General features: G+C 54.9%; 89 protein-coding genes. 52 read left to right on the top strand and 37 right to left on the bottom strand.

From position 1 onward, the window contains the following. Positions 1-125 precede the first annotated feature (125 nt). From METMA_RS0108000 to METMA_RS0107990, 3 genes are read right to left on the bottom strand one after another with little or no spacing between them, the layout of a single operon-like run. Positions 126-1,352, bottom strand: a complete 1,227-nt coding sequence (locus METMA_RS0108000) for a hypothetical protein (RefSeq protein WP_020158558.1) — start codon at positions 1,350-1,352, stop codon at positions 126-128. Next, positions 1,349-1,975 carry a condensin complex protein MksE gene (locus METMA_RS0107995; RefSeq protein WP_020158557.1) on the bottom strand — a complete coding sequence of 209 codons (627 nt, stop codon included), beginning with the start codon at positions 1,973-1,975 and terminating at the stop codon, positions 1,349-1,351. The genes METMA_RS0108000 and METMA_RS0107995 overlap by 4 nt, the downstream gene beginning before the upstream one ends. Continuing rightward, positions 1,968-5,630, bottom strand: a complete 3,663-nt coding sequence (locus METMA_RS0107990; RefSeq protein ID WP_020158556.1) for an ATP-binding protein — start codon at positions 5,628-5,630, stop codon at positions 1,968-1,970. Before METMA_RS0107990 ends, METMA_RS0107995 begins: the two co-directional genes overlap by 8 nt. Before the next feature lie 296 nt (positions 5,631-5,926). On the opposite strand from METMA_RS0107990, the gene METMA_RS24280 reads away from it, so the two are divergent. After that, positions 5,927-6,286: a Rho-binding antiterminator gene (locus METMA_RS24280; protein WP_020158555.1), complete on the top strand. Its 360-nt coding sequence runs from the start codon at positions 5,927-5,929 to the stop codon at positions 6,284-6,286. On the opposite strand, the gene METMA_RS0107980 is transcribed toward METMA_RS24280, so the two are convergent. After that, complete coding sequence (locus tag METMA_RS0107980) at positions 6,283-7,149, bottom strand: aldo/keto reductase family protein (RefSeq protein WP_020158554.1); 867 nt, start codon at positions 7,147-7,149, stop codon at positions 6,283-6,285. The two genes, METMA_RS24280 and METMA_RS0107980, sit on opposite strands and share 4 nt — an antisense overlap. Before the next feature lie 132 nt (positions 7,150-7,281). Continuing rightward, positions 7,282-7,956: a fructose-6-phosphate aldolase gene (locus METMA_RS0107975; protein WP_020158553.1), complete on the bottom strand. Its 675-nt coding sequence runs from the start codon at positions 7,954-7,956 to the stop codon at positions 7,282-7,284. Positions 7,957-8,198: 242 nt separating this feature from the next. Between METMA_RS0107975 and METMA_RS28020 the strand changes: the two genes are divergently transcribed. The 3 genes from METMA_RS28020 to METMA_RS0107955 all read left to right on the top strand — a co-directional run bounded on the left by METMA_RS28020 (position 8,199) and on the right by METMA_RS0107955 (position 10,934). Further along, positions 8,199-8,705 carry a septal ring lytic transglycosylase RlpA family protein gene (locus tag METMA_RS28020; RefSeq protein WP_020158552.1) on the top strand — a complete coding sequence of 169 codons (507 nt, stop codon included), beginning with the start codon at positions 8,199-8,201 and terminating at the stop codon, positions 8,703-8,705. Positions 8,706-8,913: 208 nt separating this feature from the next. Next, positions 8,914-9,384 carry a hypothetical protein gene (locus METMA_RS0107965; RefSeq protein ID WP_020158551.1) on the top strand — a complete coding sequence of 157 codons (471 nt, stop codon included), beginning with the start codon at positions 8,914-8,916 and terminating at the stop codon, positions 9,382-9,384. Between the two features lie 461 nt (positions 9,385-9,845). Further along, the gene (locus METMA_RS0107955; RefSeq protein WP_020158549.1) at positions 9,846-10,934 is read left to right on the top strand and encodes an alkene reductase; all 1,089 of its coding nucleotides are present in this window, start codon (positions 9,846-9,848) and stop codon (positions 10,932-10,934) included. A gap of 218 nt (positions 10,935-11,152) precedes the next feature. Here the strand turns inward: METMA_RS0107955 and METMA_RS0107950 are convergent, their stop codons facing one another. After that, on the bottom strand, positions 11,153-12,169 hold the full coding sequence (locus tag METMA_RS0107950) for a hypothetical protein (protein WP_020158548.1): 1,017 nt from the start codon (positions 12,167-12,169) through the stop codon (positions 11,153-11,155). A 1,288-nt stretch (positions 12,170-13,457) separates the two neighbouring features. Between METMA_RS0107950 and METMA_RS0107940 the strand changes: the two genes are divergently transcribed. From METMA_RS0107940 to METMA_RS0107885, 12 genes are all read left to right on the top strand, one after another. After that, complete coding sequence (locus METMA_RS0107940; RefSeq protein WP_020158546.1) at positions 13,458-14,483, top strand: DUF475 domain-containing protein; 1,026 nt, start codon at positions 13,458-13,460, stop codon at positions 14,481-14,483. 21 nt (positions 14,484-14,504) lie between these two features. Beyond that, positions 14,505-15,080, top strand: coding sequence for a TerD family protein (locus tag METMA_RS0107935; RefSeq protein WP_020158545.1), 576 nt, complete (start codon positions 14,505-14,507; stop codon positions 15,078-15,080). A 61-nt stretch (positions 15,081-15,141) separates the two neighbouring features. Then, positions 15,142-15,717 (top strand): TerD family protein, encoded by a 576-nt coding sequence (locus METMA_RS0107930; protein WP_020158544.1) that lies wholly within the window; start codon positions 15,142-15,144, stop codon positions 15,715-15,717. Positions 15,718-15,735: 18 nt separating this feature from the next. Then, positions 15,736-16,995 carry a VWA domain-containing protein gene (locus tag METMA_RS0107925; RefSeq protein ID WP_020158543.1) on the top strand — a complete coding sequence of 420 codons (1,260 nt, stop codon included), beginning with the start codon at positions 15,736-15,738 and terminating at the stop codon, positions 16,993-16,995. A 25-nt stretch (positions 16,996-17,020) separates the two neighbouring features. Further along, entirely contained in the window at positions 17,021-17,608 is a 588-nt protein-coding gene (locus METMA_RS0107920; RefSeq protein ID WP_020158542.1) for a TerD family protein, read from the top strand. A gap of 91 nt (positions 17,609-17,699) precedes the next feature. Further along, a complete protein-coding gene (locus METMA_RS0107915; RefSeq protein WP_020158541.1) occupies positions 17,700-19,001 on the top strand; it encodes a phosphoribosyltransferase domain-containing protein in 1,302 nt (433 codons plus the stop codon). Then, positions 18,973-19,728: a hypothetical protein gene (locus METMA_RS0107910; RefSeq protein WP_020158540.1), complete on the top strand. Its 756-nt coding sequence runs from the start codon at positions 18,973-18,975 to the stop codon at positions 19,726-19,728. The genes METMA_RS0107915 and METMA_RS0107910 overlap by 29 nt, the downstream gene beginning before the upstream one ends. Beyond that, positions 19,721-20,833: a cysteine protease StiP family protein gene (locus METMA_RS0107905; protein WP_020158539.1), complete on the top strand. Its 1,113-nt coding sequence runs from the start codon at positions 19,721-19,723 to the stop codon at positions 20,831-20,833. The genes METMA_RS0107910 and METMA_RS0107905 overlap by 8 nt, the downstream gene beginning before the upstream one ends. Beyond that, positions 20,830-21,798: an HpcH/HpaI aldolase/citrate lyase family protein gene (locus METMA_RS0107900; RefSeq protein WP_020158538.1), complete on the top strand. Its 969-nt coding sequence runs from the start codon at positions 20,830-20,832 to the stop codon at positions 21,796-21,798. The genes METMA_RS0107905 and METMA_RS0107900 overlap by 4 nt, the downstream gene beginning before the upstream one ends. A 25-nt stretch (positions 21,799-21,823) precedes the next feature. After that, positions 21,824-23,023, top strand: a complete 1,200-nt coding sequence (locus tag METMA_RS0107895) for a TerD family protein (RefSeq protein WP_020158537.1) — start codon at positions 21,824-21,826, stop codon at positions 23,021-23,023. A 28-nt stretch (positions 23,024-23,051) separates the two neighbouring features. Then, positions 23,052-23,507, top strand: a complete 456-nt coding sequence (locus tag METMA_RS0107890) for a tellurite resistance TerB family protein (RefSeq protein ID WP_020158536.1) — start codon at positions 23,052-23,054, stop codon at positions 23,505-23,507. Between the two features lie 14 nt (positions 23,508-23,521). Next, on the top strand, positions 23,522-23,737 hold the full coding sequence (locus METMA_RS0107885) for a hypothetical protein (protein WP_020158535.1): 216 nt from the start codon (positions 23,522-23,524) through the stop codon (positions 23,735-23,737). Between the two features lie 247 nt (positions 23,738-23,984). Here the strand turns inward: METMA_RS0107885 and METMA_RS0107880 are convergent, their stop codons facing one another. The 4 genes from METMA_RS0107880 to METMA_RS0107865 all read right to left on the bottom strand — a co-directional run bounded on the left by METMA_RS0107880 (position 23,985) and on the right by METMA_RS0107865 (position 28,378). Continuing rightward, positions 23,985-24,410 (bottom strand): restriction endonuclease, encoded by a 426-nt coding sequence (locus METMA_RS0107880; RefSeq protein ID WP_020158534.1) that lies wholly within the window; start codon positions 24,408-24,410, stop codon positions 23,985-23,987. Positions 24,411-24,494: 84 nt separating this feature from the next. Next, complete coding sequence (locus tag METMA_RS0107875; protein ID WP_020158533.1) at positions 24,495-25,133, bottom strand: hypothetical protein; 639 nt, start codon at positions 25,131-25,133, stop codon at positions 24,495-24,497. A gap of 243 nt (positions 25,134-25,376) precedes the next feature. After that, entirely contained in the window at positions 25,377-25,781 is a 405-nt protein-coding gene (locus METMA_RS0107870) for a hypothetical protein (protein WP_020158532.1), read from the bottom strand. Between the two features lie 440 nt (positions 25,782-26,221). After that, entirely contained in the window at positions 26,222-28,378 is a 2,157-nt protein-coding gene (locus METMA_RS0107865) for an amylo-alpha-1,6-glucosidase (RefSeq protein ID WP_020158531.1), read from the bottom strand. Between the two features lie 353 nt (positions 28,379-28,731). On the opposite strand from METMA_RS0107865, the gene METMA_RS0107860 reads away from it, so the two are divergent. Both METMA_RS0107860 and METMA_RS0107855 read left to right on the top strand, forming a co-directional pair. Continuing rightward, entirely contained in the window at positions 28,732-29,076 is a 345-nt protein-coding gene (locus tag METMA_RS0107860; RefSeq protein ID WP_020158530.1) for a type II toxin-antitoxin system RelE/ParE family toxin, read from the top strand. Continuing rightward, on the top strand, positions 29,073-29,375 hold the full coding sequence (locus METMA_RS0107855; RefSeq protein ID WP_020158529.1) for an XRE family transcriptional regulator: 303 nt from the start codon (positions 29,073-29,075) through the stop codon (positions 29,373-29,375). The genes METMA_RS0107860 and METMA_RS0107855 overlap by 4 nt, the downstream gene beginning before the upstream one ends. Positions 29,376-29,522: 147 nt before the next feature. Here METMA_RS0107855 and METMA_RS24275 read toward each other — a convergent pair whose 3' ends face one another. From METMA_RS24275 to METMA_RS0107825, 6 genes are all read right to left on the bottom strand, one after another. Beyond that, positions 29,523-29,981 (bottom strand): protein tyrosine phosphatase family protein, encoded by a 459-nt coding sequence (locus METMA_RS24275; protein WP_020158528.1) that lies wholly within the window; start codon positions 29,979-29,981, stop codon positions 29,523-29,525. 174 nt (positions 29,982-30,155) lie between these two features. Then, on the bottom strand, positions 30,156-30,344 hold the full coding sequence (locus METMA_RS0107845; protein WP_020158527.1) for a hypothetical protein: 189 nt from the start codon (positions 30,342-30,344) through the stop codon (positions 30,156-30,158). Between the two features lie 34 nt (positions 30,345-30,378). Further along, on the bottom strand, positions 30,379-30,558 hold the full coding sequence (locus METMA_RS24270) for a BrnT family toxin (RefSeq protein WP_040590450.1): 180 nt from the start codon (positions 30,556-30,558) through the stop codon (positions 30,379-30,381). Positions 30,559-30,786: 228 nt separating this feature from the next. Further along, positions 30,787-32,100, bottom strand: a complete 1,314-nt coding sequence (locus METMA_RS0107835; RefSeq protein WP_020158526.1) for an IS1380 family transposase — start codon at positions 32,098-32,100, stop codon at positions 30,787-30,789. Between the two features lie 635 nt (positions 32,101-32,735). After that, on the bottom strand, positions 32,736-33,638 hold the full coding sequence (locus tag METMA_RS0107830) for a cation diffusion facilitator family transporter (RefSeq protein WP_020158525.1): 903 nt from the start codon (positions 33,636-33,638) through the stop codon (positions 32,736-32,738). A 281-nt stretch (positions 33,639-33,919) separates the two neighbouring features. Beyond that, positions 33,920-34,372, bottom strand: coding sequence for a DUF4112 domain-containing protein (locus tag METMA_RS0107825; protein ID WP_020158524.1), 453 nt, complete (start codon positions 34,370-34,372; stop codon positions 33,920-33,922). A gap of 296 nt (positions 34,373-34,668) precedes the next feature. On the opposite strand from METMA_RS0107825, the gene METMA_RS24265 reads away from it, so the two are divergent. Continuing rightward, positions 34,669-35,295, top strand: coding sequence for a phosphatase PAP2 family protein (locus tag METMA_RS24265; protein ID WP_051114336.1), 627 nt, complete (start codon positions 34,669-34,671; stop codon positions 35,293-35,295). Between the two features lie 195 nt (positions 35,296-35,490). On the opposite strand, the gene METMA_RS0107810 is transcribed toward METMA_RS24265, so the two are convergent. Continuing rightward, positions 35,491-36,723, bottom strand: coding sequence for an MFS transporter (locus tag METMA_RS0107810; RefSeq protein ID WP_020158521.1), 1,233 nt, complete (start codon positions 36,721-36,723; stop codon positions 35,491-35,493). Between the two features lie 311 nt (positions 36,724-37,034). Between METMA_RS0107810 and METMA_RS25745 the strand changes: the two genes are divergently transcribed. From METMA_RS25745 to METMA_RS0107785, 5 genes are all read left to right on the top strand, one after another. Continuing rightward, on the top strand, positions 37,035-37,838 hold the full coding sequence (locus METMA_RS25745) for a response regulator (RefSeq protein WP_020158520.1): 804 nt from the start codon (positions 37,035-37,037) through the stop codon (positions 37,836-37,838). Positions 37,839-37,850: 12 nt separating this feature from the next. After that, positions 37,851-38,222: a response regulator gene (locus METMA_RS0107800; RefSeq protein ID WP_020158519.1), complete on the top strand. Its 372-nt coding sequence runs from the start codon at positions 37,851-37,853 to the stop codon at positions 38,220-38,222. Next, a complete protein-coding gene (locus METMA_RS25740) occupies positions 38,219-38,731 on the top strand; it encodes a chemotaxis protein CheW (protein WP_020158518.1) in 513 nt (170 codons plus the stop codon). The genes METMA_RS0107800 and METMA_RS25740 overlap by 4 nt, the downstream gene beginning before the upstream one ends. A gap of 288 nt (positions 38,732-39,019) precedes the next feature. Further along, positions 39,020-40,828, top strand: coding sequence for a methyl-accepting chemotaxis protein (locus METMA_RS24250; protein ID WP_020158517.1), 1,809 nt, complete (start codon positions 39,020-39,022; stop codon positions 40,826-40,828). Positions 40,829-40,843: 15 nt separating this feature from the next. Next, positions 40,844-44,146, top strand: coding sequence for a hybrid sensor histidine kinase/response regulator (locus METMA_RS0107785; protein ID WP_020158516.1), 3,303 nt, complete (start codon positions 40,844-40,846; stop codon positions 44,144-44,146). Between the two features lie 571 nt (positions 44,147-44,717). On the opposite strand, the gene METMA_RS26330 is transcribed toward METMA_RS0107785, so the two are convergent. Beyond that, on the bottom strand, positions 44,718-47,411 hold the full coding sequence (locus METMA_RS26330; protein ID WP_198014480.1) for a hybrid sensor histidine kinase/response regulator: 2,694 nt from the start codon (positions 47,409-47,411) through the stop codon (positions 44,718-44,720). Positions 47,412-48,357: 946 nt separating this feature from the next. Here METMA_RS26330 and METMA_RS0107770 point away from each other — a divergent pair. The 5 genes from METMA_RS0107770 (at position 48,358) to METMA_RS0107750 (ending at position 51,655) form a co-directional block, all read left to right on the top strand. Then, the gene (locus tag METMA_RS0107770) at positions 48,358-48,756 is read left to right on the top strand and encodes a hypothetical protein (protein WP_020158513.1); all 399 of its coding nucleotides are present in this window, start codon (positions 48,358-48,360) and stop codon (positions 48,754-48,756) included. A 187-nt stretch (positions 48,757-48,943) separates the two neighbouring features. Then, positions 48,944-49,402 (top strand): GNAT family N-acetyltransferase, encoded by a 459-nt coding sequence (locus METMA_RS0107765; RefSeq protein ID WP_020158512.1) that lies wholly within the window; start codon positions 48,944-48,946, stop codon positions 49,400-49,402. Positions 49,403-49,552: 150 nt separating this feature from the next. Beyond that, positions 49,553-49,948 (top strand): GFA family protein, encoded by a 396-nt coding sequence (locus METMA_RS0107760; RefSeq protein ID WP_020158511.1) that lies wholly within the window; start codon positions 49,553-49,555, stop codon positions 49,946-49,948. 34 nt (positions 49,949-49,982) lie between these two features. Continuing rightward, positions 49,983-50,993: a bile acid:sodium symporter family protein gene (locus METMA_RS0107755; protein WP_020158510.1), complete on the top strand. Its 1,011-nt coding sequence runs from the start codon at positions 49,983-49,985 to the stop codon at positions 50,991-50,993. Positions 50,994-51,067: 74 nt separating this feature from the next. After that, positions 51,068-51,655, top strand: coding sequence for a Tll0287-like domain-containing protein (locus METMA_RS0107750; protein ID WP_156830471.1), 588 nt, complete (start codon positions 51,068-51,070; stop codon positions 51,653-51,655). Between the two features lie 340 nt (positions 51,656-51,995). On the opposite strand, the gene METMA_RS0107745 is transcribed toward METMA_RS0107750, so the two are convergent. The 3 genes from METMA_RS0107745 to tnpA form a co-directional block, all read right to left on the bottom strand. Then, the gene (locus METMA_RS0107745) at positions 51,996-53,030 is read right to left on the bottom strand and encodes a cytochrome-c peroxidase (RefSeq protein ID WP_020158508.1); all 1,035 of its coding nucleotides are present in this window, start codon (positions 53,028-53,030) and stop codon (positions 51,996-51,998) included. A 119-nt stretch (positions 53,031-53,149) separates the two neighbouring features. Further along, positions 53,150-53,785, bottom strand: a complete 636-nt coding sequence (locus METMA_RS0107740) for a hypothetical protein (RefSeq protein WP_156830470.1) — start codon at positions 53,783-53,785, stop codon at positions 53,150-53,152. Between the two features lie 405 nt (positions 53,786-54,190). Beyond that, on the bottom strand, positions 54,191-54,583 hold the full coding sequence (tnpA, locus tag METMA_RS0107735; protein WP_027147130.1) for an IS200/IS605 family transposase: 393 nt from the start codon (positions 54,581-54,583) through the stop codon (positions 54,191-54,193). Between the two features lie 42 nt (positions 54,584-54,625). On the opposite strand from tnpA, the gene METMA_RS0107730 reads away from it, so the two are divergent. The 4 genes from METMA_RS0107730 (at position 54,626) to METMA_RS0107715 (ending at position 58,998) form a co-directional block, all read left to right on the top strand. Next, entirely contained in the window at positions 54,626-55,885 is a 1,260-nt protein-coding gene (locus METMA_RS0107730) for an RNA-guided endonuclease InsQ/TnpB family protein (protein ID WP_020158505.1), read from the top strand. A gap of 67 nt (positions 55,886-55,952) precedes the next feature. Further along, complete coding sequence (locus tag METMA_RS0107725; RefSeq protein WP_156830469.1) at positions 55,953-56,543, top strand: hypothetical protein; 591 nt, start codon at positions 55,953-55,955, stop codon at positions 56,541-56,543. A gap of 139 nt (positions 56,544-56,682) precedes the next feature. Further along, the gene (locus METMA_RS24235; RefSeq protein WP_020158503.1) at positions 56,683-58,617 is read left to right on the top strand and encodes an ABC transporter ATP-binding protein; all 1,935 of its coding nucleotides are present in this window, start codon (positions 56,683-56,685) and stop codon (positions 58,615-58,617) included. A 195-nt stretch (positions 58,618-58,812) separates the two neighbouring features. Beyond that, positions 58,813-58,998, top strand: coding sequence for a (2Fe-2S)-binding protein (locus METMA_RS0107715; RefSeq protein ID WP_027147129.1), 186 nt, complete (start codon positions 58,813-58,815; stop codon positions 58,996-58,998). Positions 58,999-59,072: 74 nt separating this feature from the next. Here the strand turns inward: METMA_RS0107715 and METMA_RS0107710 are convergent, their stop codons facing one another. The 4 genes from METMA_RS0107710 to METMA_RS0107690 all read right to left on the bottom strand — a co-directional run bounded on the left by METMA_RS0107710 (position 59,073) and on the right by METMA_RS0107690 (position 64,312). Next, positions 59,073-59,816, bottom strand: coding sequence for a GIN domain-containing protein (locus METMA_RS0107710; RefSeq protein WP_027147128.1), 744 nt, complete (start codon positions 59,814-59,816; stop codon positions 59,073-59,075). Positions 59,817-60,252: 436 nt separating this feature from the next. Beyond that, on the bottom strand, positions 60,253-61,725 hold the full coding sequence (locus METMA_RS0107705; protein WP_020158500.1) for a pyruvate kinase: 1,473 nt from the start codon (positions 61,723-61,725) through the stop codon (positions 60,253-60,255). Between the two features lie 852 nt (positions 61,726-62,577). After that, the gene (locus METMA_RS0107695; protein ID WP_020158498.1) at positions 62,578-62,868 is read right to left on the bottom strand and encodes a hypothetical protein; all 291 of its coding nucleotides are present in this window, start codon (positions 62,866-62,868) and stop codon (positions 62,578-62,580) included. Position 62,869: 1 nt separating this feature from the next. Further along, positions 62,870-64,312 (bottom strand): DUF6861 domain-containing protein, encoded by a 1,443-nt coding sequence (locus METMA_RS0107690; RefSeq protein ID WP_020158497.1) that lies wholly within the window; start codon positions 64,310-64,312, stop codon positions 62,870-62,872. Positions 64,313-64,548: 236 nt separating this feature from the next. Between METMA_RS0107690 and nfi the strand changes: the two genes are divergently transcribed. Then, positions 64,549-65,226, top strand: a complete 678-nt coding sequence (gene nfi, locus METMA_RS0107685; RefSeq protein WP_020158496.1) for a deoxyribonuclease V — start codon at positions 64,549-64,551, stop codon at positions 65,224-65,226. On the opposite strand, the gene METMA_RS0107680 is transcribed toward nfi, so the two are convergent. From METMA_RS0107680 to METMA_RS0107670, 3 genes are read right to left on the bottom strand one after another with little or no spacing between them, the layout of a single operon-like run. After that, positions 65,223-65,741, bottom strand: a complete 519-nt coding sequence (locus METMA_RS0107680; RefSeq protein ID WP_084254098.1) for a toxin-antitoxin system YwqK family antitoxin — start codon at positions 65,739-65,741, stop codon at positions 65,223-65,225. The two genes, nfi and METMA_RS0107680, sit on opposite strands and share 4 nt — an antisense overlap. Before the next feature lie 9 nt (positions 65,742-65,750). After that, positions 65,751-66,119 (bottom strand): hypothetical protein, encoded by a 369-nt coding sequence (locus tag METMA_RS0107675; RefSeq protein ID WP_020158494.1) that lies wholly within the window; start codon positions 66,117-66,119, stop codon positions 65,751-65,753. After that, entirely contained in the window at positions 66,112-67,620 is a 1,509-nt protein-coding gene (locus METMA_RS0107670; protein ID WP_156830468.1) for a DUF6861 domain-containing protein, read from the bottom strand. Before METMA_RS0107670 ends, METMA_RS0107675 begins: the two co-directional genes overlap by 8 nt. Before the next feature lie 578 nt (positions 67,621-68,198). On the opposite strand from METMA_RS0107670, the gene METMA_RS0107660 reads away from it, so the two are divergent. The 6 genes from METMA_RS0107660 (at position 68,199) to METMA_RS0107635 (ending at position 73,007) form a co-directional block, all read left to right on the top strand. Then, a complete protein-coding gene (locus tag METMA_RS0107660) occupies positions 68,199-68,996 on the top strand; it encodes a UDP-2,3-diacylglucosamine diphosphatase (protein ID WP_027147126.1) in 798 nt (265 codons plus the stop codon). A 24-nt stretch (positions 68,997-69,020) separates the two neighbouring features. Beyond that, the gene (locus tag METMA_RS0107655) at positions 69,021-69,254 is read left to right on the top strand and encodes a hypothetical protein (RefSeq protein WP_020158490.1); all 234 of its coding nucleotides are present in this window, start codon (positions 69,021-69,023) and stop codon (positions 69,252-69,254) included. A gap of 377 nt (positions 69,255-69,631) precedes the next feature. Beyond that, positions 69,632-70,423, top strand: a complete 792-nt coding sequence (locus METMA_RS0107650) for a GNAT family N-acetyltransferase (RefSeq protein WP_027147125.1) — start codon at positions 69,632-69,634, stop codon at positions 70,421-70,423. Next, complete coding sequence (locus tag METMA_RS0107645; RefSeq protein ID WP_020158488.1) at positions 70,395-71,195, top strand: lysophospholipid acyltransferase family protein; 801 nt, start codon at positions 70,395-70,397, stop codon at positions 71,193-71,195. The genes METMA_RS0107650 and METMA_RS0107645 overlap by 29 nt, the downstream gene beginning before the upstream one ends. Continuing rightward, positions 71,195-72,211 carry a M14 family zinc carboxypeptidase gene (locus tag METMA_RS0107640; RefSeq protein ID WP_020158487.1) on the top strand — a complete coding sequence of 339 codons (1,017 nt, stop codon included), beginning with the start codon at positions 71,195-71,197 and terminating at the stop codon, positions 72,209-72,211. Before METMA_RS0107645 ends, METMA_RS0107640 begins: the two co-directional genes overlap by 1 nt. Beyond that, a complete protein-coding gene (locus METMA_RS0107635) occupies positions 72,204-73,007 on the top strand; it encodes an alpha/beta fold hydrolase (protein ID WP_020158486.1) in 804 nt (267 codons plus the stop codon). The genes METMA_RS0107640 and METMA_RS0107635 overlap by 8 nt, the downstream gene beginning before the upstream one ends. A 103-nt stretch (positions 73,008-73,110) precedes the next feature. Here the strand turns inward: METMA_RS0107635 and METMA_RS25735 are convergent, their stop codons facing one another. Then, entirely contained in the window at positions 73,111-73,713 is a 603-nt protein-coding gene (locus tag METMA_RS25735) for a VPLPA-CTERM sorting domain-containing protein (protein ID WP_020158485.1), read from the bottom strand. Between the two features lie 457 nt (positions 73,714-74,170). After that, positions 74,171-74,809 carry an Npun_F0296 family exosortase-dependent surface protein gene (locus METMA_RS27770; RefSeq protein WP_232216335.1) on the bottom strand — a complete coding sequence of 213 codons (639 nt, stop codon included), beginning with the start codon at positions 74,807-74,809 and terminating at the stop codon, positions 74,171-74,173. Between the two features lie 312 nt (positions 74,810-75,121). On the opposite strand from METMA_RS27770, the gene METMA_RS28015 reads away from it, so the two are divergent. The 3 genes from METMA_RS28015 (at position 75,122) to METMA_RS0107605 (ending at position 79,209) form a co-directional block, all read left to right on the top strand. Further along, a complete protein-coding gene (locus METMA_RS28015; RefSeq protein WP_255360562.1) occupies positions 75,122-75,244 on the top strand; it encodes a hypothetical protein in 123 nt (40 codons plus the stop codon). 272 nt (positions 75,245-75,516) lie between these two features. Further along, positions 75,517-77,085 carry an alkaline phosphatase gene (locus METMA_RS0107610; RefSeq protein WP_020158481.1) on the top strand — a complete coding sequence of 523 codons (1,569 nt, stop codon included), beginning with the start codon at positions 75,517-75,519 and terminating at the stop codon, positions 77,083-77,085. A gap of 396 nt (positions 77,086-77,481) precedes the next feature. Continuing rightward, positions 77,482-79,209 (top strand): hypothetical protein, encoded by a 1,728-nt coding sequence (locus METMA_RS0107605; protein WP_020158480.1) that lies wholly within the window; start codon positions 77,482-77,484, stop codon positions 79,207-79,209. An 8-nt stretch (positions 79,210-79,217) separates the two neighbouring features. On the opposite strand, the gene METMA_RS0107600 is transcribed toward METMA_RS0107605, so the two are convergent. Further along, positions 79,218-79,901, bottom strand: coding sequence for a type 1 glutamine amidotransferase domain-containing protein (locus METMA_RS0107600; protein WP_027147123.1), 684 nt, complete (start codon positions 79,899-79,901; stop codon positions 79,218-79,220). A 596-nt stretch (positions 79,902-80,497) separates the two neighbouring features. On the opposite strand from METMA_RS0107600, the gene METMA_RS25730 reads away from it, so the two are divergent. Next, the gene (locus METMA_RS25730) at positions 80,498-82,990 is read left to right on the top strand and encodes a LamG-like jellyroll fold domain-containing protein (RefSeq protein ID WP_084254097.1); all 2,493 of its coding nucleotides are present in this window, start codon (positions 80,498-80,500) and stop codon (positions 82,988-82,990) included. 90 nt (positions 82,991-83,080) lie between these two features. Next, on the top strand, positions 83,081-84,427 hold the full coding sequence (locus METMA_RS24220) for a hypothetical protein (RefSeq protein WP_020158476.1): 1,347 nt from the start codon (positions 83,081-83,083) through the stop codon (positions 84,425-84,427). A 160-nt stretch (positions 84,428-84,587) separates the two neighbouring features. On the opposite strand, the gene METMA_RS0107580 is transcribed toward METMA_RS24220, so the two are convergent. From METMA_RS0107580 to METMA_RS0107550, 5 genes are all read right to left on the bottom strand, one after another. Next, positions 84,588-85,286 carry a class I SAM-dependent methyltransferase gene (locus METMA_RS0107580; RefSeq protein WP_020158475.1) on the bottom strand — a complete coding sequence of 233 codons (699 nt, stop codon included), beginning with the start codon at positions 85,284-85,286 and terminating at the stop codon, positions 84,588-84,590. 162 nt (positions 85,287-85,448) lie between these two features. Beyond that, positions 85,449-85,940 carry a hypothetical protein gene (locus METMA_RS24215; RefSeq protein WP_051114334.1) on the bottom strand — a complete coding sequence of 164 codons (492 nt, stop codon included), beginning with the start codon at positions 85,938-85,940 and terminating at the stop codon, positions 85,449-85,451. Positions 85,941-86,196: 256 nt separating this feature from the next. Further along, complete coding sequence (locus METMA_RS0107565; protein WP_027147122.1) at positions 86,197-87,249, bottom strand: acyltransferase family protein; 1,053 nt, start codon at positions 87,247-87,249, stop codon at positions 86,197-86,199. Positions 87,250-87,524: 275 nt separating this feature from the next. Then, entirely contained in the window at positions 87,525-88,826 is a 1,302-nt protein-coding gene (locus METMA_RS0107555) for a sugar MFS transporter (protein ID WP_020158470.1), read from the bottom strand. Positions 88,827-89,180: 354 nt separating this feature from the next. Continuing rightward, complete coding sequence (locus tag METMA_RS0107550; RefSeq protein ID WP_232216334.1) at positions 89,181-91,370, bottom strand: glycoside hydrolase family 3 N-terminal domain-containing protein; 2,190 nt, start codon at positions 91,368-91,370, stop codon at positions 89,181-89,183. A 370-nt stretch (positions 91,371-91,740) separates the two neighbouring features. Between METMA_RS0107550 and METMA_RS24210 the strand changes: the two genes are divergently transcribed. The 7 genes from METMA_RS24210 (at position 91,741) to METMA_RS24200 (ending at position 102,129) form a co-directional block, all read left to right on the top strand. Beyond that, complete coding sequence (locus tag METMA_RS24210; RefSeq protein ID WP_020158468.1) at positions 91,741-94,287, top strand: TonB-dependent siderophore receptor; 2,547 nt, start codon at positions 91,741-91,743, stop codon at positions 94,285-94,287. 111 nt (positions 94,288-94,398) lie between these two features. Then, positions 94,399-95,694 carry a PepSY-associated TM helix domain-containing protein gene (locus tag METMA_RS0107540; RefSeq protein WP_020158467.1) on the top strand — a complete coding sequence of 432 codons (1,296 nt, stop codon included), beginning with the start codon at positions 94,399-94,401 and terminating at the stop codon, positions 95,692-95,694. A 111-nt stretch (positions 95,695-95,805) separates the two neighbouring features. Continuing rightward, positions 95,806-96,498 (top strand): 4'-phosphopantetheinyl transferase family protein, encoded by a 693-nt coding sequence (locus METMA_RS0107535; protein WP_020158466.1) that lies wholly within the window; start codon positions 95,806-95,808, stop codon positions 96,496-96,498. A 465-nt stretch (positions 96,499-96,963) separates the two neighbouring features. Then, positions 96,964-97,464, top strand: coding sequence for an RNA polymerase sigma factor (locus METMA_RS0107530; RefSeq protein ID WP_020158465.1), 501 nt, complete (start codon positions 96,964-96,966; stop codon positions 97,462-97,464). 122 nt (positions 97,465-97,586) lie between these two features. Then, positions 97,587-98,570, top strand: coding sequence for a FecR family protein (locus METMA_RS0107525; protein WP_020158464.1), 984 nt, complete (start codon positions 97,587-97,589; stop codon positions 98,568-98,570). 179 nt (positions 98,571-98,749) lie between these two features. Continuing rightward, positions 98,750-101,215: a TonB-dependent siderophore receptor gene (locus tag METMA_RS24205; RefSeq protein WP_020158463.1), complete on the top strand. Its 2,466-nt coding sequence runs from the start codon at positions 98,750-98,752 to the stop codon at positions 101,213-101,215. Between the two features lie 80 nt (positions 101,216-101,295). Then, positions 101,296-102,129 carry a DJ-1/PfpI family protein gene (locus tag METMA_RS24200; protein ID WP_020158462.1) on the top strand — a complete coding sequence of 278 codons (834 nt, stop codon included), beginning with the start codon at positions 101,296-101,298 and terminating at the stop codon, positions 102,127-102,129. 287 nt (positions 102,130-102,416) lie between these two features. On the opposite strand, the gene METMA_RS0107510 is transcribed toward METMA_RS24200, so the two are convergent. Then, the gene (locus tag METMA_RS0107510) at positions 102,417-103,022 is read right to left on the bottom strand and encodes an RNA polymerase sigma factor (protein WP_020158461.1); all 606 of its coding nucleotides are present in this window, start codon (positions 103,020-103,022) and stop codon (positions 102,417-102,419) included. Between the last annotated feature and the right edge of the window lie 927 nt (positions 103,023-103,949).

Genomic DNA, 103,949 nt, shown 5'->3' with positions numbered 1-103,949 from the left:
CGCAATCCCGTCACCCCGAGCCGATCAAGACTTTGCGACTGATCATGCTGTCGGATCGTATTGTCGTTTCAGCCGGGTTTTGGCGCACCAGATCGCGTATCCAACGGTACAATTCCTTGTTCATATCAGCGCAACCTGCGCAGGCGGATTTCCGAGATCAGCTGGTTGCCGCTAAAGCCCGACAGCGCCTCGCCCAGCATTTCAATCGCAATGGCCGTGCGCAGGCGCTGGGGCAGGCTGCAATAGTGCGCGAATACGATGTTCAGCCACAAGTCCGGTTCGATGGCCAGGCCGTGCCGCTGCCAGTAGTGCAGGGCCGACACATTGCGTCCCTGTTCCTGCAAGGCCTGTGCGAACAGCGTTTCGGTGTGTTCCTCATAAAGATCGCGCAGGTAGTCGATATGGCCCGTCTCGGCCTGGCTGACCGGCACTGCGGTGCGGTTCATGTCGGCCAAGGGCGTAGGCCGGGTTTGCCGCTTCAGTTCGTGGACGATATCGACGAACCCGGCCTGCAGGGTGACGCGGGTCGTATCGAGACCGGCTTGCAATTCCAGGCCGGGGCTGCGGTTCAGGATGGCCGGCACGGCCGGTTCATCGGCCCAGTCCAACGGGCTCCATTCGGGATGCTGTTTCAGGAAGCGCGCCATGGCGCGGGTCCGGTTCGCGGTCTGCTCCTGCTGCCGCAATGTGAACAGCAGCGTCTTCATGCGGTCGACGATGCTGGCCAGGCGCTCGACGATGCTTTTGTACTGGTCGACGAAACGGATGATTTTGCGCGACAATTCGGCCGGCGCGGCCCAGTTCAGCCACTCGTAGCAGGCTTCCAGATTGATGCGGTTGAGTTCCTCGACCAGCTGCTGCGCATAGGCCAGCGCCCGCTCGTTTTCGCGGATCTTGCTGGCCAGCGAGTTGACGAAGCCGAACTGGCTGGTGATGGCTGAGAACATGACGCTGATGCTGTTTTCCAGCAGTTCCAGCGATTCGTAGAGCGTGTCGTCGATCTGTTCCAGATGATAGCGGGCCTCGTCCTGTTCGTTACTGTCCAGCGCGGCGCGGTAGGCGGCAATGTCTTCCTCGATGCTGCGGATCATGCGCGCGATGTCGGTATTCTGCCGGTAGCGCGCGTTGCGCAGCAGCAACCGGTCGATCAGGCGCTTGACGTCGGTCGTGAGCCGGTATTCGTCGGCCTGCTCGGACAGGCGCAGGATGCCGGATTTTTTCAGGCTTTCGATGGCGCCGGCGTTTTCGTCGTCGATGAATACGGCGCCCTGGATGTAAGCCTCGGCCAGCAGTTCATCGGAACTGCCGAGCTTTCTGATCAGCGCCGCGACCTGTTCATGATCGAAACTCATTGAAACAGCTCCGCCTGTTCGCCGCTGTCTTCGGATTCATCCAGTTCCAGATCCTCGGCATCGTTCAGAAACGCGATGACCTGATGCAGGTAATCCATCTTGCCGGTCACCAGATAGGTCGTGCCCTGCGGGTTGGGCTTGACCAGATAGCCGCTCTGTTCGAGCTTTTGCAGCACCCACAGCAGTTGTTCGGCGACATTGGTCCTGGCCGTGCGGAAGAACGGCATCTGGGTCAGGCGCGTCATCTGCTCGCACAGCGACGGCTCGGGTTCGATCGCCCTGAGCATCTGGTGCAGGCGGATCTCGTCGCGGGCGCGGACCGGCCGGTCAGAACCCATGGCAGTCATGACCAGGTCCATCCATTCGACGACCGGGCGCAGTTGCGAGCGGATGTCCGAGAAGGCTTCGCGGATCTGGTCGCGATTGGTTTCGTCGATGACGGTGTAGCCGGCATAGAACGCCTCGCCGCCGTCCAGCGTGCACAGCGCCCGGTCCAGCGGCGCGAGGTAATCGGCGATTTTTTGAAAATGGTCCGGGTTGCGCAGGTAGCCGTATTCGTCGGCATACGCCGACGGGCAGATGAATTCGCCGCGCAACAGCGCTTCTACTACGGGCTTAAACATGGGCGGTCTCCCTGTGGGTAATGGGCGCCAGCAGCGCGTCGAGCCTGCTGGCCGGTATCGCGACTTCGTGCAGTTTCTGTCGGTCGATCAGGTAGCGCCGGTCGAACAGGCTCAGCACGTTGCGGTCGGCCGTCGGACTGGCTGAGATGATGCGGATGTTCTGCCTGCTCAGCATGGCCATCATGGCTTCGATGTTCTCCGGCGCCAGATCGCCCAACTCGTCGATCGGCCAGCAGACCACGGTTTCGCTCTCCCTGCGCAGCATGGACGTGACGCCGGTGAAGAACGTGACCAGCGCCAGATAGGACAGGCCCGTGGAGCTGACGTCCTTGAGTTCTTTAGCGTTGCGGGCCTGTTTGGTGTGGCCGTTTTCGGAAATCGTGAATTCGATGTCGAACAGCGACAGATGCCGGATCTTGATGCCTTCGGCCGGCAGCAGCGTGGTCAGCGCCGTCATGGCCTCGATCAGGGAGACCGGTATTTCTCTGTCGCCGGTCAGCTCTGCCTGCTCACGGTAGTGGCCGTAATGGTCGCCGAACTGTTTCAGGGCATGCCAGTAGTCCAGATCGCTCATTTTCGAGCGCACGGTCACGGTGATCTCGCCCAGCGCCTCAAAATGCTTTTCCTGGCTGACGTGTTTCGACAGCAGGGCGCCGGTCGATTTAATGATACTTTCAAAATTGCGCAGATGCCGGTAGAAGGCATCGACGTCTATGGCATGCAGCTCGATCTGCTGGCTGGTCGCCTGCTTGACGTTGGTGACCATCTTCAGTACGTCCTTCAGCGGCTGCTCGATCTCCAGCCCGCCGTGGGCATGCTCTGCCGCGGCTTGCAGCGCCTGATTCCAGGCTTCGGCCAGCTGGCTGCGCTGGTGCGTGTTGAACAGCTGGACGATGGCCTGGCGTCCGTTCAGCAGTTTCTTTTCTAGGCTCCGGCGTTGCTGGACTAAGCTCTGGGCCAGTTTCTGCAAGCTATCGGGCGCGTAATCGGGCAGCGCTTCGCAGATGACTGGCGGATGGTTTTCGAGCTGGCTGATGGTGTTGTCGAGTTGCGCCAGCAGACTCTGTGTTTTCTGCAGCGCCTGCTCCTGCTGGTGGATCAGGCTGTTGAGCCGGTCCTTGCCGGCTTTGAAGTCGCGTTCCATCTGCGCGATTTCATCCTGTAGCAGGGTCAGTTGCTGCTGGCACTCGCCGCGTTGCCGGCACAGTCCGGCGTGCTGTTGCCATTGCTTGTCCAGCCACAGCTGATACTGTTCGGCCTGTTCCTGAAACTTTCTGGCCTGTTTCTCTTTGGTTTTCAATTCTTCCAGCTGGCGGCTCAGGTCAATGATCGTGTCGTCGGCGCCGCTTTCCTTGAGATCGGCCTGCAGGCGGGCCTGGATGCGCTTTTGCTCGGTCTGATAGCCGTCTTTTTCCTGTTTGATCAGGGCCTGTATGGCCTGAAGCCTGTTTTGGGCATCGGATTCGATGATGGCCCGTCGGGCCAGATGCTCCTGATGCAGCTGGGTTTGACCGGCGCGGCTTTCTTCGGCGATGGTTTGAAGATCTCTGTCGCAGCGCTTGATTTCGGCCTGCAGAACGTCGATGGTGTGCTGTATATGGGCGCGCGCTTTTTCGATTTCGGCCTTGGCCTGATGATTCAGCCCCTGCTCCTGCTCGTTCAGCGTTTCCTCCTGCTGGCGCGCGCGTTGCGTATGGTGTTCGGCTTTCTGCTGGTCCTGCCGGCTTTGTTCCAGTGTCGCGGACGCCGCGTTCAGGCTGGCTTCCGTGCGCTCGATGTCAGCTTGGGCCTCCTCGATCTTTTTAAACAGGGCCTGCTCTTCGGCCTGCAGGGCTGCCTTGGTGGTTTCCAGCTCGCGGCCGGCCAGCGCTTCAAGATCCAGGCTGAGTCCGTAAAAGCTGGGCTCGACGCCGGGCATGACGGTTGGGTTCAGGCCCTTGTGCTCCAGCAAGTCGGGCGCGATGACGCGGCCGATGGTCTGCTGCCAGCCCTCGACTTCCTGTTCCAGAAAATGCTGCAGCGAGCCTTCGGCCGGCTGCAGCCGCTTCAGACAGGTTTCATGCTGCTGCTGGTACTGCCGCAGCTGCGCTTTTTTGTTCTTTAACCGGGTTTCGATGTCGTGAAAGGCTTCGCGCGCGGCGTAATAGGCCTTGTCGGCGGCCTGCTGCCCGTCCACGGCCTGCCGGATGGCCTGGCGTATCTCGGCCAGTTCCTGCCGGGTTTTTTCGATCTGCTGGGCCAGCGCTTCGGGCATGGGCACGTGCTGGCGCTCGCTCTGCTTGACGGCGCAATCCGTCGTCAATTGCGACTTTTGCTCTTTGAGCGGCTGTGTGCGGGCCTCGCTGTCCTTGACTAACTGCTCCTTGCGCTGCTGGTACTGGGCTTCGGCTTCCGTCAGTTTTTTCTCTCTGTCCAGCGCTTCCGTGGCGCGCTGGTTTTCGAATGCTTGCAGCTGATGGGTATGTTGGTGCTTTAGTTCCGTCAGCTGGTGTTCGTAAATCGCCTTGATGTCTTTGGTTTTGCTTTCCAGCGCCTCGATTTCCTCATTTTTCAGCGTTTGCTGCTCGAGGTACTGACCGAGCAGCGCGCCCTTGATCGCGAAGGTTTCGGCATCCTGCTGTTCGTACTGCTGCTTTTTGTCTTCCAGCGCATTAATCTGGTAATCAAGATCCTTGATCTGTCCATTCAGCTGCCGCGAGGCCTCGTTTTTGGGTTCCAGCTGTCGGTCAAAATCCAGTTTCAGCTGCTGGAGCTGGGCTTTGGCTTCATTGATCCGCTCAATGCCTTTTTCCTGTTCGGCTTGAGCCGATTTCTGGCTGTTGCGCGCCAGAAAATGGATGTGAGACAGTTCGCTGTGGGTGTCTTTCAGCTTTTCCGCAGCCTGCAGCAGTGCGTCGAAATAATCGCGCCTGGCTTCCAGCGCTCGCGCGGCGTTGATGTCGGCCAGCCAGGCATCGATGTGGCTTTTGCTGAGCTGGAACGGGTTGCGGCGTTGTTCCTGATCGAGCAGGTTCTGGCTGAGCCTGTCGCGCGAGATATCGACCAGCATCTGCTTGATGACTTCGAAATCGCCGATTTTCTCGATCACGGCACCGATGACCTTTTCCATGTGCGTGACCGGCGAGGACGCCATCGAAAACCGCCGCTGCAGCGTGCGAATCCATTTCTTGCCCGAGTTATGGTGATGCTGGATGACGCTGCAGTAGTCGTCGACGCCCATGACGCGGGACGTCTCGACCGGCCCGTTGCGTTTGTACTGCCGTTCGACGGCGGCGCTGTCGCGCGGCAGCTGGTTCTCGTCGACATAGCAGTCGCGGTCGTAAGGCGCGTCGATGAACTTGTAGCGCGCGGTGCGCCCGTCGCTCTGCACCATGACGTGGCAGACCTGCCCGAACGGGCGCTGGTATTCATAGACCAGATAGCTGCTGGCGCGCGGCAGGTAATGGTCGACGAAGCTTTTTTTGCTGCCCGTGCCGGCGACGATGTTGCTGGGCCGCTCGCCCCAGAACAGCTGCATCAGGCGCAGAAAGGTAGTCTTGCCGGCGCCGTTGGTGCCGCTCAGGTTGGTGTGGCCGTCCACGTTCAGCAGCATGGTCTGACCGGCCCAAAAGCTGTCGATCAGGACAATGCTTTTTAGTTGATAGGTTGTCGACATGGGTGTCCTTGAATTATTGAAGCGTAACTGGCTGATAACAATCGGGAAATGAACAATGCGTATGGGGAGAATGCAGTCGTCCGGCTTCGGCCGGTAGCGGGTATAGTCTGAAAATCGTGCTATTTTAGCATTTCCGATGCCTGCATGAACCTCGGATTTAAGCGCGGCGGTTATTGGGTTGGGAGGAACTGCAAGAGCCGGTGTGGGTCTTTGATGTGCCAACTCTATAAAAACAGGCGGCTTCCGTTAGTTTGTGAGCCGCTCAAAATTGTGTTGTTTTATTGAAGGAGTTCACCATGAGCGAAAACATAATCCCCTGCGATCTGCATGACTATATCGAAGTGGCTTGCCTGTATGGCTATGAAGTCAAGCTGAAACTGAAGGACGACCAGGTCCTGACCGGCAAGGCGATCAATGTGGTGACATCCGAGGACAAGCACGAATATCTGATTATCGATAACGGACAGAAGCAACAGGTGGATCTGGCTCAGCTGGAGTACCTGCATGTGTTGACGCCAAACGCCAAATTCCAGGATATCTCATTTCGTGGATATGCCGAAAAACGGCCAGTTTACGGCCCATTGATCCGGCTTTTAGCATCAATGAGCCAGAATGTGGGGTGTGAGAGGGCTCAGGCTACGCGGGCAGCGGTTTAAAACGCGATGTTCTCAATCATTTCCATATCGGCATCATTGAGCTCGAAGTCATAAACTTCCAGGTCCTCTTCCATGTGACGCTGGCTGGTCGTTCCGGTCAGCGGGATCATGCCCCGCTGCATCGCGAACCGGAACACGACCTGCGGCACGGAGCAGCTCAGCCTTTCCGCAATCCGATGAACTTCCGGCCGGCTTAGCTCGGTCGCGTTGGCCGTCAGCAGCGAGAAGCCCTGATAGCGTATGTCATGGGCCTGGCAGAGTTCGCGGATCCTGACATCCCATTGGGTGCGCGCGAAGCACCGGTTCTGTACGAAGGCGGGCATGATCTCGGTTTTGTCGATGAGCAGCTTCAATTGGTCGAAACCGACATTGGAAACGCCGATCAGCTTCACTGAACCGGCTTTCTGCAGTGTCTGCAGGGCCCGCCACACTTCCCAGTCGGCCGCGTTCAGGCCGTGATTCACGGACGGGCCGTGCAGCAGGTACGAGTCCAGATAGGTTGTGTCCAGATGCGTCAGCGAGCTTTCGAATGATTGCATGACCTGCGTGGTGTAGTCCGCTTTCGGATCATAGGGCAGGCGATGATCCTGGCTGTTCAAGTAGGTGAATTTCGATTGCAGGAACAGATCGCCGCGCTCCAGGCCTGTTTCGATCAAGGCATGCCGGGCGCCTTCGCCGACGCCGGCTTCGTAATAGTGCATGCGCTGGTTGGCGGTGTCGATGCCGCGAAAGCCGGCAATGATTGCCTGTTGCGTCAAGGTTTCGGTCTGAGCCTCCTTCCAGGCCGTTCCGTACAGAAGCGTCGGAACCCTGACGCCTCTATGCGTGACATAACGGTTGATCTTGCGGGAACTGTCTGACATGCCGGCCTCCTGATGCTCTGCGCACTGGTTCGTGGATTGGATAGTAACTAAAGAGCGCGGACCGGGCAAGGAGTTCCTGCGGCGCCTTAAAACTTGCGGGACTCGGGCAGGCCTGTGGGGGCAAGTCCGGATTCAGCTCTCGAATGACAGCTTGTTGCCGAACACGCCCTGCCAGTCCTGGGTAAACCGGTCCACGGCCGGCTGGACTGCCGGATGGGCAAACATCTGCGCCGCGACGTCAACCGGCAGCGTGATCGCGGCGACGCCCGCCTTCAACACCTCCACGACCTGTTGGGTGTTCTTGAAACTGGCCGGCAGGATCTTGCTGTCCAGGCCATGCCGGTCGAGCAGCAACTGCAGATCGGCCACGGCGCCGGCGCCATCGGCACCCATGGCATCGATGCGGTTGACGTACGGCGCGAGGTAGTCGGCACCGCACAAGGCCGCCAGAAAGCCTTGCTGCGCGCTGTAAATGGCCGTCGCCAGCACGGGGATGTTGTCGGCTTTCATTTTCCGGATCGCGGCAAGTCCGATTTCCGTTGCCGGAACTTTGACGACGATATCATAAGGCAGCGCACGAATTTGCGCGGCTTCCGCAACCATGTCGTCGACCGTCTGGCTGACCACCTGGACATGAAACCGGGTATAAGGGCCGATGATCATCGACACGGCGGGTAACAGTTGACTCAGCCCTGTATCTGCCTGGGCCAGTATCGACGGATTTGTGGTTATGCCTTTCACGGGCAGGCAGGCGCTAAACCGCGCCACTTGCCCGACATCGGCCGTATCGAGATACAATTCAATCATTTTTTTTCATCCTGCTTGGTTCGAATGGGAATTCTAACGGAGGTTTTCCGGGAAGGGAAAATAATCGGGCTAACGCGAGGCAAATTGCCAGGCAATTGCGTAATGTTGGCTTTCCAACAGATTTTCTGATGGCCGTTTTCGCCCGCCGCCGGCCTGAACAGGGCCGGTCTTGAACTGTTTTTAAGATTAATTTAAGGTTAGCCGGGCTAGAATTCGCCCATCTTCACAAAAATCATTGTTTTATGAATAAACTCATTCGAGTCGTTTCTTTTTTTGTTCTATGCGCTTTTTTCACTCAGCCATTTTCGGCGGCTGAAGCCATTGAACGCCGCGCGGCGACCGCCGTTTCCAAACACAAGGCGGTAAAAAACCGTAAAGCCGGCCACATCACCCCATCGGCAAGAGAAGCCAGGCGCAGCATGGTTTCATGGTACGGCGCCGATTTTCACGGCAAAAGAACCGCCAGCGGCCAAAAATTCGACATGTATGCCATGACCGCCGCGCATAAAACATTGCCCCTGTTATCCTACGCCAAAGTCACCAACCCCAAGAATAACCGCAGCGTTATTGTGCGCATCAATGACAGAGGCGCTTTCCCCGGCAAAAGGGAGATGGATTTGTCCTATGCGGCCGCCAAAAAACTCGGCATTCACAATCAAGGCATCGGCTCTGTGGTCATCACGCCGATAAGCCGCGATCAAGCCTTGGCGGAAATGCGCCATGGCGGCAAGGCGGATAAGCGCGGTTAGATTGTGATCAAAGTTTAAAGTTGTGGCCGACCGGAGGGGGCGGTGTTTGTACCCGCCTCATAACCTGATTATGAGTTTTAATACCAATCGCGTAACACGAAAATTAAAAATATCTGAACACGCTGCAGCACCCGTATAATCCAGTCTGGCGATGACTTCTTCGTTCGCAAGCGTTATAAGGTCCGTGTAAAACACCGATTAAACCTGTATGATGATGAAACTTGGAAAGTATCTGCTTTTCAAATATTTATTTCCGGACCTCTATCCGGCAATTACATCAAAGGTTTTAAATATTATGAATATCATCAAAAAAACAGCACTGACTTTCATTGTCGCGATTTTCCTCGGTACAAGCAGCGTTACCGTTTTCGCCGAAGAAGCGGCGACGGAAGAAGTGACAACGGAAGAAGCAACCAGTAGTTCAGCGGCGAGCATCAATGAAACTATTGCGCATGTTGAAAAAGCGTTAGAAGCGGTAAACGCAAGCGATTTTGCTGCCGCCCATTTACATTTAAAATCAGCGCGTGCCTCTTCCGATAATATTGTCGGGGATGACGCCGTCGTAAAAAAGGCCAATGGAAGCGTTATTCAAGGACAAATACAATCCAAACGCGGTAATGTCAAAAAAGCAGCTGACGAATTAAATAAGGCGTTAGAGTTGTATAAATCGCTGTTATAAGGATGCCTTTAAAGCTCAAGGCCAGACTTGGTCTTGATGTCTTTTGATATTTCTTTAACTTAAAGCTTCGGAGTTCAAGAAATAGATATTGCCTGTAAATCATGGACAGCTAACCGTCAGATCGGTAAAAAATGAACTCCGAAGCTTTAATAATGGCTACAGGGTGCAACGCGCGGGTTAGGCTGAAACTGCGGTGCAGCCCAACCAATCCAGGCATTAAGGAGCGCAACACTACGTTGAGCCGGAAATTCAATACCGGATTAAAAACGCGCCGATCTTTGAAATCCGCATATTCCTGGCTGTAATTTTTGATTTTGTTCTGGGCCGAGTCCATCTCAGGGTAAATAATCGCTTAATGCTAAGCCGCCCCTCCCTCTATCCGACCTGGCCTATTGCGCATATCATCGTCATGTCCATTTGGGCTAGAATAGCCCCTCTTGCCATCCCACGAGGTTATTGCCATGTCTGAAGCCTTAACGATTCTGTCTCCTGTCAAGCTTGGCCCTTACGACTTGCCTAATCGGCTGGTCATGGCGCCATTGACGCGTTGCCGTGCCGACAGCGGCGGCGTTCCCAACGCGTTGATGGTGGAATATTACCGGCAGCGTGCCGGTGCCGGCCTGATCATCAGCGAAGGCGCGCCGGTTTCGCCGCAAGGCAAGGGCTATCCGTACACGCCCGGCATTTATAACGATGCCCAGATTCAGGGCTGGCAGGCCATTACTTCGGCCGTGCATGAACGCGGCGGCCGTATTTTCCTGCAATTGTGGCATGTCGGGCGCATTTCCCACCCGGCGCTGCAGCCGGATGGCGCGCTGCCGGTCGCGCCGTCGGCGCTGAAGCCGGCCGGGCAGGTATTGACCGAGCAAGGACTGTTCGATTTTGTCACGCCGCGCGCGCTGGAACTGGCGGAAATACCGATGATCATCGAGCAGTTCCGCCATGCCGCCGATTGCGCCCGTCAGGCCGGATTCGACGGCGTGGAAATCCACGGCGCCAACGGCTATCTGCTCGACCAGTTCCTGCGCGACGGCACGAACCGGCGCACCGATGCCTACGGCGGCGCCACCGCCAACCGTGCGCGCCTGCTGCTTGAGGTTGTCGAAGCCGTCGCGTCGGTCTGGGGTTCCGATAAGGTCGGCGTGCGGCTGTCGCCGCTGCAGCCGTTCAACGATATTCGCGACAGCGACCCCCAGGCCACTTTCGGCTATGTGGCCGAACAGCTGAATCGCTTCAACCTGGCCTACCTGCATATCACGGAGATGGGCAAGGAGGCGCCCGGTGCGGCAGGCCCCGCGTTTAACCTCGATGAATTGAGACCGTTATATAACGGCACCTATATCACCAACGCCGGTTACACGGCTGAAACGGCGACGGCGGCGATTGCCGAAAACCGTGCCGACCTGGTCGCTTTCGGCAAGCTGTTCATCGCCAATCCGGATCTGCCCGAGCGCTTCGCCAGAAACGCGCCGCTGAACGAGCTCGATGCCGACACGTTTTACCAGGGCGGGACGCAAGGCTATACCGACTATCCTTTCTTGTCCGACTGAAATACAGGATGGAACCGAGCCCGACAGTTCCTGCCCCGATGGCGCGGCACTGAACAGTAATCAAGCCGGAGGCATCAAATCCAGGGCATTGGCCGCAGATCTTCGAGCGGCTGGGCAAGCAGTTCCCGGGTCCCCGCATCGGCTTTGGCGAACCCGGCACCGTCAGGGAGTCGAAAAAAGATGAATATATCTCCGCCATTATTCAAAATCGATCGGCATCAGGCCTTGGTTTTCGCTTTTCCCACAAAACGGTCGATGGCGTCAGGGACAAGTTTTTCCGCAAACCCGGCAAAAAACGACATGACCAGCAATTTGGAAAAATCCTGAAGGCTGTCCATTTGCAGACAGGCAAAAAAACCGGTGATGTTATGGGTGCATTCGCGTTCAGGGTCCTTTGTGACCTTGGGCAGCACACTATCGAGAATCTGGGCGTTAAAGAGAAGTTTTAGCGTTTCGGATTCCCATAAGACCACAAACAGCAGGGCAAAAAGCGCGCCGGAAAAAAGCGCGGCGAGGCCGTCGAAATAGCTGCTGCGAAGCTGCAGGAACGCCATATACATTTCGCTTTGAATGCGCAGCACCGCCATGCGCCGCTGAAAGCTGATATAGGCGCCGAAGGCGCCGAAGCAGATGACGGAAAACACTAAAAAATAGGCGCTATACGGATTGGCCGGGTCGGGATTATTGGCGCCGGGGCCGGAGATCGCCAGCAGATGGGCCAGAATCGCGACAAACACATAGGTTACCAGCAGGCTGGCCCGCGATCTGATCTTGTGACCTTTAGTCGCTACCGCATAGGTCCAGTAAAGCTGATGGGTCAGATAAATAGCCTGCTCACGCAACACATCATCGCCCGGATTGTTGTCGCCAAGCTCCGCCACCGCTTGCTCGTAGGCAAGATAACGGTCGGTGTCCGTGATTGATCTGAACTGGACGCGCAAATGCTGTTCCTTCAAGACCAGATTGGACTTTTTGAGTTGTTTGATGATGGCAATCTCGAGCAGGCACAGATCGTCCCAGCCGATATATTCATTGGCCTTATAGGCTTTGATCATCCTGCCGATTTCCGATGGCGAATTCTCATTTTCGGTCCCGCCGCTGACGTAATACTCGGACAGGAGATGCCTGAACTTGCTGCTGCGGTAGCTGAATATCGACGGCCCCCATATGCCGATAAACAGCCATCTCGCGACCGCAGACAGCTTTTTAAAGGCAGTCTTTAATTCTTCATTCATTTCTATATCCCCCCACAAAAATTTATAGTTATAACTGATGCTACGCAGACAATTGACTCAGGCGCCGGCAGGGGCGGACTCGGTTAAAAACTTCCTCCGCCATTCCTTCAGGCTAAGGCCGTCCTTGTGGGAGCGATGCCTTTATGCCCTTCGGGTATACATCGCGACTTGCCGGGTGGTATTGAATCGCGATGTAGGCATCGCTCCCACTACTGCGGTTGCCCCCATTTAAAAACCCGGCCGGTCAGCCCATGTTCGAAGCTGCGGACGGCATGAGCCTCTGCCTGTGCGTAACGTCAGGTTATAAGCCAGGCAAGAGCGGCGCAAGAGTGCGGTCGCATGCGAGGATCGCTTGAATCCCGTCGGATCAATGGCTTTCCTGAGTGCCTGGCAATTGATTCTAGTACTTAGGTAGGTGCGGATTTATTTATGCCCTATGGGTACTTGTGCCCTAGAGGGTATCCGCACAGTGCAAATAAATTCGCACCTACAGTTTAAACGTCATAATTAAATTGGCTAAGTACTGGTACTGTACCGTTTATAGGCCAGACGCGGCCCGTTGACAATAAAAATATGCAGCCGGATTTTTCCGGCATCAAGATGCGTCACTGGCGCCGTCTGAAAGCCGCGCGGTACCCGATTGCGGTATAACCCCGCGGAATACCGAACCGGTCGGGACCGGCATTTTCCGCCCAAACCGGGCCTGAGATAGGGCCTTAATAGTTGTCGGATTTGTTGCGGAGGGCTGGCGCCAGGGGCGGGCATTTTTCATTGACAATATGGGACACCCTAGGTAGTATCCGGAAAAGTCTAACAGCTCACCTGATAATTTTAGTTGAAGGTCAAAAAAATTGAATGTTAGGAAGATTAATTGTGCTGCTGCCTGCGCCGCGCCCGGTTACTTGATGGCCTGTCGCGGTTCCGGGCCCGCTTCCAAAGCGCCTGGCACGATTAAAATACCCGTCGCCATGCCCGTGTTTCGGGCGCTTCATACACCGATCCCTCCTGGGCGCGTACGCAGGGATTCAGGATCATTCCCGTTTGGAGTGAAATCGTGGTAATGCTGTTTCGCCTTTTTTTCATACCGGTTACACTTACTCCGTTCCAAGTGGCTTTTTTGCCGATTCAATGCTTTGGTGTTTTTAAGCTTCGGTCCATCCGCTATTTTGATCAAACGTTAAAAAATGGATCCGGCGATATGTATGATGAGTTTCAGGCCGCGTCCATGCTGTATCCTGCTTAGTTTTTATCAACAATTCTTTCCATTGACCTTAAAAATTTGCCACCTATGCGTTATTTTCAACTTTCTATTTTTTTCACCATCGTCTGCCTGATCGCGGCCTTTATTTTCGGCGGTATCGAGGGCGCGGTTCTGGCGTTGATTCTGGGGGTGCTGGAAGTCAGCCTGTCTTTCGATAATGCCGTCGTTAACGCCTCTGTTTTAAAACGCATGTCGCCTGTCTGGCAGCAGCGTTTTCTTACCTGGGGGATTATCGTCGCCGTGTTCGGTATGCGGTTGCTGTTTCCGATTCTGATCGTCGCGTTCGCGACCGGCCTGAGTTTGTCCTCGGTCACCGATATGGCGCTTAGCGAGCCCGATCAATACGCTAAATACTTACAGGACGCGCATGCCTTTATCGCCGCCTTCGGCGGGACTTTCCTGCTGCTGGTGTCGTTCTCTTTTCTGTTTGACGAGGCGCGCGAAACTTACTGGCTGGGCCGGCTGGAGAAAAAAGTCCAGGAGCTTGGCAAAATCGATGCCGTGGCCTCTACATTATCGTTGCTGTTATTACTGGTGACTTATGCGATTGTTGAAGAACCGCATCAGCATGATGTGCTGTTCGGCGGCGTCTGGGGCATTTTCCTGTACGGGCTGGTCAGCAGTCTGGACCGGTTTTTCCAGGTCGAGACCGAAGACGAGGATGCGGCTGTCGCGGATACCATCAAACAGGGCGGCGTCATGGCGTTTTTGTACCTCGAACTGCTGGATGCCTCTTTTTCCTTTGACGGCGTGATCGGCGCCTTCGCGATTACCCGCGACATCGTGATCATCATGCTGGGTCTGGGTATCGGCGCCATGTTCGTCCGTTCGCTGACCGTGTTTCTGGTCAACAAGGGCACGCTGGACGAGTATGTGTTCCTGGAGCATGGCGCCCATTACGCGATAGGGGCTTTGGCGCTGATAATGTTGATCAGCACCCACACGCCGATTCCGGAAGTGTTTACCGGCTTGATCGGCGCGGCATTCATTGCCCTGTCTGTTTTATCCTCGATTCGCTTTAAGAAAAAAGAAGCGGCGAATTCCTCTTCATAAAGTACTACAGGAGATTACGCGATGGCTATTTCATTGAGTAAAGGCGGCAACATCAGCTTAAGTAAAACCGATCCGCAGTTGAAGAACATGCTGGTCGGTTTGAGCTGGGATGCCAGATCGACCGATGGATTGGATTTCGATCTCGATGCCAGTGTGTTCATGGTCAAGGACGACAACAAGGTCCGCGGCGATCACGACTTCATTTTTTATAATCAGCTCAAGTCGACCTGCGGCTCCGTCGAGCATACCGGCGATAACCGCACCGGCGAGGGCGACGGCGATGACGAGGTGATCAAAGTGGTCCTGGACAAGGTGCCGCAAGACATTACCAAAATCGTCGTGGCGGTGACCATCCATGATGCCGATGCCAGGCGCCAGAATTTCGGGCAGGTGCACAATGCCGCGATCCGGCTGGTCAACCAGGATACCAATAATGAGGTGACCCGCTATGATTTGAGCGAGGACGCCTCCATCGAAACCGCGATGATCTTCGGCGAAATCTACCGGCATAACAACGAGTGGAAGTTCAGGGCCGTCGGCCAGGGCTATTCCGGCGGCTTGAAGGCGCTGGCCATCCAGCATGGCATTCAGCTTTAAATCTTAATTTCAGAGTGTTCCAAAGAACATATAACGACAACAACGTAATAAGGAGACAATCATGGCTGTATCATTATCCAAGGGCGGCAACGTCAATCTGAGCAAGGAAGCCCCCGGGCTCAATAAAATACAGGTCGGCCTGGGCTGGGACGCGCGCGTGACCGACGGCGCGGCGTTCGATCTCGACGCCAGCTGCTTTCTGGTAAAAGCCGACGGCAAAGTCAGAAGCGATGCCGACTTCTGTTTCTACAACAATAAAAACGTGGCCGACGGCGCCGTGGTTCACATGGGCGACAACCAGACTGGCGACGCGGAAGGCGATGACGAAACCGTCAAGGTCGAGCTTTCAAAAGTACCGGCGGACGTCGACAAAGTAGTGTTTTCGGTCACGATTCACGAAGCCGACACGCGCAATCAAAACTTCGGCCAGGTTTCCAAGGCCTATATTCGCATCGTCAATGAAGAAAACGGCACTGAAATCGCCCGTTTCGACTTGAGCGAGGACGCCTCCATCGAAACCGCGATGATCTTCGGCGAAATCTACCGCCATGGCACGGACTGGAAGTTCAAGGCCGTAGGCCAGGGCTTCGCGGGCGGCCTGGGCCCTCTGGCTTCATCGTTCGGCGTCAACGTCTAATACTGCCGGGGAAAGCTTATGCAGATCCGTAAAGGCCAAAGGCTGCCTTTAGCGCAGCTATTGCCCGAAAACCTGCCCGACGGATCATTTCAGATTCAGGTGGGCATGACCGGGTTGACAACCGAAGTCGATTTTTCCTGCTTCGGCGTCGATGGCGATCAGAAATTAGCCGATGATCGCTACATGACCTTTTTCAACCAGCCGAAAACGCCTTGCGGATCTGTCTCGATTTCCCTCATGAACAACCGGATAAACGGTTTTTACTGCACGTTGTCGTCCTTGCCGGCTTCGATAGACCGGCTCGTGATTACCGCCACTATCGACGGCTCGGAGACCATGAGCCGCGTGCAGTCAGGTTTTCTGAGACTGGTCGCGGCAGACCGCCCGGTGGCGGAATTCGCTTTCGAGGGCAAGGATTTCCACAATGAAAAAGCGCTGATTCTGGGCGAGTTCTACCGAAAGGACGGCGCTTGGCGGTTTTGCGCGACCGGCCAGGGCTTCGACGGCGGCTTGCCGGCGCTGGTCAGGCATTTCGGCGGCGAAGTCGCCGATGAGCTGCCAACCGATGTAGCCCCCGCCAGATTATCACTGGAAAAAAAAGTGGCCGAGGCCGCGCCTCAGCTTGTCGACCTTGCCAAAAAAGCCTCGATTTCGCTTGAGAAAAAACGCCTGACGGATGTCGTCGCCCGGGTCGGGTTGGTGCTCGATGCATCCGGATCGATGACCGGCCAATACCGGCGCGGCCGCGTTCAGGAGGTGGTCAACCGGATATTGCCGCTGGCCGTCCATTTCGACGACGACGGTGAACTCGACGTATGGGCTTTTTCGGCGAAACCGCTGGCTTTGCCCGCCGCCACGCTGAGCAATTACGCCGATTACATCGACACGGTAAACGGCGGCTGGCGCAAATGGCGGATGCTTTCGTACAACAATGAGCCCGAAGTGATCAAGGAGGTGCTGGCGCATTACAAGGATACGGCTATGCCGGTGTTCATCATTTTTATCAGTGACGGCGGCGTGGACCAGAATGCGAAAATCAAAAAACTGCTGACCGAGGCTTCAGCGCAGCTGATTTTCTGGCAGTTTGTCGGCATTGGCGGGCGCAATTACGGCATTCTTGAAAAACTCGACACGATGTCCGGCCGGACGGTCGACAATTGCGGATTTTTCGCCCTGGATGATCTCGACAGCCTATCGGAACAGGAACTCTACGACCGTCTGCTTCAGGAACTTCCATCATGGTTCGCCGAGGCGAAAAGTAAAGGCATCATCAATTAATTATCAATTCACACAGGATTTACCAATGGCAATTTCGTTACAAAAAGGTCAAAAAATATCCCTGGACAAGGAATCCGGGCAGGCGCTCACCAAAGTGATCATGGGGCTGGGCTGGGATGCGGCGAAAAAAGGCGGCATGTTGGGCGGTCTTTTCGGCGGCGGTGGCGGTTCAGTCGATCTCGATGCCTCGTGCATCCTGTTCGGCGAGGATAACAAGGTTGCCGATACGGTCTGGTTCCGGCAGCTGAAAAGCCGCGACGGCAGCATCGTGCATACCGGCGACAATACCACCGGCGCCGGCGACGGCGATGACGAGCAGATCATCGTTGACTTGTCGAAAGTGCCGGCCAACATCAAGTCCCTGGTCTTTACCGTCAACTCCTTTACCGGCCAGACCTTTGACGCGGTTGAAAATGCCTACTGCCGCATGGTCAATGCCGCCAATCAAAGCGAAATCGCCCGCTATACGCTGACGACCCAGGGCGCGCACACGGCGCAAATCATGGCTAAAGTCTACCGGCACAATAATGAATGGAAAATGCATGCCATCGGCGAAGCGTCCAATGGTCGCACGTTTGAACAACTGGTTCCGGCCATTATTCCCTACCTGTAAGCGGCTTATTCATGCGCAGTCGGTTTCATAAAACCTTTTCGTCCTTTCATGCCGCGTTAGAAAATCTCCGTCCGATCTCCCGGAGGCCGGCATGACGCGGGCTTTCGCGCATGCCGCGGACGGCGTGCAGGCGAATGCGGCAACCGGGGCGACGCCAGCGGATTCGGCCGGCGCAGCCCGGCACCGGCTCGTCGAGCTCAGAACCGGCGAGCTGCATATCACGACCGAACCCGGCCGGGTGCCGCTGCACCGGTTGCTGGGGTTTGCCTCGCGCATTAACAGCAAACGCGGCTTTTTACTGGTCAGCAAAGTCCTGGGCAAGCATTATCCCGTGTCGCCGCGAACCATGGCCTGGTCTTACCGCGCCCTGGCCAGAAGCCTGTCTGCCGGTAACGATTTTTCGGCGCCCTCGCTTTGGGTAGGCATGGCCGAAACGGCGACCGGTTTGGGCTATGGCGTGTTCGAGGCGGCTTACGCACTGGGCGTGCGCGATGCGTTGTTCATGCAGACGACGCGCTATCACCTGGCCGGCGGCGACCGGCTTGAATTTACCGAGGATCACAGCCACGCCACCGATTTTTTCCTTTATTATCCAGGGCATGAAAAAGACCGGACGAAGTTTCTGGGCGCCCGGCAACTGGTGCTGATCGATGACGAAATCAGCACCGGCGCGACGTTTGCCCGCCTGATAGCGGCCTACCGTGCCGTCAATCCGCGCCTGGAAAAAGTCATCATCGTCAGTCTGGTCAATTTCGCCTCGCCCGAGCACCGGCACCGCCTTGAAGCGTCGGCCGGCATCCCGGTGCAATGGGTCAATCTGTTGGCCGGACAATTGCGTTTCGAGCCTGTCGATACGAACCCGGAGCAATTTCGCGATCAAACCATCAATGTCGCCGGCAACGGCTTGTGCAAGCGCGATCTGCTGGCCTGGCCCGGCCGGCTGGGTATGGGCCGGCCGGTGCGTTTTTCCGATTTGAATATTGCCGGCTTGCTGGCTTTTTTGCCCGACGGCGCGGACAGCCGGCCGATTCTCGTGCTTGGCACAGGCGAGTGCAATCCGCCGGCCTATCTGCTGGGGCGCTCACTTGAGCGACTCGGTTATCGCGTGACGGTTCAGGCCACGACACGCTCGCCCATTTTTCCGGAAGGCGCCATCAAGTCAAGACTGCGGTTTACCGACAACTACCAGGATGATATCGATAATTTCCTTTACAACGTTAATCCGGGCGATTTTCGCCTGATCGTGTTTTGCCACGAAACCCCGCTAGTGCCGGGCAATACGCCTGACGGCCTTGATTTTGTCGGCCTCATCAAACAGCTGAATGCCGTCAGCGCGCGATTTTCCTGTCAGGACAATAACAATAATGCAGAGTTTCATTTTTATCGACCTTGACGATACGCTGTTTCAATCGCTGCGCAAGTGCGGGCAGTCGATTGACCCGCGCATGCTAAAGCCGCGCGCCTATCTCAGGGACGGCTCGGTGATCTCGTACGCCACGCCCAAGCAGCAACGGCTGTGGCAGTGGCTTTCCGGCGGCGGCCGCATGATTCCGGTCACGGCGCGAAATTTCGATGCCTTTTCCAGGGTCGACCTGCCGTTTACCGAGGAAGCGGTGCTGAACCATGGCGCCGTCATCCTGGACAAAAACCGCCGCCTCGACCCGGAGTGGCAAAGCCGCATGGCCGATATGCTGCCGCCCTATCACCGCGACCTGCTGGACCTGTGGGAGCAGGTGCAATGCCATGCGCGCCACGAGCCGGCGCTGAAACCGCGATTGATCGAGGATTTCGGCGTCACCTGGTATGGCGTCGTCAAGCACGCGGCGGCGGACGAGGACGCGCTGGACAAGCTGCTGAACGCGGTGATCAGGCCGCATGAAGCGGTTTTATCGGGCCGGCTTTACTACCATTTCAACGGCAACAACCTGGCCGTCATTCCCGACGTGATAGGGAAGGCCAACGCGGTCAGTTTTCTGAAGGAACGGTATGCGCGCCTGCATGGGCCGATATTGACGATCGGCATGGGCGACAGCAAGACCGACATACCGTTCATGTCACTTTGTGATTACGCCATGATTCCCAAAACATCACAGTTAGGAGGGCTTTTTCACCATGTCTGATTATTTCTCGGGCAGCTATCCGTCCAAGGATGTGCGCTTTTTGCTCAAGCCGATCCATGTCGAAAACACGCCGGTTCATGTCAAGGAAGCCCTGATTCAGGCCGGCAAAAAGCATTATTCGCAGATGCTTACCCATGAAAAACGGCCTTCCCGGGACTATCTGGACCTGTTCCGGCGCGCGCTCGCCGACAATCAGGCGCGGGTGGCCAAACACACGCTGATCCTGGCCAAACGGATCATCGAGACGCGCGGCAACGGCGTCACCCTGGTGTCCCTGGTGCGCGCGGGCACTCCGGTCGGGGTGTTATTGAAGCGCGTGCTCGCGCGGTATTTCGATGTCGATGCCGAGCATTATTCGATTTCGATCATCCGCGACATCGGCATCGACGAAAATGCGCTGCATCATATTCTTGAGCATCATGCCCCGGAGTCCATCGTGTTTATCGACGGCTGGACCGGCAAGGGCGTTATTTCAAGCCAGCTGGAAACCAGCCTGCGGCGTTTCAAGGAAAAATACCGGATTGAGATTCCGGCCGAGCTTTATGTGCTGTCCGATCTGGCCGGCACCGCCTCGGTATCGGCATCGACGGAAGACTATCTGATTCCGTCCAGTATTCTTAACGCGACCGTGTCGGGACTGGTCAGCCGGTCGGTGATCGACAAAAAGCAATTGCGCGAGACGGACTATCACGGCTGTCATTTCTATCGGGATTATTCCGACGCCGATATTTCCAAGGGATTCGTCGACTCGATCATGCGCGTTGCCGACGACATCATGACGCAGCCGGCCTCGCCGCATTTCGATCCCGAGTTGCGCCTGTCCGGCGAGAGGCTGCCCAAACAGGTGCTGCGGGAACGGTCCCGGCAGTTTCTGGCCTGGGTCCGCGACAGCTTCGGCATTGCCGACCAGAATCTGATTAAACCCGGCATCGGCGAGTCGACCCGGGTGCTCCTGAGGCGGGAAGCGAATTTATTGCTGGTGAGAAAGCGCGAGGATCCCGCCGTCAAACACCTGCTTTATCTTGCCGAGACAAAAAACATAGCGATCAGGATCTGCCCGGATCTGCCTTATCGGTCGGTCGCTTTAATTAAGGAACTGACATGACAATAACAAGACGGTCCTTTCAGCCGCATTTGACGGAAAAGCCTTCGGGCTGGGCGCTGGGGGCGCCTTTATACGTGCCGGCCATGCATCCCGACCTGCTGAAAATCGCCAACGCGGAGAAGATTGCGTTTATCAGAACCATGATTATCTGCACCGAGGATGCGGTCGCCGAGAAGGATGTCGAGCTGTCGCTTCGGCAGCTGGGCAATTTTTTGCCGCTCATCAGTTCGATTGCCAGTAAACGCCGGTTTATCCGGCCCAGAAATCCGCAGGTACTGAAACGCATTCTGGATTTGCCGGGCATCGATAAAATCGATGGCTTTGTGTTGCCCAAGTTTAACGAGGCCAACCGCGACCAGTACCTGGAGGCGTTGCGGGGGACCCGGTTCCTGATCATGCCGACCCTGGAAACGGCGGACGTTTTCGACCCCTGCGCCATGCGCGAGCTGGCCGTGTCGCTGTCCGAGGATGCCATGAAAGCCCGGATAATCCTGATCCGGATCGGCGGCAACGATTTGCTGAATCTGTTGGGACTGCGCCGTCCCCGGGGCATGACCCTGTACGAAACGCCGTTGTCTGGCGTTATTTCCCAACTGGTAACGACTTACAAGCCGCTGGGCTTTTCGCTTTCTGCACCCGTGTACGAATACCTGGACGATAACGCGACGCTGGAGCGGGAGATCCGCCTGGACATGGCCCATGGCCTGGTCGGCAAAACCGCGATTCATCCCGAGCAGATACCGATGATAGAAAGGCATTACGCGGTGTCCCGCCAGGACCATGAAATGGCCTTGTCCATTCTGAACCGCGATATGCCGGCGGTGTTCAGGATGCATGATGCCATGTGCGAGGTCTCCACCCATTCAAACTGGGCGCGGCAGATTCTGCAGCGCTATCATTGTTATGGGCAGGATCAGAGCGCCACGGATGTCAGCTACCTGTCGCCCACTTCCTCTTATGCCTGATTTCTAAAACATCGATGGATTAGCCATGAACGCGCGCAAAGACCTCGTCTCCGGACAAAATATCACCCTGGCGCATCATGACCTGCATGTCATGATTATCCCCGCGCAAATGCCCCCCGACCTGGCGCTGGACACCAGCGCCTTTCTGTTGAACGACAAGGAAAAGGTGGGCTCGGACAACGATTTCGTGTTTTTCAACCAGCCCTCAAGGCTTGACCAGGGCGTCGAACTGGACTGCGCCAACCATAAGCTGACGCTGCATCTGGACCGCGTGGGGCCGCAGATCCATAAAATCGTCTTCACCTCGACGATTTTCCAGGGCAACCTCAAAGGTCTGGCGTTCAAGGACGTGAAAAAAATCACCGTGCTGGTCAAGGATTTTCTCTCCGGCATCGAACTGATCTCGTTCGCGCTGGATACCTCGGCATTTTCGGAAACGGCGCTGATCTTCGCGGAACTGTACCGGCACCAGGGCAACTGGAAATTCCGGGCCATCGGCGCGGGCTTTGTGGGCGGGCTGGAGCCTTTGGCCAGACACTACGGCGTCGATGTCGGGGAAGGCGAGAGCGCCGCGCCGGCCGTGCCGCCGATTTCATCCGAGCCGTCGCCCAGGCCGATCAACCTGAGCAAGGTGACGCTGGAGAAAAAAGGCCAGTCCATTTCCCTGGATAAAAAGCCGCAGGGCCAGCTGGGCAAAATCCACGTCAATCTGAACTGGAATGCCGTGCCGGTCAAATCCCCTGGATTTTTCTCCCGCGCCAAAGGCGGCATCGACCTCGACCTGGGCTGCCTGTTCGAGCTACAGGACGGTTCGATCGGCGGCATCCAGGCCTTGGGCGACAGCTTTGGAAATTTTCACCGGCTGCCGTATATCGAGCTGGACCAGGATGACCGCAGCGGCGCGTCGATAGCCGGCGAGAACCTTGCCATCAATGGCGATTACTGGCACCTGTTCCGGCGCGTGCTGGTGTTTGCCTTCATCTACGAAGGCATCCCGAACTGGTCGCATGCCGATGCCGTGATTACCATAAAAAACAGCGGGCAGGCCGATATCGAAGTCAGGCTGGACAGCCATCGCAACGACCAGATGATGTGCGCCATCGCCATGCTGGAGAATATCGACAACCAGGTGGTGATCACCAAGCTAGTCGACTATTTCAACGGCCACCAGCCCATGGATGTCGCTTACGGCTGGGGATTGAATTATAAACCCGGATCCAAATAACCCATTTTTTAACAGAAGGAAAAATAGTATGAGTTTTGAAAGTTTCTTAACCTCACTCAAAAACAAAGCCTCGGAACTGAAAACCGAGGCGCTGAAATTCAAAAACAAGGACTTTTTGAACGCCACCATGGCCGGTTCCGCTTTGATCGCCATGGCGGACGGCGTGATCAGTCCCGATGAAAAGCAGAAAATGATCAAATTCATCGAAGCGCATGACGCGCTTTCGGTCTTTACCACGATTGACGTTGTCAACGCCTTCCAGACCTACGTCGGCCAGTTGCAGTTCGACAAGGATATCGGGGAAGCCAAGGCCTTCGAGGCGCTGAAAAAAATGGAAAGCAACGCCGCGGCGGCGCGACTGATTATGAGAATGGTGATCAGCATCGCCGGATCGGATGGCGATTTTGACGACTATGAGAAACGGATGGCCGTCAGGATAGCGAAAGAACTGTCACTCGATCCCGTTGAATTTGAATTGCTGTAGCCGCCTGAGTGGCCATGAAAAAAAGGTCTGCCCGGCAGGTAGCCGCTGAGAAGCGCTATGATTTAAAGCGCAAACATCAGCCCCGGCTGCCTGCGGCCAGGCTCAATGAGGAAGAAAACCATCTGGCTACCCAAGTCTTTCAATTATTCAACGGCAGCAAAAAAGAAGCGCTTCTTGAAGGATTAAGGCTGCTGTTTATATCGATGACCGGCGCCAAACCGAAAAAGTAGCGCAAGCCAAAAACGTCACCAACGATTGCATGTGTAAAAGTCTGGATTTGATTTGCCATCAATGAAATCAAATTCAGACTGGTGTTGGTATTTTTTGAAGATTAAAAATGAAAGGCTGCTATGTGCCATTTCCAGCCTGTCGATAAGTATTTTCGAATGCAGCTATAAGTCACAAATTGTCCGCTCAACGCCGCAGCTCACCGGCGCCGAGCGAGCGCAGCGAAAGGTGTTCGAGTGGAGCCGCTTGTTAGAGCGCGATACGCCTTGCATTCAGCGTCTCGGTGTTGAACTCCCAGAGCTCAACGTCATCTGGGATGAAATGTCCGTGAAGACGGGCATAGTATTCAGCGAACGTTTCGGAAGTTCTGACTCCCTTCTTGCCCGTGGCTGAGACAAAGACCATCTTTTTGTAATCTGGCGGCGCGCTATGAAAGTACATCATCGCCTCATTCAGAGTTGCGATTTTCGCGCTCGGATTATTACTTCCCGCGGTCCAGTCGTATGCTTTGCACTCGATGAGGATCTTCTCGTTTCCGAAATCAAACCTATGCTTCTTCTTCCTGGCGCCAAGGCCAACGCTGGTCGGGTATTCCGGCTCAACGTGGTAGCCATTGCGAGAGAGGTATTCGCCCACCAAGCGGGCGAATGCGTCACCACGGTGTTTGTTACTCATGCTTTCGCGCTCTAACGTCAAACTAAGCCTAATAGGCACGATAGCGCCGACGTCGGCTGGAGCGCGTGGTTAGAAGCATTATACTCACGGCAAGATGAGCGTACGAATATCAGTCTCATAGTCTTCATATGTCGACCATTCCAATAAAGTCAGGATATTGTGGCTATAGATATCAAGTTTTGGGTTTGAAAGATCAAAGGCAGGGTCTCTAACCGGCCCATAACCATGACCTAGGGCTAAAGCATCGAAAACAGCTTGAGTAATACGGCGCTGATTGGGATCATCCCAATGATTGTATTGATTGCGGGCCGCATAAATAACAATACCCACGGGGAGTCCTCGCACTTCTCGACCTATGCAAGATTTAACAGCCTTTTGTCCAGAATTCACGAAACCGCTACAAGACTCAGGAACTTCTTCATTTTGGGAAAACGAGTCGATTGCCATTGATGCAATTTGCAGTATGGAACCACAAAGAGTCGCATTAGAAAATGACAGACCAAAGTATTCGTGACTCTTTTCTCTCGACCTCTCGATATCGGTCTTATTCTCTTCATACCATTTCGAGAAGGCTTCATTCCATAAATCCTTATCATCAAATGGAATTCCTGAAACGAAAACAGGATTCGGCATTTCTTGAAGTATTTGCCGGTAATATGCCGCTCCTTCAAACAACTGCCTTACAGCATGTTCTGATTCTTTTATATATTCTGATGCATCCATTCCGTTTCTTAGCTTCTAATAAGTGATTCTTTAGACCTGCATATTTTACACACCGGACCACAGCGTCGAAACAATTTTTCTGAAAACGTTGTTGATTTAAACAGGATAACCTATGTAATTTTCACGGATCAATGGGGTCAGATTCCAATATTGCTACCTTAAGAAAAATCAAAGGGGTCAGACTCGATTGATTTTGAGTCTGATCCCATTGATTATCGTATTGACAGACCATTTTATTAATTATTATTCAAATATTTCACTGACATAGTATTTCAAAAACAGTGTTATATTTTTAGTTTTTTCAGTTGGATAATCCAAATCAGATTGAACTTCGATTAAGAATGAGCCAATTCCCACGATAAATATTAATGCACTACCAAGCAAAATCCCCAGCCATTGATATTTAAAATATCGATTCACTAAATACAGGCTGGTTGCTGCTGTGATGTAAAGGACAATGAGTAGTACGGGTGCTACAAAGAAAACCAAAAAACTATTATTGGCCGCCATATTAACTCCGATGTCGTAGTATTTCATATACATGCTCATGAGACTTAGAGATAGCAAGGCAACAGGAAAGGGCAGCAGGAAATATAAAATTTTGCCTATTGAAAAAATCAATGAGGGTTGTTTGATGGTTTCATTCATTGGGGGCTCAAAACTTTAACTTGTAGGCTATTTATAGTCGTTGTCAGTAATGGCTACATTGGTGGCATTTTCTTCTTTTATCCCTTGCCTAATCTCTAAATCAAAGGGGTCAAATCAAGGGGGGGGGGGGGCAGACTCGATTGATTTTAAATTGAGCCGATTTTCTGTCATCCCCTCTGGGAGATGGTTCTACCTGCCGCGCCAGTTGTAATTGAATGCGTTCTTTGAAGCGGCTGTCGCCCCCAACGCCCACGCTTTGTTAGTCGCCTCTCTGAATCAAAGGGGTCGGATTCGATTGATTTATGAATCAACTATAGCGCAGAACGCAAAATGTTGGAATGTGAGAACTGACCCTGTCGCCCTGCTGTGGGGAAGGATAAATTGGTGATGACGGCTGATCTGAGCGGCTGAAATCAAAGGCGATTGATCCTGACGTGTGTTCAGACTTCTTTCACTCCGGGAGTTTCACGGGGCTCCACCTTCAGTTCACCCGTGACGGCGAGCACGTCATGCCGGGTCGCTTCCCCTTCGCGCCAGAAGCGGATATCGACGGCTGCCTGGCCCACCCGCAGCTGGTGAAGGGTGAGGTCCGGCAGCCAGCGGGGCAGCACCGGATCGATGTAGAGCGTCTTCTTGTGGGCATCGGCGTCGAGCCCCAGGATGGCGCGAATCAAATGAAACACGCTGCCCGCTGCCCAGGCCTGGGGCACATTCGCGCCGAGGTACTGGACCGGGAAAGTACCGGGTCTCCGCTTGACGCCCGCATACAGTTCCGGCAGGCGACTGAACCTGAAGTAACTGGCGGCTTCGCTGACATCGCGGGCAATCATCCCCGCCTCTTTCGTGAATCCGTAGCGTTTGAAACCCATGGCGATGATCCCATTGTCGTGCGGCCATACCGAACCATTTTGATAAGAGAACGGGTTGTACGCCGGGTTCCTCTCGGAGAGCGTTCGAATGCCCCAACCACTCCAAAGATCGGGCTTGAGCAGTCGCCGGACCACCTGCTCGGCACGGTCCGGGCGCACAATGCCGCTCCAGAGAAGATGGCCTGCATTGGATGCGATCGTCTTGACCGGTTGCTTGTCTCCATCCAGGGCATAGGCGTAGTAGCCGAGATCCTCGCACCAGAAGCGCTCTTCAAAGCGACTCTGCAGCTCTGCGGCTTCTTTTCGCAGTTGTGCGGCTCGCTCGGGATCGCCAAAGTATTCGATTCCTTCCGCGACCCGAAGCTTGGCATCGAAGACATACCCCTGAAGTTCGCATAAGGCTTTCGGCCCTTTGACCAGCGAGCCATCCGGATAGACGACGGAATCACCGGCGTCCTTCCAGCCCATGTTTTCGTAACCGCGACCGGAACGGGTCTGATACTCCTGGAATCCGTCACCGTCGCGATCGCCAAAATGATCGATCCATTCCAGGCACCGCCGTATGACATCCTGGTAATGGGGGAAAAGCAGGTCATCGCCCAACCATTTCCAGGCTTCATGCAGCGCAATCAGATACAGGATGGTCGCGTCGGCCGTGCCGTAATAGGGCGTATGCGGGATGCGTTTGAAATGTGCCAGCTCGCCGGACCGAAGCTCGTGGGGCATCTTGCCGGGCTCGGCGTCCCGGTAATCATCAATTTCGGTTGCCTGAAGATCCGCCAGGCGCCGCAAGGTGCCCCGGGCGAAATCCGGGTATACGATCAGATTCTGCAGGCTCACGATCAGGCTGTCACGGCCGAAAACGCTGACAAACCAGGGGACTCCGGCCGCTGCGAGCATCTCCTGCTGTTGTTCATCATCACGGGGCAGGCGCAGCGCCGCCATGTCTTCGACGGATTGCCGATAGAGCCGATAGAAATCTTCGTTCGAGGTGGTGATCTGAGTGGTGACTTGCTTCCAGTGCGAGAGATTCCGGGCGGTTTTAGAGCGATGAAGCGCATGGGCGCATTCCTCAGGCGCTTCATGGAGGCGGTCGCCTTCGAGGATCTCGTATTTGCAGCAGGCGTGCCAGGCGGCCCCAGGCGGGAGATCCACCTCGAAATTGAGGCGGCCATTGCCGTATACGGCCTTCGAGGTGCAGTGCTCCATCCTCACGATGAGCGATCTGTGAAAATCATCGTGGCGGTAGCAGGTGATCAACTGCTGGGGGGCGCTCTTCCATTCGGTTTCGATGTGCCCCCTGCGCGTAAACTCTTTGGCCTTGACTTCGAAGATATCGGCAAAATCGGAGCGAATCAGGATCTCAAGATTGAAGTGCAAAGGCTGGCAACTGTAGTTCCGAAGATCAATGTCCTCGTGCAGCCCTTCGGCGACTGCACGGCTCAGTACGAGTCCCAGGATTGACGGCGCAATTTCGCCATGCTCCGTGATGACTCTGGGGTTCGCCAGGTAGGTCCGCGACGCGTAATAAGTAATCGTTGCGGAATTCAGGAGGATCCAGGGCTGACCATCGATGTAGAGTTGATAGCGGCTGATGTATCGAGTATCCCGGGAATAGAAACCCTGGTCGGAAGCATTTGTGATGGATCCGTCGAATTCGGAGACGAGGAAGGTATTTCCATAATTGATGATGGTGACGGGAGGGCCGACCGTGACATCCAGAGCCATACAAACTACCTCCACGAAGAGGAAAACAGTCTATTGGACCTAGCGGATTCAGGCAGGTTCATGTCACCGCCTGGGCATTTTCTTTATTACAGTGTGTTATGAACTTGTTCTAATTGCCGGGGTATTCGATGCTAATGAATCAATCGAGTTATATAGAGCTCTAGTCAAGTACTTGATTTATAAATCTATTATTGAAAGTTCGTAATGCGCTCTGAGAGTCAATGGGGTCAAATTCGATTGATTTGTGGAAGGTCACAGTCTTTATTTCAATCGAGTCCGCCCCCCTTTGATCCAATCGTTTTTATAATCAATGAGTGCTTGTTACTGCGTACCTATTTTGGTACGCTGCATCAATGAATCCAATCCTGTCTGTTAGATTTTTTGCAACTGAAGCCGGCAGCGAGCCCGTTAGAGAATGGCTGAAAGGACTATCGGCCCAAGATAGAAAAACGATTGGCGAAGATATTAAAACGGTGCAATTCGGTTGGCCTCTTGGTATGCCGTTAGTCGATCATCTCGAAAGCGACATTTGGGAAGTCAGAATTAAGCTTGATAACCGGATTGCGCGCGTTCTGTTTGTCATCGACAATCATACGATGATTTTGCTGCACGGCTTTATCAAGAAAAGTCAAAAAACACCGAAGCAGGAACTCGATTTGGCAAAACAAAGATTGAAAACATTACGAGGTAAGCAATGAACAGTCAACATGAAGAGAATCCTCATATCGGCAGCAGCTTCGACGACTTCCTGAGCGAAGAAGCCATACTTGATGAAGTCACAGCGGTAGCGACCAAACGGGTCATTGCTTGGCAAATATCAGAAGGCATGTCTGCGCTTAAGCTCAGTAAAACGGCAATGGCAAAAAAAATGCACACTAGCAGAGCTTCGCTTAATCGGTTGTTGGATGAAGAAGATACCAGTTTAACCTTGACCACCTTAGTGAGCGCCGCCGCCGCTCTGGGTAAAAAGGTAAGAATAGAATTAGAACCGATGTAAATTTTGTGCCAGCATAGCCAGTTGTAGGCTCAAAACCGGCCAACCAGAGACATTCAAGAATGTCAGCAAAATGGCGGCTGCAATATAGAAAGCAGTTGTTCAACGATGCGTCTGAGCCGCGCCAGCGGTGCTGGCTCCAGCCGATGGTTAGCTATTCCTCTCTCGTTCTTGCCGAACAAGTGCGATCAATGATGCCCACGCTTCATCAGGCTGCCATATGCGACGCATGAAGTCATTGCCCTTCTCGCGTGACCAGCCAAGCCTGGCTTCGCCATACAACGCCATGAAGCTGGTAACGCGCTTATTTGCCGCGCAGTGAACGAAAACTTTCTTGCCCTGGACGGCATTCATGAGCCAAAAAAACTGCTGGAGATTTTCCCGTTGCGGCGCCTGAAAGTTAACTGGGATATGGTGATACTCAAGCCCTAACGACTGCACCAGGCCCGCCTCATCCGGCAGGCAATACCGCGGATCAAGCAGGCCGAGGTTAATGACGACCTCGAATCCCTCCGCAGCAACCTCTCGCAACTGGCTTTCGGATGGCTGGCCCGCGGTGGCCAGTCTAGGGGTGACCGGTATGAAGTTTTTTATGTGCTCCAGCGCCATGTCTCGATTCTATTATTCCTCTTGTGCAGGACCGTAGGTGCGATTAGCGCAACGTAATCGCACCTACGGTCCTGATACCAGTTGAATGCTATCGGTTTCCCTTCCGAAACCTGGCTAATTCATCATTTCTCAACTCTCTTGCTTCTGTACTACTAACTTTCTTTATAGCCATGTTTATTTTTCCTCATTTTTCTTCTTGACTGGTTTGAACTGCTTCAGCTCTTCGTCTGTGGGCAATGCTGAATCCGGATCACTTTTTGCTGCATCCTCGATTTCCTCGTCGGTAATCTCGTCAACCTCTTGCCAGTTGGTTTTGCCCTTTAGCTTCTTAACTTCTTCAGCAGAAATTTTCTTAATGGCCATGATTTAACCTCCTAAAAATCAAAATATTCCACGTTCATATGTCGCACGCTCTTTCTTGTTCGCCTTTCGTGCTGATATGACTCTGATAGTATTCCCTGTCGAGTTTACTTAGGCGCCGTTCATCAAAGAAGACTTGTATTGCATCCATAAAGTCAATTTTATGCTTAGCACGGTTTATATTATTTTTGTTTTCATCCCATTCAAAATCATACATTTCTCAAATGCTCCTTTTACCAATTTCAGCTAACAAGTGATTCCCTAACCCGGATATTTCATCAGCCCCATGAAGCCGCCCCTCAGAGGCACTCGACGACCAGAAACGACTGATATTTTTTGGAGGAGAAGTTCAACGGGCTGTTTTCAGGGTTGATTGCCGATTTTCAGGCACAGCTCCCCCTTACCCCGTTGTTTATAGCGTGCCGGGCACAGCACTTACCGAGTGCTAATCAGGGCACAGGCGCTGGCAGACAGATCGAAACAAGGATTGGAAGGGATAATGACTGCTCAGCAGCAGCCGAATACGGCGGGTATTGCGGATGACCACGGCGCCGATTTTAAACAGTTTCAGGCGAATGGTGGCACAGGTGGCCTGCGCCAGTTCAGTATGGTTCAGGGCGATCCGGCGAAGGGCCTCGATCAGCGTATAGGCCAGCGTCGACAGCAGCAGGCGGAACTGGTTCGGCCACCACAGACTGCAGCTGGTGCGGTCGGCAAACAGATCCAGTTGTTGCTCTTTAATCCGGTTTTCCATCTCGCCTCGGGCACAATAGACTTGTTCGTAAAGCGTTTGCGCCTCGCCTGCCAGGTTGGTCACGACATAGCGCGGGTTGCTGCCTTGACTCATGTGTTCGGCTTTGAGGATGACTCGGCGCCGGCATCGCCAGGTGCCGGCTTTATAGTGCAAATCGGTGAACACGCGTTGTTTCTGTTGTGTTGCCTCATATTGTGTCCGGGCTTGCTCAATCCAGGGTTGACTCAAACGCTTCAAGCGCTGGTTTTTGGCCAAACCAACGATATAGCGGACGCCCTTCCGCTCGCACCAGTTCAGCATCCGATGCCGACAAAAGCCGCTATCGCCACGGAAGATAATCTGAACGTCCGGCCAGACCTGACGCAGGCGTTTGACCAGCAAGGCCAGGATCGCCCAGCTGTGCTTGGCCCCGTCAATATTGCTGGGGCGCAAATAGCTGACCAGGCACTGATTACCGCAAAAGACATACAAGGGCAGAAAACAGTAATTCCGGTAATAACCGTGGAAAAAACGCCCTTGCTGTTCACCGTGAACCGGATCATCGGTGGCGTCGAAATCCAGAATGAGGGACTTCGGCGGCGTCTTATAGGAGGCGATGAACTGCGCCAGTAGTTCCTCATGCATCCGCCACATCAAGCCTCGGTCCGCCCGCTGTTCGAACCGGCACAAGGTGGAGCGGCTACCCAATGCCTGATCCTTTTCCACGGCCGTCTGAAAGGCGATATCGTTTCGGAGTGTATCGTGATCGTTCAAATCCTCATAGCCGCAGGCCAGACCATAAACCCGTTGTCGCAGCAAGTCGACTACCGGATGCCGGATGCGCTCAGGATCCCTGGGATCGTGCATCTGTTCCGCAATCCGTTGGGTTAACTGGAGCTGTTGGTCAATGGTTCTTAACAACAGCACACCACCATCACTGGTGATGGCTCCGCCGCTGAATTGGGCTTGTATTTTGCGGCGTTTAAAGGCAGGAAAATCTATTTGAGCTGCGGTACAATTTGGCACGGGCAAATCCTTGTTCAAATTCAATCTAAGCAACTGAATTTTATCGAACTCTACGGGATTTGCCCGCTTTTTTTATGAAATATCCGGGCTAAGTCTGCACATCTTACATACTGGACCTCAGCATCAAAACAATATTTTCTAAAAACGTTGTGGTTCTAAAAGGGATAACATACGTAATTTTCACGATAAACAGATCCAGATAACTTCAAGGCATTTATAACGAACTTGCCCAAGCTATTCAGCAAATAGCTGCTATACGACTAAATGTCGCCATTCAAATAATTCGCTGACGTTACGCACAGACAGAGGGTCATGCCGTCCGCAACGTCGAACATGGGCATTGTTCCCCTGACCGGCCGGGTTTTTAAATGGGGGCAACCGCAGTAGTGGGAGCGATGCCTACATCGCGATTCAATACCACCCGGCAAGTCGCGATGTAGGCATCGCTCCCACAGGGACGGCCTTAGGCTTGAAGGAATGGCGGAGGAAGTTTTTTGACCGAATCAGCCCCTGCCGGCGCCTGAGTCAATTGTCCGCGTAACATCAGTAATTCGATTGAAAGACTGCAACGTGTCGCATTCAGCCAATCAATCCCAGATTCAATTGAAACCTGATTGTTAAAGCCATTATCCGGCCTAATCCGCATTATCAATCTCGAAAAATGTCCACTGCACGCGCGGGTGGATTTCCTTGATCCGGCTTTCCATGGCGTTGATTTCACGCACGGCATCGGCGACCGCCATGTCGGGCGTCAGTTCGGCTTTGATCGTGACCATGACGCTGTTGCCGTGGTTGATCGCCCACAGGTTCAGCACCCGCACCACGCACGACTGCTGCTCCAGATAGTCTTTGATGCTGTCGCGAATGCTGTCGGCGCTTTCGCCGACAATCAATGAGTGCACTTCCCGGCCGACAAGGGCCGCGACGCCGATCAGCAACAGGCCGATCAGCATGGAGCCGGCGGCATCGAACGCGGTGTTGCCGGTGATTATCGTCAGGCTCAGCATGACCAGCGCGATGACCAGTCCTGCCAGGGCCGCCAGATCCTCGCCGGTCACGACCATCAATTCGCTGGAGTGCGTCTCCTGAAACCACTGCCACAGCGTGCGCTCGCCTTTTTCCGCCTGCAGGGCCGCCAGCGCGCCTTTCAGCGAGAGCCATTCCAGGCCGGCCGCCACCAGCAGGATCAGAAACGCGACACCGGCATTTTCAACTTCGTGGGGAGTGGTATAGCGCAGCCAGCCTTCGTACACCGAAAACACGCCGCCGACCGTGAACAGCGTTATCGCGACCATCATGGACCAGACATAGGCCTCGCGCTCGTATCCCATCGGATGGCGCGCGGTGGGCTGTTTTTGCGAGCGCTTCATGCCGATCAGCAGCAGTATCTGATTGCCGGAATCGGCAAAGGAATGGATGGACTCGGCCAGTAACGAGCCCGACCCTGTCCAGAAAGCCGCCGCGGTCTTGGCGATTGCGACACCTAAATTAGCCGCGAGGGCATAGAAAACAGCGGTGGTTGAATTGGAATGTGACATGGATGTTGCTGCCGGGTTGGGTTATAGGGAACGACGGGCCAACAGCGCCCGATGGCCTGTCGCGGGCTTAATAATCAGGACTTACGCAAGCCTGTGGGGGCGACTTCAGTCGCCCATTCAGATAAAAGGCGACTGCCAACAGTAGGCGCTTTAGGCGAAGTCGTCCCCACAGGTTTTAAACCCGCTTGTTTCGGAGGATGATCAGGCAAACCGCGTAAGTCCTAATAATTATAGAATGGATCGCGGCGAATAAAACGTAACGGCGGCAAATCGGAGTCGATTCAGCCGATGGCGTTGATCAGCCAGGCCAGCAGCCTGATCGTCAGCCAGATGACCAGCCCGATGACGGCAATGATGGCCGCCGCTATGAGCACGATTGAAACGGTATGCCTTTCGACGGACGCCTGCGGGGACTGGTAGTAGTTGCTCAGCAACTGAACGTTTTTCTGGTTGGCCTTAAAGGCGATATCGAAGATGTCGCCGACCAGCGGCACGGCTCCGAGCAGCGTTTCGAACACGACATTGACGCCCATGCGCATCAGCACGACCCGCGGGACGCCCATTCTGGCGGCTTGCCAGATGATGTAACTGGATAAAATCCCGCCCGTCGTATCGCCGATGCCAGGAATCAGGCCGATCAGGCTGTCCAGGCCCATTCGAATGGACGTGCCCGGAATGCGGAAGGAATTATCGAGCAGCCAGGCCATGCGCTCCAGCTTTTTCAGTTTGTCCATTTGTTTCTGTATCCGGAAACCGTGATGAGCGAGCTTTCAATCGTGATATTGCCGTAAGCGCTGCGGCCTCCTGTCCCGTCGGCAACGCGGCAAACACCACCGGATAACGAAAATACACAGCCTATCAAGCGCGGTCTGTGCGTTTGCGTACATAAGCGGGCCGGATCGGCTTCGGGCACCGGAACAATCGATTGCGCGCCGGCATCAAACCACAACGGGCCTCCCGGCTCCGGCTATAATCAGCCACAGCCATGCGCGACCGGCGTCCATGGCTTCTTCCGACCAAGGCGATGTATATGACTTTATCGAAACTGACGACCATCCTGATCCTGTGGCTGGGCATGGTAGCGCTGTTATTCATCATCGAGCGCTTCAGCGCCGCGCCGTCCTCATGGGATCAGGTCATTCTGTCCCATGCCGCGCAGCTTCGAACCCTCTGGCTGGATCGGCTGTTTTTGTTCATCACCGACTTCGGGTCGCTTTATTTTCTGGCGCCGTTGACCGCGGTTCTGGCATGGCTTCTGATCCGGCGCGGCCATCCGGACGAAGCCTGGTTTCTGGCGTTGAGCCTGGGCGGCGCGAGCCTTGTCGCGCGTCTGGCCAAATACCTGTTTCAGCGCGCGCGGCCGGATGCCTACCCCCATATCGCAGCGCTGCCGCTGGATGCCTCGTTTCCCAGTGCCCATACCGTGCAGATCACGGCGTTCGTGTTCGCGCTTTGCCTGATAATCAGGCGGCTCGATGCGCGGGCCATGGGCTGGTTCATCGCCGTAGCGGCGCCGATTGCCGTCATGGTCGCGCTGTCGCGCCTTTACCTGCAGGTACATTATCCCTCGGATGTGATCGGCGGCGTGGTCCTGGCGCTGCTATGGGTGCTGGGCACCCGGCAGCTTTTCAGCGCGCCCGGCATCAGGGCCGGATAGCGTATGAGGCTGTGAAAGAATTAGTGAAAAACGTCATAAAAAGCCTTATTCACCACGAAGATCACGAAGGACACGAAGAAAAAATTAAGTTAATCAAAAGCTTAAAACTTCGTGCTCTTCGTGTCCTTCGTGGTTAAATCCTTTAAATTGAATACTTTCACAGTCTCGTATGCGCAGTACATTTCCGGCCCGTGCTCAGCGCTGCGCGTGAGGGAAGCGGTCGATGCGGCGCAGCGGCGGAAACAGCCAGATCCATAAGAAGGTGATGGCCAGCGTCGCGCCGCCGCCGATGACCACGGCCGGCACCAGCCCGAACCAGGCCGCGGTAATGCCGGATTCGAATTCGCCCAGCTCGTTGGAGGCGCCGATAAATACCGAATTGACGGCGCTGACGCGGCCCCGGATCGCATCCGGCGTTTCCAGCTGCACGAGCATGTGACGGATGTAGACGCTGACCATGTCACCGGCGCCTATCAAGAACAGCGCCAGCAGGGACAGGTAAAAATTGTGCGACAGGCCGAACACAACCGTTGCCGCGCCGAACAGCGCCACGCCGCCGAACATCCAGCGTCCGACCTGTCGGGAAATGGGCCACCAGGCCAGCACCACGGCCGTCAGCGCCGCGCCGACGGCCGGCGCCGTGCGCAGCAGGCCCAGACCATGCGGGCCGATATGCAGGATATCGCGGGCATAGACCGGCAACAGCGCAACCGCGCCGCCGAACAGCACGGCGAACAGATCCAGCGAAATCGCGCCCAGCACGATCGGTTTGGCGCGCACGAAGCGCAGGCCTTCCAGCAGTGTGTGCCAGGACGCCGGCTCACGCCCGGCCGCCGCCTTCCTGTCGGTGCGGATCAGCAGCACCAGAAGCGCCGACAGCCCCAGCAGGCCGGCAACAATCGCATAAACCGTCTGCGGTCCGGCCAGATACAACAGTCCGCCCAGCGTGGGGCCGAGAATCACGGCGACATGATACGTCGAGGAACTCAATGCCACGGCATTGCCGAAGCGCTCGGCCGGCACCAGGTTGATCACGATGGCCTGGCTGGCCGGCATCATGAACGCGCGCGCCGAGCCGTACAGGGCCATGACCGCGAACACCGGCCAGACCGCTTCCAGGCCCGACAGCGAGAATACCAGCAACAGCACGCCGCAGAGCATTTCCACGACAAAGCACAAGGTGATGATCCAGCGCCGGTCCCACTGGTCCGCGGCCTGCCCGGCGATCAGAATCAGCACCGCGAAGGGCGCGAACTGCGACAGGCCGACCAGGCCCAGATCCATGACATCGCCGCTGAGCGCATAAATCTGCCAGCCCACGGCGACGGTCTGCATCTGCACGGCGATCGTGGCCAGCAACCGCGCGCTCAGGTACAGGGTGAAATTACGATGGCGCAGCGCGCCGAACCCGCTCAGGGATTGTGACATGAAGATACCTTATAGACTGATGTTACGTAACGGTCAGGGAATTTTTTCCACGAAGAGCAAAAGCAGGCGTCTCTATGCGACACGTAGAATCCGAAGTTTTCTATTTTCTTCGTACCCCTCGTGCTCTTCGTGGTTGTTATGGGTTTGCGCGACTGCCACCTGCCAGTGACAAAAACCGTGCCTGGTTCACATTTTTGAAATTCAGCCTGAACCGGGAAGCGATTGTAACAAATCTGTCACACGGCATTGGTAATCTCTCGGCTCCTGGGAGCAGGACCGTTCAGGACCAACCATGTTAAGGCAAGACAATAATGACAAAAAACTTGAAAGTGGGGTTGCGCGGTTTTTCCGAAAAAAAGGCCGAAAAACTCGAGAAAATTTTTCAAGCGACGGGCAACCGGGAGCGCACTTATTCTATTGCGAAACTGACCGACCGGACCGATCTGTTGATAGTCGATATCGACCAGCAGGCCGTGTTGGACGATAAACACCTTATCGAGACCATGCCCCCCGAAACCCCGGTCGTGACGGTCGGCCAGTCCGACAAGCCGGAAGGGTCCGATTACCATATCAAGGGCCTGTTGCTGGCGACCCGGGTCATACGCGTGCTCGACCAGGTCGAAATTCCGGCCCGGAACCGGCAGTCCTATAGCGAAGGCGAACAGGCGCCTGAAGCCGGCAGCTACCAGGCGGATGCCGAGCGCGCCAGGGATGCGGCTTACGCCTACGCCGTTCTGGTCGTCGACGACAGCGAGCTGATGCGCAAGACCGTCGCGCTGGAACTGAAGCAAGCCTCGCTGCCGTTGCGCATCGATTTCGCCGAGAGCGGCGAACAGGCCCTGGCCATGACGGCCGAAACCGCCTACGACTTCATTTTTCTCGATGTCATGATGCCGGGCATGGACGGTTACGAAACCTGCAGCCGGATCAGGCAACTTGCCGGCATGAAGAAAACGCCGATCATCATGCTGTCGGCCAGAACCTCGCCGTTGGATGAAGTGAAAGGCGTCATGGCCGGCTGCACGAATTACGTCACCAAGCCGATCAAGTCCGATGAATTCCAGAACAGGCTGGACCGCATCATGAATTGGCTGGGCAATTATAAAAAACCATAACAAGGAGCCGCGATGGCGATTAGAAAAATTTTGTGCGTCGACGACATGGCCGTCGAACTGAGCAACCTGAAAAACATCCTGACCGAAGCCGGTTACGAAGTGGCGACCGCGCATTCCGGCAAGGCCGCGATGGATGCGATTGCGGCCAACGGCAATCCTGACCTGATTTTCATGGATATCGTCATGCCGGACGTCGACGGCTTCACGACCTGCCGCAGGCTGGCCAATGACGAGGCCACCAAAAATATTCCTGTCATCTTCCTGTCCAGCAAGGGCGAGCAGGCCGACAAGGTCTGGGCGCAGCTGCAAGGCGGCAAGGCCTATATCACCAAACCCTATCAGAAAAATGAAATCCTGGACCAGATCAAGGTGTTCGAGCGGTGAATGCGCAACCGGCAGAAGCTGAGGCGGTGGGGGCGGCGTTTATCGAGACCGCCGACCCGAACGATGCGCTTCAGGGCATGCAGCGCTATGGCTTCAGGATAGGCCCTCTGGGCTTTCTGTTTCCCGCGCATTGCCCCGGCGAGATCGTGACCGACCCGGAGATTTATCCCATCCCGCATACCCGAAACTGGATGTTGGGCGTCATAACGCTGCGCGGCAACCTGATTCCGGTTTTCGACCTGCACGGCCTGCTGCTCGAAGCGCCGGCCGACTCGGCCAGACCGACGGTGTTGGTTCTGGACCAGGGCAGGCAGGCGCTGGGCTTCGTGTTGAAAGACTCGCCGCAATGGCTGACGGGACTTGTCGAAGCGCCGGAAGCGAGCGTGCCGGTGCCCGATCTGATCGCCGGGCAAATCAGCACGGTTTACCAACAGCAAGAAACGGCCTGGCTGGCTTTCAATAAAACGGACTTCTTCACGTTTCTCGCGGAAAGCGCGAAGTCCTGCTGACCATAATTTTTGCCGCGTTGCCAACGGGACGGGAATTGCAGGGTACGCAGTACCTACGAGACTGTGAAAGTATTCAATTTAAAGGATTTAACCACGAAGGACACGGAGAGCACGAAGTTTTAAGCTTTTGATTAACTTAATTTTTTCTTCGTGTCCTTCGTGATCTTCGTGGTGAATAAGGCTTTTTATGACGTTTTTCACTAATTCTTTCACACTCTTCTACCTTCCAGGCCGCGATACGCCGGCGAATTTTAACTACGGAACTCTCTAATCGAACAGCATAAAAACATGAAAAACTTAAGCATACGACTCAAACTGCACGGCGCCTTTCTGTTGATGCTGGCGGTCCTGGCCGTGCTGGGCTATTACGCCATGGAACGCCTGGATTCTTATTCCGAGGAAATCGCCAAGAACAACGAGCAGGCCAATAAAATCGCCAGCCTGTCCCTGGAGGCGACAATCCTGTTCAAAAAACAGGTCCAGGAATGGAAAAACATGCTGATCCGCGGCCATGTGCCAAAGGATTACGACCAATACAGCCGCCAGTTCGAGGACATGCGCCGGCAAACCCAGGGCACCGTCAGGCAACTGCGCGCGCTTGCCGCGGGACATCCCGAAATCACCAGGGCCGCGGATCAGTTTCTGGCCGAACATGATCGCCTGACCGAACTTTATCATGCCGCCATCCCGCTGTTATTCATGAACGAAACCGGCCTCGGCTACCGCGATGTCGATGTCAAAGTGCGCGGCATCGACCGCGCGCCGACGGACGCCATTCAGCATATCGTCGAACTGGCCGGGCAATTGAAAAACCGCACCGCCCAGACGACGCAACAATCGATAGCGCAGTTCAAGCAGGAAACGGCGGCGATCGCCCTGGCCCTGTTGTTGCTGCTGATCGCCTTGTATGTGGCCGTCGTCGAGTTCAGCGTCCTGAAACCGGTCAAATTCCTGACCGCGTTGGTGCTGCGGATTGCCGAAGGCGACTATGAAGCGCGCGCCAATACCGATGCCAGGGACGAAATCGGCATCCTGGCCCGCAGTTTCGACGCGTTGCTGGACGAGCGGGCCGAAAAACTGGCCGCATCCGAGCAGGCCAGAACCGAATTGAACAACTCGGTCATCGGCTTGCTGCAGTCGGTCGCCCGTTTGAGCCAGAAGGATCTGACCGTCAATATCCCGGTCTCCGAGGACATCACCGGCACGCTGTCGGATGCGATCAACCTGCTGACGCAGGAGACGGCATCGACGCTGAAGGATGTGAACCAGGTATCCGAGCGCGTCAACCTGTCGTCCGGCAAGGTCAAAAGCCAGTCCGATGCGGTCATGATTTTCGCCGAGCGGGAACGGATGGAAACGGAAAAAATGCTGCAGGAATTGAATTCGGCGGTGGCGATGATGCTGAATGTCGCGCGCATTTCCCAGACCACCAACAGTTCGTCCAAGGAAGCCATGCAGGCGACCGACACGGCGCTGCAGGCCGTGACCGACACCGTGCAGAGCATCAACATGATCCGCGAGATCATTCGCGAGATTGAAAAGCGGGTCAAGCGGCTAGGCGAGCGCTCGCAGGAAATCACCGGCGTCGTCAACATCATCAACGAAATCGCCGAGCGCACGCACGTGCTGGCCTTGAACGCCGGCATGCAGGCGGCGCAGGCCGGCGAGGCGGGCCGGGGCTTCATGGTCGTCGCGAACGAGGTGCAACGGCTGGCCGAAAGCTCGCGCGAGGCCACCGGCCAGATCTCGCGGCTGGTGAAAAACATTCAGGTCGACACCGCCGATGCCGTCACCACCATGAACGACGTGATCACGCAGGTGGTCGAGGGCACGCGCCTGGCCGAGGAGGCCGGCGACCGCATGAAAGACACGCGCAACGTGACCATGAAGCTGGTCGAGTATGTACACGACATTGCCGACAAGGCCATGAAGCAGGTCAAGCTCGGGCAGATCCTGAAAGAGCGCGCCACGGTCATCCAGCAAAGCACCGAAAAGACCCATGTCCAGCTACAGGCGCAATCGCAGTTGTCGGAAGGCCTGGTCAATGACGCTGAAACGCTGCTGAAAAAAGTCCGCGTATTCAGACTGCCCGCCTGATAGCGAGCCCACTGTATGTCGCAAGATTCAATGATCGCGTTAACCCCGTTCCAATCCTCCCTGGACCTGCTTGATCTTCAGTTGGAGGCGCTGCTGGGCGCCGACAGCGAGGACAACCGCCAGGACATGGCCGAACAGCTCAGCGAAGGCTGGCAAGTTCTGGCCGGGCAACTGGCCGAAGCCGGCGCGCCGGCCTTGATGGACCTGATCGCCTTGTACGCCGAAAACCTTGATTTGCTGCTCGCGAGCCGCGAACACGGGTTGTCCGGCATGGAGCAGGCCCTGTTGCAGGACTGGCATGCCGCCAGCCGCGCCTGCCTGCAGGCGCCGTCCGATGAGCAAGCCATTGGCGCCTGGGTGTCGCTGCTGAAAGACCCAATGTGGCCGGAACCTGTGGGTGAGGACGACGCAGCCGAGCTGATCAAGGGCCTGAGCGGCTGCGCGGACGCCGAAGCGGATGTATCGTGGCCCGACGACGAGCCGTGCATGGAACCGCTGGCGGATAGGTCCGTGGAGCCGGTCGATCGGGAACTGGTGCAGATGATCAGCAATGAATTCGGCAAGGTCGCCGACGACCTGACTCATACGCTGGCCAAGTTCAACTGCGCTTCTCTGGCCGAATACCAACAGTCCCTCGGCGCCAACGATTTTCTGCTGGAAAACATCAACAAGGCCTGCGAAACGGTGGGACTGTTCGGCCTGAGCTATGTATTCAGGCGGCTGTGGCTGAACGTTGTCGCCAGGGCGCCCGACGATCATAACTACGACGAGGAATGCAACCTGTTCGGCATCGCGCTGATCCTGATTCAGGAATACCTGACCGACATCGGTAACGACAGTCACTGCAGCGCGCTGGTCCGGCACCTGCATGAACCGGACTGGCGCCGGCCGCTGCCGGAGGCATTGCTGGGCCGTTTGTTCGAGGCGCTTAACGTGCCCGTCAGCGATCCCGATACCCGGCGGGCCCATATCGAAAGAACCCTTGCCCAGCCGGATGACGTGTCGCTGGCGATACCCGGCGATGTCGACGGCGAACTGGTGCAGGCCTTGTTGCACGAACTGCCGGTGTTGACGGAAAACTTCTCGGCGGCGGTCCAGGCCATGATCGGCGCCGATGCCTCATCGGCGCGTCTGCTGGAGGCGCAACGCATCGCCCATACCTTGAAGGGCGCCTGCAACACGATCGGCGTGCATGGCATCGCCAATCTGACGCACAGCCTGGAAGCGATTCTGGAAGCGCTCAATACCGGACAGGCGCTGCCCGGCAAGGTGCTCGGGACCGTGCTGCTCGATGCCGCCGATTGCCTGGCTGCCATGTCCGATTGCCTGCAAGGGCAGGGGGAGCCGCCGGAACAGGCGCTGGCCGTTCTGCAACAGGTGCTGGACTGGGATTACCGGATCAGGAAGGAAGGCGTGGCCGGCGCGGCTGGTTCGGCCGATGCCTCAACAACAAGCCTGCCGGCGGCGACGGAAAATCCCGGCCATGACGACGATCGGGCCAAGGCCATGACGGCCATTCCGTCGCTCCTGCTCGACCAGATCATTGACGCGGCCGCCGAAGCGGGCAGCCTCGGCGAGCGGGCTCATGAAAAGCTCGACGGACTGCTGACCGGCAGCGATGAAATTCGCGAGCTGACCTGGCGGCTCAGCGAGCTGGTCGCCGAAATGGACCGGCTGGTCAACATCCGCGGCGTGATGGCCAGGGACAGCCGCGGCAACCAGGGCTACGACGCGCTGGAGCTGGAGCAGTACGGGGAAGTGCACACCTGTCTCAGCCGCCTGGCCGAAGCCGCGGCCGACGTGCGCGAGCAGAACGCGCAGATGCACCGGCAGTTGCTCGACGGCAAGAACCTGATGATCGAACAGCGCGTCGTGCAGAAAGAGCACCTGGAACGCGCGCAAGGCCTGCGGCTGGTGCCGGCGCGGAAGATCGTTTCGCGCTGCCGGCGCATCGTCAGGCAGACCGCGAGAATGACCGGCAAGGACGTCGAGTTGCACATCAGCGGCGAGCAGACCCTGATCGACAGCGAGATCCTGAACGGCCTGTCCGATGCCCTGATGCATCTGCTGCGCAATGCCGTCGATCACGGCATCGAAACGCCGGAAAGCCGCGTGCAAGCCGGGAAGCCCCGGCAGGGCACGATACGCCTGAGTTTCACAAACGACCGTAACGCCCTCAATATCAGCTGCCAGGATGACGGCGGCGGCCTGGACACGGCCAGAATCCGGGCAACAGCGCAGGACAAGGGCGGGGTCAGCGACCCGCGGGCGCTATCGGACGAGCAGCTGCAACGGCTGATTTTCCGCCCCGGCTTCTCGACCAGGGAACAGGCCAGCCAGGTATCCGGGCGCGGCATCGGCATGGACGCCATCCAGACGCAGGTCGCGCGCCTGAACGGCGTCATCGATCTGGCATCGACGCCGGGGCAGGGCCTGACCGTGACCATGAATGTGCCGTCAAACCGCTATGATGCGCCGATGATTCTGGTCAGACTGGGCGAGCGGACCTTCGCGATTTCGGAGCACGGTGTCGCGCATATTTTCTGCGCCCTGGACGGCGAGCCGGAGGCCGATGAGGACGGCAATCTTTATTATCAGGTCGAGCAACAGTGCTATGCGGCCGATACGCTGGGCAGCCTGCTCGGTCTGGAAGGCAAGAAAATCGTGCCCGACAAGGCGGCGGGACTGCTGTTAAAGGTCCGTGACGGCGATGAAAAAGTCGTGCTGGTCGAGCAGGTCATCGGTTACCGGAACCTGATGATCCGCCCCTTCGGCGATTACCTGCAAGGCGTTTACGGCGTCCTGGGCGGCGTGATGCTGGGCAGCGGCCAGGTCGCGCCGGTCATCGATCTGTTCGAACTGCTTGCCGATGCCGAAAGGCGCGCGCAGGCCGATAACGCCACAGGGTCGGCTCCGGTCAGAGTGCGCGCGGCAAAAACATGGGCGCTGGTCGTCGACGACTCCCTGTCGGCCAGAAAAGCCGCCGTGCAGTTGCTGAAGGATGCCGGTTTCGAGGTACAGACCGCCATCGACGGGCTCGATGCGATCGAGAAAATCGAGGCCCGAAAGCCCGACATCATTTTATCGGACCTGGAAATGCCGCGAATGAACGGCATCGAATTGACCCGTTACCTGAGAGCGGCGCCGGACCTGCAAGCTATCCCGCTGATCATGATCACTTCCCGGTCCAGCGAAAAACACCGCAGTCAGGCCGATCACGCCGGCGTAACGCTGTATTTGACCAAGCCGTTTAGCGACGACGATCTGATCATCAAGCTCAACGCTCTGCTGGAGCGACAGTTGATACAGGCGGCTTGATCAGGGAGGCGCGCCTTATGGTTTACAGGCGGTAATACTGCTTGAGCTAAGGATTTGGCCGTAAATAATTTCCCGGTTTGCGGAGGGCTGTAGGGCGACTCTACAATCAGTTTTAAATCCAAGCGACACCTGTGGGAGCGATGCCCTCATCGCGACTTGCGGCGTCTTTTGTCGCGATGAGGGCATCGCTCCCACGGGGCTCATAAAAAACGACATCGGGATGTTATTTCTAGCCGAATCCTAAGGATTCGGTTAAAAACAACTTTCCGATTTTTCGCTGAAAATCAGTGCTTATGTAGGGGCGAATTCATTTATGCCTTTTAGGGTATTCGCCCTGGGCGACTCAAGTCGCCCCCACATCTAAAATTCAGGGAAATTATTTCTCACCTTATCCTAAAAATTGATGTTATGCAGGTGCGAATTCATTTATGCCCTATGGGTACTTGTGCCCTTTGGGTATCCGCATTGAACGAAATCCTTATTGAGGCGCAGCCCATGTTTAAGCACAGACATGATTATGGCCAAGCCCTGACTGCGTAACATCAGTAAAACCCTTCAGTCCCTGACGGCATCAGGAGGCGGACTGGCCGGCCATGGCCGCAGCCTGATTTGGTCGATCGTCCTGGCCGTAAAATGAGAGCTCGGACAGGACGGCCTGCAATTCGTCAAAGTTGACCGGTTTGGTCAGATAGTTGTTGAACCCGGCCGCTTGCGCCCGTTCGCGATCCACCTCCCGCCCATAGCCGCTCAGGGCAACCAGATGCGTCATGTCCAGGCCGGGATGCCGGCGCAGCGTCCGCGCAACGGTGTAGCCGTCCATGCCGGGCAGGCCGATGTCGAGCAGCATGACCTGCGGCGGAGCGGTCAGCGCCGCTTGCAATCCCGTCAGTCCATCGTAAGCCAATTGTACGGTATGGCCTTCGCCGGTCAGCAGCAGGGACAGCGTCTGGGCGGCGTCGCGGTTGTCGTCGACCACCAGAATGCGGAGCGGGTTTTGTGCCGGCGCCAGTTCCTTGGGAAGGGGAGCCGGGATTTTCGATGCAGGCGGCAGAGCTGGCAGTCTAACGACGAATTCGCTGCCCTGGTGCCGGCCTGCGCTGGTGGCCCAGACCTCGCCGCCGTGCATGGTCACCAGGCTTTTGACCAGCGCCAGACCGATGCCCAAGCCGCCCTCCGCGCGGTCGATGGTGCTGTCCACTTGATAAAAGAGCTGAAACAGGTTGGGCAGCGCCGAGGGATCGATGCCGCGCCCGCTGTCGCGGACCCGGATGAGGATATCATTGTCCACTGTCTCGACGGACAGCATGATCTGGCCGCCGGCGCCGGTGTATTTGGCGGCATTATTGAGCAGGTTCGACACGACTTGCGACAGCCGGACCAGATCGCCTTCAATATAGACCGGTTCGGGCGGCAGCTGAACCGAGAAGGCATGGCGGCGAGTCTCCATCAGCGGCTGGCTGGTTTCGACCGCCCGCTGGATTACCGCCGAAACTTCGAGTCTATCTTTCTTGAGTTCGATTTTGCCGCGGCTGATGCGGGAGACATCCAGGAGATCATCCACCAGCCGGACCAGTTGCTCCACCTGACGGTCGATCACGTCCCGGCACCAGGCCAGTCGCGCCTCGTCCAGTTTCGGACACTTCATGAGCCGGACGGCATTGCTGATCGGCGCCAGCGGGTTGCGCAGTTCATGGGCCAGCATGGCGAGGAACTCGTCCTTGCGCCGGTCGATCTCCTTCAGCTTGTTTTCCGCGCATTTGCGCTCGGTAATGTCCTCGACCATCGCGCCGAAGCCGGTGATTTCGCCGGCGCCGCCGTACAAGGGATACCAGCTTTCGTTCCAGTAGCGCGTTACCCCGGGCATTGCCGGGGTTTCCCCGCTGAATTCGCAGTTCTTTACCGGCTCCCCTGTCGCTAGAATCCGATCGACGACGCTTTCCGCAGTGGAAACCAGCGCCGGCACGATATCGTGGACGCGTTTGCCGATATGGGCCTCGGCGGGCAGGCCATTGATGGCCGCGAGACTGTCGTTGATGAGGACATAGCGCAACTCGCGGTCGAAATAGGCAAAGCCGACCGGTGCTTGCGCCATCAGCGAGTCGAGCAGCGCATGCGTCCTGGCCAGCGACTCCGCCGCCAGTTTTCGCTCCGTGATGTCCTGGACGATACCCGTCATGGAGACGGGATGTCCCTGCAGGTCCTGCTTGAGACGGCCCTTGGCATAAATCCAGCGGATATTGCCGTCGGCACGGCGGATGCGGCATTCAAAACTGCAGTCATTCAGGGTCTGAAGCGCGGAATTGAAGTGTTGGCTGACGCGGTCTCTATCCTCCGGCAGCACATGTTCGATGAACTGTTCAAAAGTCCATTCGGGCAAGAGTTCCTGATAACCAAAAATTTGATCATGCAACAGCGTCCGATGGGCAGTGTGGTTTTGCAGATTCAACTCCCAGGCGCCGGCCTCCAGGGTCGACAGGGCGAAATCCAGACGTTGCTTATTTTCTTTGAGGATTTGCTCCTGTCGTTTGCGCTGGGTAATATTCAGCACAATGCCTCGGTAGAGGATGAGATTGCCCCGGTCGTCGAAAATCGGCTGGCCATTGGACATGATCCAGCGCTCCTGGTTGTCTGGCAGGTTGGCGACCCGCCATTCCAGATTAATTTCACATCCGCTGCCGACTAAATCATTCAATCTGGCAACCACCGGCCCCTGATCATCGCCATGGACACTCGCCAGCCAATTGTCATACGAGGGCGGCGTGGCGGGATGGAGTCCATACATTAACTGAAGACCTTCCGACCAGAAAATCTGGTTAGTCTGTAAATCCCATTCCCACAAGCCGGCGTGAATCGAATCCAGGGTCAGCATCAAGCGTTCATGGTTTGTTTTCACTTTACTGTCATTGCTTTTCTGCAATGCGATCTGGCTGCGCTTCAGCCTCTCGTGCGTGATGCTGATCAGAATACCCATCACTGTGAAGATCAAAATGGAATAGCTGTGCTGTAATTCCTGCACACGCCAGGCTCCGTAGGGAGGCGCAAAAAAATAAAGGGCCGACATGGCGGCGATGACAGTAGCCATTATGCCGCCCCAAAATCCGCCGATCCAGGCACTGAAAAACACAGCCGGATACAGCAATAGCCACGTCAATGAGGGAATATAAAGCCAGAGCCATTGCTGAAGGATTACCGCGATAACGGCAATGAGGACGGCACTCATCAAGCGAAGAACTTGCAGGGATCGGGCAGGTAAGGGCATTGACATAGAAGGTCTCATTAAAAAAGCAAAGATCGTCGGATCATGTCGGCATCAGTCTGAATTCGATTTCATTTCTCTTGAATCAGATTCGGATTGTTAAAAGTAAGTTCTTCTATGCAAGCCAGTAACTTACTGGGTATCAGTGGCGGCAACCGGCCTGATGTTTGTTGCGGCAAACGCGCTCGGTCATGCATTCGGCTTAATTTCATGTTGGGGATCGACAACCCTCCGGGCTGGCGGCTGGACGTCCAAGATACCTTTTGAAGCCTGAATAGGGCCGTATTTTCTAATGTGGTCGTATGAAATAAAGAGTCGGCCGGGATACCCGGAAGACCTTTTAAAAACGGAGGTTTCCCATTCGGGGTAAAATTCGCTGCCGATGGTGTTGCCGTTATCCGATTTCATTTCATGGTATTTTTAATTCGCCCGATGGCATGAGGCATTCACCGCGCACTATACATTCAGCCGAGTGGCCAGAGCCAGTGTTTATTGACATTCTCAGCACTGGCATGAACATGACAGGTGCGGCTGGCCTTTAATGTCGCACGGCACTGAACCACAAAGGCAGTATTCTTTTAGTAAATTCATTTGCTGAAATACCTGTACCGATATCGAATTTAATCGCTAAATTTTCGAACACGCGCCATGTTTTAATATCCAGCCGGTGTACAATTCGGAGCGGACTCTATCACCGGCCGAATGGTTAAACAAGCATTTGTTGCGCATCCTGACTGTTAGAATGATCACCCAACAGTTATGCCGTGCAAAGCTTGGAGGCGGGTTTGATGGGCATCCGTGGTTGAGATGCATCAATTAAATTAATCGATGTACTGATATCGGAATGGGATGATCAATGATCGGCAAATTCATGGACCGCTTTTTACTGATATTAAAAACCTGAATAAATTAGACGGCATACGAAAACTCTACAATGACTAACTAGACTTCACTCATGGGCTCTTGGCACGATTATCAACTGATTGGTTACACCGTTGACGGTGAAAACAAGCAAATCATTTTCCAGATGCTTTGGGCGTCCGAAACAAAAACAGATATTTCCCGGGTCAATGTGGCATTCAGCGGTGTCGAGGGTTATCATTTTGAACGTGACATGGGTGAAAATATCGTCAGTGACATTAAAGTCGTACCGCTCAAGCCTTTCCTGGTCAAAAACGCACGGTTCTTCAAACAACAACGGCAGTGGGGCTGGCCTTTGTTCTGGCAGGGCTCCATGGCGGCAACGCTCGCCTATCTCGAGAGCAAGCACGTGCAGTGCTGGGAACTGTCCGCTTCTTTCGGCTTGAGCGGCTGGCTGCTGGCTCAGGGCGAGCCGAATATTCGTTTTATTTAACGGGGCCGTCAATGATGACAATCAGGTGACCGTTCTTTTACCATTCGGCATAAAAATCATGTCCGATACAACCCCAGGGGGCAATCATTGCGAATGACAAGCATACTGGCCATCAGCGGCAGCCTGCGCGCACGGCGCTTTGAAACGCCATCGGTATTTTCATTGAACAATCATAAACAGGAGAGTTATGAATACTTTTTCAATTCGCCAGGCTGTGGTGTCGGATATCGACGCGCTTGCGCCCTTGTTTGACGGCTATCGGCAGTTCTATGGACGCGAAAGCGATGTTCGCGCCGCCCGCGAGTTTTTATTGGCCCGCTTCAATCATGGCGAGTCGGTCGTGTTCATTGCCCATGACGCGAACGTGCCTGTCGGCTTTGCCCAGCTTTATCCGGGCTTTTCGTCGGTCTCGCTGGCCAGAACCTTCGTGCTCAACGATCTTTTCGTGCGCGAGAACTGTCGACGGAAGGGCATCGGCTCGCTGTTGCTGGCGGCGGCCGTGGAGTTCGGCGAATCATTGGGGGCGGTGCGCCTTTCGTTGTCGACGGCAGTCGGCAACGAGACGGCGCAAGCGCTGTATCAATCGGCCGGTTGGCGGCGCGACGAACAGTTTTTTGTCTATCACTATGCGATTCCAGCACAATAACGCCATAACCGGCAGCCAGATAGGATGTGCCGAATGCAGTGAAGCGCATCAATCGGAATCGATGCGCTTCCTTTTGTCGATAACAGCCTGATCAACCAATCCATCTTATCGTGTCAGAGGCTACCATTATCGGTAGCGAGGAAGGGGAAAATGAAAGGTAGTTGTTTATGCGGGGCCATTGCGTACGAAATCGACAGCATTGACATGCCGGCCGGCCACTGCCATTGCCGAACCTGCAAAAAGGCGCATGCGGCGCCGTTTGCCGCCACCGCCGGCGTCATGCGCGAGCACTTCCGGTGGCTGCGGGGCGAGGACAGGCTGTCATCGTTCGAGTCGTCCCCGGGCAAGCTGCGCCATTTCTGTTCCGTGTGCGGCTCGCATCTGGTCGCCGAACGCACGGGCCAGCCTCACGTCATCGTTCGTCTCGCGACCCTCGACGAAGACCCGGGCGTCAGGCCCGTCATGCACATCTGGACATCGCATGACGTGCCGTGGCTCGAATACGAGGCTATTCCGGCTTATGCGGAATGGCAGCCGGGGCGGTGATACAATCGCCGTTTTGTCTGGATAGAGCAATATCGTGAGTCGTTTATTCAACCTGCTGGCCAATCTTTTTCCGTTCTGGGTGCTGATCTTCAGCGGTTTGGCGCTGTTTTTTCCCGCCTGGTTTACCTGGTTCAGTGGGTCGATGATCGTCTGGGGTCTGGCGGTCATTATGATCGGCATGGGCATAACGCTGAGCTTTGAGGATTTCCACCGGGTAACGCGCTCTGCCCGGCCGGTCTTGATCGGCATTGCCGCGCAATTTGCCGTGATGCCCTTGCTGGGCTGGGCGATCGCTTCGGCCTTTGCGCTAGAGACCCAGCTGGCGGTCGGGCTGATTCTGGTGGCCTGTTGCCCCGGCGGCACCGCATCCAATGTAGTCAGCTATATTGCCCGCGCCGATGTCGCCTTATCGGTGCTGATGACCATGTGCTCCACGTTTGCGGCTGTAATCATGACGCCGCTGCTGACCCGATGGCTGGCCGGCGCCTATGTCCCGGTCGATGCCTGGAGCCTGTTTTTCAATACCCTGCAGGTTGTGGTTCTGCCGGTGACGCTGGGCATGCTGCTGAACCGGTATACGCCCCGTCTGGTGCAGGCCGTGATGCCTGTCGCGCCCCTTGTTTCGGTGATCGTCATCGCGCTGATCTGCGCCAGCATCATCGGCGCGAATGCCGGCACGATCAGGGATTCCGCGCTGCCGCTGCTGAGCGCGGTGGCACTGCTGCATCTGGGCGGCTTTACGCTCGGTTACGTGATGGCGCGGCTGTTGAAGCTGGAAGAACGGGTCTGCCGCACGATCTCCATCGAAGTCGGCATGCAGAACTCCGGATTGGGCGCGGTGCTGGCCAGGTCCAGTTTTGCGCAGATGGCGCTGGCGCCGGTTCCGTCGGCGATTTCGGCCAGTTTTCACTCGATCATCGGCAGCCTGTTTGCCGCCTGGTGGCGTCTGAAGTCGGCCGAACGGTCCGCATTGAACACTGAACCGGATACGGGTGAAAAACGTGATGAAATAGCGGCTGAGCTGTCCAAACGGTCTGCGGAATGAGGCGGTTGATTCAGCGCATCCAAGCGGCCGGTAAGCAGAGTTATGATGAATCCTTCACTATTCAGGAGAAGAAAATGCCAAAATTCATGGCCAAAAGCCTTTTGATTTTCATCGCTTCGGCGTCTTCGCTTGCCGGCCCTGCGGGCAGCGGAACGGATCAGCTGCGCTATCTGGAGGAAAGCCGCAACATCGCAAAAGAGTTCATGCAGACCTTGGGCGGCACGTTGAAAAAGCAACTGGAAGCCGGCAGTCCGGAAAGTGCGATCAGCGTCTGCAAGCGCATTGCACCGGCGATGGCGGCCGGTTATTCGAAAGACGGCCGGGTGGTCAAACGTGTGTCCCTGAAAAACCGCAATCCGTTGATAGGGTTGCCGGATCAGTGGGAACGCCAGGTGCTGGAGGATTTCGACAGAGACTTCCACGATGGCAAGCCGGCCGCCGATATAGAAAAGATCGCCATCGTTGACGATCCCGACGGGCGCTGGTTCCGCTACATGAAAGCGATACCGACCCAGCCGATGTGCCTGCAATGCCACGGGACATCGAACGATATACCGGCAGGCGTGAAAGCGGTATTGGCGGAGGAATATCCGGAAGACAAGGCGACCGGTTACAAGGTCGGCGACATACGCGGGGCGATATCGATCAAGCGGCGCATGTAGCGCTATGCCGCCAGAGGTTTTCATAAATCCGGTAGGGTACGAGACTGTGAAAGTATTCAATTTAAAAGATTTAACCACGAAGGACACGAAGCACACGAAGTTTTAAGTTATTGATTAATTATATTTTTTCTTCGTGTCCTTCGTGTCCTTCGTGATCTTCGTGGTGAATAAGGCTTTTTTATGACGCTTTTCACTAATTCTTTCACAGTCTGGTACCCTACTGTATTTTTTCAGGCAGGCCTGTCAATAACAATAGTCAATTTTTACAACAGCCGTTGTTTTCAGATAACGGCTGATTGCGCTAGCCGGCTCCGGCTAAAGCCCGTTTCTCTATCCGGCCTCAGTCATCCTGGGGTTTTGGCGTTTTTTCGGTGGATGCGGGCAGCATCGGGTAATGCACGTCAGGCTTCTTGCCGGTCAGACTGTGCAGAAAGGCGACGATGCTGTTTGCCTCTTGGTCGGTCAGGGTGATGCCCAGCTGGGTTTCTCCCATGATTTTGACCGCTTCGTTCAGGTCCCATACCGCGCCGTTATGAAAATAAGGGGCGGTTTCGGCGATGTTTCTGAGCAACGGCACTTTGACCATCCCGTCGGCATCCCCTTTGAAATCGCCCAAATCGGCATATTTGTAGGGTTTGACGGTAGGAAATTTCTGCATGGAGGCGCCGCCTATGCCCACGCCGTTGTGGCACGAGGTACAGCCTTTATCGATGAAGGTTTTAAGCCCTTCTTTCTCTTTGGCCGTTAATGCTTCATTGTGGCCGTGCATGAAGGCGTCAAACCGGGAAGGCGTGACCAGCATGCGTTCAAAGGCGCCGATCACCTTGCCGATATTCTTCAGCGTCACCGGATCTTGCTGGTCGGGGAAGATCCTCTGGAAGCTGTCCACATACTCGGGGAGAGAGGAAATGCGCTCTATGGCCAGCCCTGTGGGCATGGCCATTTCCGGTCCGGCCTCGATGGGGCCGGTCGCCTGGTCCTCGAGGTCGGGGCTTCTGCCGTCCCAGAACTGCTTGACGTTGAAGGCCGAGTTATAGACGGTCGGCGAGTTGAGGTGATGGGGGTTGTGCTCCCATCTATGGCCGATGGCGGTAGGGATGCCGTCAACGCCGCCCAGGGCCAGGTTGTGGCAGGTATTGCAGCTGATCAGGCTGCTCTTGGAGAGCCTGGGATCGAAATAGAGCTTATTCCCCAGTTCAAGCTTGTCCTTGGTAATCGGGTTGTCGGGGTTGTCGATCAGCTTTAAGAGTTCGGCATGCTTCTGTGAGATTGGCTTAAGGCCCGCATCGGCCGCTTTCTTGACCAGATCCTCTGCCGCCAGGGCATGGGTGCCGAGACCAACAAGAATTAAGGCTGCGCCTTTGAGTAGTTTCATAATGCTCTCTTCTGCGTTGAGGACAAATTGTTTGATCGATTCTCGCGGCGACGGTTCAGAAGGCAACACGATAAAGCCGATGACCGTCTGGCCCAGGCTAGCTGCGTTTAGTCATCACCCTATCCGCCGTCACTCGACGTACTGGCGACGATATTCAGATGGGTCGAGATATCGATGCCCGGATCGACCAGGATACGCTCGCCGCCATGCTCGAAGGCAAATCGTTTTAACGCCCGGAGCTCAATAAAATAGCCGGGGCAGACGGCTCCCGGCTCGAGTTCTGGAGGCATCGCCGCATTGCAGCGAGCATCCGTAACCGGGCGTGGATCGGTGCTCTGGTCCGTGATCCAGTGGAAAAAAGCATGACTGCCCGGTTGCGGGATATCGTTGCGGCTGTCTACCAGCCAGACCGGGTGGTCCATGTTATGGTAGAGAAACGTGGCCTTGCCTGGCTTGCCGTTCAGGAACCAGCCGATTACGCACGCATTGGCCGGTGTATCATCACCACAATGCCGTGCCACGGGATAGCCTTCGGGCGTGACCTCGCCGGTATAAGTGATGTACAGGAAGCCATAGATATCGCCGTTATGCAGCAACTGGCTTTGCTGATGGCTGTCGATGTGGGTGCCGAACAGGAAAGAGAAGGGCAAGACATGATCAACTTGCCAGTCCGGCTCGGCGGACCATGCGGAACCGGAAAACGGGTTGAGCATCAGGATGAATGCAACATGCAAGCAAATTCGTTTCATAGACATGGCAGACCTCTTTTCTGTGATGAAGCATGATTGATGAACCCGCCGGCGTCTGTCCGGCGGGAATTGTTCTTCAGCAATTCAAGAAACCTAGCCTGATCCATTTTAGTGAAAAGCCCACGCCCGGTAATGCCTTTTGAGTGTTTGTTGAGAATGGATGTGGAACAGTCCCGGCCTGCCGCCGGCTTGGCCGGGATGAATATGGAAAACTGTCGAGGAATTTGACAGCAACGGTTTCCGCTATCGATGATTTTTAGCGTAACTTATTGAAGAATTGGCTGTTTTTTGCTCTGGCGTGGGGTTTGCTTTTTTATCGATGGCTTGCTTTTTATCTAAATGCGCCGCAAGACACCTTCCTTTACGTGGGTGATGTAGCGGCGCATTGGTGATAGCCAATCAAACGGGGCGTTACTGCTGCTCGATATACTGTTTTAGGACGGATAGCGGCGCTCCACCAACGGAACCAGCAAAATAGCTTGGACTCCACAAAACACCTTTCCAGTAAATCCGGTTTAATTCATTAGCATAATCTTTTCTAAGCATACGGCTCGATACCCCCTTCAAGCTATTAACCAGTTTTGATATTGAAACCTTGGGTGGGTAATAGATTAGCAAATGGACATGATCTTTTTCGCCATTGAACTCTTCAATAGAGCACTCAAAGTCGTCGCAAACCTTTTCAAAATAATTTTTAAGCGAGGTGAGCATAGCGTCTGTAAATGCAGCCTTGCGGTATTTAGTCACAAAGACCAAGTGAACATGCAACATGAAAACGCAATGACGACCCGCTCTTACGTCCATAAACACTTTGACAGACCAAGTTAAAATAAATACTATCGTATCATGAATAAAACGATACGAAAAGCCTTCAAATTCAGGCTTAAACTTACCCATGAAGCTGACGCAAAATTAAACAACTATGCCGGCGGATGTCGTTTTGCATGGAACAAAGCTTTGGCATTGAACCTTGATCGACTTAATGATAAGCAGCCTATTTTGTGGTATCTGGAGCTTAATTTCTGGGCCACCATCTGGAAGCAATCCGAAGAATACGGATTCCTTAAAGACGTTCCATCGCAAGCGCTACAGCAAAAACTTAAAGACCTGGACAAAGCATTCAGGGATTGTTTTGACAAAAACCAGCCGCTAAAACGTTGCCCGGTATTCAAGAAAAAAGGGCTATCCGATAGCATCCGATTCCCGCAAGGCTTTAAGATCGATCAAGAAAACAGTCGAATTTTCCTACCAAAGATTGGCCTTGTGAAATATCGCAATAGCCGTCGTATAGTCGGGAATCCAAAAAACGTAACCATTAGCAAAAAAGGCAAGCACTGGTACGCGTCCATCCAGGTCGAATATGACGCAATGGATATGCCGCACAAGTCAACATCAATAGTCGGTATTGATATGGGTGTTAAGAAATTTGCAACACTATCTGACGGAGTCGTATTCGAGCCATTAAACAGTTTCAAGGGAAAGGCTGAAAAGTCAGCCAAGCTCCAGCGTAAGCTTAAACATAAAAAGAAATTCTCAAGTAATTGGAAAAAAGCAAAAGCAAAAATCACAAAATGTCATGAAGAAATAGCCAATGCTCGTAAGGATTACCTTCACAAGGTCTCAACTGAAATCAGCAAAAGCCACGCGGTTGTAGTGGTTGAAGATTTGAAGGTAAGAAATATGAGCAAGTCAGCGAAAGGCAGTATCGACAAGCCGGGAAAAAACATAGCTCAAAAATCAGGATTGAATAAGTCGATTCTTGATCAAGGATGGGGCGTGTTCTTTCAAATGCTTGAATATAAACAAAACTGGAATGGCGGCATGGTGCTGAAAGTACCTGCGCATCATACTAGCCAGACCTGCCCTTGTTGCCAGCATGTAGCTAAAGAAAATAGACTCACGCAAGCAGAATTTGTTTGTGTTGAGTGTGGCTACACCAATAATGCTGATATTGTTGGCGCAATCAATGTATTAAGCCGGGGACACCGGCAGTTAGCCTGCCAAGCGAGTGGCGCAGTAATGCCACCGGCAACAGGAACCAGTGACAAGCGGCGACGCAAGGTCACTTCTGAAAAATCAGGAATCACCGCCTCTTTAGGGCGGTGAGGATGTCAATGCGAAACTTACCTTGATCAAGGCAATCAAACTGACGGGTTCAGAAAAGGAGGCATGCATGAGAGTCCTTGAGAGTTTACTGAGAACGCCAAGACTCGGGTTCACCATTGCTGTACTGCTTTTGCTTTGCGGAGGATTGTTGCCTGCCAGCCGCCAGGCTGTCATGGCGAGTCCAGTTGCCTGGTCCATCACAGGGTCCGGAATCCCATCAGCCGTTATCAATACGTTCACTGACCGGGACCTGAGCTACAGCCTGAAACGGGGCGCGGATTTCGCCGGGAAAAGCGGACTCTTCTCGGCGACAGCCCCTGAGTCAGTCAGTTACCATTTTCTTTGGAGCTACAGCGGCATCCTCGTCTTCTTTCAGGTCATCGCCTTCCTGGGCAACTCCACCGGTAAGATCCTGGCCGATTCCGGCCTCGAAAACGGCTGCGCCGCGTCCCCGGCCGGTTTTCTCCTCAGCGGCGGGTTGGCATTTCCGGACGGGACAGCCGGCGATGCCACTGGCTGCATCATGGGCGTTGGCAACCTGGATTCGGATAACAGGCAACAGCTGGCGGAGCCCGAAACGCTCATGCCGCTGGTATTAGGCCTGCCGGGATTAAGGCTGTCCGGGACCGGCGCCGGCCGGGTGCCAGACCGCCGCTAATGAACCGCGAGCGGGGAAGCCGGACTTGCTGACCGGCACCTATTCCATAAGCCCATGCAGAGCACATGCCGATCGTACCGATGTTGTTCCTGATACCGGCTGTATCTTCTGATTTGACGCATCCTGACGTTGTGCCGCCATGGCGCAAGAAGCGAACGTGCAAGGCTTGCCGGCACGCCGCGACTGCCAACCCGGCTCCGCCGCCGTCAAAACCACCTCAACAATTGACTGCCCGCCCATGAACAATCCCGATTCGAAAACCAAACCTTTGCCCAGCAAGCCGCTGGCCTTTCTCTGGCATTATATGGGGATACGTCCCTGGCGCTTCGCGGGACTGATGAGTCTTATCATCGGCGGCGCGCTTTGCGCGGTGGCGGTGCAATACGGCATGAAGCTGCTGGTCGATGCCATGGCCGGCGGAGACCGGGAGCATGGCAAGGTCTGGTTCTCCCTGGGGCTGTTGATCGGCCTGATCGTCATCGAGAATATCCTGTGGCGCCTCGGCGGCTGGCTAGGCTGCCGCACGGTCGTAGCCAGTTGCGCGGATATCCGCGTCGATCTGTTCAAATACCTGACAGGCCATTCAATGCGCTATTTCAACGAGCATTCGGCGGGCTCGCTGGGCAACCGGATCTCGGCGCTCGGCAATGCGTCGGGCATGGTTTACGGCGGGCTGATCTGGAAGATCGTGCCGCCCATCGTCGATTTCCTCGGTGCCGTGATCGTGCTGCTTAGCGTCGACCAGCGCATGGCACTGGCGCTGATCGGCTTCGTGCTCGTGGTTGCCGCGCTGATTACCGGCTTCGGCATCCGCGGCCGCGACAAGCACCAGCAGTTCGCCGCTCAGGCCGCGCGGGTCGGCGGCGAACTGGTCGATGCCGTGTCCAATGTCTGGACCATCAAGGCGTTCTCGGCCCGCGACCGCGAAAGCGAACGTCTGGCCCGGGAGATCGGCCACGAAGCGCACGCCCAGCGGCACAGCTGGATGTATCTGGAAAAAGTCCGGGTGATACACGATATCTGCCTGTCGCTGATGGCCGGCAGTATGCTGGTCTGGGCCATCAACATGTGGCTGGCCGGCAATGTCACCACCGGCGATGTGGTCATGGTCAGCGCGCTGACTTTCCGCATCCTGCACGGCTCGCGCGATCTGGCCCTGGCGCTGGTGGACAGCACCCAGCAGATCGGCGCCATTGCCGACACTCTGCGCATCATCAACCAGCCGCACAGCCTGGATGATCCCGAGGTCGGCCTGACCCTGGAGGAAGGCCGCATCGACTTCGAGGACATTCACTTCAGCTACCGGGGCCGCCGCGAGGTATTCAAGGACTTCAGCCTGCACATTCCGGCCGGGCAAAAGGTCGGCATCGTCGGCCCCTCCGGTGCCGGCAAATCCACCCTGATCAGTCTGATCCAGCGTCTCGACGACGTGCAGGGCGGGCGTATTCTGATCGACGGCCAGGATATTCGCGGTGTCAGCCAGGACAGCCTACGGGAGAAAATCGCCGTGGTGCCGCAGGAGACGGCGCTGTTCAACCGCACCATTCTGGAGAACATCCGCTACGGCCGTCCCGATGCGACCGACGAGCAGGTGTACGAAGCCGCGCGGCACGCCTTCAGCGATGGCTTTATCCGCGAACTGCCGAGCGGCTATGAGACCCTGGTCGGCGAACGCGGCGTGATGCTCTCCGGCGGCCAGCGCCAGCGCCTGGGGCTGGCCCGCGCTTTTCTCAAGGACGCGCCTATCCTGATTCTCGACGAAGCCACTTCGGCGCTTGATACCGAAGCCGAGACCGAAATCCAGGCCGCGCTGAGCCAGCTGATGCAAGGCCGCACGGTGCTGGCGGTGGCGCACCGGCTGTCGACGCTCTCCTGCTTCGACCACATTGTCGTGCTGCACCAGGGGCGGATTGTCGAATACGGGCAGCCTCATGAACTGCGTCGGCGCGGCGGCGTGTTCGAAACGCTCTGGCGTTTGCAGGCCGAAGGCTTTAATCAGGAGCCAGGCGAGCGCATGAAACGGACCAAAAAAGCACCCGGCAGCGTAAGTTCGCTGGGCTGCGACACCGAGTAGCGGGGGCTGGCATTCCGTTGGCTCGAAAACGTTCGCTCCAACGGAACGGAGAACTGGTTAGATACCGGGTGGGAACTTGCCCGGCCTATGTTTTTTGCGAGCGGCACAGGATGGCGCATGCATGATAAAATGTCCGGCATTTGAAACGCCAGCCCGATGGGCGCGCGTTTGGTCCATCCCACGCACTTAATCCAGATGAATGATATTAACCTGAACAACAACGACTTTATTTGCTACTGCAGCGGCACGACCAGGGAGAAAATCAAGGAGCTTGTCGGCAACGGCATCGACGACCTGGACACCATATCCAGGCTGACAGGCGCCTGCGCGGGCTGCGGCTCCTGCGAGATGGCGGTAACGGAATTGATAGCCGAACTATAACTGACGCATGGGACGTATCGGCCGATAATAAACGCGGCATTTGCGGCCGGCGGGCGTCCCATGAACCCCGGTTTTTAGCGATAGGTAATCTTCGCGGCCCCGGAAACCGCCACCTTTCGGCGGGCAGGAGCGCCAGAGATGATAGCACGGCTCGCCCCTGAAATATCGCCAGCAATCGAGCGGGAGGCGAATGCCGATACATTGGCGGCCCCTGACGCAGACAGATTGATTTCTTCAGCCTGAAGCAACGATGCATCGAGGCGGCCGGAACCGCTTATCGAGGCGGTCAATTGTGTCATGCTGCCGGTCGCCACAATTTTGCTTGAGCCATTGACATTCAGGGTTACGGCCGGGCCGGACAGGTTCATGAAATTGGCGGAACCGGCTCCTGAGAGGGTGACGGACCGCGGGCTTGGCCCTGAGGCATCAACGCGGATGGGATCATTCAGGCTGACAACCGAACCTTTAAGATCAACAGTCAAGCGCCCGTCAACGACGCTCGTGGAAAGCAGCGGCAACACATTCGCTGGCGCGGTCACCTTTAGCGCGCGGGTATCCGATACCTCATAGGTCATCTGTACAGGCGCATCGATCTGGATGTCATTGTAGGGGGGAACCGATCTTTCCTCCGTCTGCTCCGGGCCGCTGGCCTTCACCGCATCGCCGGAGACCACTTTGCCGTTGATGATAACCACGCCGTTCCCCGAGACGGCAACAGTGCCGCCGGTCGTGTTAACGTACGTATCGGCGTGCGCAAGGCCAGTGAATATCGGCAGGCAGCAGACTAAAGGACTCATGGATTTATGGATAAACGACATGCTTTTCATCCTCATGCTGGGTAATTTTGCTTTACGGGTAGCGCTCAGCCATTAAAACACAAATCCGCCTGATTCTGGCTTCTGCTTGCGCGGAAATGAGACGAAGCAGGAATATTTTTTACGGCATCCGTTTTTTATACTACCGCAGGTGCGGATTCAGTTAAAAATAAACTCGATTATTCTTTCAGGTTATGGCTGTTTCCGTGGGAGCGATGCCTTTATGCCCTTTGGGTATACATCGCGACTTGCCTGATGGCACAACCCTCAAAGGTCAATAAGGTCATCAATAGAGTCTGCCCCCTATTGATTATTGTTCGGATAGCGAAAGCTGAGGACCTCACGGTGTTTAGGCTCATTCACATCAAAAATATCTCCGTCGCTTCTTGGAATCAGTGGATTCGTCGATGAACGGTTCGACTTTACCGAAGCCGATATTCTATTTCCACTGAAAGCTTGGATTGTAGAGCAGTTTGTTTTTTCGAAAAATCAAATCCATTTGGGCAAAAATCGTTCTGATGATTTTGATCGTCTCTAGGGTATACCCCCCCTTATTGAGCATTACACATTCTGCTTTGTGGGCAAAGGCAACATCAGAGATTTCGGCGCGGCTTGGGATGTTGGTTTTCATTTTGTTCTCAAGCACTTGGGTTGCCAAGATGACGGGTATATGCGCCGCCGTACAGAGATCGAGGATCTCTTCTTGCATATAGGCTAGGTTTTCAAATCCGATTTCGATAGCCAAATCACCCCGTGCGATCATGATGCCGGAATTTCCGTACTTGATGAGTGTTTCGAGGATGGCCGGGAGGTTGTGAACCCCTTTTTTGGTTTCTATTTTTGCAACAATCGAAATCTCCCCTTTTTTTCCTAATTTTTCGAGTTCGTCGATTAGATCGGTAATATCTTCAGGCATTTGGGTAAAAGAAATACCGATAATGTCCGCGTATTCGCAGATATGTGGGAGAACTTCTCTATCATGATCACAGATGGCATGGAGCGCGATGTCGCTATTTGGAAAATTGATCCCCTTTTCGTCTTTAATTTTACTCCCCTCATCACTGTGCGTTATAACGCTGCACACGATGTTTTCACCAAAGATTTCATCAATACAAAGTTCGATTTTTCCATCGTCTAAAAAGATAGGATCTCCGACTTTGACTAAGCTTCCGACTTTATCCAATGTACATCCTATGACGGCATCATAATGTTTTGTTTCTTTTTCCGATGGTGACGAATCACTGGTATGAATAAAGATTTTGTCACCGCAAAACACTTTAATCTTTTTTTCTTTATCCGGTTTTTTCGATTTTTTTAGGCTGGTTCGGATTTTCGGACCCGAGAGATCGACGTAGATTTTTAAATCTTTATCTTCGGACGAGACTTTTTTGATTTCTTTTGCCATCTTGCTCCATGCATCAGGGGTGTCGTGCGCGGTGTTGATACGAAACAGGTGTGCCCCCTCTCGTGAGAGATCACTAAACCAGTTCTCATGGTAATCCGTGGGGACGGTAATCATAATCTTGGTTTTATTGCCAATATTGGAAAAAATTTGAGCATTTTTATCCATGATCGCATGAGAGGCTTCATAGCTTAAGCGGGATTTTTGATGAGGGAGCCCTTTGTTTAATGCTATGGAAAGTATCTCTAGGGCGACATTCACGCTCGCTTCCATATGGGCTTGGGATCGTCCGAATGAAGAAAGTCCCACTTTGGTGAGATCATCTTGCAGTTGTGAGAAATCGTATTTTCGCAGGTTGAGGTAGTGGTGCAGGTTGAGTAAAGAGAGATTGTCTTGTTCGGGATCGATGCCGAGTGTCATTTTCTCCTTCAAATCGAGTAGTCGTTCAAAAATATCAGCTAAAAAGGCAGATTCTATTTTTGATGTCGAAGGGTGTTGATTTTTTCGCATATTTAACCTTATAAAGCGTAAAGCTTGTGATTCTCAACTGTACGCTAAAAAGATTGCAAAATTGTGTCAATGGCCAATGGAATTGAGCCAGTTTCGGCCATTAAAGAAGGCAGTGAAGTAGGGCGGTTTCGCGCAGCAAACCGCCATTTCAAGCAGGCCAGCAATATTGTGGAACATGACAGTTTTAAGACCTGATGTTACGCGGCCAGTTGAAGTTAGATCGATTTAATAAAGTGTCGCTAGCGCGACGTTTTTATTTAATCGGGTTTATCGCACCCGAAGGCGAGTTACGCTGAGAAGCCCATCCTTGGGCTTCTCCCTTCGGGTCAGCTAAAGCTGACCAAATTCGCTCCTGGCGAATTTGTCTTTGCGCGGCCTCGGCAATTGCTCCTGCATTGCTCTACCTCCTGCATCCATGCAGTCGAAAAGAAAGTAACCAAAGACAAATCTGCCTGGAGCGGATTTGGATGCGAAGCACGCGCAGCGCGAGTGCCTGGACGGCACGAGTCAGCAGGCCGCCCGTTGCCGCTTGCTCCCTGTGCCCCTCGTTCTTGTGCCCCTTGCGGGTATTCGCCGAGGGTTGCCAAAGGGACTCCTGTCCCTTTGGCAACGCGCTTCATCCATGAAGCGCCCCTTCGGGCTGCTCACTCGGCACATCCCTGTGCCTCGCCCTTTGGGTGCGATGCATGCAAATCGGCTATCCTGCCGATTTGTCTCGGCAAAAGCTGCGGTGCTCGGCGCGGCAAACGGGATGAAACCGCTCGTGCGTAACATCAGTTAAGACTATGTTTGTCGGTGGATTGCCGAGGCAAATCCATCCTACGATTCATCCTTCATACGGTCATTTATAACCTAAATTTGGTTATTCCTAGAAAGCCAATTTTTCACGAATAAATTCTGTTTTTTGATAAGCTCGTGGTCTCCTCTACCAAACGAAACCAACTCATCTATTTCTGAAAAATCAGCAAGAAGGGAGCATATATTTTTCTTCAACCAATCGGGAAGCGTCTCCCAAAGTTCATCGATATTCGATTCATCAAATAAGCCAATGACTATAGATACCACTTCTCCGGAGGTGTAAAGTCCATTAGCGTGATTCTCAAGTAGTTCTTCTATTTCACTCTTAGTCTGTGAAAAGCTCATCTTATTGACCTCCTCTCATCTTGAAGACAAGTTGATCAGCCATGTCCCAAGCTTTCTCATGAAAGTTTCCAGCAAGACCACCTTGGCGCCTTGTAGCAATTAGTTTGTTCAGCTCTCGAGCACGCATAGCCCCTCTCTCCGCAAAAATATTTCTCAAAGCATTGAGCTCATACATTTCATGAGAAATGTGAGCTACTATTGATTCATCACTATTTAAGATATTGGCGTTGAACCTAACAGGAATTTTGCCAGTCGTTTCGTGAAAAAAATCATCCCATTCAACCCAATCATCTGGTTTGTAATCTCTCAAGCGATAAAAATATTCCGCATCCGCGTCTGTTCTAGTCCAGTTTTTCATAAATCCGATAGTTATATCGTCACCGATTTCAACACCATATGATCGAGCAAGATCAGTCGCTTCCTGTTGAGTTCTAATTACACCATCTGCATTCAAATTATATGGTGCTAATCTTGGGTTTTCTGCTGCTCCACGAATGCGAATATTGTCTGGAACACCCGAAGTATCCTTACCCGTCATTGTATCGAGAGAGATTCTTTCACCGACAGGTCGATTTCCATTACCGGGATTTTTCCCGATATCCTCACGCCCCTGTCTCTCCCTCATCCCTTTCAGTTCCGACGGCGTCGCTGCCGACGATGATGATTGAGATGAACTATTCGGACCGGTTTTATTGCTTACCAGCTTGGGATTTCGTTTCAGATCGTCCCAGTTCCTTTCAAGCCAGACGACAAACCCGTCAGGCAGTTTGTTTTTCCGCAACAGCGCGGAGACTTCGGCCAGGGTTGCGTCGGCGGCAGCGCCGGTGCCGCTCCGTGATAGGGTCTGCGCTGTCGAGAGCGCGGCCTGGCTGGAGCTGACCGCGCCTTTTTTCAGCACATAGGCCAGCAGGCCCTGGAGGATCAGGCGGAATAAAATGCCCACAGCTTGGGCCAGGCCTTCAGCCGCCCGGTCGGTTTCGAACTGCGGGTGATGATGATCGGCCGCATACCAGGCACGGCGGATGGCGTGCGTGAGAACGGCGGTCAGTTCTCCCATTCCCTGGCCAATGGCAACCGCCAGAAATCCCAGCCCCATCCAGGCAAGCACAGCGGTGCCGATTTCCAGACCTAATTCAGCGCCCACCACTGCGCCGGGCGCGGCGCTTACACCGCCCAGAAATAAGCCGATGGCGGCGCCGACGGCTGTGCCGGCCACGACACTGATGCCGAGCATCGCCAGCATCTGGAGAAGACCGGGCAGCAAACCGGCTTTAATCTGGTCCAGTTGATAGCCGGTTTCCTGGTAAAAAACTGCTCCAGGCGTAGCGCCAGGAAATAGGCCATGACGACGGGTTCCAACCCGTTCGAGGATTGGTGGAAGTTGAATCTCCTGGGGCGTAAGGTAACGCCTAGGCGGGGAATTTTGATGGAGCAGGCCCATCATAGTCAAAACCACAGGCTTGAAAAGGATTGGCAGTGAATCGATAAAATGCACTGACCCAAAGTAGGCGTTTAGGCGACGCAGTGAAGTGCATTAATCGCGAACGATGCGCCTCCTGTCGTCGGCAGCATCCTATGAGCTAGCGCACCTTATCGCGGTCTAATCTTAAATATTGTAAAATTTAAACAATAAGACGACAAAAATCTTGAAAAACACCAAGGACGACAGACCGCTCACTCATGATCCCTAAAATCAATCATTCATGGAATCTCACTGAATCAGAAGCACGCCTCTTGCAACTAGAGCTAGCGGCTAAATTGATAATGGAAGACCAGCTTAACGAAATTCACCTTGTCGCTGGGGTTGATGTGGCTTATATGAAGCACAGCGATAAATTAGTAGCAGCGGCGGTTATTTTGGATGCTAACACATTGGAAGTTATAGAAACGGTTACCGCCGAAGACCATGTACAGTTTCCTTACATCCCTGGTTTATTTTCATTTCGGGAATTGCCCCCACTCATCAAAGTTTTTTCCAAAATAAACCACACACCGGATTTAATTGTGTGTGATGGACAAGGCTATGCACATCCTCGCCGCTTCGGACTGGCTTGTCATTTAGGCGTTATTTTTGATGCACCGGTAATTGGCTGTGGTAAGACTCGGTTGCTTGGTGAGCATAAACAGCCAGATACAGAAAGAGGCGCTGTCGCACCTCTTTTTGATAACGGCGAAGTTATTGGTAATGTGCTGAGAACTCAAAACGGCATTAACCCAATTTATGTTTCCATTGGTCACCGTATATCACTAACAACTGCTTGTGAATGGATTTTAAAGCTTTCGCCTAAATACCGCATGCCGGAGACAACTCGGCAAGCAGATCAAGCAGTTCGATTAGCATTAAAAAAAATTAATTAACCTTCAGCTTTTAGCTTCCTCATCCTTAATAAAACTTGATGCATTGGCGAACCTTCTATAAGGGTTCTCTTGGTAACGAGTTCGCCATCTTGTGACCATTCCTGGTACTCAAGCTCAACACCATGCTCACGAAGACATAAAGATTTTATTTGTCCATTTCCGTACCACTCTGTGGTTTTGGAAGGAGCAACGCCTCGCTCAGCGAGCCATTCCTTACTTATCTGTCCATTTTCATGCCATTCACGGCAACGTCCTTCTGGAAAGCCATTCACATACATTACTTCTCTCCGAAGTCTCCCATTTGGAAAATCGGCATAACCAATGCCTGTAAATGGCTTTCCATTCAGCACTAAAGCGTCATCTTCATAATGAAGATTAGCTTCATGAATTCGCACAAAGGAAGTGAAGTAGGGCGGTTTCGCGCAGCAAACCGCCATTTCAAGCAGGCCAGCAATATTGTGAGATATGACAGTTTTAAGGCTACGTTTGTCGGTGAATTGCCGAGGCAAATCCACCCTACGATTCTAAGTAATCACAGCTATTCCATCATCCAAGCTTTTTACTGTCACCTTTGTTGTCTCACCGCTTGGCTTAACCAAATACCATTCATTATCATTTGCTTCGCAAAGTATTTCACATCGAAACTTTTCAGTTAATAACTCACCTAATTCTTTAACATCTAAGTTTGGCTGGACGTTTTCAGGCCAAGAGATTAAACATCCAAGCTTAAATCCCTCCGAATATTCCATTACCTGTAAAAAACCAACAGAATTCTTAACGCTAATATCAATGGTCTCCACCAGAAAATTCAGTACTGAATTAATTTCATTAATTATCTTATCTTCAGGTATCAGGTTAGAGAGAAAAAATTGCATGCTATGTTCTTCATTCATTTTTTAATTTCCTAATAATATTGACGATTTCCCTCGTTCTTTGATATTGCTCTGAGTTCAGAATTTGTTTGTTAGTCATATGTTCCAATGTTTGCATAGCCTTATCTGCGCCTTGTTTTTGCGCTTGAACAAGGATATTGTATTCTGACGATGTCACATCAACTACATTAGGACCAGAAACCGGATGTATTGAAGAATTGTGTCTACCCCAAACTCTACCCGCTGACGTCGTAAACAATTCTCCTTCTCTGATAGCATTACCCGTTTGGATTTCAGAAAGATCGGCCAAGGCTTCTTGTCTAGAACCTAAGAATAAAGTATTTCCAGTTTTCTTGGGAATACTCAGACGTCCCAAAATATGTCTTTCTGAAAGAGACAAATTTGTCAACTGACTATTTGGAATGCTTGATCCATCCTTCCCTGTCACTCTGTCGTTGGCGCTTCGTTCACCGAAGGCCGCTTTCTCATTAATGGTTCTTTCAGCGACAGGTCGATTTCCATTACCGGGATTTTTCCCGACATCCTCACGCCCCTGCCTCTCCCTCATCCCTTTCAGTTCCGACGGCGTCGCTGCCGACGATGATGATTGAGATGAACTATTCGGACCGGTTTTATTGCTTACCAGCTTGGGATTTCGTTTCAGATCGTCCCAGTTCCTTTCAAGCCAGACGACAAACCCGTCAGGCAGTTTGCTTTTCCGCAACAGCGCGGAGACTTCGGCCAGGGTTGCGTCGGCGGCAGCGCCGGTGCCGCCCCGTGATAGGGTCTGCGCTGTCGAGAGCGCGGCCTGGCTGGAGCTGACCGCGCCTTTTTTCAGCACATAGGCCAGCAGGCCCTGGAGGATCAGGCGGAATAAAATGCCCACAGCTTGGGCCAGGCCTTCAGCCGCCTGGTCGGTTTCGAACTGCGGGTGATGATGATCGGCCGCATACCAGGCACGGCGGATGGCGTGCGTGAGAACGCCGGTCAGTTCTCCCATTCCCTGGCCAATGGCAACCGCCAGAAATCCCAGCCCCATCCAGGCAAGCACAGCGGTGCCGATTTCCAGACCTAATTCAGCGCCCACCACTGCGCCGGGCGCGGCGCTTACACCGCCCAGAAATAAGCCGATGGCGGCGCCGACAGCCGCCCCCGCCACAACACTGATGCCGAGCACCGCCAGCATCTGGAGAAGTCCGGGCAGTAAAGCTTCAATAACCTGACCCAATTGATAGCCGGTTTCCTGGTAAACGGTTCCAGGCGCCAGGCGTAGAGCCAGGAAATAGGCTTTGACTACGTATTCAACCCGTTCGTGGAGTGCCGGAGTGCGAATCTCTTGGTGAGTAAGATAGCGTCCCGCCGGCGAGTTAGGATGGGGCAGGCTATCCCGGCACTGATCGCCGGATCCAAGAGGGCCCGCACTGGTGAAGTTGCCGGGACCGCCACCACCCGCGGGGGCATTGGGATGGCAGCGTTGCCGGTGCCATGACTCGAAAGGGTTCTTGTATGGATCATTTGGCATGGAATTCCTTCTCTGTAAATGATGTCGTTTAAAACTGCTGAAAATAGTTGGCGCTATGCGAAATACAATGAGTAGTTAAACTTCTGCTTCCCACATAAGAAAAAATCATATTGCTCAAGTTCTTACTATTATTGCGAAAGCGGCTGGCGCGGCAGGATGTGCCGACCCGATAGCAGGCGTTCCTGGCGAAGCGCATCAATCGCGGTATGGCTCATCCAAATGGCGTTGGAGTTACAAGCCGAAATCCCGGGTGAGCGGTGAAAACGGCGTGTTCCATCAGGGAACAGGGCCGCTTGGGTTGATGATTAAACATCCCGCTCCAAACAGGCGCCATACATTACACCGGACCCGCGCACAATTCGGACCGAACTCTAGCACAGCCTTTGTGTCTAACACAATCATTCTGTCGCACAGGCCGACCGTTAAAATAATGGCTCATCGGCAACGCCGCCCAGGGCTCTGTCCTCCGCTCCCCGTCCATGACGCCCAGCGTGTAACCTCTTCGTCATCAAAACGTTAACTTGCTGTAATAATGAACGGGTATGGTAGCGCTATCACAATTTCTTATGGTCGTTGCCATGTCATTACATTACCGATCAGTCTGGATTTCAGATACGCACTTGGGAACTAAAGGCTGTAAAGCCGAGCAATTACGGGATTTTCTCGATCATGTCGACTGCGATACGCTTTACCTGGTCGGCGATATCATCGATTTGTGGAAATTCAGGAACGGCTTTTACTGGCCGACCCTGCATAGCGATATCGTGCAGCGGATTTTTAACAAGGCCGAGCAGGGCACGCGCGTGCTTTATATTCCCGGCAACCATGACGAGCCGTTCCGCAAGCATGCCGGCATGTATTTTAACGGCATCGATATCCGGCTCAATGCCGTGCATGAAACGCGGGACGGGCGTCGGTTTCTGGTTCTGCACGGCGACGAATTCGACAGCATGGTCTGCCATAACAAAAGTCTGGCGTATATTGGCGGCGAGGCGTACGAGATACTGCTGGTCATCAATCGCTGGTATAACCATATCCGCTCGCTGCTGGGTTACAAGCACTGGTCGCTGTCGGCGTTTTTGAAGAATAAAGTCAAGAATATCGCCCGCTTTATGGATAACTATCAGCATGTCCTGGGACTGGAGGCGCAGAAAAGACAGGTCGATGGCGTCATTTGCGGTCACATCCATCATGCCGACATCACGCAAATGGAGTTCGGCAAAACCTACTGCAATTGCGGTGATTGGGTGGAAAGCTGCACGGCCCTGGTCGAGGATGACGACGGCCGGCTGGCGCTGATCAGATGGCGGGAAGAAGGCCAGGCGCTGCTTGATCGGAAAAAAGCGCCGGCACCGGCTTATGCGCGGGCGGCTTGATCCGTGCTAAGAAAATCTCTTCTGATGACGATCGGCGGCGTCGTCTTTGTGATAGGAATGATCCTGTTCCCGTTGCCGGTTCCGTTCGGCTTGCCGACCATGATAGTCGGTCTCTCTATCATGCTCAAAGCCTCCAATGATGTTAAGCGATTGATCATTCGGCTGTTTAAGCTTCATCCGCAAACAGAAAAGCTGTGGCGCAAGACCCGTGCATTGCGCCACTTATCGTCTCTGAAATCGATCGGCAATAAATTCTGATACAGCATGCGCACAGCGGCCAGAGGTCATTGCCGGCGTTTGTCTTCTCCAGGAGCACTGCTGCCTTTCCGTGCAAACCAGTAGTCGCTCCTTCCGGACGACCCGCAGGTCGCGAAAAATAGCCGATCCCGACAAGGTCTGAAATTCTCCGCGTCATAAGCCATGCACGCGTAGGTGCGAATTCATTCGCACTGCACTGCCATAGCGAACAGTAAACGTCAGGGCTCGAATACCTTATGAGGCACAAGTTCGACCCTACAGCCTGCGCATCATCCGATGGATGCCGCTTTTTGTCATGCAATGTTCATAGACCGGACACACAGCTGACATCTTGAGCGCTTATTGTAGTGCTATCGTTATTTCACCGTTGATGAGACATGAAGAACATAGATGCAACAGTACGAATCAAACCGGCCAGACGCTTGGAATGCTTCATTGCCCATTCGGAAGAGCTGATAAGACAGGCCCAGGTTTTGCGCTACCGGGTGTTCGCCGGCGAGATGGGCGCCAAACTCAAGACCGGCGCGGAAGGCCTGGATTATGACGAAGTGGACGATTATTGCGAGCATTTGGTGGTGTTCGATAACGTCACAGACAAAATCGTCGGTTACACGCGCATGCTCAACCAATACCAGGCTCAGCGCCTGGGTCGCTTTTACTCGGAAAGCGAGTTCGAGCTGGACCGGGTCTTGACCCTGCCGGGCCGTTTCCTGGAAATCGGCCGCACCTGCGTAGATCCGGATTATCGCGGCGGCGCGGTATTGACCACATTGTGGACGGGGCTGGTGCAATACGCGCTGGAAGGCGGATTTAATTATTTGCTGGGTTGCGCCAGCATTACGCCCGGCCCCAGCGGTTTTGCCGTCGATGCGGTATATCGCGGCATCGATGCCAAAAACAAGGCCCCGGCTTCGATGCAGGTCCGTCCGTGCGTGCCGGTGCCCGAAGCCCTGCGCTGCCAGCGCGATGAATCGGGCATCCCGCCCTTGCTGAAGGCTTACCTGCGCTTCGGCGCGCTGGTCTGCGGCGAGCCATGCTGGGATGCGGATTTCAACTGCATGGATCTGTTCATGTTGTTGCCGCTGGATCAACTGCAGGCCCGTTACAGCAAGCATTATATGAGAGATTATCAAGGACTACATGACGATCGTTGCGCGGCTGTGCTATAGACTTTTACTGATTATTCTGCTGTTCAGCTATGGACTGATTATCGCCGCCGGTATTTTTCCCGCCATCACCTGGCTATATTCGGCCGAGGAGGCCAGAATCAGGCACGATGCGTTGAAGACGCATTGGCTCAAACTGTTCGGTGCCGTTTTATGCCTGAGGACAGTGGTCGAGGGCGAACCGTCCGAACGGGGCGCCCTGCTGGTCTCCAATCATATCTCCTGGCTCGATATTCTTGTGATCGGCCGCTGCCTGCCGGCTTGTTTCGTCGCCAAGAGCGACGTTTCAGGCTGGCCCGTGATCGGCTATCTGGCCCGGCAGGCCGGCACGATTTTTATTCGGCGCGGCGACAAACGGCAGATCCGGGCGACCGCTGACGCCATGGCCGGACTGCTACAGCAAAACCGTCACATTATCGCTTTTCCGGAAGGCACCACGACGTGCGGCGACGAGGTTCTGCACTTTCATCCGTCGCTTTTCCAGCCGGCCTTGCTGACGCAATCGGCGATTCAGCCGGTGGCGCTGCAATACCGGGGCGAGGCCCGGGCGCTTGCGCCTTTTATCGGCAACGATGCGTTCGTGCCGCATTTAATCCGGATGCTGACGCTGGAAAAAATCGAGGCCCGAATCAGCTTTCTGCCGGTCATTACGGTCGCCAGCGATACACGCCATGTCGTCGGCGCCGAGGCGAGAGACCGCATCGTAAGAAAAATCGCTTTGGTGCGGGAACTTGAGCCGCTGGCTATCGATAAAAAGCCGCAAACTGTTGTCTGATGGGCATTAAGACTTTTCCGGAACTCGAACAGCTTAACCGCATTATCGAGCAACTGGGCGACCGGGCGCGCGTCGAGGAGGTGGAGCGGATTCAATACCGGGACCATGAGTTCCCGATTCAGTGCATCACGCTCGGCTCCAATCGGCCCGATGTGCCCGTGCTGGCGCTGTTCGGCGGCGTGCACGGCCTGGAGAAAATCGGTTCGGAGGTTATCCTGTCCTATATGCAGAGCATCAGCCAGCTCATGGACTGGGACGAGGAGTTTCTGGCCCGGCTTGAAAAATCGCGGCTGGTGTTCGTGCCGGTCGTGAATCCGGTCGGCGTCTGCTTCGGCATGCGCAGCAACGGCAACGGCGTCGATCTGATGCGCAATGCGCCGGTGGAAGGCGAGGGCGCCACGCGGATCTACAGCGGCCACCGGCTGACGCCCCGGCTGCCTTGGTATCGTGGCGATACGCTGAACATGGAGCAAGAGACGCAGGCGGTCTGCCGTATCGTGGACCGGCAGTTGTTCGGTTCGCCGATATCCATGGCGCTGGATTTGCACTCGGGCTTCGGCATACGGGATCGCCTGTGGTTTCCCTATGCCGGGCGCAGAACGCCGTTTGCCTTGGTGGCCGAAGCCCTGGCTCTAAAGGAACTGCTCGATCGCTGTTACCGGCATCATATCTACAAGATCGAGCCGATGTGCCTGGAGTACGTGATCAACGGCGATCTGTGGGATTATCTGTTTGATCGTTTCCGGCAGCGGCATGCCGACGGGCGCATCTTCATGCCGTTGACCCTGGAAATGGGCTCCTGGCTGTGGCTGCGAAAAAGCCCGCTGCATCTGTTCTCGCGGCACGGGTGGTTTCATCCGCTGCTGCCGCACCGCCAGCAGCGCATTTTCCGCCGGCATTTCATGTTGTTCGATTTCCTGCATCGCAGCCTGCTTTATCCGAAGCCGTGGGCGCAGTTGGAGGAACGGGAGAGAATTCTGTATCACAACAAGGCGAACGATCTCTGGTATGGATAAGGCGCAAACACCAAGTAACTTCAAGTTGCACGATTCCCGGCATTTGGGCCGCAACTGGATTCTGCTGCGCGGACTGAGCCGCGAATCGGCGCATTGGGGTGACTTCGTGCCGCTGCTGCGGGCGGCGTTCCCCGAGGCTGGAATCACGGCGCTGGATCTGCCCGGTACCGGGCGCTACTGCCGGGAAGCCAGTCCGGACTCGATCCGCCAGATCACGCGCCAGGTGCGCGCGCAGGCGCGGCAGGCCGGCCTGCTGCAACAGCCGGTCACGGTGCTGGGGCTGTCATTGGGGGCGATGGTCGCCTTCGAATGGATGTTGTCGTATCCGGGCGATATCTGCGGCGCGGCGCTGATCAATACCAGTTTTGCCGGTTTAAGCCCAAGCTATCAGCGGCTGCGCTGGCAGAGCTTAGTCCGGCTGGCGGCGCTGGCGCTGACGCGGAACCTGCGCCGGCGCGAAGCGGCGATCCTGGCGCTGGTCAGTAATCGCACGCCGGATGAACGGACGCTCAAGGCCTGGGAATGCATCCAGCGGGAACGACCGGTCAGCCTTAAAAACAGCTGGCGCCAGATCAGGGCCGCGGCGCGCTATCGGCCCTGCGACCGGCAGCCCGAGCAATCTGTTTTACTGCTGAATGCCTGGGGCGACCGCCTGGTCGCGCCGGAGTGCTCGGTCGACATCTACCGAAAATGGCATTGGCGCTACTGCAGCCATCCCTGGGCCGGCCATGACCTGCCGCTGGATGACGGGGCATGGGTGGTGACTCAATTGCAGGAGTGGGTGGCGCAGAATTGAAAGGCTGTTGATTGGCGCCAGTTTATACATTTGGACATGGAAGACAATAAAAAACCGCCTTCGGATTACCGAAAGGCGGTTTGATCATTGGGTAATGCCGGTTTTATGCCGCAGACTGAGCGCGTTTGCGGTTGAAGCCCAGCAATCCCATTAAGCCTGAACCGAACAGCCAGACTGCTGCAGGTACCGGAACGGCGCTGACATTTTCGTTAAAAGTGAAGTTATCCATTGCCCATTGACTTCCTGAGTTATTGATCACCAGGTGATCAATACCTGTCCAATTCAATGCAATCCACAGAGGGCTTTGGTTATTGATAGTAAAAGCGTTCGATGAATATAACAATGAACCGTTATTCCAGCCTTCAAACGTTAAAGACTGAGCGCTATCCCAAGCTGAAGTCCAGTAAGCGCCGTTAAAATCAAACGTACCTGCGCCAGTCCAGTCGATATAGGTTGGTGTAGAACCAAAAAAATTGAAGACAGTATTGTTAGGCGACACAGTACCAAATTCATACCCAGAACCAGGATGAAAAGAACTGCTGATAGAACCGATTTGTGTAGCGCCATTCCAATTGAAGCCGCCATAACCATTGGTTACAGCAGATGTGTCACCCGGCAAATCATCAAAAGTCAGGACAGCAGCCTGTGCGGCATTTACGCCAAACAGCGCAGAGCAAAGCACAGCAGAACAAAGCATTTTTTTCATAATATATAGCTTCCCTTAAACAAAAATTCTAACCTCCTGCCATTTGTTCTGAATCTTAGCAGGCCCTGGATAAAGAGTATCCTTGCATTGCCCGCTTCCGTCATCACCCATATGGGTGATAAATCCAAAAAACAAGAGAAGTAGAGGGCATGGAATAAGTCAGGTAATTGTAGGAGCGAATTTACTTATGCCCCTTAGGATATTCGACCCGGAAAAATCGAGATACAGGCAGTGGGAATACCCTGAAGAGCTCAAGTAAATTCGCATCTACAACGCATAAAAAGACCCGAGCCATAAGCCGGAATCCCTAGCGCATGGCGTATGCGCTCTGCCGGATCGAACTCTGCCGTTGGCATTTGTTCTCGAGACGACTGAAACGATTTGTGCGTAACGTCAGATAATAAAAAACCGCCTTCGGATTCCCGAAAGGCGGTTTGATCATTGGGCAATGTCGGTTTTATGCCGCTGCCTGAGCGCGTTTGCGGTTGAAGCCCAGCAACCCCATTAAGCCGGAACCGAACAGCCAAACCGCAGCCGGCACAGGAACTGCGCTGACATCGGCACTTTTGACGGTAAAGTTATCAATAAACACATAGTCAATGAAGTTGCCGGTCAATGTAGCATGAGTCATGCCTGCATGAGCAATTCCAAAGTAATCACCTAAGTTACTGCCGCGAGTGGGGTTCAATATGAGCGTTTCAAGTAAAGTGTTGCCATTAAAAGCCGATAATGTCCAGTCGTAATCAGCAGCTCCCCATAAGAATGCGAAAGCATCTACTGGAGCGTCAAAATCAAATCGGAAACTATCAGGGCCGCTACCGTGATTAGTCATATGAAACGTTCCACGAGTATTGTAGTTTCCAGCGAAATCACTATCCACTTCGATATTAGTATTGCCGGTAAATGTAACGCCAGATATTGACAATGAAGGAACGTTGACGACACCTGTTGATTCAAAATCAATTACAGTGCCCCCGGCTAAGTTAACATGGTCTGTTGGCAATCCTTGACCAAGAATTGGGGCCGCTGTGACGAATGCTGGAAAAGTTAGAGCGGCTGTAATTACTAAACTACCTAAAGATAAAGATTTTTTCATTTTGTCTCCAACGTCCATTATTGGAACAAAAGTTAGGCATGGACGTAAAAATACCCAACTCGTAAGTTAGCGGTAGAGTATCTTTGCTTTTGCCAATCCTGTCATCACCCATTTAGGTGATAAATCTCAAAAAGTTATAACCGCGCCAGTGAAATTGGCTGGATCAATAAATCCGGCTTTTCGGGGCATGCATGCCGAGTTTACGCTAACACGTCAATCCGGATATTGTCATAAAACCGTCATCGGCCTGTCACGGAATTTACTTGTAAATTGGTTATGCTGCCGGTTTTTCCAACGCGCGAGGATAGCCAGATGAATAAGTTACAAAAAGACATTGTGACCGGCCTGCTTGCCGTTGCCGCCGCTTTCGGTTTGATCTACGGCCAGTTGCTGGCCTACATGGGCATCGCCCAGCAGCTCATGGCGCATAATTAGGCCGCCGTTTTTAGAAATTTATTGGGATCAATCATTATGTTGCGCGACCTGCCTCAAAAGTCCGCCCGCTTTACCAATGACAACGGGGATGTCACGGACCTGACTGCAAGGCTGCAGGCGCTGTCCCCTCTGGAGCACAACGCGCAGCGCAGGGAACGGTCGTCGCTGCGTGCCGAGGACAGGAGGTTTTTATTTTCCTTTCTTCGTGCTGTTTGTAGTAAAAATACCTTACCCATCAGGTAATAAAAATAAAGTAACGCTACCAACACGACATGCTGAAAACCCGGATTTACTGTTTCTTCGCCCTTGTTCTGCTGGGCTGCACGCCGGCGGAAAATATCAAGCCGGACACGGCGGTCAAAAACGTCATTTTAATCATCGGCGACGGCATGGGGCCGCAGCAGGTCGGCCTGCTGCTGTCCTATGCGCGGCAGGCGCCTCATGCCGTGATACGCGACCGCCAAACGGCGCTGGACCGCATGATGGAACAGGGAAGGCTGGGCATCGCCATGACCTACTCGGCCGATACGCTGGTGACCGATTCGGCCGCGTCGGCCACCCAACTGGCCACGGGCCTTCCGGCCGGCTCGGAAATGCTGGGCCTGGACCAGGACGGCAACCGCCAGGAAAACCTCATCGAAAAAGCCCGGCGTCTGGGCAAGGCGACCGGGCTGGTTTCGGACACGCGCATGACGCATGCCACGCCCGCCGCGTTTGCCGCGCATCAGACGCACCGCAGCCAGGAAAATGACATCGCCGAGGATTTGCTGGCCGCGCAGCCCGATGTCATGCTGTCGGGCGGCTTAAGCTACTGGATTCCCCGGCAGGCCAAAAGACCGTTTCCGTACCTGATCGGCGCTCCGCAGGTCAAATCCAAGCGCACGGACAACAAGGATCTGTTGCAGACCGCGCGGCGGCAGGGTTATACGCTGGCGTTCAATAAGGCCCAGCTGCAACAGGCCCGGGGCAAAACGCTGGGCTTGTTCGCCGGCTCCGGCATGCCCGACGGCATCGTTGAAACCAGGCTGCGTAGCGATGCCGGCCGGGAGGTGCCGACGCTGCGGGAAATGGCGGTCAAGGCGCTGGATCTTCTGGACGACCATGAGCGCGGTTTTTTTCTGATGATCGAAGCCGGGCAGATCGACTGGGCCTCGCATCGCAACGATACGGGCCTGCTGCTGCACGAAATGCTGCGCTTCAACGACATGTTGAATGCCGTGCTGGACTGGGCGGCAAACCGGCAGGACACGCTGATCATCGTGACGGCCGACCACGAAACGGGCGGCTTCGGCTTCAGCTATTCGGCCGAGAACCTCCCGCCGCCGCGTAAATTGCCCGGCGCCGCCTTCGCCAATAGTTTGTTCGCGCCCGGCTTTAATTTCGGCAGCCCCGAGGTGCTGGACAAACTTTACGCGCAACAGCTCAGCTACCATGATATTTTCCAACGCTTCGACGCGTTGCCTCTGCTGCGGCAGACGCCGGCAAAACTGGCCGAACTGGTCAACCGCCATACCGCGTTCAAGATCTCCGAAGCCCAGGCCAGGACCGTTCTGGCGACCGAGGATAACCCGTTCTTCCATGCCGGCCACCACGCGCTGGGCGCCAGGCGGGTCCCGAAAATGGGGGACAACGGGGCGTTTTTCGTCTATCAGCGGGAGAACCGCGAAAACCTGCTGGCGCGTGCTGTCGCGACCAGCCAGCAAGTGGTCTGGGCGACCGGCACCCATACCAGCACGCCGGTTTACGTGTTCGCGCAGGGGCCGGAAGCCAGCATCAAGCCGTTCGCCAGAATCCTTCATCATACGCAAACAGGGCAATTGATCAGCCGCGCGCTGCAGTAGCGGGAGCTGATTGACCGGTTGGGAAAGAATTCGTTTTTTTAACGCCAATTAATAGTTTATATTATGCCCGGCCGACCGGACCGCCATGCTCGCTTGGCGGCGGGTTCACCTTTGTCCCGGAAAGTATTCGCCTGCACTCGGTCCGCTACCCGCGTTAAAAGCCTGGGGCGCATGCCGGGTCGAATGCCGTTAAGTCAAGCTTAACTGAATGGCGGTTACCCTACTGCTCCCTAACATTATTCAACGGATAACCATAGAGGATACAGAACACGACGTTTTCAATCGCTTGAATTGATAAGGATTATTTTCTTCGTGTCTCCTGTGGAACATCTTTTTTAGCCTGCCTGGGATAATCTTTTTAGCCTCATCCCCTACCGTATGTAGAGTTATAACGCAATGACATTTGCCCAACGTTTTTTTACCGCCGCCGCTATCGCCCTGACTCTGGCGGCGCTAAGCTATGGCGTCGTCTATCGCGCCGCGGCAGACAAGCCGGAATTCTTTAATCTGACCGGCATCTTTCCTGGCGAAAACCGGCCCGCCGTGACTTTCGACGAGAGCATCACTGCGTCGCCGTTGCTGGACCTGTCTCAAGGCCGGCCTTTGCTGGTCGTGGCGGCCTCCAACGGCATGATTGCGATTCAAAATGTCGATACCGGCGCGCTGGAATGGCAGATTGAAGTCCCGGTTCCCGCCGGCCAGAAGGCGCAGATTGTGTCGACACCGGCGCTGATCGGCGACAAGCTTGTTGTACTGTACCAATGCCTTGAACAGGGCCGACGCACCAGCCACCGTCTCGCCGTGATCGACATGACCCGCAAGCAACTGCACGACAGTTTTCCGGTGCTGGCTTTATCGGCCGAGGTGCCCGCCGCCGATGGCGTTGCCACCGTCAAGTTCGATCCGCCCATGGCTTTTTCTCATTCGGCGGTCAAGCATGCGTCAAAATCGGGGACCGAACTCGGTTATGTTTACGCTTCCTTCGGCAATTCAGGCGACAGCCAGCCTTTTCACGGCTGGATTTTCGAAATCGACATGGACGCCTGGCGGCAAAAAGGCAGTACGTCGGCCGTTAGCAATGTGCTGGTGACGACGCCGGAGGCCGAATGTCCGGTTACGGCGCCCTACGGCACGATAGAAATGATCTGCGGCGGCGGCATCTGGACGCCGGCCGGTCCGCAGGTTTATCAAACCGGCGATGATTTCGAGCTGTTTGCGCCGATCGGCAATGGCCAGATAGATCTGGCCCGGCGCGACTATGCCAACACCGTGATGCGCCTGAAACCGGGACTGCAATTCGATCCCGGCTGCGATGCCGGGCTGTGCGCCAACTTCGATCCGGTCAATCCGTCCAAAGAATGCATGGCCTCCTGCAAGAATCTGTTCATTCCGCGCCTGCCGGACAACAGTCCGCCGTTGCTGCCGCACGGCGGCGAGTGCGACGACAAAACCTTTTGGGAATGTCTGGCGCGCATGGATTATGACCTGGGCGCGAACGCGCCTATCAAGGTCGACCTGCAAAACGATTCTTCGGTGCTGGTGCAGCCGGGTAAGGATGGCGGCGCCTACCTGATCGACGCCGATCATCTGGGCACGCAGTACGACCGTCTGCAGGTCGTCGAACTGTGCGGCACCGCCGAGGACGAGTGCACATTAAGCTGGCGGGGCATGATGGTGACGCAGCCGGTCATGGCGTATGTCGATCAGGAGCCGGTCGTGGTCCTGGCCACGTTTGTGTCCGATAAAACCCACCCGGCGGGCCTCGTCGCCCTGAAAATCGTGCTCGAAAACGGCCGTCCGCAATTCAGGCGGATCTGGCAGTTTCCGGACCCGAAAAGCCAGGAAGCGGTGGATTCTTTCAGAAGCCATCCGAGCTTGCCGGTCATTGCCACATTGGGCAAAAAAGGCGAGCCTTATGTCTGGGTGGTCGACATTGCAAAACCCGGCATGATTTACGGCGTTCGCCTGAAAGACGGCACATTGGCGGCCAAAGGCGCCATGCAGGGAACAGGGCGCCCCCTGTCCGCGCCTGTTATCCACGACAACAAGCTTTATATCGCTTCAACCGATCCGGACACGAGAAAAGCCATGATCGAGGCCTATCGGATCGAGTTGCGTGAATAGACGCCGGCTCAAGTCGCGCGAAGCAGCTGCAGCAACGCTTCCGCGGCGGGCTCCGACGAGGCCGGGTTCTGGCCGGTTACGAGCTTGCCGTCCACTTCAATATGGGGCGCCCAGTCGTCGGCCCTGCCGTAAATGCCGCCCCGCTGCTTCAGGCGGTCTTCCAGCAGGAACGGCACGGCAGACGTCAATCCCACCGCCTCCTCTTCGGTATTGGTAAACCCGGTCACGCGCCTGCCTTTAACCAGATACTCGCCCTCTTTCCCGCGCACATTGATCAGCGCGGCCGGTGCATGGCAGATCGCGGCGACCGGCTTGCCGGCTTGCACGAAGGATTCGATCAGCGCGATGGCATCGCTGTTGTCGGGCATGTCCCACATCGGGCCGTGTCCGCCGGGGAAGAACACGGCATCGAACTCGTCGACGGACACGTCGGCCAGTTTTTTCGTATCGGCAAGCTCAGCCTGCGCGGCGGTGTCTGAGCGGAAGCGCTGCGTGGCCTCGGTCTGGTTTTCGGGCAAGTCGCTTTTCGGGTCGAGCGGCGGCTGACCGCCTTGGGGCGATGCCAGCGTGATCGTCGCGCCGGCATCCTTCAGCCGGTAATAGGGCGCGGCGAACTCCTCCAGCCAGAACCCGGTTTTCTCGCCCGTATCGCCGAGCCGGTCATGGGACGTGAGCACAATCAGAATCTTCATGGTAAACCTCCAGCAGTTGGGGAAGCGATTTTGGAAGCCCGGCGGCACGCCGCCAGCGTCCACATGGGTGAAATCGTTAGACAGGGCCGATAAGCAATAGTCCATCGCTCCGCTTAAATCCATGGGAACTGCCTATAAGGCCTTACATAACTGATGTTACGCGCACAATTGACTCAGGCCCCGGTAGGGGCGGATTCGGCTAAAAATTACCTCCGCTATCCATCCAGGTTCGTGGGAGCGATGCCTACATCGCGATTCAGTATCTCAGTTAAGGAATAGGCATTCATACTGATTGTGTGCCGTATTTGGAAAGCCTATGTTTAATTTGCGGAGCTTGAGTGTCAGCCAGGTCTGTCAAGCCAGGGATCCGAGTGAAACAGCGGCGCGCCGTTGGATAATGCGGATGAAGGCCGAATTTGGCAGAAGGGGACGTGGTCGGCAGGCCGATTACTGCCGAGCCGCAGCGTATCCGGCAACAGGAAGCCGAGAACCGGCGGCCCGGTCTGGAAACGATACCTTAAAAAACAGGGAAAAAGCCTATTTCTGTGTCCGAAAATGCTTGACCACTATCGTCAAAAGACTAAGGAGTATTCGCCATGACAAATTTCAGGCCTAATGATAATCAACTCGAGCCGATGTCCGGATGCCTCAGGCAGACTGAGGTCGAGAATGCCGCATTCGCTCGATGGACGGGAAATCCGCGGCATGATGCGCCGGTTCAACCAACCACACGTATGAACGCGAGCCGTCGGGAGGTTCGATCGGCGGCACCGTTCACGCGGCGCCTTTCGGCGCGAACCTGCTCACTCTTGCTGTTAGGGTTCGCGGCCAGCGGGCTCAGCCTGCCGCCTTCCGTCGCTCAAGCGGCCGATCCCGCCGTCGTCGGCGAATGGGGGCCGGTGCGCACGTTGCCGTGGCGCCCGGTACACTCCATTCTGCTGCCGACCGGCAAGGTTATGTTTTACCCGAACACCGACGATCCGATTCTTTGGGACCCGATCGCGGACACGCTGACGGATCTGCCCTTGTTAGGTTATTCCCCTTTCTGCAGCGGTCATTCGCTCATGGCCGACGGGCGGGTGCTGATCACGAGCGGTTCCGAAACCGATTTGCTAGGTCTGCCTAACGCCAGTATTTACGATCCGGTCGCGAATACCTTCACGGCGTTGCCGGATATGAACGGCGGCCGCTGGTATCCGACGCAGGTGACGCTGGGCAATGGCGACGTGGTGACGATGTCGGGCAATAAGGAAGACGGGACACGGAACACGATTCCTCAAGTCTGGCAGGCAAACAGCAATTCCTGGCGCGATCTTACCGGCGCGGATATGAGTCTCGCGCTTTATCCGGCGGCGTTCCTGGCATCGAACGGCAAGGTGTTTGTGGCGACATCCATGTCGCGCTACCTCGACACGTCCGGCGCCGGTTCATGGACGGATGTGGCCAAGCGCAAGGTGGGGGGACGCGACAATTACGGTTCGGCCGCCATGTACGATGTAGACAAAGTAATCTATACCGGCGGGCATAAACCACCGGTAGCGAGCGCCGAGACGATCGACCTGAGCGCAACTTCACCGGCCTGGAAAAACGTGGCTTCCATGCCGCAGGCGCGTCGCCAGCACAATATAACCATTCTGCCGGATGCGACATTGCTGGTGACCGGCGGCAGCAGCGCCAACGGCACCGACATTAACGACGGTCCCAAACCGGCCATTAATTACAACGTGGCGACAAACAAATGGACCACTTGGTCCATGCCGGTCGAATATCGCGGTTATCATTCCGAAGCCGTACTTTTGCCGGACGCGCGCGTGGCCGTGATCGGAGGCAACAATCATCCGAATCTCGAAATATTTTCTCCGCCCTATCTGTTCAAAGGTCCGCAGCCAGTCATCAGTTCGGCGCCGGCGAACGTGAAATACGGCGAGCCGTTCTTCGTCGGCACGGCGGATGCCGACAGCATCACGACAGTAAATATGCTCCGGCTCTCCGCGGTGACGCATACGAAGAACATGAATCAGCGCATCAACAAGAATCTGGCGTTCTCAAAAACGAGCGGCGGCTTGAATATCACGCCGCCGTCGAGCAGCAACCGTTGTCCGCCCGGAGATTACATGCTGTTCCTCCTGAATGCCGACGGCGTGCCGTCGGAGGCTAAAATTATCCGCATTAACACTACCGTTGCCGGTAATTCAGCCCCGACAACGGCCATTTCCAAGCCGGCCAACGGGTCGACGTTCACCGAAGGCGCTACGATTACCTTTACCGGCACGGCGAACGACAACGAGGACGGCAATCTGACCGCTTCGTTGAACTGGAGTTCGTCCATAAACGGCGCTATCGGCAGCGGCGGCAGTTTCTCGACCTCGGCACTGACGGCCGGTAAGCATACCATCACCGCGTCGGCGACCGACAGCGGCAGCCTCACCGGTTCGTCAGCGATCACCGTGACGGTGAATGCATCGGGCGGCGGCGGTCCTACGCCGGCGCATCAATGGCGCTTTGATGAAACGTCCGGCACGACCGCCGCCGATTCGACCGGCACGAATAACGCCACGCTCGGCAATGTGTCCTGGGTGGCCGGCAAGATCGGCAACGCCGCGGCTTTCAACGGCACAAATGCCTCCGGCGAGGCCGGCAAGATTGATTTTGCAACCGGTAACTTCACTGTGGCCCATTGGGTCAAGGTCACCGGCTTCAAAAGCTTTGCCGGCATATTCAATAACCGTAGCAGCGCCTCCGGAAATATCGGTTTCCATACCCGCACCGATGACACGAATAGCCTCTCGGCGCTGATCGACTTCGGTACGACCAGCAAAAAACTGGCCGTAACCAACGCCGCTACCGGAACCTGGTACCACGTCGCGGTTTCCGTCGACCGGGCCGGCTCGATGAAGCTATATGTCAACGGCGCGCTTTCCGGGCAAGTGGATATTTCCGCCTTCAGCGCCACCAGCCTGACCAATCCGGACAGTGTGCGGCTGGGGCGCGATCAGGGCTCGAACTACTTCAACGGCGTGCTCGACGACCTCCGCCTATACAACAGCGCGCTTTCAGCCGCCGAGATACAGAATCTCTATAACGAATAGGCCTGACTGTGACGCAGGGCGCCGCACGGACTTTGAGACTGCGGCATCTGCGTCGTATTGAAAAACAAGCATTTGCAAGGGATTTAAACAATGAAGAATTTATGGCTTAACCCGTTCATCCTATTGACCAGTATGCTGATATTCTCTGCGCCGGCGGCGTCCAGGGAGCCACCGGAGCCGAAGGATTCGGGAGATCCTCTCATCGCCAAGGGGCGTGAGCTATTTTTCCACGAAACCTTCGATGGCAACGGCCGAACCTGCGGAACCTGCCATCGCGCGGAAAATAACTTGACCCTCGACCCCGAGTTTATCGCCACCCTGCCGGATGATGACCCGCTGTTCGTGGCGGAATATGTGCCGGCATTAATGGAGAATTTCGAAAATCCTAAATTAATGCGTGAATTCGGGCTCATCATGGTGAATGCGGACGGCTTCGATGATCTTCCGAACCAATTCACCATGCGTAGTGTTCCGCATGTGTTCGCGCAAAAATTCTCGATGAACAGTCCCCAGGGACAACCGCACACGGGCTTGGGCTGGTCCGGGGATGGCGCGCCGGGTGATGGCGCGTTGCGTTCATTTGCGACGGGCGCGGTGAGACAGCACTTCACCAAGACCACGCAACGGCGCGAGGGCGTGGATTTTCGCCTGCCGACAGACGAAGAACTGGATGCGCTGGAGGCCTTTCAGCTTTCTCTCGGGCGCCAGGAAGAATTGGTGTTGCCCCTGCCGCTTAAGAGCGAAGTGGCGCTTCAAGGACAAGATATCTTTCAAAACGAAGGCCAGTGTTCGCTCTGTCATGTTAATGCCGGCGCGAATAATGCATTGGACGACAGCGAGGCCGGCAATTTAAATTTCAACACCGGTGTGGAAGACATGCCTGACCAACCCAGGGATCTCAGCGGCGAGTTTTATCCGCCTGACGATGGCGCCGGCACTCCGGGAAACGGCGAGTTCAACACGCCATCGCTGGTGGAGGCCGCCGATACTCCGCCATTCTTCCATAACAACTCAGCCAAGACGCTTGAGGAAGCCGTGGAATTTTATAACACCAGCGCCTTTACCGATTCACCGGCCGCGCAACGGGTAAACTTTGAAAACCTGGACGCGGAGCAGATCATCGCCGTCTCAGCGTTTCTGAGGGTCATTAACGTCTTGCATAACATTCGCGAGGTCAACACGATGCTGGGCGCGGTGTCCCGGAACGAGTACCTGGCCGGGGAGCATCCCAACGATTTGGTCAAGCGCGCGGTGTTTGATATTGACGATGCCCTTAAGGTGCTTTCGGACAGCGCGCTGCATCCCAAGGCGATCACTTTTTTGAAAAAGGCGCGCGGCTTCATCCTGGAGGCCGCAAACAAACCGGCATCCCGGATCAAGCTTGCCAGGAAAGCAATCGCCAATATAAATAATGCCAAGAGGCAACTTATCAAGTAGCCAAAACGGTTGGATTCGCCGCCGCGACCGCATGCAGTCGCGGTTAGCGGGACAATCCGTCACGCGTGATTGAGCCATCCGGCATGTATCACTTTCGTAACCTGTAATGGGCCGATTCTTGGGCGGGAGACTCGGCCCGAAGAGGGGGTTGGCGCTTTCCTTAAGCCCCGTATATCGGCGGGCCGGATATAAGCAGCATTTCATTGCCGCCCCGCTGAAATTCGTAAGAGACGCGCCTGATCTCGACATGCAGGCCTTGGCGCGCAAGCTGTTGCATGACGAAGTCCAGATGGGGGGACCGGGTTCCGGCCAGCGTCAGCAAGGGAAAGACTCTCACCTGGCGGGCTACGCGCAGCATCTCCTGCAGCGCCTGAAGGTGAAATTCGGCCGATAAGTGCTCGCTGTACAGGAACAGGAAGTGTGAACACAGCGCCATGTCGAATTCGCCGCTTGCAAACGGCAGAGACGGTAATTCACCGGTAATATAGCGACCGGCGCTTTTTCCGCTTTCGTAATCCGACAGAAACCCGTCCATCGCGGACATGCGAACGCGCCCGAGTTCCTCAACCGAAGAGATCGTTTCCCAGACAAAATTGTCCTTGTTCTGTCGCGTTTGCGCCATCACGGTTTCATAAGTCGCCAGGATGCGGCTTTTAATTTGCGCGGCGTCATAGGCGTAGATCGGATCGGCTGAAATGACGCGGCCGCCGCGCCGGGTCAATTCCGCATTGAATCCGGCCGGGCCGTCGCCGCAACCGAGAATGCCGAGCTTTAGCTCAGCGTTCGTGAGCGCGAACATACTGATGTATTCATCGTAGGAACGTCCCCACGGTACGATTTGGTCCAGTGTATAACTCATAGGGGCAAGTGGCTTGTCGAAGGTAATCGTTGGCGATTGTAGTCCGCCGGTCGGGTACGATACCACCGGCAGGCGGACTAATTGATAGACCCGGGTGCGGTAAAAAGCCGGATATATGCCGGATGCGACTTTTTACCGCGGAGAAGGGCGCCTTTTAAGGCGTTAAAACTTCCTCTCTTCCGGACAAGGGGCGAACTCGCAGGAAGGCGGCTGGCGGCCTACCCAGGAGCCATCGGGACACTGCATCGCATCCATGGTGCAGTAAATAGTGTCATCGATATTGTCATTCGTGCCGCAGTTTGCAGCGGGTTCAATAGTGTAGAAAGTGCCTTGCTTGGGGCTGATTGAGTGCAATTGTTCGATGAAGGCGTCAAATTCCGCGTCAGCTGTGTTCGAACCGGCTTCGGCGCATATCGATAGATTGCCTTCGACGGGAAGGGGTAAACCGGGACCGGGGCCCTTTACCAGGTATTTTTCGACAGTCTGATTGGCGACGGCATGGCCGATGACCTGGCGAACTGTCTGTACAGCCGCCTCATCAAGTTCACCGCCAATACTGCCGATGGAAATATTAACGGCACGGTTTTCGGCAATGGCCGGGGTGCTAATGGCCAATACTGAGCCGAAAAAAAACAAACAAGCACATTTCTTCATTGTTATTTTCCTTTTTCAAAGATTGAAAAAAACCAACAGGTTGAATGGATCTTGATTGGGCAAGTTGACATAAAGTCAACTCAGTTTGAATGCTAGCAAACGCGAAACAGATGTCAATCACAAAGAACCGGAGCTGAATGTTTGTCTGTCTGTCGCCGCTTGATTCGCGGCTATCGATGCCGCGCTTTTCTAACGTGTTATGTCGGGCGCCATGCATTGTCTGATCCGGATGGGTGATAATTGATGCGCTTTCTGATCAATCCGGCACGGATGCTCCGGCATTTTTCCTGAACAATCGGCTGTAGCAGTCATACGTGAACCGGCTGATGGGCAGCGAAAACACAAAAGGAATCCTGTAGCGGCTGATTAACCGTGCAACCAGCAAAGGCGCCGCTATGCCTATAACACAACCGGCCGCCAGATGAACTGAACCCGAATTGATATTGAAAATATCCATCAGCATGATGCGTGTGCCGCTGCCGGCCAATATATGCATCAGGTATATGGCCATTGACGACGAACCGATCAGCCTGAACCAGGCGGCCGGCTTTTTCGCCAGGTTTTTGGACAGGGCCACTATGAACAATATGGATGCCAGGGCCACCCATAAAGACAATCCGCCTTTATGGACATATGACAGGCCGAGTAACCCATGGAACAGGTATTGAGAGCCAATGAATCCGGTGAAGGCAGCCAGCAACAGGTATTTTGACGCCAGCCAGTCTGATTCGGACCACCTGCGCAGCAATATGCCGAAAACAAAAAACACAAAATTGTTGGTGATGAAATTGAGATGAAATGCTGACGGTATGTCGGTCTGAAAAATATAAGCGCATATGGATGCGGCAAAGACCGGCAGCGCAAGTTTGTCCGGCGCCTTACTGAAAACCAGCGTCGCCAGGGTAAAGATCATGAATAGCGCATAAAGAAACCAGAATTGCGCTCTTGGCTGCCACAACAAGGCAAACACATCCGAATAGCTGATATTGCTATTGGTATAGGAAGACAAATAGGCTTCCAGGGTGCCTTGCAAGATAGACCATAACAGATAGGGATAGACGATCGTATCAACCTTGCTGGCGAATACTCCTGTCGGCCCTCTCTTGTTCAGTGAGCCGCAAAAAAAAAGGCCCGATAGGAAAAAAAATAAAGGCATGTGAAAGCTGTAAATGATGCTATCGGTCAGCCTGTACAGTTTTTCATCGATCTGAATCCCTGCATGGAACACGCCTCTGGCCACATGGCCATACACGAGCAAAAACACGCCAATGGCCTTTGCATAGTCCACCCATGCACTACGTTCACTCATTGAACTCTCCGTTCTTTTTGACTAACGACTATTCAGAAAATGCATATCTTATATGCAGGATCAGGTAATTCAACATTATTATGGCTAAAGCCTAACCAGTGGGCTGGGTTGGCGCTTTTTTTGCGGAAAACCGCCGCTTCGGCATGCCGGACTTTACCCTCTGTCCGGTTTTTATGGCTCATTAAATGCTGATTTGTTGTTTCTGTTTATCAATTGAATTGGCCTGACTCAGGCGCATGTTTTGATAATTCAACACTATTACCGTTAAAGTTTGCTTAAGATAAAAACCTATGACCCTGCCAACCGTAATAAGCGATGTATAAATAGCAGAGAACGGGGATAAAAAAGGCCGGCTGTATGCCGATCCGGTCGGCGAACAGGCCCTGCACAACGGGAATGATGGCGCCGCCGACGATGGCCGCGCATAGAATCCCGGAACCCTGGCCGGTATGTTTCGCCAGGCCGTTGATGGCCAGTGAAAACAGCGTCGGGAACATGATCGAGTTGCACAGTCCCACAGCCAGAATGGCCCACATGGCCACAGGGCCGCTGCCGGCCATGCTTGCCTGCACCAGAACGGCAGCGGCCAGGGCGTTGAAGGTCAGGACTTTGCCGCCATGGATATTGCGCATGACCAGCGCGCCGGCAAAGCGGCCGACCATGGCCCCGCCCCAGTACAGCGAGACATACTTCGCGGCCTCGCGTTCCGCCAGTCCCGAAACGGCAGGCTCAGCCAGATAATTGACCAGGAAACTGCCGATCGAGACTTCCGCGCCGACGTAAACGAAAATGCCGACCGCGCCCAGGACCAGGTGACGGTAATCCCAGGCGCTCTGATAAACAGTCTCATCAGCCGCTTGCTGAACGGGTGATTCGGCGGGCGTTACCTTAGGCAGTCTGATCGCGGCAAAGCAGCCGGCAATCAGGAACAAAACCCCGGCCAGCAGCAGATAAGGCTGTTGCACGACCGCCGCCTGCGCGGCTTGATAAGCGGACAGATCCCCGGCGCTCAACAGCCGGATCTCATCGGCCGTTTTGACGGCCGCGGACAGAATGAACAAGGCGCCGAAATAAGGCGCGATAGTCGTACCCAGGGAATTGAAGGCCTGCGTCATGGTCAAGCGGCTGGAGGCGGTTTCAGGTTTCCCTAAAATGGTCACATAGGGGTTGGCCGCGACCTGCAGCAAGGTGATGCCGGAAGCCAGCACGAAGAAGGCGGTCAGAAACAGCGGATAGGAATGCCGGCCGGCGGCCGGATAAAACAGCAGGCAGCCCAGTCCCGCGATGGCTAGTCCGGTGATAATGCCGCCCTTGAAACCAATCCTCTCGACCAGGTGGCCGCTGGGCACTGAAACCACGAAATAAGCCGTAAAAAAGCAGAACTGGATCAGCATGGCCTGCGAGTAGTTCAGCGTGAACACCGCTTTCAGGTGAGGAATCAGGATATCGTTCAGGCTGGTGATGAAGCCCCAGATGAAAAACAGCGAGGTCAGTATGGCAAGGGTGCCGGAATAGGAATTTTCGGCGTTGTCCGCCGGATTGCCGGATGCCGTTGCGGTAGGGGGTATATCGGCCATGCTTGAATCCTGTCTGTTAATATTTATTGGTTCTGTAAGCTTAAACCAAGCGGGACGGGGTTTGAAACCCCGTCCCGCTGCTGAGTTACTTGTTATGTAAGCGTGTAGGGTACGCATTGCGTACCAGACTGTGAAAGAATTAGTGAAAAGCGTCATAAAAAGCCTTATTCACCACGAAGATCACGAAGGACACGAAGAAAAAATAAAATTAATCAATAACTTAAAGCTTCGTGTGCTTCGTGTCCTTCGTGGTTAAATCTTTTAAATTGAATACTTTCACAGTCTCGTACCTGTTCAGATTTACCGGCTTGCCATGGCGCCGAAAAGATACGCGATGCGTACCCTACACTTAAATTACTCCGTTACAGAAAAGCCGGCCGTTTCTTGGCCGACCATCACCTTAAACTCGCCGGGCTCGATGATGCGCTTCATGTCGATGCCGATGAACGACAGGTCGCGCGGCGTCAGGGTAAAACTCAACGGCTGCTCCTGTCCCGGTTCCAGCTCGACTTTCTTGAACGCTTTCAGCTGTCTGGCGGGCCGCGTCACGGAGGCCGCAACGTCGTTCAGGTACAGCAGCACGGTCTCCTTGCCTTTCTGCGCGCCGGTGTTTTTGACGCTGACACGGACGGTGACGTTTTCGCCCATTTTAATCTGCGCCTTGTCCACGCTCAGACCGCGGGTCTCGAACGTCGTATAGCTCATGCCATGCCCGAACGGATAGAGCGGTTTGTAAGCGTTGCCATCGTACGATTCCATCGGCTTGTGGTCGTACGGCACGATATCGTTGGTGTTTCTCGGATAGCTGATGGGCAGCTTGCCGTCGGGGTTGTAGTCGCCATAGACGATGTCGGCGATGGCTTCGCCGCCTTCCATGCCCGGCAGAAAGCCCAGGATCACGCCGGGCACTTTGTCGGCGATGGCCGTGATGATGCGCGGGCGGCCGCCCAGCATCAGCAGGATGACCGGCTTGCCGGTCGCGATCACGGCATTCGCCAGATCGATCTGCGTCTGGTCGAGCATCAATGACTCGATATTACCCAGGGTTTCCGTATACGGCTTTTCGCCCAGGGCCAGCAGGACATAATCATGATTCCCGGCCTCGGCGACGACTTTATCGATGTCGATCGGATCGGCAAACGACTGGCCGCCGACATAGGTCACCTTGCCGGCCGATTTTTTCCGCAGGGCTTCGAAGACGGTCGGTTTGTCCTGCGGATACAGGCTCTCGTTGTCGCCCTGCCAGGTAATGGTCCAGCCGCCGTTCATGACGCTGAGCAGGTTGGCGGTCGGCCCCGTCACCAGAATCCTGGCGTCCTTTTTCAAGGGCAGGATGTGGTGGTCGTTTTTGGCCAGAATGATGGATTCGCGCGCGGCCTGACGGTTCGTCTCCACGGCATCGGGAGTGGCGAAATGGCCCTCGACGGGCGGCACCGGCCTGTCTGTATCGAACAGTCCGGCCTGGAACTTGACGGTCAGGATTCTGGACACGGCCTCGTCGATGCGCGACATCGGCACTTCGCCCGACCGGGCCAGTTCGATCAGCAGGTCATAGAAGGAAAAATCGAACGGCACCATGCTCATGTCCACGCCGGCCATGACCGCGATCCTGACCGCTTCTTTCGGCGAGGCGGCCAGTCTGTCGCGCGTATAAAGGCGCTTGATGTCTTCCCAGTCGGAGACGGTGAAGCCCTTGAAGCCCAGTTCGCCGCGCAATATCGTGGTCAGATACTGATAGTTGGCATGGCCAGGAATGCCGTCGACTTCGGCCGAGTTGACCATGATCGTCGGCGATCCGGCTTGCACGCCGGCCTCGAAGGGCGGCAGGAAGTACTCGCGCAGCATGCGCTCGCCGATCCAGGCCGGTGTCCGGTCCTTGCCGTTGATCGGAAAGCTGTAGCCGACATAATGCTTCAGGCAAGTCAGCGCTTTGTCCGGCGCCGAGAAATCATCGCCCTGATGACCTTTGATATAGGCGGCGCCCATGACCGATGACAGATGCACGTCCTCGCCATAGGTTTCCCAAAGGCGCGGCCAGAGCGGCTGCCGGCCAATATCCATGACCGGCGCGAAATTCCACGGCAGGCCCGACGCGCGCACTTCGCGGGCCGTGATCTCGCCTTCCTTAAAGCTCAATTCCGGATTGAAAGTCGCGGCCATGCTGATGGCCTGCGGAAACAGCACGGCGCCCTGCGTGTAAGTCGCGCCGTGGATCGCGTCGATGCCGTAAATGACCGGAATTTTCAGGCGCGTTCTCGATGACGTCTCCTGTATCGCGGCCGTTATCTTCCGCCAGGTCTCAATCGGGGCCGCCCGATTATTGGGCGAGAGAGGCGCGTTCAGGATGGAACCGACATGGCGGTTGATCACGGCCTCCTCCAGCCTGGCCCGGTCGACCGGCGGCTCGGCGTTTTGAGCCTCCGGCGTGCTGACGACGCTGAAATCGACCTGGGTCATCTGCCCGACTTTTTCTTCCAGCGTCATTTCCGACAGCAGTTGTTTCACGCTAGCTTCCACGGCTTCGTTTCCGGCTTGTGCAGTCACGGTCCACTCCAACAGACTAAACAGGGACAGGATTAAAATAATACGTTTTGCTTTCAACTTTTTTCTTCGCCAGTTCAATTGCTCAAGCCGGGCTTCGCGGACCGTGGCTCACTTTGGGAACGAATGCCGTAAGGACGGCATTCAAGGTCAGTAAAAAATCAGACAGTACACTCATGGCCCTAGTTTAATAGATATCGCGCATGCGCGGTTTATTCCGTTTGTCGCTATGCTCCGCCGCTACAAAAAAATCCGACCTGTCACAGGTAAATTCCGATCAGGCAGGTGAGGACATTGTCTCGCAAGCTCGTCTATCTCCTAATAATGCGAGATTAAAACGCATCTTTAATAATACTAATAATAAGGTGAGCACATGATAGACACTGCGAAAAATGCCGATGGAGCGTCGGCCATGCGGAAACGCGGGCATTTACCGGCCGGCACACCGGCGACCAATCCGTGTCGCCTGTCCGGAAAGCGAGCGGCGGGCTTGGCCTTGATCCTGACGCTGTGCCATGCGGCGCCGGGTCAGTCCGGGGAGAACAGCAAACCTGAGGTGTTCCGCTTCGACATTCCGGCCGAGGACATGGCGGCCGCGCTGGAGGCATTTTCGGAAACCACTGACATTCAACTGAGCTATCCGTCCGTTCTGGTCAGGGATTCCAAATCCAAGGCGTTGTCAGGCATTTATACGCCCGAGCAGGCGCTGGCGAAGCTGCTGGCCGATTCCGACATCACTTACCGGTTTGCCGACGACCAGGTCATCGCCCTGGCCGGCTCGAAAAACAAGGGCATGAGCACCGAAAGCCTGCTGGCCCGGGCGCCGAAAGAAAATTACCCGGCCGATCCGGCGCCTGAAAAACCTTATACCGGGTCGGTGGAGCAGGAGGATATGACAGTAAGGGGCAATAGTTTCGGCCCTTATATCAAGTCCGAATCAACGGCGGGCTCAAAAATTCCAATCGAAACGACCCGCATCCCCCAAAGCATACAGGTCATCACCGGCGAGGCGCTCAGGGACCAGGGCGCGCTCAGTATCGGCAATATCCTGAAACAGGTGCCTTCGGCCACGGTGATCGGAACGCGGTACAGCCGGTTTCCCAAAATAAGCATTCGCGGATTCAAAGCCGACCAGAACCGCAATGGAATAAGGCAGATTTTTGGCGGAGACGTCGATTGGTCCGCGCTGAGCCATATCGAGAATGTGGAAGTATTGAAAGGACCGGGCAGCACCGTGTACGGGCAGCAAACCAATGACGGCGGCGGGGTGATCAACGTCATCACCAAGCGGCCGTTCGACGAATTTGCCTCCGAGTTCAGTTTCACCCGAGGCGGATATGATGAATTCGACGGCGATATCACCAGCGGACAATGGGATATTAACGGCCCTTTATTGGCGGATGGCGCGTTGAAAGCGCGCTTTACCGGGGAAATTGAAGGTTCCGAAAGCTTCATCAACTACCAGAAACTGGACAGGGAAAATTTCGGCCTGACGCTCGCCTGGGATGACGGCGGTCCGGTGCGCGGCTTCATCAATGCCGAATATCAGCATCGCAGCACGGTGCCGAATCCCGGATTGCCGGTATTCGGCACCGTGCGCGGTAGCGGTTTCGGAAACATATCCCGCGACACGTATCTGGGCGAGCCTGGTTTCGATAAGCTTGAAATCGAAACACCTTTGGTTCAGGCCTGGCTGGACATTGATGTGGGGGAAAACTGGAAAATATCGCCGCGCTTTCAATATGACGAATTCAATGGCGACCAGGATCAGGTATTCCTTGGCCCGACAACGCTCGATGCCGCAACCGGGCGTATCAATGTAGCGCGCACGGGCAGAACCGGTTTCAAGGAAAGGGATAGAGCCTACATCGGGCAAATCGACATTACCGGTACCGTGGAAACAGGCTTCCTGATCCATCAGATTTTCCTGGGCGGTGATTACACCAAGTCGCATTTCGGAACGAGTTCGGTGAATCTGGCCGGCGTACCCGCCATTGATGCCCTCAATCCCGTTTATCTGGCTGCACAACCTGCGGCAGGGCCGGTACGGATCGGCAGTCACGGTACTTCGGAACTGGGCTCGTTTGCGTTTCAGGATATCATTTCGATCACTCCGGAATTTGACTTGACGGGAGGCGTGCGCCAATCCACCTACAGCGCAAAACGACTCAATATCGCCAACGGCGTAACGTCGGAAATAGATACGGACAACACGTCCTATCAGGTCGGAGGCACTTTTCACGCCACCGATTCCATCCACTTTTTCGCGGGATACGGCGAGGGATTTTCGCCTATCCCTGCGATTGCGATGGCCAACGGCGCCTCGCTTGAACCGGGCGAATCTGAACAAGTGGAAGCCGGCGTCAAGATTAACTTTCCTTCTGGGCTGAGCGGAACGGCCTCGTTTTTTGACATTACGCGCAGCAACGTGACTACGCCGGACAGAAGAAATCCGGGCTTTCAGGTGGCAACCGGTGAAATTCAATCCCGGGGCGCGGAGGTGGAGTTGGCTTATCAAGTGACTGAACAATGGTACATCCAGGGCGGCTATGCCTTCATCGATGCGGAAATCACCCAAAGCAATGCGAACGATGTCGGCAACCGGCCGGAAAAAATTCCGGAGCACCAGGCCAATATCTGGACTCATTACAGATTCGACAGCGGCGTCCTGAAAAACCTGACCCTGTCCGCAGGCGCCAATTATGTCGGCAATCGCCCGTTCGACAATGCCAATACCGCTGTGCTTCCCAACTATACGACGCTGGACCTGGCCAGTTCCTATACCTGGAGAAATGTAAAGCTGGAACTGTTCGCGAACAATGTGCTGGACAAGCGCTATTTCGTCTCGGCCGATTTTGGCCCGGCCGTGTTCCCAGGCGACCCGAGAACCATTTTCGGCCGGGTGTCATTGAAGTTTTAGCCGTATAGCCCGAGAAGCATGCTTTTCTCAATCTGACCCTCTTCCGATGGGAAAGCCGGTTATGGCCGGCTGTCGCGAGCCGTGGCTCGCGCAAAACAGCAGGAAAAAAACATGAAGTACAATACCGATCATTTACCCGATTGCCATGCGCCGGGCGTGCCGGAATCGAATAACGCACGTTTGGCCCGGCTCAAGGCCCGACGCAAGCTCTGGCTGGACGTGCATCTTTACCTCGGCCTGTCGGCCGGATTTATCCTGGCCATCGTCGGCCTGACCGGCAGCATCCTGGTTTTTTATCAGGAAATGCAGGAGGTCGTGAATCCTGAACTGGCGCTCGTATCCGCACCGCCGGAAGGCGTTGCCGCTTACCGTTCACTGGATGAAATCATCGCGGCGGCCGACAGCGTCAGGCCTGAAGGCAGCCGAATAAAAAATGTTTACTATCCGCGTCATCAGGAAGCCGCTTTCAAGCTGCTTTACTATGTCCAAGCGCCCGGGCAGTCGGATCACGGCGACGGCTATTATATTTTCGTCGATCCCTATACCGCGCATGCTCAAGGCATGCAGCTCTGGCATCCCAAGGGACGTTACTGGGGCCGGCCTTTGGTCAGCTTTATCATGCAGTTGCACTGGTGCCTGCTGCTGGGCAAAAACGGCGGCGTTATTGTCGGCATTCTGGCGGTGTTGTCGATTATTTCAGTCTTGACCGGCCTGATCGTCTGGTGGCCGCTGACCGGCAAATTCAGGCAGGCCTTAACGTTTAAACAGCATGCGGGTGCGGTGCGCTTTAATTTCGATCTGCATAAAACCGTCGGCTTTTATTCGACTATTGTGCTATTGGCCGTACTGTTCTCGGGCGTTTATTTTAACTTGCCGGCGCAAGTGAATACGCTCGTCGAATTGTTTTCACCACTGGAGCGGCCCAATGCCTGGACGGGCATAGACGAGGCGGATTACCGGTCGACTGTTCGGCACGATGGAAAACCGCTCGATTACGCGCAAATCGAAGACTCGGTCCATCGACACTACCCTTTGGGCAAGCTCTGGAAGCTAAATGCGCCGCAGCATGAGCAGGATGTTTATAAAATTTGGAAAAAGGATGTCAGCGAGATTAGCCCCTTTATCGGTTATCGCGAATTAATTGTCGACCAATACAGCGGTGAAATTCTGAAAGTTTACGATTCGGGCTCCGGCAGTGCCGGCGATATTTTGCTGGACTGGCAATGGCCGATGCACAGCGGTCATGCGTTCGGCTGGCCGGGACGTATTCTGGTGCTGCTCTCGGGGCTGGCATGTCCTGTGCTGTTCGGCACAGGCGTCATCCGCTGGCTACAGAAACGCAAGGCGAAAAGCCATCGCGGCCCGTTGTCGAAACTGCGGCAGGGCGATAAGATGCTGAGGCGCTAAAGCGCATCGTTCGAGCCCGTGGCTCTTGGCAAATGATAAAGAATAGAGGTGCGGGCTGGATCGGCGCGTTAGCGAAAACCCAGCCTATTATCCAAATAAGGAGTCCGTCGATTGGCTGATAAAGACATTGATCTATGGTTTGAAGCACTGGCCGCTACCGAGGATACCTATCAACGGTACTGGGCATTGCTGGATAAAGAAGAGCAGGCCAAAGCCCTGCGCTTTGTCCAGGAACAGCACCGCGCCCGCTACGTCATCAGCCACGGCAAAGTCAGGACGATACTGGCGCGCTACATCGACAAGCCGCCGGAAACCCTATGCTTTGCGCAGGAAGTCGCTGGCAAACCCTATCTGGTTGTCGATGGCCGCCCGCATGAGGTCAAATTCAACCTGTCGCATTCCGGCGACAGAATGATGCTGGCGGTGAGCCGCCACGAGCCTGTCGGGGTGGATATCGAAGTCTGGCTCGACGGCTTCGATTGCGCCGCCGTTGCCGAGGAATGCTTTACCGAAACCGAGAAGGCGTTCTGGCAGGCCTTGCCGGCGCATGAAAAAGCCGATGCGTTTTACCGGTTCTGGACCCGCAAGGAAAGCTTTGTGAAGGCGATCGGCGCGGGCATTTCGCTAGACGTCTCGCAAGTCGTGACTTCGGTGGACGGCGCTTCCCGATTCATATCGCTGCCCGCGCGCTACGGCGCGGCCGGCCAATGGCGCCTGGTGGATCTGGACCTGGGGCCGGGCCTCAGCGGTGCCTTGACAGTCAGGGCCGGCGGCATGGAGCGCCTTTGCTTCAGGCGCCTTTGACGTTGCGATGCTCCGTATTTACGGCTCTTTCAGAGCCGCCCGCTCAGGTTCGGCCATTGAACAATAGCTTGGTTTCAAATGCGGGCAACCGGTGTGGGAGCGATGCTTTTATGCCCTTTAGGGTACACATCGCGATTAAAAAAAGCCCAGCAAGTCGCGATGTGGGCATCGCTCCCACGGAAACGGCCTTAACCTGAAGGGATATCGGAGGCTGTTTTTAGCCGAATGCTCAATACCTGAAACAATGGCCCGCGTATATCCGTTAAAAAAAACTGTGTTATATGCCGCACTTTATAGGCCATATGACACAGTGTTTTTGCAGGCTCTAACTGGAGAGATGAGCGGGAAGCCTTTCCCTTTAAAGGGTAGCGATAAGTGGCATCATATTTGCTGTAAGGATTAAGGGGAGCCTTCCCTTCCTTATTTTCAATAACAGCACCCTTAATCAAAGGATTGTATTTGTTGATGAGTCTATTGCCCGAGCAGAGTTTGTCATCTTTTTTTCTACTGCATCAAAAGGATTTGATGCAATTTTTGACTTATAAAGTACAGTGCGCCGAAACGGCAACGGATTTAAGTCAGGAGACTTATTTGCGCCTTGTTCAGCATCGTCAAGTGGATACGATCGAAAATTTGCGTGCCTATTTGTTTCGGATTGCCAATAATCTTGCCCTTGACCATCTTCGCAGCCGGACCCGTCAGCTGCAGCGCGAAGCCGGGCCGGTTACGGACGATTTGGTCTGCCAGGCACCGGAGCCGGATGCGGCGCTGGCCGGCCGCCAGCAACTGGAGATGCTTGAACGGATTATTTACGATCTGCCGCCGAAATGCCGCGAGGTTTTTTTGATGTGCCGCGTGGAAGGCAAAAGCTATGCCGAGATCGGCGATGCGCTGTCCATTTCTCCCCGTACCGTGGAAAGCCATATGCGCAAGGCCCTGGAGCAGATTCGCCAACAGTTTGATTGAGCAGTTTCGAATCACGACGCAAAAATAATGCGCGTCTTGTAAGGGCAAACAGGGTTGTCGAACGTCTTACTAAAAAGCCTTTCCTGTTCATTGGATACCCTGTCGTACTACAATATTCGGCCATGCCCATCAAGAAACCTTCCTCATCGCAGCCATCCGATTCCGAGCTGGCGTCCGTCTGGTTTGCGCGCCTGCAGGCGGGTGACGTGAGCGAGGAGGAAGTGGCCCGGTTCAAAGCCTGGTATCAGGCCAGCCAGGAACATGCCAGGGCTTATGACCGAATGCGGGTGCTCTGGGCCATGCTGGAAGCGCCCGCTCAACGGGTGCAGGCAAAAGTCGAGGCCGAGCAGGCACAGGCAGCGCCGTTGTCCATGGCCGGCAAACGGCCTTATTCCCGGCGCTTCCTGGCCGCCTCCGCGCTGGTTCTGGCCGTTGCCGTGCCGCTGAGCCATCAATTCCCGATCCTCTACCAGAACTGGCAAAGCGACTACCACACGGCGCCGGGCGAGCGCTTAACCGTTGCGCTCGATGACGGCTCACGGATCACCCTGAATACCGATACCGCGCTGAGCGTGGAATTCTCGGCCGATCAGCGGCGCATCAGACTGTTGCGCGGCGAGGGTTATTTCGATGTGGCGCCGAATAAAAGCCGACCGTTTATCGTGGCCAGCGGCACTGCCCGCGCCCGCGCGGTCGGCACGGCCTTCAGCGTCAGGAACTCCGGCGACGCCCTGCGCGTGGCCGTCAGCGAAGGCACGGTGGAAGTGTCGGCCGGCAACAGCGATGAAGCCGTGCGGGTGTATCTGAATCAGCAGGTTGCTTATCGACAGGGCCGGCTCGGGCCGGTCATGTCCGCCGACATGCTCGAGGCGCTCGCCTGGCAGCGCGGCCAGCTGATTTTCAACCGCCAGCCGCTGCCGGAGGTGATCGATGAAGTCAACCGCTACCGGCGCGGCCGGATCCTGCTGCTCAATCCCGCGCTGAAAGGGCATATCGTCAGCGGCGTGTTCGATACCACGGACCCGAACGCCGCGCTGGACGGAATCAAGGCCACGTTGAAGATAAGATCCCTGAGACTGTCCGAACGTCTGGTATTGCTTTATTAACGCGCGCCTATCCCATAGCGCTCATGGCGGGCAAAAGCGCCGCATAAAGCGTCTACTACTGATGCTCATTCTGTCTGTAAGGTCATTCCGACATTTTTTTTCCCGCGACTAAGGGTAAACCTCAGCTGCTTCGTCTTTTGTCCTGAAGGTTAACGTTTTAGGACAATGAGAAACACAGCATGAAATTATCGAAAAGCCGCAAACAAGGACAACAAATGCTCAAAACAGCCGGGGTTCTGGCTGTTCTGCTTGCCACGGGACAAAACGGCCATGCCGCCGATACCGGCAAATCGGTGCCATTCAATATTCCGGCGCAATCCTTATCGGGGGCATTGACCCGGTTTGCCGCCGACACGCGGCTGCAAGTGTTGTATGACAGTGACATCGCCGAAAGTCTGGAGGCTCCCGCGCTGAACGGCACTTATACGCCGGAGGAAGCGCTGGAACAACTGCTTCAGGGCACCGGGCTCAATTACCGGTACAGCAATGACAACACCATCACGCTGGAAATGACCCGCGGCAGCCTGACCGCCGAAAACCTGCTGGCCCAGGCGCCGAAAGAGAACTACCCGGCCGAGCCGGTATCCGAAAAGCCCTATGCCGGCCCGGTCGAGCAGGAGGATATGACCGTGCAGGGCGTGGCGATGTCGGGGTACAACGCGGTGAATGCCAGTACCGCGACCCGGACCGACACACCGATATTAGAGACGCCGATGTCCATCCAGGTCATCCCGCGCGCGGTAATAGATGACCAGCAAAACATTACCGTGGAAGAAAGTTTACGCAACGTGAGCGGCGTGGTTCCGCGCCTTTCGGCCATCACGCCCAATTTTGAGCCGACCCTGATTCGCGGGTTTGCGGCGCGGCAGTTTATCGACGGCTTCAACCAATATTTAAATTCCGGAGACCAGAGCAGTATGGTCAATATCGAGCGGGTTGAAGTATTGAAAGGCGCCAACGCGGTGCTTTACGGCGGCGGCAACGGCTCCCCGGTGGGCGGGATGATCAATCTGGTTTCCAAGATGCCGCAAAAAGAGGCGTTTTATGAGATAGGGGTTAAGGCCGGGCTGTATGACTTTGCCCAGCCGTTCGTGGACTTGAACCAGCCGATCAACGACAACATCCTGTTTCGTTTCACGGGCGAATACACGAACAGCGCCAGCAATATCGACGTGCTCGACACGGACCGGTTCAATGTCAATCCTACCCTGACCTTCACTAACAACGACGATACCACGTTCACCTTGCAAGGCAAGTTTTCACGATGGGAGCAGCAGGACTACCAGGGCTTGCCGGCGGTCGGCACTGTTGCTGGCAATTTCAGGATCCGGCCGGAACTGTTCATCGGTCCGGATGATATCGCAAAAAGCAATTCGGAATTTTACGGCGTCTGGGCTACGCTGGATCACCAGTTGAACGATATCTGGTCATTTACCGCTAAAGGACGCTATTCCCATTCCAAATTCGATACCCTGGCGCAGAACCTGCTCGGCAGCGGTTTTAGCTTTGGCGCCGACCAGCCGCTCATTGCCCCGTCAACCTGGGGACTGATCAATAGCGAATTGGGTCAAGAGCAGGAAGAAAAGAGCGTACAGGTTTATGCCACGGCCAAATTCGACCTGGGGCCGACCAGGAATACCGTGTTGTTCGGCGCCGATTTCAGCGAGTTGGATGACGACGGTTTCATGGACTTCAATTTTTTCCCCGTCGACTTTGTCGACTTGAGCAATCCGGCCTTTCGGGTTCCGTACAGCACTCCGGGCACGCGTGAGCAGACTCAATTCACCAGAAACACGACTTACGGCGGCTATATCCAGCTGCAAAGCACGATCTATGACCGCCTGCACCTGTTGGCGAGCGTGCGCCGCGGCAATGTCGTGACAGATTTCGTCAATACCATGAACGGGACAAGCTTCAAATCGGATACCGGCCGTTTCCTGCCCAATGTCGGCGCGCTGTTTGACATCACCGATGAATTTTCGCTATTTGTCGACTACAGCGAAGGCATGCGCGGTCAAGGCGGGGCCAACTATGCCTCGACACCCAAACCTGAACTCTCCAAGCAGATCGAAGCCGGTGTAAAGTTTAATGTTGCCGAACAGCTGACGGGCCAGCTTGCGGTCTATCAGATTGAGCGGGAAAACGTCAGGGTCACGGATTTCACCGATGCTCAATTCCGGTCGGTCACCAAAGGGCAGCAGCGCTCGACAGGTATCGAGACGGATATGACCTGGCAGGTCACCGAAGGTTTGAGTCTGTTGGGCAATTACGCCTTTACCGAGGCGGAATTCACCGATGATCTGGCAGGCGTGCCTGACGGCAACCATTTGCCGGGTGTGCCGAAGCATTCCGGTCGTTTCTGGGCCAATTACGCCTTCCAGGACGCAATGTTGAAGGGATGGAGCACGGGCGCGGGCATCTATGCGCAATCGAGCACCTATCTGGCCAAAGACAATCTGTACAAAAGCGAAAGCTTTTACACCATAGACGCAGACATCGCTTATCGAACAAAAGGTTACAAGCTTGGCATATCGGTCAAGAACCTGACCGACAACGAGTATTTTCAACGGCTGAATTACTTCGACACGCGGGTGATGCCTTCTCAGGGCACCACCGTCTATTTCAGCGGCTCGGTGATCTTTTGACGGCTTTGGCAATAGGTGATGGCGCTTACCGGCGCCATCAAGGCTTACATTAATACTACAGTTATCATCAGGACTATTTTATGGATCGTCGACAATTTACCAAGCTGGCATTATTTGGCGCTTTCCTCGCCCCCTTGGGAAACAGCGTTAAAGCCGCCGAAAGCGCTGCGCAGAGAAAAATCCAGGCCAAAACGGATTCTCTGCAGGCGCATAAGGCTTTGATGAGCGCTCCGGGCGTGAAAATGATGGGCAATGAAAAAATTGCCATGCTGCTGTATCCTGGATTTTATGCGCCGGATCTGATTAATCCGCAGTTTTTATTTCATGCCATGATGGGCGCCGAAGTGTGCCTGATTTCCCCGACCGACGACTTGACGCCGGTGGATTGCGGCGGTTTTTCAGTCGTGCCCACGCACAGGCTGAGCGAATGCCCGGCCAAGCCGGATATTCTCTTTGTTCCCGGCGGCGCGGAAGGGACGCTGGAGGCCATGAGAAACAAGCCGTTTATCGACTTTATTAAAACCAGGGCGGCTGATGCCCGATATATCGCCAGTGTCTGTACCGGCAGTTTACTGCTCGGCAAGGCCGGCCTGCTGGCAGGCAAAAAGGCCACCTCGCACTGGTCGACGCTGGACTTGTTGAAAAAGTTCGGCGCGACGCCCGTGAAAGAACGCGTGGTCTGGGACGGCAATCTGGTGACGGGCGGCGGCGTCACGGCCGGAATTGATCTGGGCCTGGAAATTGTCGCCGCCTTGCGCGGCAAGGACTATGCGCAAGCCATTCAGCTGCAGGCTGAATACGATCCCGCGCCCCCATATAACTCTGGCTCACCCGAAAAGGCGCCGGCATTTGTTCGGGACAATGTCAGGGGAATGTTTGCGCCGCTGGTGCTGGATATGGAACTGGAGATTTAGGATTGGTTTCAAAATAACACCTCGATGCCAATTTTATGATCCCCGTGGGAGCGATGCCTTCATCGCGACTAAAGGCCCCCAATCGCGATGAGGGCATCGCTCCCACAAAGCTCCCACAAACGCTGATCCGGATTTACAACAAGGCGATTATTGATTGTCAAATCCTTAACCGAATGGCAGTGGCCCGGTAGGGTACGCCTTTAATTTTTCAGGCTGGCCTGTCAATAACCAAACTCAATTTTCACAACAGCCGTTGCTTTCAAATAACGGCTGATTGCTATAGGTGTCTATTCCGGCAGCAATGTTTTCATCTGCTTGCGGCAGTGCAGCAGGCCTTTCATGATGTGCTTTTCGACGCCGCTTTCGGATATGCCCAGTTCCCTGGCTATGTCGCGATAGCTCATGCCGTGGAGGTTGTGCATGATGAAAACCTGACGGCAGCGGGGCGGCAATTCGTTTATGATCCGCCTTAAAATCCGCTGTCTCTGCTCTTCCGATGCCAGTTGCTCGGCCGATGGCGATTCGCTGGCCGGAACCAGGGTCGGATCCAGGGATTGCGCATGGTTTTCCGTCACCTTTCTATGCTTCAGGTGGTCGAGTGCCAGATTATGGGCGATGCGGAACAGCAGGCTGCGGGGGTGTTCGATCTTTTGCCTTTCCGCTTCGCGCGACAATTTAATGTAGCTTTCCTGAACAATATCCGCGGCAATGTCCCGACAATGCAGTAGGCCGAAGACATGATAGATCAGCTCGTTTTGATGTTGCTGGTACAGGGCTTCTAGGTTCAATTTCTCTTCCTTGGATGTCTGATAGCGTACGTAATGAAGATCGCCCGGGAAACATGAGCGTTTAGCGATGCGCGAATACAAATCCGCGCCTGAGTTAAAAAGCATTTTTTATGCCTGAAATGACAATAACATTATAAATATTAAGGTATTAGCGCCGTCAGGCTATTAGCTTCAAGACGGCATGCGATTTTTGATGTTGTTTTTATCGGGCGAAAATGCCATCCGGCAAGGCATACGCCTGTTTAGCGCTAAGGTATTTCCCTTGTTGGGATGTGTTAAATGACATAGTTCAATTAAAGCGGCCAACCCGTCGGTTTCGGTCTTCCCATGCGTTCTTCGAACCGTCATTTCACAGGTGAGGGGAATCGGGCGCTCACGCGTCTATTTATGAACTGATGTTACGCATTAGTTGAATTGAGACAGATTTACTAAAGTACCTCCCGCGCGGCGGTTATTTGAATTCAACGGTAGGGTCGAATTGACTTGTGCCCTTTAGGGTATTCGGCCCGAAACGCTTGCTGTTCAGTCTAGTGCGAATAAATTCGCACCTACGCATGCATGACCCTTCAGACGATAAGGTCACTGTCAGTTGAATAAAGCAGGACTTACGCCAGCCTGTGGGGGCGACTTCAGTCGCCCATTCAGATAAAAGGCGACTGAAGTCGCCTCCACAGGTTTTGAATCCGCTTGTTTCGGCGGATGAACAGGCAAACTGCGTAAGTCCTATAAAGACCGGTTTGACAATCTATCGCCAGCGCGGCAGGCAGGATAAAAAACGGCCCATCGTAACATCAGTTATAAAAAGCACTGCATATTGCCTGAATCGACAAAGCGGTCAATTTCGCCTGAAAATCTTGAAAAGGCTCTGCCCCGGCATGTTCAGGCAAAGGCAGGCTCTTTGGATCAATCTATTGCTATCTAACGATAAGTTTGATTCGATGCCTTTCCCAGTCCGGCGGCCCATAAAACCGGTGCGCCGGTTCGGAAGGAACAATACAGCATGGCCTGTACAGGCGGAACATGGCCGCGTTT

This window comes from Methylobacter marinus A45 (assembly GCF_000383855.1).
GTDB lineage: Bacteria > Pseudomonadota > Gammaproteobacteria > Methylococcales > Methylomonadaceae > Methylobacter > Methylobacter marinus.
This window is presented reverse-complemented; position numbering and strand designations above follow the sequence as displayed.

What these genes read in the sequence shown, in the direction of transcription:
- METMA_RS25745 (WP_020158520.1), top strand. Translation starts at nt 37,035, where the DNA reads ATGACAAAAAACTTGAAAGTGGGGTTGCGCGGTTTTTCCGAAAAAAAG.
- METMA_RS0107870 (WP_020158532.1), bottom strand. Translation starts at nt 25,781, where the DNA reads ATGAATGAAACCATCAAACAACCCTCATTGATTTTTTCAATAGGCAAA.
- METMA_RS0107715 (WP_027147129.1), top strand. Translation starts at nt 58,813, where the DNA reads ATGAATGATATTAACCTGAACAACAACGACTTTATTTGCTACTGCAGC.
- METMA_RS0107770 (WP_020158513.1), top strand. Translation starts at nt 48,358, where the DNA reads ATGGGCTCTTGGCACGATTATCAACTGATTGGTTACACCGTTGACGGT.
- METMA_RS0107540 (WP_020158467.1), top strand. Translation starts at nt 94,399, where the DNA reads ATGAAGTACAATACCGATCATTTACCCGATTGCCATGCGCCGGGCGTG.
- METMA_RS0107900 (WP_020158538.1), top strand. Translation starts at nt 20,830, where the DNA reads ATGACAATAACAAGACGGTCCTTTCAGCCGCATTTGACGGAAAAGCCT.
- METMA_RS24200 (WP_020158462.1), top strand. Translation starts at nt 101,296, where the DNA reads ATGGATCGTCGACAATTTACCAAGCTGGCATTATTTGGCGCTTTCCTC.
- METMA_RS0107640 (WP_020158487.1), top strand. Translation starts at nt 71,195, where the DNA reads ATGGGCATTAAGACTTTTCCGGAACTCGAACAGCTTAACCGCATTATC.
- METMA_RS0107510 (WP_020158461.1), bottom strand. Translation starts at nt 103,022, where the DNA reads ATGCTTTTTAACTCAGGCGCGGATTTGTATTCGCGCATCGCTAAACGC.
- METMA_RS0107920 (WP_020158542.1), top strand. Translation starts at nt 17,021, where the DNA reads ATGGCAATTTCGTTACAAAAAGGTCAAAAAATATCCCTGGACAAGGAA.
- METMA_RS0107645 (WP_020158488.1), top strand. Translation starts at nt 70,395, where the DNA reads ATGACGATCGTTGCGCGGCTGTGCTATAGACTTTTACTGATTATTCTG.
- METMA_RS28015 (WP_255360562.1), top strand. Translation starts at nt 75,122, where the DNA reads ATGAATAAGTTACAAAAAGACATTGTGACCGGCCTGCTTGCCGTTGCC.
- METMA_RS25730 (WP_084254097.1), top strand. Translation starts at nt 80,498, where the DNA reads ATGACAAATTTCAGGCCTAATGATAATCAACTCGAGCCGATGTCCGGA.
- METMA_RS0107895 (WP_020158537.1), top strand. Translation starts at nt 21,824, where the DNA reads ATGAACGCGCGCAAAGACCTCGTCTCCGGACAAAATATCACCCTGGCG.
- METMA_RS0107675 (WP_020158494.1), bottom strand. Translation starts at nt 66,119, where the DNA reads ATGAATGAAGAACATAGCATGCAATTTTTTCTCTCTAACCTGATACCT.
- METMA_RS0107725 (WP_156830469.1), top strand. Translation starts at nt 55,953, where the DNA reads ATGAGAGTCCTTGAGAGTTTACTGAGAACGCCAAGACTCGGGTTCACC.
- METMA_RS0107905 (WP_020158539.1), top strand. Translation starts at nt 19,721, where the DNA reads ATGTCTGATTATTTCTCGGGCAGCTATCCGTCCAAGGATGTGCGCTTT.
- METMA_RS0107830 (WP_020158525.1), bottom strand. Translation starts at nt 33,638, where the DNA reads ATGTCACATTCCAATTCAACCACCGCTGTTTTCTATGCCCTCGCGGCT.
- METMA_RS28020 (WP_020158552.1), top strand. Translation starts at nt 8,199, where the DNA reads ATGAATAAACTCATTCGAGTCGTTTCTTTTTTTGTTCTATGCGCTTTT.
- METMA_RS0107990 (WP_020158556.1), bottom strand. Translation starts at nt 5,630, where the DNA reads ATGTCGACAACCTATCAACTAAAAAGCATTGTCCTGATCGACAGCTTT.
- METMA_RS0107695 (WP_020158498.1), bottom strand. Translation starts at nt 62,868, where the DNA reads ATGAGCTTTTCACAGACTAAGAGTGAAATAGAAGAACTACTTGAGAAT.
- METMA_RS0107600 (WP_027147123.1), bottom strand. Translation starts at nt 79,901, where the DNA reads ATGAAGATTCTGATTGTGCTCACGTCCCATGACCGGCTCGGCGATACG.
- METMA_RS0107730 (WP_020158505.1), top strand. Translation starts at nt 54,626, where the DNA reads ATGAATAAAACGATACGAAAAGCCTTCAAATTCAGGCTTAAACTTACC.
- METMA_RS0107875 (WP_020158533.1), bottom strand. Translation starts at nt 25,133, where the DNA reads ATGGATGCATCAGAATATATAAAAGAATCAGAACATGCTGTAAGGCAG.
- METMA_RS0107855 (WP_020158529.1), top strand. Translation starts at nt 29,073, where the DNA reads ATGAACAGTCAACATGAAGAGAATCCTCATATCGGCAGCAGCTTCGAC.
- METMA_RS0107760 (WP_020158511.1), top strand. Translation starts at nt 49,553, where the DNA reads ATGAAAGGTAGTTGTTTATGCGGGGCCATTGCGTACGAAATCGACAGC.
- METMA_RS0107810 (WP_020158521.1), bottom strand. Translation starts at nt 36,723, where the DNA reads ATGTCACAATCCCTGAGCGGGTTCGGCGCGCTGCGCCATCGTAATTTC.
- METMA_RS0107890 (WP_020158536.1), top strand. Translation starts at nt 23,052, where the DNA reads ATGAGTTTTGAAAGTTTCTTAACCTCACTCAAAAACAAAGCCTCGGAA.
- METMA_RS0107975 (WP_020158553.1), bottom strand. Translation starts at nt 7,956, where the DNA reads ATGATTGAATTGTATCTCGATACGGCCGATGTCGGGCAAGTGGCGCGG.
- METMA_RS0108000 (WP_020158558.1), bottom strand. Translation starts at nt 1,352, where the DNA reads ATGAGTTTCGATCATGAACAGGTCGCGGCGCTGATCAGAAAGCTCGGC.
- METMA_RS0107670 (WP_156830468.1), bottom strand. Translation starts at nt 67,620, where the DNA reads ATGCCAAATGATCCATACAAGAACCCTTTCGAGTCATGGCACCGGCAA.
- METMA_RS24275 (WP_020158528.1), bottom strand. Translation starts at nt 29,981, where the DNA reads ATGGCGCTGGAGCACATAAAAAACTTCATACCGGTCACCCCTAGACTG.
- METMA_RS24220 (WP_020158476.1), top strand. Translation starts at nt 83,081, where the DNA reads ATGAAGAATTTATGGCTTAACCCGTTCATCCTATTGACCAGTATGCTG.
- METMA_RS25735 (WP_020158485.1), bottom strand. Translation starts at nt 73,713, where the DNA reads ATGAAAAAAATGCTTTGTTCTGCTGTGCTTTGCTCTGCGCTGTTTGGC.
- METMA_RS0107655 (WP_020158490.1), top strand. Translation starts at nt 69,021, where the DNA reads ATGACGATCGGCGGCGTCGTCTTTGTGATAGGAATGATCCTGTTCCCG.
- METMA_RS0107930 (WP_020158544.1), top strand. Translation starts at nt 15,142, where the DNA reads ATGGCTGTATCATTATCCAAGGGCGGCAACGTCAATCTGAGCAAGGAA.
- nfi (WP_020158496.1), top strand. Translation starts at nt 64,549, where the DNA reads ATGATCCCTAAAATCAATCATTCATGGAATCTCACTGAATCAGAAGCA.
- METMA_RS0107935 (WP_020158545.1), top strand. Translation starts at nt 14,505, where the DNA reads ATGGCTATTTCATTGAGTAAAGGCGGCAACATCAGCTTAAGTAAAACC.
- METMA_RS0107880 (WP_020158534.1), bottom strand. Translation starts at nt 24,410, where the DNA reads ATGAGTAACAAACACCGTGGTGACGCATTCGCCCGCTTGGTGGGCGAA.
- METMA_RS0107885 (WP_020158535.1), top strand. Translation starts at nt 23,522, where the DNA reads ATGAAAAAAAGGTCTGCCCGGCAGGTAGCCGCTGAGAAGCGCTATGAT.
- METMA_RS0107860 (WP_020158530.1), top strand. Translation starts at nt 28,732, where the DNA reads ATGAATCCAATCCTGTCTGTTAGATTTTTTGCAACTGAAGCCGGCAGC.
- METMA_RS24215 (WP_051114334.1), bottom strand. Translation starts at nt 85,940, where the DNA reads ATGAAGAAATGTGCTTGTTTGTTTTTTTTCGGCTCAGTATTGGCCATT.
- METMA_RS0107785 (WP_020158516.1), top strand. Translation starts at nt 40,844, where the DNA reads ATGTCGCAAGATTCAATGATCGCGTTAACCCCGTTCCAATCCTCCCTG.
- METMA_RS0107555 (WP_020158470.1), bottom strand. Translation starts at nt 88,826, where the DNA reads ATGGCCGATATACCCCCTACCGCAACGGCATCCGGCAATCCGGCGGAC.
- METMA_RS0107690 (WP_020158497.1), bottom strand. Translation starts at nt 64,312, where the DNA reads ATGATGGGCCTGCTCCATCAAAATTCCCCGCCTAGGCGTTACCTTACG.
- METMA_RS0107610 (WP_020158481.1), top strand. Translation starts at nt 75,517, where the DNA reads ATGCTGAAAACCCGGATTTACTGTTTCTTCGCCCTTGTTCTGCTGGGC.
- METMA_RS0107765 (WP_020158512.1), top strand. Translation starts at nt 48,944, where the DNA reads ATGAATACTTTTTCAATTCGCCAGGCTGTGGTGTCGGATATCGACGCG.
- METMA_RS24210 (WP_020158468.1), top strand. Translation starts at nt 91,741, where the DNA reads ATGATAGACACTGCGAAAAATGCCGATGGAGCGTCGGCCATGCGGAAA.
- METMA_RS24280 (WP_020158555.1), top strand. Translation starts at nt 5,927, where the DNA reads ATGAGCGAAAACATAATCCCCTGCGATCTGCATGACTATATCGAAGTG.
- METMA_RS0107925 (WP_020158543.1), top strand. Translation starts at nt 15,736, where the DNA reads ATGCAGATCCGTAAAGGCCAAAGGCTGCCTTTAGCGCAGCTATTGCCC.
- METMA_RS0107580 (WP_020158475.1), bottom strand. Translation starts at nt 85,286, where the DNA reads ATGAGTTATACACTGGACCAAATCGTACCGTGGGGACGTTCCTACGAT.
- METMA_RS0107825 (WP_020158524.1), bottom strand. Translation starts at nt 34,372, where the DNA reads ATGGACAAACTGAAAAAGCTGGAGCGCATGGCCTGGCTGCTCGATAAT.
- tnpA (WP_027147130.1), bottom strand. Translation starts at nt 54,583, where the DNA reads ATGGACGTAAGAGCGGGTCGTCATTGCGTTTTCATGTTGCATGTTCAC.
- METMA_RS0107845 (WP_020158527.1), bottom strand. Translation starts at nt 30,344, where the DNA reads ATGGCCATTAAGAAAATTTCTGCTGAAGAAGTTAAGAAGCTAAAGGGC.
- METMA_RS24205 (WP_020158463.1), top strand. Translation starts at nt 98,750, where the DNA reads ATGAAATTATCGAAAAGCCGCAAACAAGGACAACAAATGCTCAAAACA.
- METMA_RS0107635 (WP_020158486.1), top strand. Translation starts at nt 72,204, where the DNA reads ATGGATAAGGCGCAAACACCAAGTAACTTCAAGTTGCACGATTCCCGG.
- METMA_RS0107650 (WP_027147125.1), top strand. Translation starts at nt 69,632, where the DNA reads ATGAAGAACATAGATGCAACAGTACGAATCAAACCGGCCAGACGCTTG.
- METMA_RS0107950 (WP_020158548.1), bottom strand. Translation starts at nt 12,169, where the DNA reads ATGAATGAAGAATTAAAGACTGCCTTTAAAAAGCTGTCTGCGGTCGCG.
- METMA_RS24250 (WP_020158517.1), top strand. Translation starts at nt 39,020, where the DNA reads ATGAAAAACTTAAGCATACGACTCAAACTGCACGGCGCCTTTCTGTTG.
- METMA_RS0107660 (WP_027147126.1), top strand. Translation starts at nt 68,199, where the DNA reads ATGTCATTACATTACCGATCAGTCTGGATTTCAGATACGCACTTGGGA.
- METMA_RS0107710 (WP_027147128.1), bottom strand. Translation starts at nt 59,816, where the DNA reads ATGTCGTTTATCCATAAATCCATGAGTCCTTTAGTCTGCTGCCTGCCG.
- METMA_RS0107800 (WP_020158519.1), top strand. Translation starts at nt 37,851, where the DNA reads ATGGCGATTAGAAAAATTTTGTGCGTCGACGACATGGCCGTCGAACTG.
- METMA_RS0107705 (WP_020158500.1), bottom strand. Translation starts at nt 61,725, where the DNA reads ATGCGAAAAAATCAACACCCTTCGACATCAAAAATAGAATCTGCCTTT.
- METMA_RS0107605 (WP_020158480.1), top strand. Translation starts at nt 77,482, where the DNA reads ATGACATTTGCCCAACGTTTTTTTACCGCCGCCGCTATCGCCCTGACT.
- METMA_RS24235 (WP_020158503.1), top strand. Translation starts at nt 56,683, where the DNA reads ATGGCGCAAGAAGCGAACGTGCAAGGCTTGCCGGCACGCCGCGACTGC.
- METMA_RS0107980 (WP_020158554.1), bottom strand. Translation starts at nt 7,149, where the DNA reads ATGTCAGACAGTTCCCGCAAGATCAACCGTTATGTCACGCATAGAGGC.
- METMA_RS0107965 (WP_020158551.1), top strand. Translation starts at nt 8,914, where the DNA reads ATGATGATGAAACTTGGAAAGTATCTGCTTTTCAAATATTTATTTCCG.
- METMA_RS0107565 (WP_027147122.1), bottom strand. Translation starts at nt 87,249, where the DNA reads ATGAGTGAACGTAGTGCATGGGTGGACTATGCAAAGGCCATTGGCGTG.
- METMA_RS24270 (WP_040590450.1), bottom strand. Translation starts at nt 30,558, where the DNA reads ATGTATGATTTTGAATGGGATGAAAACAAAAATAATATAAACCGTGCT.
- METMA_RS0107995 (WP_020158557.1), bottom strand. Translation starts at nt 1,975, where the DNA reads ATGTTTAAGCCCGTAGTAGAAGCGCTGTTGCGCGGCGAATTCATCTGC.
- METMA_RS27770 (WP_232216335.1), bottom strand. Translation starts at nt 74,809, where the DNA reads ATGAAAAAATCTTTATCTTTAGGTAGTTTAGTAATTACAGCCGCTCTA.
- METMA_RS0107915 (WP_020158541.1), top strand. Translation starts at nt 17,700, where the DNA reads ATGACGCGGGCTTTCGCGCATGCCGCGGACGGCGTGCAGGCGAATGCG.
- METMA_RS0107740 (WP_156830470.1), bottom strand. Translation starts at nt 53,785, where the DNA reads ATGTCTATGAAACGAATTTGCTTGCATGTTGCATTCATCCTGATGCTC.
- METMA_RS0107525 (WP_020158464.1), top strand. Translation starts at nt 97,587, where the DNA reads ATGCCCATCAAGAAACCTTCCTCATCGCAGCCATCCGATTCCGAGCTG.
- METMA_RS0107865 (WP_020158531.1), bottom strand. Translation starts at nt 28,378, where the DNA reads ATGGCTCTGGATGTCACGGTCGGCCCTCCCGTCACCATCATCAATTAT.
- METMA_RS0107745 (WP_020158508.1), bottom strand. Translation starts at nt 53,030, where the DNA reads ATGAAACTACTCAAAGGCGCAGCCTTAATTCTTGTTGGTCTCGGCACC.
- METMA_RS0107955 (WP_020158549.1), top strand. Translation starts at nt 9,846, where the DNA reads ATGTCTGAAGCCTTAACGATTCTGTCTCCTGTCAAGCTTGGCCCTTAC.
- METMA_RS26330 (WP_198014480.1), bottom strand. Translation starts at nt 47,411, where the DNA reads ATGTCAATGCCCTTACCTGCCCGATCCCTGCAAGTTCTTCGCTTGATG.
- METMA_RS24265 (WP_051114336.1), top strand. Translation starts at nt 34,669, where the DNA reads ATGACTTTATCGAAACTGACGACCATCCTGATCCTGTGGCTGGGCATG.
- METMA_RS0107910 (WP_020158540.1), top strand. Translation starts at nt 18,973, where the DNA reads ATGCAGAGTTTCATTTTTATCGACCTTGACGATACGCTGTTTCAATCG.
- METMA_RS0107750 (WP_156830471.1), top strand. Translation starts at nt 51,068, where the DNA reads ATGCCAAAATTCATGGCCAAAAGCCTTTTGATTTTCATCGCTTCGGCG.
- METMA_RS0107530 (WP_020158465.1), top strand. Translation starts at nt 96,964, where the DNA reads ATGAGTCTATTGCCCGAGCAGAGTTTGTCATCTTTTTTTCTACTGCAT.
- METMA_RS0107940 (WP_020158546.1), top strand. Translation starts at nt 13,458, where the DNA reads ATGCGTTATTTTCAACTTTCTATTTTTTTCACCATCGTCTGCCTGATC.